This window comes from Pseudomonas sp. LBUM1643 (assembly GCF_059716215.1).
Genome location: NZ_CP166813.1, coordinates 2,981,964 through 3,097,306 on the forward strand (window position 1 = coordinate 2,981,964; position 115,343 = coordinate 3,097,306).

General features: G+C 59.1%; 96 protein-coding genes and 1 riboswitch (1 of these 97 only partly in view). Of the genes, 47 read left to right on the plus strand and 49 right to left on the minus strand.

Annotated elements, in window-relative coordinates; all coding sequences use genetic code 11:
- Positions 1-1,653, plus strand: a complete 1,653-nt coding sequence (locus ACA063_RS13495; protein ID WP_497666272.1) for a SulP family inorganic anion transporter — start codon at positions 1-3, stop codon at positions 1,651-1,653.
- Positions 1,654-1,900: 247 nt separating this feature from the next.
- Here the strand turns inward: ACA063_RS13495 and acnB are convergent, their stop codons facing one another.
- Positions 1,901-4,510, minus strand: a complete 2,610-nt coding sequence (gene acnB / locus ACA063_RS13500; protein WP_497666521.1) for a bifunctional aconitate hydratase 2/2-methylisocitrate dehydratase — start codon at positions 4,508-4,510, stop codon at positions 1,901-1,903.
- A 511-nt stretch (positions 4,511-5,021) separates the two neighbouring features.
- Here acnB and ACA063_RS13505 point away from each other — a divergent pair.
- Complete coding sequence (locus ACA063_RS13505; protein WP_497618862.1) at positions 5,022-5,492, plus strand: DUF1289 domain-containing protein; 471 nt, start codon at positions 5,022-5,024, stop codon at positions 5,490-5,492.
- 98 nt (positions 5,493-5,590) lie between these two features.
- Here the strand turns inward: ACA063_RS13505 and uspL are convergent, their stop codons facing one another.
- A complete protein-coding gene (uspL, locus tag ACA063_RS13510) occupies positions 5,591-6,454 on the minus strand; it encodes a universal stress protein UspL (RefSeq protein WP_497666273.1) in 864 nt (287 codons plus the stop codon).
- Between the two features lie 160 nt (positions 6,455-6,614).
- On the opposite strand from uspL, the gene ACA063_RS13515 reads away from it, so the two are divergent.
- Positions 6,615-7,223 carry a MiaE family protein gene (locus ACA063_RS13515; RefSeq protein ID WP_497666274.1) on the plus strand — a complete coding sequence of 203 codons (609 nt, stop codon included), beginning with the start codon at positions 6,615-6,617 and terminating at the stop codon, positions 7,221-7,223.
- Positions 7,224-7,251: 28 nt separating this feature from the next.
- Here ACA063_RS13515 and ACA063_RS13520 read toward each other — a convergent pair whose 3' ends face one another.
- Together ACA063_RS13520 and ACA063_RS13525 are read right to left on the minus strand one after the other, a co-directional pair.
- Positions 7,252-7,740: a GFA family protein gene (locus tag ACA063_RS13520; protein ID WP_497666275.1), complete on the minus strand. Its 489-nt coding sequence runs from the start codon at positions 7,738-7,740 to the stop codon at positions 7,252-7,254.
- A 45-nt stretch (positions 7,741-7,785) separates the two neighbouring features.
- Complete coding sequence (locus ACA063_RS13525; RefSeq protein WP_497666276.1) at positions 7,786-8,190, minus strand: PaaI family thioesterase; 405 nt, start codon at positions 8,188-8,190, stop codon at positions 7,786-7,788.
- A 161-nt stretch (positions 8,191-8,351) separates the two neighbouring features.
- Positions 8,352-8,519, plus strand: a riboswitch (yybP-ykoY riboswitch).
- A gap of 8 nt (positions 8,520-8,527) precedes the next feature.
- On the opposite strand from ACA063_RS13525, the gene mntP reads away from it, so the two are divergent.
- Positions 8,528-9,097, plus strand: coding sequence for a manganese efflux pump MntP (gene mntP / locus ACA063_RS13530; RefSeq protein ID WP_497666277.1), 570 nt, complete (start codon positions 8,528-8,530; stop codon positions 9,095-9,097).
- A 213-nt stretch (positions 9,098-9,310) separates the two neighbouring features.
- Here the strand turns inward: mntP and ACA063_RS13535 are convergent, their stop codons facing one another.
- The 3 genes from ACA063_RS13535 to ACA063_RS13545 all read right to left on the minus strand — a co-directional run bounded on the left by ACA063_RS13535 (position 9,311) and on the right by ACA063_RS13545 (position 11,706).
- On the minus strand, positions 9,311-9,940 hold the full coding sequence (locus ACA063_RS13535; protein ID WP_497666278.1) for a DNA-3-methyladenine glycosylase family protein: 630 nt from the start codon (positions 9,938-9,940) through the stop codon (positions 9,311-9,313).
- 1 nt (position 9,941) lies between these two features.
- Positions 9,942-11,024, minus strand: coding sequence for a bifunctional transcriptional activator/DNA repair enzyme AdaA (locus ACA063_RS13540; RefSeq protein WP_497666279.1), 1,083 nt, complete (start codon positions 11,022-11,024; stop codon positions 9,942-9,944).
- A 61-nt stretch (positions 11,025-11,085) separates the two neighbouring features.
- A complete protein-coding gene (locus tag ACA063_RS13545) occupies positions 11,086-11,706 on the minus strand; it encodes a LysE family translocator (protein WP_497666280.1) in 621 nt (206 codons plus the stop codon).
- 168 nt (positions 11,707-11,874) lie between these two features.
- Between ACA063_RS13545 and ACA063_RS13550 the strand changes: the two genes are divergently transcribed.
- Positions 11,875-12,462, plus strand: a complete 588-nt coding sequence (locus ACA063_RS13550) for a LysE family translocator (protein ID WP_497666281.1) — start codon at positions 11,875-11,877, stop codon at positions 12,460-12,462.
- A 294-nt stretch (positions 12,463-12,756) separates the two neighbouring features.
- Here the strand turns inward: ACA063_RS13550 and ACA063_RS13555 are convergent, their stop codons facing one another.
- Positions 12,757-13,590, minus strand: coding sequence for an AraC family ligand binding domain-containing protein (locus ACA063_RS13555; RefSeq protein ID WP_497666282.1), 834 nt, complete (start codon positions 13,588-13,590; stop codon positions 12,757-12,759).
- 289 nt (positions 13,591-13,879) lie between these two features.
- On the opposite strand from ACA063_RS13555, the gene ACA063_RS13560 reads away from it, so the two are divergent.
- The 6 genes from ACA063_RS13560 to ACA063_RS13585 all read left to right on the plus strand — a co-directional run bounded on the left by ACA063_RS13560 (position 13,880) and on the right by ACA063_RS13585 (position 19,402).
- Complete coding sequence (locus tag ACA063_RS13560) at positions 13,880-14,128, plus strand: transmembrane sensor/regulator PpyR (RefSeq protein WP_497666283.1); 249 nt, start codon at positions 13,880-13,882, stop codon at positions 14,126-14,128.
- Complete coding sequence (locus tag ACA063_RS13565; protein WP_497666284.1) at positions 14,128-15,282, plus strand: NnrS family protein; 1,155 nt, start codon at positions 14,128-14,130, stop codon at positions 15,280-15,282. Before ACA063_RS13560 ends, ACA063_RS13565 begins: the two co-directional genes overlap by 1 nt.
- Positions 15,283-15,484: 202 nt before the next feature.
- On the plus strand, positions 15,485-15,940 hold the full coding sequence (locus tag ACA063_RS13570) for a (2Fe-2S)-binding protein (protein ID WP_162436793.1): 456 nt from the start codon (positions 15,485-15,487) through the stop codon (positions 15,938-15,940).
- A gap of 24 nt (positions 15,941-15,964) precedes the next feature.
- Positions 15,965-18,133 (plus strand): xanthine dehydrogenase family protein molybdopterin-binding subunit, encoded by a 2,169-nt coding sequence (locus tag ACA063_RS13575; protein WP_497666285.1) that lies wholly within the window; start codon positions 15,965-15,967, stop codon positions 18,131-18,133.
- Between the two features lies 1 nt (position 18,134).
- Positions 18,135-18,713: a hypothetical protein gene (locus ACA063_RS13580; RefSeq protein ID WP_497666286.1), complete on the plus strand. Its 579-nt coding sequence runs from the start codon at positions 18,135-18,137 to the stop codon at positions 18,711-18,713.
- Positions 18,714-18,787: 74 nt separating this feature from the next.
- A complete protein-coding gene (locus tag ACA063_RS13585; RefSeq protein WP_497666287.1) occupies positions 18,788-19,402 on the plus strand; it encodes a GGDEF domain-containing protein in 615 nt (204 codons plus the stop codon).
- Here ACA063_RS13585 and ACA063_RS13590 read toward each other — a convergent pair.
- Together ACA063_RS13590 and ACA063_RS13595 are read right to left on the minus strand one after the other, a co-directional pair.
- Complete coding sequence (locus ACA063_RS13590) at positions 19,399-20,676, minus strand: amidase (RefSeq protein ID WP_497666288.1); 1,278 nt, start codon at positions 20,674-20,676, stop codon at positions 19,399-19,401. The two genes, ACA063_RS13585 and ACA063_RS13590, sit on opposite strands and share 4 nt — an antisense overlap.
- The gene (locus ACA063_RS13595; RefSeq protein ID WP_497666289.1) at positions 20,673-21,098 is read right to left on the minus strand and encodes a VOC family protein; all 426 of its coding nucleotides are present in this window, start codon (positions 21,096-21,098) and stop codon (positions 20,673-20,675) included. Before ACA063_RS13595 ends, ACA063_RS13590 begins: the two co-directional genes overlap by 4 nt.
- A gap of 111 nt (positions 21,099-21,209) precedes the next feature.
- Here ACA063_RS13595 and ACA063_RS13600 point away from each other — a divergent pair, with 111 nt between their 5' ends.
- Positions 21,210-22,082: a LysR family transcriptional regulator gene (locus tag ACA063_RS13600; RefSeq protein WP_497666290.1), complete on the plus strand. Its 873-nt coding sequence runs from the start codon at positions 21,210-21,212 to the stop codon at positions 22,080-22,082.
- A gap of 165 nt (positions 22,083-22,247) precedes the next feature.
- Here the strand turns inward: ACA063_RS13600 and fabI are convergent, their stop codons facing one another.
- The 8 genes from fabI to gloB form a co-directional block, all read right to left on the minus strand.
- Positions 22,248-23,042, minus strand: coding sequence for an enoyl-ACP reductase FabI (gene fabI / locus ACA063_RS13605; RefSeq protein WP_008152082.1), 795 nt, complete (start codon positions 23,040-23,042; stop codon positions 22,248-22,250).
- A 21-nt stretch (positions 23,043-23,063) separates the two neighbouring features.
- Positions 23,064-24,674 carry an ABC transporter ATP-binding protein gene (locus tag ACA063_RS13610; protein ID WP_497666291.1) on the minus strand — a complete coding sequence of 537 codons (1,611 nt, stop codon included), beginning with the start codon at positions 24,672-24,674 and terminating at the stop codon, positions 23,064-23,066.
- A gap of 1 nt (position 24,675) precedes the next feature.
- On the minus strand, positions 24,676-25,695 hold the full coding sequence (locus ACA063_RS13615) for an ABC transporter permease (protein WP_162436786.1): 1,020 nt from the start codon (positions 25,693-25,695) through the stop codon (positions 24,676-24,678).
- A gap of 1 nt (position 25,696) precedes the next feature.
- Positions 25,697-26,770, minus strand: a complete 1,074-nt coding sequence (locus ACA063_RS13620) for a microcin C ABC transporter permease YejB (RefSeq protein ID WP_162436785.1) — start codon at positions 26,768-26,770, stop codon at positions 25,697-25,699.
- 4 nt (positions 26,771-26,774) lie between these two features.
- The gene (locus ACA063_RS13625) at positions 26,775-28,616 is read right to left on the minus strand and encodes an extracellular solute-binding protein (RefSeq protein WP_162436784.1); all 1,842 of its coding nucleotides are present in this window, start codon (positions 28,614-28,616) and stop codon (positions 26,775-26,777) included.
- Positions 28,613-30,427, minus strand: coding sequence for an extracellular solute-binding protein (locus tag ACA063_RS13630; RefSeq protein ID WP_497666522.1), 1,815 nt, complete (start codon positions 30,425-30,427; stop codon positions 28,613-28,615). Before ACA063_RS13630 ends, ACA063_RS13625 begins: the two co-directional genes overlap by 4 nt.
- A gap of 346 nt (positions 30,428-30,773) precedes the next feature.
- Complete coding sequence (locus tag ACA063_RS13635; protein WP_497666292.1) at positions 30,774-32,204, minus strand: transglycosylase SLT domain-containing protein; 1,431 nt, start codon at positions 32,202-32,204, stop codon at positions 30,774-30,776.
- Between the two features lie 99 nt (positions 32,205-32,303).
- A complete protein-coding gene (gene gloB / locus ACA063_RS13640; protein WP_497666293.1) occupies positions 32,304-33,071 on the minus strand; it encodes a hydroxyacylglutathione hydrolase in 768 nt (255 codons plus the stop codon).
- Positions 33,072-33,136: 65 nt separating this feature from the next.
- Here gloB and ACA063_RS13645 point away from each other — a divergent pair, with 65 nt between their 5' ends.
- The 5 genes from ACA063_RS13645 (at position 33,137) to ACA063_RS13665 (ending at position 38,390) form a co-directional block, all read left to right on the plus strand.
- The gene (locus ACA063_RS13645; RefSeq protein WP_497666294.1) at positions 33,137-33,895 is read left to right on the plus strand and encodes a methyltransferase domain-containing protein; all 759 of its coding nucleotides are present in this window, start codon (positions 33,137-33,139) and stop codon (positions 33,893-33,895) included.
- 92 nt (positions 33,896-33,987) lie between these two features.
- On the plus strand, positions 33,988-34,440 hold the full coding sequence (rnhA, locus tag ACA063_RS13650; RefSeq protein WP_008028618.1) for a ribonuclease HI: 453 nt from the start codon (positions 33,988-33,990) through the stop codon (positions 34,438-34,440).
- A 73-nt stretch (positions 34,441-34,513) separates the two neighbouring features.
- Complete coding sequence (gene dnaQ, locus ACA063_RS13655) at positions 34,514-35,278, plus strand: DNA polymerase III subunit epsilon (protein ID WP_497666295.1); 765 nt, start codon at positions 34,514-34,516, stop codon at positions 35,276-35,278.
- Between the two features lie 227 nt (positions 35,279-35,505).
- Positions 35,506-37,761, plus strand: a complete 2,256-nt coding sequence (locus ACA063_RS13660; RefSeq protein WP_497666296.1) for an Orn/Lys/Arg family decarboxylase — start codon at positions 35,506-35,508, stop codon at positions 37,759-37,761.
- Between the two features lie 14 nt (positions 37,762-37,775).
- On the plus strand, positions 37,776-38,390 hold the full coding sequence (locus ACA063_RS13665) for a GNAT family N-acetyltransferase (RefSeq protein ID WP_162436778.1): 615 nt from the start codon (positions 37,776-37,778) through the stop codon (positions 38,388-38,390).
- On the opposite strand, the gene ACA063_RS13670 is transcribed toward ACA063_RS13665, so the two are convergent.
- Both ACA063_RS13670 and ACA063_RS13675 read right to left on the minus strand, forming a co-directional pair.
- Positions 38,356-39,249: a LysR substrate-binding domain-containing protein gene (locus tag ACA063_RS13670; protein ID WP_497666297.1), complete on the minus strand. Its 894-nt coding sequence runs from the start codon at positions 39,247-39,249 to the stop codon at positions 38,356-38,358. The genes ACA063_RS13665 and ACA063_RS13670 overlap by 35 nt on opposite strands.
- A gap of 88 nt (positions 39,250-39,337) precedes the next feature.
- The gene (locus ACA063_RS13675; protein WP_497666298.1) at positions 39,338-39,598 is read right to left on the minus strand and encodes a hypothetical protein; all 261 of its coding nucleotides are present in this window, start codon (positions 39,596-39,598) and stop codon (positions 39,338-39,340) included.
- A gap of 176 nt (positions 39,599-39,774) precedes the next feature.
- On the opposite strand from ACA063_RS13675, the gene ACA063_RS13680 reads away from it, so the two are divergent.
- Together ACA063_RS13680 and ACA063_RS13685 are read left to right on the plus strand one after the other, a co-directional pair.
- Positions 39,775-40,335 carry an NADPH-dependent FMN reductase gene (locus tag ACA063_RS13680; RefSeq protein ID WP_162436775.1) on the plus strand — a complete coding sequence of 187 codons (561 nt, stop codon included), beginning with the start codon at positions 39,775-39,777 and terminating at the stop codon, positions 40,333-40,335.
- Positions 40,336-40,564: 229 nt separating this feature from the next.
- The gene (locus ACA063_RS13685; protein ID WP_497666299.1) at positions 40,565-41,848 is read left to right on the plus strand and encodes an arsenic transporter; all 1,284 of its coding nucleotides are present in this window, start codon (positions 40,565-40,567) and stop codon (positions 41,846-41,848) included.
- A gap of 115 nt (positions 41,849-41,963) precedes the next feature.
- Here the strand turns inward: ACA063_RS13685 and ACA063_RS13690 are convergent, their stop codons facing one another.
- Positions 41,964-42,914, minus strand: a complete 951-nt coding sequence (locus ACA063_RS13690) for a DUF1853 family protein (RefSeq protein ID WP_497666300.1) — start codon at positions 42,912-42,914, stop codon at positions 41,964-41,966.
- A 112-nt stretch (positions 42,915-43,026) separates the two neighbouring features.
- Between ACA063_RS13690 and ACA063_RS13695 the strand changes: the two genes are divergently transcribed.
- From ACA063_RS13695 to pepN, 6 genes are read left to right on the plus strand one after another with little or no spacing between them, the layout of a single operon-like run.
- Positions 43,027-43,917 (plus strand): NAD(+) kinase, encoded by an 891-nt coding sequence (locus tag ACA063_RS13695; RefSeq protein ID WP_162436772.1) that lies wholly within the window; start codon positions 43,027-43,029, stop codon positions 43,915-43,917.
- On the plus strand, positions 43,914-44,888 hold the full coding sequence (locus tag ACA063_RS13700) for a metallophosphoesterase (protein ID WP_497666523.1): 975 nt from the start codon (positions 43,914-43,916) through the stop codon (positions 44,886-44,888). The genes ACA063_RS13695 and ACA063_RS13700 overlap by 4 nt, the downstream gene beginning before the upstream one ends.
- The gene (locus ACA063_RS13705; protein WP_497666301.1) at positions 44,885-45,754 is read left to right on the plus strand and encodes a rhomboid family intramembrane serine protease; all 870 of its coding nucleotides are present in this window, start codon (positions 44,885-44,887) and stop codon (positions 45,752-45,754) included. Before ACA063_RS13700 ends, ACA063_RS13705 begins: the two co-directional genes overlap by 4 nt.
- A gap of 34 nt (positions 45,755-45,788) precedes the next feature.
- Positions 45,789-46,049 (plus strand): YeaC family protein, encoded by a 261-nt coding sequence (locus ACA063_RS13710; protein ID WP_194693256.1) that lies wholly within the window; start codon positions 45,789-45,791, stop codon positions 46,047-46,049.
- Positions 46,046-46,876: a DUF2797 domain-containing protein gene (locus ACA063_RS13715; protein WP_497666302.1), complete on the plus strand. Its 831-nt coding sequence runs from the start codon at positions 46,046-46,048 to the stop codon at positions 46,874-46,876. The genes ACA063_RS13710 and ACA063_RS13715 overlap by 4 nt, the downstream gene beginning before the upstream one ends.
- Positions 46,877-46,886: 10 nt before the next feature.
- On the plus strand, positions 46,887-49,544 hold the full coding sequence (gene pepN, locus ACA063_RS13720; protein WP_497666303.1) for an aminopeptidase N: 2,658 nt from the start codon (positions 46,887-46,889) through the stop codon (positions 49,542-49,544).
- A gap of 275 nt (positions 49,545-49,819) precedes the next feature.
- On the opposite strand, the gene ACA063_RS13725 is transcribed toward pepN, so the two are convergent.
- Positions 49,820-50,359 carry a dihydrofolate reductase family protein gene (locus ACA063_RS13725; protein ID WP_497666304.1) on the minus strand — a complete coding sequence of 180 codons (540 nt, stop codon included), beginning with the start codon at positions 50,357-50,359 and terminating at the stop codon, positions 49,820-49,822.
- Positions 50,360-50,829: 470 nt separating this feature from the next.
- On the opposite strand from ACA063_RS13725, the gene ACA063_RS13730 reads away from it, so the two are divergent.
- The gene (locus tag ACA063_RS13730; protein ID WP_497666305.1) at positions 50,830-51,882 is read left to right on the plus strand and encodes a WD40/YVTN/BNR-like repeat-containing protein; all 1,053 of its coding nucleotides are present in this window, start codon (positions 50,830-50,832) and stop codon (positions 51,880-51,882) included.
- A 28-nt stretch (positions 51,883-51,910) separates the two neighbouring features.
- Complete coding sequence (locus ACA063_RS13735) at positions 51,911-54,295, plus strand: efflux RND transporter permease subunit (RefSeq protein ID WP_162436763.1); 2,385 nt, start codon at positions 51,911-51,913, stop codon at positions 54,293-54,295.
- Between the two features lie 322 nt (positions 54,296-54,617).
- Here ACA063_RS13735 and ACA063_RS13740 read toward each other — a convergent pair whose 3' ends face one another.
- Both ACA063_RS13740 and ACA063_RS13745 read right to left on the minus strand, forming a co-directional pair.
- A complete protein-coding gene (locus ACA063_RS13740) occupies positions 54,618-55,337 on the minus strand; it encodes a FadR/GntR family transcriptional regulator (RefSeq protein ID WP_497666306.1) in 720 nt (239 codons plus the stop codon).
- Positions 55,338-55,563: 226 nt separating this feature from the next.
- On the minus strand, positions 55,564-57,300 hold the full coding sequence (locus ACA063_RS13745) for an IlvD/Edd family dehydratase (RefSeq protein WP_497666307.1): 1,737 nt from the start codon (positions 57,298-57,300) through the stop codon (positions 55,564-55,566).
- A 190-nt stretch (positions 57,301-57,490) separates the two neighbouring features.
- Between ACA063_RS13745 and ACA063_RS13750 the strand changes: the two genes are divergently transcribed.
- The 8 genes from ACA063_RS13750 to ACA063_RS13785 all read left to right on the plus strand — a co-directional run bounded on the left by ACA063_RS13750 (position 57,491) and on the right by ACA063_RS13785 (position 64,281).
- Positions 57,491-58,813: an MFS transporter gene (locus tag ACA063_RS13750; protein WP_497666308.1), complete on the plus strand. Its 1,323-nt coding sequence runs from the start codon at positions 57,491-57,493 to the stop codon at positions 58,811-58,813.
- A gap of 158 nt (positions 58,814-58,971) precedes the next feature.
- Positions 58,972-59,964 carry an AraD1 family protein gene (araD1, locus tag ACA063_RS13755; protein ID WP_497666309.1) on the plus strand — a complete coding sequence of 331 codons (993 nt, stop codon included), beginning with the start codon at positions 58,972-58,974 and terminating at the stop codon, positions 59,962-59,964.
- A gap of 10 nt (positions 59,965-59,974) precedes the next feature.
- Complete coding sequence (locus ACA063_RS13760) at positions 59,975-61,555, plus strand: aldehyde dehydrogenase (NADP(+)) (RefSeq protein WP_497666310.1); 1,581 nt, start codon at positions 59,975-59,977, stop codon at positions 61,553-61,555.
- A 200-nt stretch (positions 61,556-61,755) separates the two neighbouring features.
- On the plus strand, positions 61,756-62,052 hold the full coding sequence (locus tag ACA063_RS13765) for a DUF5629 family protein (protein WP_497666311.1): 297 nt from the start codon (positions 61,756-61,758) through the stop codon (positions 62,050-62,052).
- Positions 62,045-63,214, plus strand: a complete 1,170-nt coding sequence (locus ACA063_RS13770; protein ID WP_497666524.1) for a lactonase family protein — start codon at positions 62,045-62,047, stop codon at positions 63,212-63,214. Before ACA063_RS13765 ends, ACA063_RS13770 begins: the two co-directional genes overlap by 8 nt.
- Before the next feature lie 156 nt (positions 63,215-63,370).
- On the plus strand, positions 63,371-63,550 hold the full coding sequence (locus ACA063_RS13775) for a hypothetical protein (protein ID WP_162436755.1): 180 nt from the start codon (positions 63,371-63,373) through the stop codon (positions 63,548-63,550).
- Between the two features lie 264 nt (positions 63,551-63,814).
- Positions 63,815-64,027 (plus strand): hypothetical protein, encoded by a 213-nt coding sequence (locus tag ACA063_RS13780; protein WP_497666312.1) that lies wholly within the window; start codon positions 63,815-63,817, stop codon positions 64,025-64,027.
- The gene (locus tag ACA063_RS13785; RefSeq protein WP_497666313.1) at positions 64,024-64,281 is read left to right on the plus strand and encodes a hypothetical protein; all 258 of its coding nucleotides are present in this window, start codon (positions 64,024-64,026) and stop codon (positions 64,279-64,281) included. Before ACA063_RS13780 ends, ACA063_RS13785 begins: the two co-directional genes overlap by 4 nt.
- Before the next feature lie 99 nt (positions 64,282-64,380).
- Here the strand turns inward: ACA063_RS13785 and ACA063_RS13790 are convergent, their stop codons facing one another.
- The 14 genes from ACA063_RS13790 to ACA063_RS13855 all read right to left on the minus strand — a co-directional run bounded on the left by ACA063_RS13790 (position 64,381) and on the right by ACA063_RS13855 (position 83,224).
- Positions 64,381-64,977, minus strand: coding sequence for a glutathione S-transferase (locus ACA063_RS13790; protein WP_497666314.1), 597 nt, complete (start codon positions 64,975-64,977; stop codon positions 64,381-64,383).
- Positions 64,974-68,615 (minus strand): AAA family ATPase, encoded by a 3,642-nt coding sequence (locus ACA063_RS13795; RefSeq protein WP_497666315.1) that lies wholly within the window; start codon positions 68,613-68,615, stop codon positions 64,974-64,976. Before ACA063_RS13795 ends, ACA063_RS13790 begins: the two co-directional genes overlap by 4 nt.
- Positions 68,612-69,856 carry an exonuclease SbcCD subunit D C-terminal domain-containing protein gene (locus ACA063_RS13800; protein ID WP_497666316.1) on the minus strand — a complete coding sequence of 415 codons (1,245 nt, stop codon included), beginning with the start codon at positions 69,854-69,856 and terminating at the stop codon, positions 68,612-68,614. Before ACA063_RS13800 ends, ACA063_RS13795 begins: the two co-directional genes overlap by 4 nt.
- 143 nt (positions 69,857-69,999) lie before the next feature.
- On the minus strand, positions 70,000-71,649 hold the full coding sequence (locus ACA063_RS13805; protein ID WP_497666317.1) for a BatD family protein: 1,650 nt from the start codon (positions 71,647-71,649) through the stop codon (positions 70,000-70,002).
- Positions 71,646-73,385 (minus strand): vWA domain-containing protein, encoded by a 1,740-nt coding sequence (locus tag ACA063_RS13810; protein ID WP_497666318.1) that lies wholly within the window; start codon positions 73,383-73,385, stop codon positions 71,646-71,648. Before ACA063_RS13810 ends, ACA063_RS13805 begins: the two co-directional genes overlap by 4 nt.
- Positions 73,382-74,461 (minus strand): vWA domain-containing protein, encoded by a 1,080-nt coding sequence (locus ACA063_RS13815; protein WP_497666319.1) that lies wholly within the window; start codon positions 74,459-74,461, stop codon positions 73,382-73,384. Before ACA063_RS13815 ends, ACA063_RS13810 begins: the two co-directional genes overlap by 4 nt.
- Positions 74,454-74,948, minus strand: a complete 495-nt coding sequence (locus tag ACA063_RS13820; RefSeq protein ID WP_162436746.1) for a DUF4381 domain-containing protein — start codon at positions 74,946-74,948, stop codon at positions 74,454-74,456. The genes ACA063_RS13815 and ACA063_RS13820 overlap by 8 nt, the downstream gene beginning before the upstream one ends.
- On the minus strand, positions 74,945-75,889 hold the full coding sequence (locus ACA063_RS13825) for a DUF58 domain-containing protein (protein WP_497666320.1): 945 nt from the start codon (positions 75,887-75,889) through the stop codon (positions 74,945-74,947). Before ACA063_RS13825 ends, ACA063_RS13820 begins: the two co-directional genes overlap by 4 nt.
- A gap of 5 nt (positions 75,890-75,894) precedes the next feature.
- Entirely contained in the window at positions 75,895-76,854 is a 960-nt protein-coding gene (locus tag ACA063_RS13830; protein WP_003218556.1) for an AAA family ATPase, read from the minus strand.
- Positions 76,855-77,024: 170 nt separating this feature from the next.
- Positions 77,025-78,740, minus strand: a complete 1,716-nt coding sequence (locus ACA063_RS13835; RefSeq protein ID WP_497666321.1) for an ATP-binding cassette domain-containing protein — start codon at positions 78,738-78,740, stop codon at positions 77,025-77,027.
- Between the two features lie 613 nt (positions 78,741-79,353).
- Positions 79,354-80,682, minus strand: coding sequence for an MFS transporter (locus tag ACA063_RS13840; protein WP_497666322.1), 1,329 nt, complete (start codon positions 80,680-80,682; stop codon positions 79,354-79,356).
- Positions 80,683-80,743: 61 nt separating this feature from the next.
- Positions 80,744-81,937, minus strand: a complete 1,194-nt coding sequence (lhgD, locus tag ACA063_RS13845) for an L-2-hydroxyglutarate dehydrogenase (protein ID WP_497666323.1) — start codon at positions 81,935-81,937, stop codon at positions 80,744-80,746.
- Positions 81,938-82,044: 107 nt separating this feature from the next.
- Positions 82,045-82,755: a FadR/GntR family transcriptional regulator gene (locus tag ACA063_RS13850; RefSeq protein ID WP_497666324.1), complete on the minus strand. Its 711-nt coding sequence runs from the start codon at positions 82,753-82,755 to the stop codon at positions 82,045-82,047.
- A gap of 112 nt (positions 82,756-82,867) precedes the next feature.
- On the minus strand, positions 82,868-83,224 hold the full coding sequence (locus ACA063_RS13855) for a hypothetical protein (RefSeq protein WP_497666325.1): 357 nt from the start codon (positions 83,222-83,224) through the stop codon (positions 82,868-82,870).
- A 503-nt stretch (positions 83,225-83,727) separates the two neighbouring features.
- Here ACA063_RS13855 and ACA063_RS13860 point away from each other — a divergent pair.
- Positions 83,728-88,635, plus strand: coding sequence for an NAD-glutamate dehydrogenase (locus tag ACA063_RS13860; RefSeq protein WP_497666326.1), 4,908 nt, complete (start codon positions 83,728-83,730; stop codon positions 88,633-88,635).
- Positions 88,636-88,895: 260 nt separating this feature from the next.
- Here ACA063_RS13860 and ACA063_RS13865 read toward each other — a convergent pair whose 3' ends face one another.
- The 6 genes from ACA063_RS13865 to pdxR form a co-directional block, all read right to left on the minus strand.
- The gene (locus ACA063_RS13865) at positions 88,896-89,621 is read right to left on the minus strand and encodes a hypothetical protein (protein ID WP_497666327.1); all 726 of its coding nucleotides are present in this window, start codon (positions 89,619-89,621) and stop codon (positions 88,896-88,898) included.
- 65 nt (positions 89,622-89,686) lie between these two features.
- The gene (locus ACA063_RS13870; protein WP_497666328.1) at positions 89,687-90,178 is read right to left on the minus strand and encodes a hypothetical protein; all 492 of its coding nucleotides are present in this window, start codon (positions 90,176-90,178) and stop codon (positions 89,687-89,689) included.
- A gap of 234 nt (positions 90,179-90,412) precedes the next feature.
- Complete coding sequence (locus ACA063_RS13875) at positions 90,413-91,117, minus strand: ATPase (RefSeq protein WP_497666329.1); 705 nt, start codon at positions 91,115-91,117, stop codon at positions 90,413-90,415.
- Positions 91,118-91,347: 230 nt separating this feature from the next.
- Complete coding sequence (locus ACA063_RS13880; protein WP_497666330.1) at positions 91,348-91,764, minus strand: cupin domain-containing protein; 417 nt, start codon at positions 91,762-91,764, stop codon at positions 91,348-91,350.
- Positions 91,765-91,956: 192 nt separating this feature from the next.
- On the minus strand, positions 91,957-92,250 hold the full coding sequence (locus ACA063_RS13885; RefSeq protein ID WP_497666331.1) for an antibiotic biosynthesis monooxygenase family protein: 294 nt from the start codon (positions 92,248-92,250) through the stop codon (positions 91,957-91,959).
- A gap of 123 nt (positions 92,251-92,373) precedes the next feature.
- Entirely contained in the window at positions 92,374-93,807 is a 1,434-nt protein-coding gene (gene pdxR / locus ACA063_RS13890) for a MocR-like pyridoxine biosynthesis transcription factor PdxR (protein ID WP_497666332.1), read from the minus strand.
- 204 nt (positions 93,808-94,011) lie between these two features.
- On the opposite strand from pdxR, the gene ACA063_RS13895 reads away from it, so the two are divergent.
- From ACA063_RS13895 to ACA063_RS13905, 3 genes are all read left to right on the plus strand, one after another.
- Positions 94,012-94,452, plus strand: coding sequence for a carboxymuconolactone decarboxylase family protein (locus ACA063_RS13895; protein WP_497666333.1), 441 nt, complete (start codon positions 94,012-94,014; stop codon positions 94,450-94,452).
- Between the two features lie 86 nt (positions 94,453-94,538).
- Positions 94,539-95,459: a LysR substrate-binding domain-containing protein gene (locus tag ACA063_RS13900; RefSeq protein ID WP_497666334.1), complete on the plus strand. Its 921-nt coding sequence runs from the start codon at positions 94,539-94,541 to the stop codon at positions 95,457-95,459.
- Between the two features lie 173 nt (positions 95,460-95,632).
- Positions 95,633-96,154: a GNAT family N-acetyltransferase gene (locus ACA063_RS13905; RefSeq protein ID WP_497666335.1), complete on the plus strand. Its 522-nt coding sequence runs from the start codon at positions 95,633-95,635 to the stop codon at positions 96,152-96,154.
- Between the two features lies 1 nt (position 96,155).
- Here the strand turns inward: ACA063_RS13905 and ACA063_RS13910 are convergent, their stop codons facing one another.
- A complete protein-coding gene (locus ACA063_RS13910; protein WP_497666336.1) occupies positions 96,156-96,848 on the minus strand; it encodes an aspartate/glutamate racemase family protein in 693 nt (230 codons plus the stop codon).
- A 154-nt stretch (positions 96,849-97,002) separates the two neighbouring features.
- On the opposite strand from ACA063_RS13910, the gene ACA063_RS13915 reads away from it, so the two are divergent.
- Complete coding sequence (locus ACA063_RS13915) at positions 97,003-97,497, plus strand: hypothetical protein (RefSeq protein WP_497666337.1); 495 nt, start codon at positions 97,003-97,005, stop codon at positions 97,495-97,497.
- A gap of 127 nt (positions 97,498-97,624) precedes the next feature.
- Here ACA063_RS13915 and ACA063_RS13920 read toward each other — a convergent pair whose 3' ends face one another.
- The 4 genes from ACA063_RS13920 to ACA063_RS13935 all read right to left on the minus strand — a co-directional run bounded on the left by ACA063_RS13920 (position 97,625) and on the right by ACA063_RS13935 (position 102,791).
- A complete protein-coding gene (locus ACA063_RS13920) occupies positions 97,625-97,846 on the minus strand; it encodes a cbb3-type cytochrome c oxidase subunit 3 (RefSeq protein ID WP_497666338.1) in 222 nt (73 codons plus the stop codon).
- A 14-nt stretch (positions 97,847-97,860) separates the two neighbouring features.
- Complete coding sequence (gene ccoN, locus ACA063_RS13925; RefSeq protein ID WP_497666339.1) at positions 97,861-99,288, minus strand: cytochrome-c oxidase, cbb3-type subunit I; 1,428 nt, start codon at positions 99,286-99,288, stop codon at positions 97,861-97,863.
- A 431-nt stretch (positions 99,289-99,719) separates the two neighbouring features.
- A complete protein-coding gene (locus ACA063_RS13930; protein WP_497666340.1) occupies positions 99,720-102,092 on the minus strand; it encodes a tetratricopeptide repeat protein in 2,373 nt (790 codons plus the stop codon).
- 273 nt (positions 102,093-102,365) lie between these two features.
- Complete coding sequence (locus ACA063_RS13935; RefSeq protein WP_497666341.1) at positions 102,366-102,791, minus strand: YciI family protein; 426 nt, start codon at positions 102,789-102,791, stop codon at positions 102,366-102,368.
- Positions 102,792-102,986: 195 nt separating this feature from the next.
- Here ACA063_RS13935 and tpx point away from each other — a divergent pair, with 195 nt between their 5' ends.
- The 7 genes from tpx to ACA063_RS13970 all read left to right on the plus strand — a co-directional run.
- A complete protein-coding gene (gene tpx / locus ACA063_RS13940) occupies positions 102,987-103,487 on the plus strand; it encodes a thiol peroxidase (RefSeq protein WP_497666342.1) in 501 nt (166 codons plus the stop codon).
- Positions 103,488-103,660: 173 nt separating this feature from the next.
- Positions 103,661-104,971, plus strand: coding sequence for an MdtA/MuxA family multidrug efflux RND transporter periplasmic adaptor subunit (locus ACA063_RS13945; RefSeq protein WP_497666343.1), 1,311 nt, complete (start codon positions 103,661-103,663; stop codon positions 104,969-104,971).
- The gene (locus ACA063_RS13950) at positions 104,968-108,072 is read left to right on the plus strand and encodes an MdtB/MuxB family multidrug efflux RND transporter permease subunit (protein ID WP_497666344.1); all 3,105 of its coding nucleotides are present in this window, start codon (positions 104,968-104,970) and stop codon (positions 108,070-108,072) included. Before ACA063_RS13945 ends, ACA063_RS13950 begins: the two co-directional genes overlap by 4 nt.
- The gene (locus ACA063_RS13955; RefSeq protein ID WP_497666345.1) at positions 108,069-111,176 is read left to right on the plus strand and encodes an efflux RND transporter permease subunit; all 3,108 of its coding nucleotides are present in this window, start codon (positions 108,069-108,071) and stop codon (positions 111,174-111,176) included. The genes ACA063_RS13950 and ACA063_RS13955 overlap by 4 nt, the downstream gene beginning before the upstream one ends.
- On the plus strand, positions 111,173-112,642 hold the full coding sequence (locus tag ACA063_RS13960; RefSeq protein ID WP_497666346.1) for an efflux transporter outer membrane subunit: 1,470 nt from the start codon (positions 111,173-111,175) through the stop codon (positions 112,640-112,642). The genes ACA063_RS13955 and ACA063_RS13960 overlap by 4 nt, the downstream gene beginning before the upstream one ends.
- A 299-nt stretch (positions 112,643-112,941) precedes the next feature.
- Positions 112,942-115,023 carry a putative bifunctional diguanylate cyclase/phosphodiesterase gene (locus ACA063_RS13965; protein ID WP_497666347.1) on the plus strand — a complete coding sequence of 694 codons (2,082 nt, stop codon included), beginning with the start codon at positions 112,942-112,944 and terminating at the stop codon, positions 115,021-115,023.
- A gap of 202 nt (positions 115,024-115,225) precedes the next feature.
- Positions 115,226-115,343, plus strand: partial view of an SDR family oxidoreductase gene (locus ACA063_RS13970; RefSeq protein ID WP_497666348.1) — the beginning only. The gene runs 629 nt beyond the window's last position; the window shows 118 of its 747 coding nt (coding positions 1-118); the start codon lies at positions 115,226-115,228; the stop codon falls past the right edge of the window.

The following is a 115,343-nucleotide window of genomic DNA, read 5'->3' on the forward strand; positions in this document are numbered from 1 at the left end:
TTGCCCAGTGCCACAGCCCCAAATTCTACCGAACAGCCCAACCGTTGGCAGGACCTGCTGGCCGGGTTGTCGATTGCCGGCCTGCTGCTGCCGGAAGCGGTCGCGTATTCGAGTATCGCCGCGCTGGCACCCCAGGCCGGGGTGATCGCGTTGTTTGCCGGTTTGCTCTGTTATGGCGTGTTCGGTACCAGCCGATTTGCAATTGTCTCGGCGACTTCATCCTCTGCGGCGGTGTTGGCCGCCGCCACCGCGACGCTGGCCGATGGTGATCCGCAACTGCGCTCGACCCTGGCCGTAGGCCTGGTGCTGATGACGGGCGCGTTTTTCCTGCTCGCGGGGCTGTTCAAGTTGGGGAGCGTTACATCCTTCATCGCCAAACCGGTATTGCGCGGCTTTGCCTTTGGTTTAGCCTTGACCATCATCTTGAAGCAGGTCGCCAGCGTGGTTGGCGTACACCTGAGCGAAACCAATCTGGTGCGGTTTCTGCCGCAATTGCTGGAACAACTGCCGCAATGGAACTGGGTAGCGGCAGCGGTGGGCGCCGTGGCATTGGCCTTGTTGTGGCTGTTCGCGCGCTTTCGGCGCCTGCCGGGCGGGTTGCTGGTGGTGGTGATCGGTATCATGGCGGGGCAGTGGCTGAACCTGCCAGCCCATGGGGTGAAGCTGATCGGTGTCATCGACCTGAGTATGGACGTGCCCACCTGGCCGGCGTTGCCATTCACCGACTGGCTGCGGCTGGGCGAGTTGGCGTTTGCCATGGTGATGATCCTGTACGCCGAGTCCTATGGTTCGATCAGTTCGTATGCACTCAAACACGGGGATCGCGTCACCTCGAACCGCGATCTGCTGGCCCTTGGTGCTTCCAATCTGCTGTCGGGCCTGTTTCACGGCATGCCGGCGGGAGCGGGGTATTCGGCCACGTCAGCCAACGAGGCCGCGGGCGCCACTTCACGCCTGGCCGGTGGTGTGGCGGCGTTGGTGGTATTGCTGATTCTCTTGACCGTGCTGCCTTACATTGCCCTGACCCCGGAGCCCATTCTCGCCGCCATCGTCATTCATGCCTTGGGCCGTGGTTTGAGCCTGCAACCGTTGGGGCGGTATTTCATCTGGCGTCGTGATCGAGTGCTGGTGATCTGTGCCGTCGGCGCGGTACTGGTCCTGGGTGTACTGGACGGCTTGCTGGTGTCGGTGGCAATCAGTGTGTTGCTGATGCTCAAGCAGCTGTCGGCCGCGGATATCCAGGTGCTCGGCCGCATCGATGGCGGCCACGATTTTGTCGATGTGCAGCGCCATCCTGCGGCGGTAACGGAACCCGGTGTATTGATTGTCAGGCCGAGTGAGGCGTTGTTCTTTGCCAACGTCGAACGGATTCTGGGCGGCGCTTTGCGCTTGATCCGGCATTCGCAGACGCCGATTCACACGGTGATTTTAAGTCTGGAGGAGTCGCCGGACCTCGATGGCACCAGTATTGAAGCGTTGCAGGAGTTTTTTGGACGCGTGCATGGCGAAGGTAAACGGCTGGTGTTGGCCCGCCTCAAGTATCGGGCGCAAATCGCGTTGACTGAGTTGCCGGAAGTAGAGGCTAACGGTGTGGTTCTGAGTGGGTTGAGTGTGGATGGGGCGGTTCAGCAGGCCTTGAAGCTGAACACTTGACCCAACGTCAGAGTGAGGCTGTTTGCGACAGTGTGACAGCTGGCCACTTACCCACTGACATACCGCTATCGCGGGCAAGCCCGGCTCCCACAGTGACTGCGTTCGAGCACTGCATCTGGACACACCACAAATCCTGTAGGAGCCGGGCTTGCCCGCGATGAGGCCAGCGCTATAAGCACCTTTCTTACAGACATAAAAAAACGCCGCACATCTGACGATGGGCGGCGTTTTTTATTGCTGTGTAACGTTAGGCTTGAACGACCGGGATGTTGGCGTTCGCTGCAGCTTCACGGAACTCGGCGATCTGGTCGAAAGACAGGTAGCGGTATACATCAGCCGCCATGCTGTCGATCTTGCCAGCATATTCCATGTATTCCTCGACGGTCGGCAGGCGACCCAGGATGGAAGCAACAGACGCCAGCTCAGCCGAAGCCAGGTAGACGTTCGCGCCGTCACCCAGACGGTTCGGGAAGTTACGGGTCGACGTGGAGACTACAGTCGAGTTCGGCTCTACACGTGCCTGGTTACCCATGCACAGCGAGCAGCCCGGCATTTCCATGCGCGCGCCGGCCTTGCCGTAGATGCCGTAGTAGCCTTCTTCGGTCAGCTGGTGAGCGTCCATCTTGGTCGGCGGCGAGAGCCACAGACGAGTTGGCAGTTGACCCTTGACCTGCTCCAGCAACTTGCCGGCAGCGCGGAAGTGACCGATGTTGGTCATGCACGAACCGATGAACACTTCGTCGATTTTCTCGCCAGCAACGCTGGAGAGCAGACGGGCGTCGTCCGGATCGTTTGGCGCGCAGAGCACAGGCTCCTTGATGTCGGCCAGGTCGATTTCGATGATTTCGGCGTATTCGGCGTCGGCATCGGCAACCATCAGCTCAGGGTTGGCAACCCAGGCTTCCATCGCTTGAGCGCGACGTTCCAGAGTACGTGCATCGCCGTAACCTTCGCCGATCATCCAGCGCAGCAGGGTGATGTTGGAGTTCAGGTACTCGGTGATCGACTCTTTCGACAGCTTGATGGTGCAACCGGCAGCGGAACGTTCAGCCGAGGCGTCGGACAGCTCGAAAGCCTGTTCGATGCTCAGGTTGTCCAGGCCTTCGATTTCCAGAATGCGGCCGGAGAAGGCGTTCTTCTTGCCTTTCTTCTCGACGGTCAGCAGGCCCGCCTGGATCGCGAAGTAAGGAATGGCATGAACCAGGTCACGCAGGGTGACGCCCGGTTGCATTTTGCCTTTGAAGCGCACCAGGATCGATTCCGGCATGTCCAGCGGCATAACGCCAGTGGCTGCGGCGAACGCAACCAGGCCGGAACCGGCCGGGAACGAAATGCCCATCGGGAAACGGGTGTGGGAGTCACCACCGGTACCGACGGTGTCCGGCAGCAGCATGCGGTTCAGCCAGCTGTGGATGATGCCGTCGCCCGGACGCAGGGAAACGCCGCCACGGGTCATGATGAAGTCAGGCAGGGTGTGGTGGGTAGTCACGTCGATCGGCTTTGGATAGGCCGCGGTGTGGCAGAAGGACTGCATCACCAGATCGGTCGAGAAGCCCAGGCATGCCAGGTCTTTCAGTTCGTCACGGGTCATTGGACCGGTGGTGTCCTGGGAACCGACGGTGGTCATCTTCGGTTCGCAGTAGGTGCCAGGACGAACGCCTTTGCCTTCTGGCAGACCGCACGCCTTGCCGACCATTTTCTGTGCCAGGGTGAAGCCTTTGCCGGTGTCGACAGGCGCTTCAGGCAGCTTGAACAGGTCGGTAGGGCCCAGGCCCAGTTCGGCACGAGCCTTGTCGGTCAGACCGCGACCGATGATCAACGGGATACGGCCGCCAGCACGGACTTCGTCCAACAGCACCGGGGTCTTCATTTCGAAGGTGGTCAGGACTTCGTCGGTGCCGTGTTTGCAGACTTTGCCAGCATGCGGGTACAGGTCGATCACGTCGCCCATGTTCATGTTGGTGACGTCGAATTCGATTGGCAGTGCGCCGGCATCTTCCATGGTGTTGTAGAAGATCGGGGCAATCTTGCTGCCGAAGCAGAAACCGCCAGCACGCTTGTTCGGCACGTAAGGTACGTCGTCGCCGAAGAACCACAGCACCGAGTTGGTAGCGGATTTACGCGAAGAACCGGTACCGACCACGTCACCGACGTAGGCGATCGGGAAGCCTTGACCGCGCATTTCTTCGATCTGCTTCATCGGGCCGGTGACGCCTTGTACGTCAGGCACGATGCCTTCACGGGCCATTTTCAGCATGGCCAGGGCGTGCAGCGGGATGTCCGGGCGGGACCAGGCGTCCGGGGCAGGGGACAGGTCGTCGGTGTTGGTTTCGCCGGTGACCTTGAACACGCGCAGGCTGATCTTGTCGGCCAGTACAGGGCGGTTCTTGAACCACTCGCCATCAGCCCAGGATTGCAGCACGGCCTTGGCATGAACGTTACCGTTCTTGGCTTTTTCGGCGACGTCGTGGAAGGCGTCGAACATCAGCAGGGTGTGCTTGAGTTCTTTGGCGGCTACGGGTGCCAGTTCGGCGTCTTCCAGCAGGTCAACCAGGGTCACGATGTTGTAGCCGCCTTGCATGGTGCCGAGCAGTTCAACAGCGCGTTTCTTGTCGATCAGAGGGGAGGTGACTTCACCTTTGGCGAGGGCGGACAGGAAGCCAGCCTTTACATAGGCTGCTTCGTCCACACCTGGCGGAATGCGATTGGTGATCAGGTCAACGAGGAAAGCTTCTTCGCCAGCCGGGGGATTTTTCAGCAGCTCGACCAGGCCGGCTGTTTGTTCGGCGTTAAGCGGCTGGGGAACGATACCCAGTGCTGCACGCTCTTCGATATGTTTGCGGTAGGCTTCAAGCACAGTTATTACCCTCATCAGTGGTCCCAAATGGGTGTCCGGGACGCTCATCCCGAAATTGCCGTACTCATGCGCTGCGTGGCGTTGTGGGCCACTTAGCCAGAATTACCGACAATTCCTTACAGAAGCTGCTTTCAAAGTTTTACGCCTGCAGAACGGGGAGCTGATGAGGGTTGGCGTTGGGCTTTTCCCCGCTGGAAAAACCCTTCGCCAACACCGCTCTGAAGGAACGACTGTGCTCGTGACGCTTTGAAAACAGCTTCTAACGGACATTGGCGCCTTAAAAGGCTGGCTGATTCTACGGCAAAAAAAATTTAAAGGTAAGTCAGTCCCTATTGGACTTTGGTGGAGAGTTGCGTTGCCGGGGGAACTGCTGTGAAGCAGAGCGAGAGCGGCGGTTGCGGCGTATGGCGAAATCCAGTCGATCCAAAAGCCCTGAACGTTGAGGGGTGATCAATGGAGGACAAAGGGCTAACATGCCGACCTGTCCTGCTTTCCCGTGTTCTCCTTACCTATGCCCAATCAGACCATCAAGACCCCCTGCGTCGGCCTCTGCTCCACTGTTTACGGTGATCTGGTGTGCCGTGGCTGCAAGCGTTTTCACCATGAAGTGATCAACTGGAATGGTTACAACGAGGAGGAAAAGCGCGCCGTGTGGTTGCGTCTGGAGCAACTGTTGTCCCAGGTGATGGCCAGCAAGCTGGAAGTTTTCGATCCCCAGCGCCTGCGTGTGCAGCTGGAACAACGCAAGATCCGCTTTGTGCCGCACCAGTCGGAATATTGCTGGGCCTATCAGCTGATTGCGCGGGGTGCGCGGGTCATCAACAATCTGGAAGCCTACGGGATGGTGCTGATGCCGGAATTTCGGGACTGGAACCTGCCGGAACTGAGGGACGCGATTGATCGCGAGTTCTTCTTGCTCTCCGAAGCGCATTACCAGCGCTACATTGCGCCCGGGTTCCTCAGGGATGCCTTCGGCGGCTGATGTTTAGAATCAAAAGATCTCAGCCTGCGGCAGCTCCTACATGGGATTGGCGTTCACCCTGTAGGAGCTGCCGCAGGCTGCGATCTTTTGATCTTGATTCAATGGTGAGCCACGATCTCTTCCAGATGATCCATGATCCCCTCGGGCTTCAACACCAGCACATCACTTTCCACCGCATCCAGCACCACTTCCGCCGTATTCCCGATCAGCGCCCCGGACAACCCGGACCGCGCCACCGTACCAATCACCGTCACCGCCGCGTGCAGCTTGTGCGCCATGAACGGGATCAGTACATCCGCCGGACCTTCCTCGATATGCAAGTGACTGTCGTCGATATCGAACTCGGCCTGGAACGCCTTGCACTGTTCGCGGTAACGCGCCTCGATGGTTTCACTGAGCTGGAATGTCGGGTCGGCCGAAGACAGCATCGGCGACGGGTGGGCACTGATCACGTGCAGATGCGCGTGGGCCAGGCTGGCGATGTCGTAGCCATAATCAATGATGGTGGAGTGCAGCTGGCGGTGTTCGCCGTCGGTATTGCCAACATCGACGGCCGCCAGGACGACACCGTCTTTCCACGGATTCGCGGTTTTCACCAGCAGCACCGGGGTCGGGCAGTGACGCAGCAGTTTCCAGTCCGCCGGTGTCAGCAGGGCCTTTTTCAACGGGCTGTCGGGGAAATGTTGCTTGACCACCAGCCCGCAACCTTCCGCCTGCTGCACTTCGACAATGGTTTCGTGCAGGCTTTCATTCCAGGCCTGCTCGGTGGTGACGCTATAGCCATCCTCCAGCAGCCCGGCTTTAAGCACACCCAGCATCGCGCTGTGGTCGTGCTTGCGATCGCAGACCAGCAGGTGCAAATGGGCCTGGGTCACGCCGGCAATCAGTTTGGCGCGTTTGAGCGCCAGGCTTTCCGAGTGTTCGGGCTCGATGACCACCAGAATGCTGCGAATGGCTTGCATGTTCGGGATCTCCAAGAATTAAAAAATACTGCGTGGGACAACTATAGTTGCTGGTCGCGAGTTCGGGACTTGATGCATATCAACGGTTAGCGACTGGTGGTCTGCGGGCAGGCCGGTATAATCGGCGCCCTTCGTTTTGAACCTTCTATCCGTGAGCCCCATGATCCTTCCCGAAATTCACGAGTTCCTCGGCTGCCGCACTCCCGACGGCTGGGTCCAGGCCGCGCTGGCCGATCAGGACACGCTGCTGATCGACCACAAGAACTGCGAATTCAAAGCCGCGAGTACGGCGTTGAGTCTGATCGCCAAGTACCACTCCCACGTCGATCTGATCAACCTGATGTCACGCCTGGCCCGGGAAGAACTGGTGCATCACGAACAAGTCATGCGCTTGATGAAGAAGCGCAAGATCGAACTCCGCCAATTGTCCGCAGGGCGCTACGCGTCGGGCCTGCGCAAGGTAGTCCGTAGTCACGAGCCGGTGAAACTGGTCGATACGCTGGTGGTCGGCGCATTCATCGAGGCGCGCAGCTGCGAGCGTTTCGAGGCGCTGGTACCGCATCTGGATGAAGAACTGGGCAAGTTCTACTTTGGTCTGCTGAAAAGCGAGGCCCGGCATTTTCAGGGTTACCTGAAGCTGGCCTACCAGTACGGGGACGCCAAGGACATCGCGCAGGTGATCGACAAGGTTCGTGCCGCCGAGCAGGAGCTGATTGAATCGCCGGACGTCGAGTTTCGTTTTCACAGTGGCGTGCCAGTAGCCGCTTGAGCCGCAGGAACAAGGTCTGCGAACGCGCCTAGCCGCTCAAACCCAGTCGTGCGTGCCAGTCAGCGATGGATTCTTCAGGGTAGACATCGAACTGCTGATCCCCCGGTGTTAATTCAACCTCGACCCAAGGTGCCTTCGAGCCGAGCATCAGGTGCGTGTGTTCCGGTGGCACCGGCAACGGGGTGTCGATGGCGGACGCAAACGGGTGAATCAATGTCGGCCATTCAGGGCTAAACAGCCATAAGCCGGAACCGCAGAGCGAACAGAAATGTCGCTCGGCGGTGCTGCTATGGGCACGTTTATCGCCGTCTTCCTTGAGTCGTGCATGGTAAATCGTGATGTGTTTGCGCCCACGCACGTTAAGGCTGTCGGCATCGCCGCTGATATTGATTGCATAACCACCGCCACCTTGGGTCTTGCGGCAGATCGAGCAATAACAACGCTGATACGGGTAAGGGTGGGCGCTGGTCAAACTGAATGACACCGCGCCGCAGTGGCAGGAACCTTCGAGCTGCATGGAAACCTCCGGTAGTTCTTCAACTCACCGGAACAGCGTAGACCCTCAGCGCTCCTCGACCGGCACCAGAATCGCGTCACCCGTCGCCACCAGTTTCAGTTGATCACCGGTTTGCGCGAACAGCTCGGCGCGAGCGAATACCTGCTTCTTGCCAGCCTTCACCACCCGGCCCCGGGCGATGAACACTTCGCCAATGGCGGGTGCCAGGCAATTGACTGAAAAATGCGAAGCCAGCACGTTGCCCGCCACCGTTCCTGCTGCGAAACCACAGGCTGTGTCGAGCAAGCCGCCGATCAGGCCCGCGTGGAGGAACCCTGCATATTGCGCCATGTCCGCTTCGCGAAAAGCCATGGTCAGTTCCACTTCGCCGCTCTCGGCACGGGTGACTTCAAGCCCGGCCCAACGGTTAAAGGCTGAGGTTGAGTTGATCTGTTTGAGTGTGTTCAGCATGACGAATCCCTCCGAATGAGGTGCCAAGATGCGCCTGGGTCCGGAGGGTGTCATTGTCTATAAAGAAGGGTGATGTGCCGTTGGATTTGTGGTGAATGCATTGGCCTGTGAACTGGAACTCAGTCCAGCTATTCATGATTTTTTCACATCCCAACGGTTACCCTGCGCGCCTCTTTGGGGAGTAGCCTGTTTGCGATTCGTCGCAAGCGCCCGTATCAACATTCTCGGCAACCTGCCGTGGTGCGGGCACCTTCTGGTTGGTGAGACCATCGACATACCTGCGCTGAAGTCGGGCGCGCGGATATGTCGTGGACTCAAGCCCGACCGGTACTACTGCGTGAACCCAGCCTCTCTCGTTTTCCTTGCCTTCGCCATGTCCACCGATGCCTTCGCGGCCGCTATCGGTAAAGGCTCGGCCCTGCACAAACCCAAATTTCTCGAAGCCTTGCGTGTCGGTCTGATCTTCGGCGTGATCGAAGCCATCACGCCGATTATCGGCTGGTTTATCGGCCTGGCCGCTTCGCAATTCGTGTCCAGTTGGGACCACTGGATCGCCTTCACCCTGTTGCTGCTGCTCGGGTTGCACATGATCTATAACGGGGTGAAAGACGAAGAACCCGAAGACGAGGTCGAGAAGCCCAGGCAACATGGTTTCTGGCTGCTCGCCGTCACGGGATTTGCCACCAGCATTGATGCGTTGGCCGTGGGTGTAGGTCTGGCGTTTGTGGACGTCAACATCTGGCTGGCGGCCGGACTGATCGGCCTGGCGACCCTGACCATGGTGACGATCGGCGTGATGCTGGGGCGTGTTATCGGTAGCGTGATGGGTAAACGGGCTGAAATTGTGGGCGGCGTGGTGTTAATCATCGTCGGCGGGACGATCTTGTACGAGCATCTGTCGGCTTGAGGTAAGTCTTCCCTGCTAAACACAAAACCTGTGGAACCTGTGGAACCTGTGGAACCTGCGGGGCCTGTGAACCTGTGGGACCTGTGGAACTTGTAGGAGCTGTCGAGTGAAACGAGGCTGCGATCTTTTGACGTTGTTTTTAAAGCAAGATCAAAAGATCGCAGCCTCGTTTCACTCGACAGCTCCTACATAGCTCTTACACAGCTACTACTGCTACATGTTCTGGCTCTGGCGTGGCACCCGCCACAAATACCAGGCCGCGACCGTTCGATACGGGCGCCACGCGAGGCCGATTTCGATCATCTGCTTGCGCGTCGGCTGCACCTCCAGTCCTTTCAAACGCCGATACCCTTCACGAACACCGAAATCATCCGCAGGCAAAATATCCGGACGCTCCAGGCTGTAAATCAACAGCATCTCCACGGTCCAGCGACCGACGCCGCGCAATGTGATTAACCGCTCGATCAGTGTCTCGTCGTCCATCGCCAGCGCGGTTGCGTAGTCGGGCACCACACCGCTTAACGCTGCCTGGGCAATGCCTTGAATGGTTGTAATTTTGCTGGCCGAAAATCCGCAACTGCGCAACTGATCGAACCCGGTCGCCACCATCTGTTTAGGCTTCGGAAATGTGCCTGAGGGAAATAACGCGAGTAATCGCCCGAGAATGGCGTCGCCGGCTTTGGCGTGCAGTTGCTGATAGGCAATGGCCCGCACCAGCGATTCATAAGGATCGCGTGCCGGGTGTGGTTGATGCAGGCAAGGGCCGATGGCGGCAATGTGTCGCCGCCAGTCGTCATCGATGGATGACAGAAAAACGCTCGCGGGCAGGTAGGGATCGGGCATGTCAGAACGCAAGTTGTCGTGTGATCTGTAGCGCGGCGTTTTCCAGTCTGAGCAAATATGCCTTGCGCGGTTGTCCTCCACCATAGCCCGTCAACGAGCCATCTGCCCCAATCACCCGGTGGCAGGGCAGCACAATCGAAAGGCGGTTTTGCCCGTTTGCCAGGCCCACCGCACGGCTGGCGCCGGGCTTGCCCAACGTCGCGGCGATGGTGCCGTAGGTGCTCGTCTGGCCGTAGGGAATTTTCGCCAGTTCGGCCCAGACCTGTTTGAAAAATTCGCTGCCGGGCAGGTGCAGCGGGACTTTGAACTCGGTCAGCTTGCCGGCGAAATACGCTGCCAGTTCTGCTTCGATTTGCTGCAAGTGAGCGTTGTGTCCGGGTGCGATGGCATAGCCGTGGCGGTTCTGCAGAGCCTGGATTTCCCGCGTCAGCGCCGGTCGATCAAGAAACTCCAGCAGCACCAGTCCTCGCCGTTCAGCCATGGCAATCATCGGCCCCAGCGGGGTGGTGAGGCGGGTGAACAGCAGCGGTTCGCTATTGGCGGCGCGGCCGGGGGTGATGTGGAAGGACTTCTGGAAGGCATCGCGGAAACCGCTCAGGGACTCATAACCTGAGTCGAACGCGGCGTTATCAATGGAATCGCCCTGTCTGATTCCGCCCAACGCCATGCCCAGACGCCGGGTACGTAGCCAGGCGTGGAAGGTCATGCCGAAATGCTGTTTGAACCAGCGCCGCAGCTTCAGCGGCTCCACGCCTTCGGCCAGTAGTTGGGCATCGGTCCAACGCTGGTCGGGGTCACTGTCGACGCAGGTGAGCAGTTTTTGCACCCAGTCCGGCGCGATGGCGGCAGCATCCATAGGCTTGCAGCGCAGGCACGCGCGATAACCCGCCGACAGGCATTCATCGGCGTGTGCGAAGAACTCGACGTTCTCAGGTTTTGGCTTGCGCGCCGTGCAACTGGGTCGACAAAAGATGCCGGTGGTTTTGACGGCCGTAAAGAACACCCCCTCGTAGGAGGTGTCTCGTTCGAGCATGGCACGAACCATCTCGGCGTGGGGCGGAAGCAAAGCGTTTTGTAGGTTCATGACGTGAGCATAGGGGGCGTCGGTCAGTGTCTCCACCGGAAAATCGACAGAGAATTTCTCGTCAGGCCCGGCGCGCCATCAGCAACACCGATCCGGCCGCCGAGAGTAACCCGGCACAGCAGCGGTTAAAGATCCGTTTGCCACTGGGTTTGGCGAACCATCGGCGCATGTGCAGCCCCATGTAGGCATAAGCTGCGATGGCAATCCATTCGAGGACCAGGAACAGCGCGCCCAGCACGGCGAATTGTGGGGTGATCGGCTGGGTTGGATTGACGAACTGCGGCAAGAATGCGGTGAAGATCAGGATCGCTTTCGGGTTGCCGGCGGCTACCAGAAACTCCTGCCGTGCCAGCGCTAAAAGCCCGACGGGCGCGCCCTGTACGACGTTTTCAGTGCCAGAGTCGGCTCGCCACAGTTGCCAGGCAAGGTAGAACAGATAGGCCGCACCCAGAATCTTGATCCCGTAGAACAACAGTTCAGAGGTCTGCAGCACCACTGCCAATCCCGCAGACGCCAGGGCGATCATTCCGGCAAACGCCAGCAGCCGACCCAGGCCGGCCATGCACGCGGTGCGGTAGCCATAACGGGTGGAATTGCTGACCGACAGCAGATTGTTCGGGCCCGGAGCCATGTTCAGCGCGAAGCAGGCAGGAAGAAAGAGGGAGAGGGTGGTGAGGTCCATGATCGGCTCCAGAAGCGAGAACGGTATTTTTACCATGGTCGTTTAACAGCCGACCCGTACAGTGCTTGACGGTCGTCGCGGTACAGGTGAGGGGTGTTTTGTTCAATACAGGGATTGCATCGCACTTTACCGTCGTGGCTGGTACCACTGAATTGAAGAGGGTGTGTGATGAATCTGATTGTCTCCATGGCGGCGTTTGCATTGGTGGCTTCGATAACGCCGGGACCGGTGAACATCGTTGCGTTGAGTTCAGGTGCCCGATTTGGTTTTCGCGCCAGTCAGCGGCATGTTGCCGGCGCGACGCTGGGGTTTGTGTTGTTGCTGGTGTTGATGGGATTGGGGCTGCACGAAGTGCTGCAGATCTGGCCGGGGCTGACCCGGGTTGTGCAACTGGCGGGGGTGGCATTTTTGTTGTTCATGGCCTGGAAACTGGCCGCTGACGACGGGCGTCTCGATGCGAAGGAGTCAGGTCGGGCGCCGTCGATGCTCTACGGTGCCGTCATGCAATGGCTCAACCCCAAAGCCTGGCTAGCCTGTGTGGCGGGCATGGGCGCTTTTGTTGCCGATGGCGAGGCGCGATTGGTCTGGCAGTTTGCGGCGGTGTATCTGGTGATCTGCTATGTGTCCGTCGGTTGCTGGGTCTACGCGGGGACGTTTTTGCGCGGCTACCTGAACAACCCGGCGGGTATGCGGATGTTCAACCGGGGAATGGCGGCGTTGTTGGCGGTGAGCGCGGGGTACCTGTTGTTGCCTTGACTGCACACTGCGTTGGTTTTGGATGTGTATGAATGGCCGTTGAATTGCTTTTGTGGCGAGGGAGTCCACTCCCGCTCGGCTGCGGTGTAGGAGCTGTCGAGTGAAACGAGGCTGCGATCTTTTGATCAAGACTGGTAGGCCGCAGAGGGCCGCTTCGCAGCCCAGCGGGACGGTGCGACGATTCGATAAACTCCCTCGCCACAGAAGCTCGCCAGGTAAAATTTCGTCTGACTCAGGTCAGCGCTACCCATAGAAACTCATCGGCCAGAACAATCATTCACCAACGCATTCAGCTCACCCGCGATACTGCCCCGGTGTGGCGGCCAGGTGCTGTTTGAAAGCGCGTTGAAAGTGGGCCTGGTCGGCGAAACCCGCCTCGAGGGCGACGTCGGCAATCAGTTTGCCGCTGCGCAGTCTGTCCTGGGCGAACTGGATGCGGCGGTTGACCAGGAATGCGTGGGGCGTCATGCCGAAGTGTTGCTTGAATGCGCGGATAAGGTAGGACGGCGACAGCTGCGCGGCTGCGCAAATGTCTTCAAGCTTGAGCATTTTCGTACAGTTGTCGCGAATGAATTCGGCGGCCCGCTCCAGCTTGAAGTTGGGTTCGCGCAGCGGTTGCTCGGCGGGGTTGAGGCGTTGCTGCACCTCGGTGAAAAACTCCACCACTGCGCTGTGTTTTTGCAGGTGGTCTTGCGACGTGTCCACCAACACCTCATACAGCGCCACCAGCCCGTCAAACAGCCGGGTGTCGCGGTTATGGGTGATTGAAAAACGGCGGAACGCCAGGTCGGGACTGAAGCCCAGCTGGTGTTGCAGATCAGTGAGCCATGCGGTGTCGATGTACAGCATCAGGTACGACCACGGTTGGTCGTCGATCGGATTGCACGCATGGACATCGCCGGGATTCATCAGCACGACGGTGCCGGCGCTGACCTGAAATCGGGCTTGTTCGTGAATGTAGGTGCTGTGCCCGGCGGTGATGGCGCCGATCGAAAAGTGTTCGTGAGAATGACGCGTGTAGCAGACCTCGCGCCCGTCAGCGATGGAGCGGGCTTCGATGAAGGGCAGGGCGTCATCGCGCCAGAAGCGCGGGGCCTTGTCTGCGTCTTTGGAAACGGCGTGCTTCATGCTTGGGGTTCTCGGCAGGTCAGCGCCTGAGTGTATTTGTTCTCGCCGTCAAAGGCTCGTTCCACCGCGTCGATGTCGAGCTTTTTTCCCCCGTTTTGCGGTGTGTGATCATTTGCCAGATTATTTTTTGTGGAGTCGTAATGACTCGATGTGGAGTCATAAAGACTCTAATCGAATATGGTCTAAATGACATCGATCCTCTGACCTCATTGATTTAAAAGGGCTTAATACCTGGCACGGCTCTTGATACATCCCGATTACAACTGAACGACTTCAGGAGTACCGGAAAATGTTCGATTTCTTCAACAATCCCCACAATGTTCTGCGGTTGTCGAGTCGTGTACTGGGCGCGGGTCTTGGGCTGTTGCTCGCTGGTGTTTACGGCGCCTATTTGTACGACGGTCATTTGCCCATTGTCGCGCTGGTGTCGTTGCACGCGATGACGATCATCGGACCTACCTTGCTCAAAATCGGCTATGTCATGCGCCTGCTGTCCCAGCATCGGCTGGGCCAACCCTTGGTCGGGGCCAGAGCGTGATGCGCAAGTTCGTCGCGGCGCCGGTGTTCACGCTGGGGTTCCGGCCGTTCTTCCTGGCCGGCGCGGGGTTTGCTGCAATAGCTGTGACAGTTTGGGCCCTCTGGTTATACGGTCGGTTTCCAGCGGCACAACCCCTGGGCGGCATGCTGGCCTGGCATCGGCATGAGATGCCCTTCGGATTCGCCTCGGCGATCATCGGCGGATTTTTACTGACGGCAGTGCCGAACTGGACCGGGCGTCCAGGGCTTCACGGCGGGCCGCTTATCGGTCTGTTGCTGGTGTGGCTGACAGCGCGACTGGCGTGGTGGCTGCCGATGCCGGCTGCGGTGTTGATTGCGCTGCAAATCCCGTTTCTGCCGTTATTGGCGTGGGTGTTGGGGCGCGACCTTATCGCTGCCGGCAAGCGTGATAATTATCCGATTCTGCTCGTGATCTCTTTGCTCGCGGGTTGCCAGGCGCTGACGCTGGTGGGGATATCCACCGAGGATGTCGACCTGCAACGGCGGGGCGTACTGGCGGCGCTGTGGTTGGTGGGTGCGCTGATGAGCGTGATTGGCGGACGGGTGATTCCGTTCTTCATCCAGCGGGGCTTGAATCGACCCGTAGCGTCAGTTGCGCAACCTTGGCTGTCCAAAGGGTTACTGCTCGTTGGAGTGCTCGCTGCGCTGTCGTTTACCCCGGGGCTGGAAAACGCTCCCAACCGCTGGCTCGCCGGTTTGTTTGGGCTGATGGGCGGTTTGCATCTGCTGCGCCTCTGGCGCTGGCATGACCGGGGTATCTGGCGTGTGCCGTTGCTCTGGTCGCTGTACCTTGCCTATGCCTGGCTGGTGGTTGCAGCGCTGGCAATGGCGCTGTGGCATGCGGGGCTGATACCGCAACAAAGCCTCGCCACGCATTCGCTGGCAGTGGGAGGTATCGGCGGTTTGATACTGGCGATGATTGCGCGGGTCAGTCTCGGTCATACCGGGCGACCGTTGCAGCCATCGAAGGCAATCACCCTTGGATTCGCCTTGCTGTCCATGGGTGCGGTCTGTCGCGTCTTGCTGGTGCCGTTTTCCACTGTCGGCCTGGGCATCTCGGCGTCGCTCTGGTGTGTGGCGTTTGGGCTGTTCCTGATGCGCTATACCGGCATGTTGCTGGGGCCGAGGGTTTAGCGACATGGGTGCAAGCGCAAAACGCCACTCTGCGCTTGCCTCAGGGCAGTGACTGCGTGACCGGTGGTCGATGTGCCGGTCTCCTGCGGTAATTTGCGCTTAGCTGTAAGGGATGAACCAGGCACGCAAAGACGCGCCGTGCGGTAGGAGCAACGCGTGCTCCCACTGAAAAACGCGTCCCCGTGAGTCTGAGGTAACCGCAATGCTGACCCTGAATATCAATGGCAAGGACCAGGCGCTGGATGTCCCCGCGGACATGCCGCTGCTGTGGGTCCTGCGCGATGTCGCGCACCTCACAGGCACCAAATTCGGTTGTGGCATGGCTCAATGCGGCGCCTGTACGGTACACGTCGACGGCGCGCCGCTGCGCTCATGCATCACGCCCGCCACCGCTGTGGCTCACGGGCAGAAAATTCTCACCATCGAAGGCTTGTCAACCGACGGTTCGCACCCGGTCCAGCAAGCCTGGGCCGAGCTCGATGTGGTTCAGTGCGGATATTGCCAGTCCGGGCAGATCATGTCTGCCGCCGCGTTGCTGGCGAAAATCCCCAAGCCCACTGACGCCGATATCGACCAGGCGCTTTCCGGCAATATCTGCCGCTGTGGCACCTATCCGCGAATTCGTGCGGCGGTGAAACGTGCTGCACAAATCGGTTGATGCCCCGGTGAGGGAGGGTGGGCTATGAACAGCTTTAATCCGTTATCGCGCCGTGGATTTCTCAAGGGCAGCGTCGTGTTGGGCGGCGGGCTGGTGGTGGCGTTCGCCATCCCGGGTGCCCACCGGTTCGCGATGGCTGCCGAAAACCAGGGCAATGTGTTTGCACCGAATGCTTTTCTGCGAATCGGCAATGACAACAGCGTCACGGTACTGCTCGGGCATTCGGAAATGGGCCAAGGCATCTGGACCGGCCTGACCATGCTGATCGCGGAAGAGCTGGACGCCGACTGGTCGAAAATCATTGTCGAACACTCTCCAGCATCGGCTGCCGACTATGGCCTGGCCGGGTTTGGCGGGATGCAGATAACGGGTGGCTCAACCTCGACCTGGATGGAGTTCGACCGCTACCGCCAGGCCGGCGCGGTAGCGCGGTTAATGCTGATCGACGCGGCCGCCAAGCGTTTCGGTGTTGCACCCTCGTCTATTCGTACCGAATCCGGCGTGGTCATCGCCGGCGACAACCGCGCCACCTATGGCGAGCTGGCGGACGACGCCGGCAAGCTACCCGTGCCGGACCCCGCTTCGATCAAACTCAAAGAAGCCAAGGACTGGAAACTGATCGGCAAGCCCACCAAACGCCTGGACACGCCAGAGAAAATCACTGGGCGGGCCAAGTTCGGCATGGACGTGCAATTCGACGGCCTGATGACGGCCATGGTCGCGCGTTCGCCGGTGTTCGGCGGCAGCGTCAAATCCTTCGAAGGCGCCGAAGCGCTGGCGATACCCGGCGTGCATAAAGTGGTGCAGGTGCCCAGCGGTGTCGCCGTCATCGCCGATCATTACTGGGCCGCGAAACTGGGGCGCGATGCGCTCAGGATCGATTGGGACCTGGGCCCGAACACCGACCTCGACAGCCAGAAACTGCTGGAAAGTTTCCGCAAGCTCGCAGGCACCACAGGGCTGCCGGCCAGCACCGCCGGGGACGCCGCGGGCACGCTGGGCAAGGCGGCGAAAACGATCGACGTCGAATACAGTGTGCCTTACCTGGCTCATGCCCCGATGGAGCCGCTTAACTGCACCGTAAAAATTACCCAGGATAAATGCGAGATCTGGACGGGGACGCAGTTTCAGACACTGGATCAAATGATCGCCGGAAAAATCACCGGGCTGAAGCCTGAGCAGGTCATTATTCACACCGAATTTCTCGGTGGCGGGTTTGGTCGGCGAGCCAACCCGACCTCGGATTTTGTCGCGGAAGCGGTGCAGGTCGCCAAAGCCGCAGGTGGGCCGGTGAAAACCGTGTGGTCGCGAGAAGACGACATACGCGGCGGTTGCTACCGTTCGGCGTTTCTGCATCAGGCGCGCATCGGCCTCGATGCCGGCGGGATGCCCATTGCGTGGAAGCATGTCATGGTCGGGCAATCGATCATGGCCGGCACGATGCTCGAAGAGGCGATGGTCAAAGGGGGCATCGATAAAACCTCGGTCGAAGGGGTGGCAGACAGTCCCTATCTCGTAGGTCTGGCGCATCATCAGGTCGAGCTGCATTCGCCGAAAACCGGCATCAACGTGTTGTGGTTGCGCTCGGTCGGCCACAGTCATACGGCGTTCGTGATGGAGTCGTTGATCGACGAATTGGCCGAGGCGGCGGACAAGGACCCGGTTGAATATCGGCGAACCTTGCTCAAGGATCACCCACGGCATCTCGGTGTACTCAACCTTGCAGTAGAAAAAGCCAACTGGACAGCGCCGCTGCCGGACGGCCATGCGCTGGGCGTGGCGGTGCACGAGTCGTTCGGCAGCTACGTTGCACAAGTGGCCGAAGTGTCCCAGGACAACCTGGCGATCCGCGTGCATCGCGTGGTCTGTGCGGTGGACTGCGGGATTGCGGTGAACCCACAAAGCATCGCGGCGCAGATGGAATCGTGCATCACTTTCGGCCTGGGGTTTGCGCTCCATAGCAAACTGACCTTCAAGGACGGCAAAGTGGTGCAGTCCAACTACCACGATTATCAAGTGCTGCGCCTGAACGAAATGCCCGTGGTCGAAGTGCACATCATGCCGAGTACGGACAAGCCCGGAGGCATTGGCGAAGCGGGTGTCCCGCCCACTGCGCCTGCGGTGGCCAATGCGGTGTTCGCATTGACCGGGCAACGGCTGCGGGAACTGCCGCTGCAACTGTCGGGGGTGTGAGATGAGACGACATCTGGTACTGGGTGCGGTGATTCTGATTGGACTGGCAGCGTACGCCGAGGACCTGTTCGCCGACGATAAAGACGCGTTGAAGGCGTTCGAAACGGTGCAAAAAGTCTTCCAGAGCCCCCGTTGCCAGAACTGCCACATTCCCGGCGACTCTCCGTTGCAGTTCGACGCCGGCGTGCCCCACGCCATGAACGTGGTCCGAGGCATGGACGGTAAGGGCGCGGCAGGCTTGCCTTGCGCGACGTGCCACGCCGAAGCCAACCCGCCGGCCAGTTACGGTCCCCACGCGCCACCGGGAGCGCCGCATTGGAGCCTGCCGCCAGCGGCGCACAAAATGGCCTGGATCGGGCTTCCGGCGGACAAGCTGTGCGCGATGATCAAGGACCGTTCCAGCAATGGGGACCGTGATTTTGCGGCGCTGATCAAGCACGTCAGCGACGACAAACTGGTGCTTTGGGGCTGGAACCCTGGCGCAGGTCGTGCGCCAATACCGGTGCCACACGACATTTTTGTCGACCAGTTCAAGCGCTGGGCCGATGCAGGAGGACCCTGTCCGGTCGACGGTATCTGACCAGCGGTAGCAAAATAGTGAGTCAAACCGGGTGAGGGCGTCTCTAATGTATAAACCCTCCAATGGAGTGACTGATGGTCGTTTCAGGAAAACCGGGCAAATCCGGTGTTCACACAGAGCTCTCATGCGAACGCAGTATTCTCGAAAATGCAGTGCAAGATCGGGAACGGATGAGAGAGCTGGCACGTTCGTTCGAGCAACAACTAACGGCGGTGCAAATGGCAAGCATGGACGAGTTGACCCTGCTGACGAACCTTCACGGGTTTCTTGTTCTGGCCCAGTTGTGGCTGGATGCCTGTCAGCAGTTGGAGAAACCGGCGACGTTGCTGCTATTCGACCTGAGTTATTTCAACCAGATCAACAACGCGTACGGGCGTCGCGAGGGCGACAAGGCCCTAAAAGCATTTGCCGATGTTCTGCGTATCGCCTTTCGCGAGAGTGATGTGGTCGGGCGTGTGGGCGGTAATGACTTCGCGGTGCTGTTGACCGGCTCCTCTGCGGTGGAAATCGCCGGCATCAGGTCGAGGGTCCAGGAAATGCTCGATGAGCGCATTGCCACCGCGCATCCTGGTTATGACATTCGCTTCAGCATTGAACAAATCGAATTCGATCCTGACACCCACCGGACCGTGGATGGCCTGATGGCTGCAGTTGATTTTTCACGCCATCAAGGGTCGGTCCGGTTTTAAACGTCCCTTTGCAGATCAGCTGCAACCTGTAATGCGGCGTCGAGCAACTGCCTGTCATTTCTGAATCGCCCAATCATTTGCAGTCCAATGGGCAGTAGCGGAAAAGGGCGCCATAGTGGGACGTTCACTTGCGGCCAACCGAAAGCCCCCCAGAACTTGATGAAGTCCGATGGCCCGGTGTGTTGCAGGCCCAAGGGCGCGACCATGCCGCAACAGGCGCCGAGCATGGCGTCGAACGGCTGGCAAAGCTCATGCAAGCGCGGCGCAAGTGCCATGAGGCGGGCCTTGGCGGCGGACTCCTGGTCCCAACTGGTCGCCTTTGCTCGCTCAAACATCGCCAATGTCGACGGACTTAATTGCTCCTGATGCTGGCGAAACTCTTTTGCCAGCGACCGGGCACCCTCACAATCATTGATGAGCTGATGGTCGTCGAACACGCTGGAGAAATCCTCCGGCAATTGTATTTCGATGACTTCATGGCCCGCGCTGCGCAGCTGATCAAGCGCGCACTCGAGTTCAGAGACCACCTGCGGTTCGATGTCATTCCAGCGTGAAGTGCGGCAGAAGCCCAGCTTCAAGGGACGTTGCTCAACCGCCACCTCGGCTAGCGGGAATCCTGGAATCAGCACCCGTGCCACCCGCTGGAGGTCGCGCACCGATCGACCGTACCAACCCACCGTGTCGAAGCTCGGAGCCAGTGGTTTGACGCCCTCCAGAGACACCAGTCCCAGCGATGGCTTGAAAGCAAAAAGTCCACAATAGGACGCGGGTTTGAGCAGCGATCCGGCCGTTTGAGTGCCCAGGGCCACGGCGAAGAATCCGGCCGCCATTCCGGCAGCGGAGCCGGCACTGGAACTGCCGGGCGTGCGTTTCAGGTCGTGGGGGTTGCGGGTGGGGCCGGTGTGCATGTACGCGAATTCAGTGGTGTGCGTCTTGCCCATGATCAGGGCACCCGCTTGGCGCAGCAACGTCACCACGTGGGCATCCCGAGACGGTCGGTGATCGGCATAGATCGGCGAGTAAAACTGCGTGGGGTGGTCGGCGCTGTCGAAGATGTCCTTGATCCCGACCGGCACCCCGGCAAGCAAGCCCTGGCCATCATGCTGCGCCGCTTGTTCCCGGACCTGTTGTGGGTCGAACGAGGCAAACGCGTGGATCGTCGGCTCAAGCGCGTGGACACATTCCAGAAAGGTCTCAGCGACCGCCGCGGCCGTCGCCTCCCCATTGAACACGGCGGCACTCAGGTCGGTGGCATCAAGGTTGGCGAGGTTCATTTGGCAAACAACTGGTCGACGTCCTTGAAGGCCTTGAACTCCAGTGCGTTACCGCAGGGATCGAACAGAAACATTGTGGCCTGCTCGCCCACCAACCCCTGAAATCGGATACCTGGCTCAATCACGAAGCGCGCACCCACGGATTGCAAGCGCTCGGCCAGGGCCTCCCATTCCGACATTCCCAACACCACGCCGAAATGCGGCACGGGCACGTTATGGCCATCGACGGCGTTGGTGTGGGCGGCTTCCTGTGAAGCATTCTTCGGTGCCAGATGGATCACAAGCTGATGGCCAAAGAAGTTGAAGTCCACCCAATGATCGCTTGAGCGACCTTCTTCCAGGCCAAACACTGTCGCGTAGAAATGGCGCGCGGCGGCAAGGTCGTAAACCGGTATGGCGAGGTGAAAAGGAGAGAGGGACATGGCTAAATCTCGATGAATGACGGGACGAAATGAGTTTAGTCCTGTTAATTTTGATTAAAAGACGATAATTTTTGCGCCGAGCACGAATTATTACGATCAATCGAGTGCGCCATGCTAAGAGAGCTGAAAACCTTCCTCGCTGTCGCCCGCTACGGCACGTTCGCGGCGGCTGGCATGCACATCGGCCTGACCCAGTCGGCGGTCAGCGCGCAGATTCGCAATCTCGAGCAAGCGCTGGGGATTCGTCTGTTCGATCGCACGGGGCGCCAGGCACTGCTGAATGCGGCGGGGCTGCGCGCGTTGCCGATGGCCAGGGACATGCTCGACACGTTCAGCCGCATGGCGATCAGCGACGACGTGAGCGAGTACCGGGGCGAGCTGAAAATCGGCGCGGTGGCGACGGCGCAAACCGGCTTGCTGCCACAGGCATTACTGCGTTTACGGCAACAGGCGCCGCTGCTGGAACCGAAACTGGTACCGGGGGTATCGCTGAACTTGTTGAGTCAGGTGGACACGGGAGAAGTGGACCTGGCGATCCTGATCAAGCCCCCGTTCGAATTGCCCAAGGAACTGTCGGCGCAAGTCATTCGGCGCGAGCCTTTTGTGTTGATCGTTCCGCTCGATCTGCCGGGCGATGACCCGTTGCAATTACTGGCCGACCATCCCCATGTGCGTTACGACCGTAACTCGTTCGGCGGACGCCTTGTGACGCGTTTTTTGCGCGAGCAGCGGATCGACGTGCAGGTTGCGCTGGAGCTGGATGAGCTTGAGGCCATCGTGAAAATGGTCGAGTGCGGGCTGGGCGTTTCGTTGCTGCCTCGGGCGGGGCTGTGGCTGGAGTATGGGGCCAAGGTGAGGGTGATCCCGTTAGGCGAGCTGACGTTCTACCGGGAGATGGTGTTGTTGCAGCGGTATAGCAATCGCACGCAGCCGATCCAGGAGTTGTTTACGCAGTGCCTGAGAGACGAGTCACTCACACTGTAGGAGTGAGCCTGCTCGCGATTGCTGGCTGACGTTCACCGTTAATGTTGCCTGACATGGCGCCATCGCGAGCAGGCTCGCTCCCGCAAGGGATTTGTGTTTTTCGGTAAACTGCAGACGTAAAAAACCCGCCTGGAAAGGCGGGTTTTTTCATTGGCGAGCTGAAGATTACTCTTCGAGGCTGCCCATGGCGGTGGTGTTGAAACCGCCGTCTACGTACATGATTTCACCGCTGATGCCGGACGCCAGGTCCGAGCACAGGAAGGCGCCGGCGTTGCCGACTTCGTCGATGGTGACGTTACGACGCAGCGGCGTTTGCGCTTCGTTGGCGGCCAGCATCTTGCGGAAGTTCTTGATGCCGGAGGCGGCGAGGGTGCGGATCGGGCCAGCCGATACGCAGTTGACGCGGGTGCCGTCCGGGCCGAGGGAGCCGGCCAGGTAACGCACGCCAGCTTCCAGGGAAGCCTTGGCCATGCCCATGACGTTGTAGTTCGGCATGGTGCGCTCAGCGCCCAGGTACGACAGGGTCAGCAGGCTGCCGTTGCGGCCTTTCATCATTTCGCGACCGGCTTTGGCCAAGGCCACGAAGCTGTAGGCGCTGATGTCGTGAGCGATGCGGAAACCTTCACGGGTGGTGGCTTCGGTGAAGTCGCCATCCAGCTGGTCGCCCGGTGCGAAGCCGACGGAGTGCACGATGCAATCCAGGCCGTCCCACTTCTTGCCCAGTTCAACGAAGACCTTGGCGATTTCTTCATCGCTGGCCACGTCGCACGGGAAGCACAGGTCCGGGTTCGAACCCCAGCTTTGTGCGAACTCTTCGACACGACCCTTGAGTTTGTCGTTCTGATAAGTGAAGGCAAGCTCAGCGCCCTCGCGATGCATGGCGGCAGCGATGCCGGATGCGATGGACAGCTTGCTGGCGACACCGACGATCAGTACGCGCTTACCGGCGAGAAAACCCATGTGTTGCTCCTCTCTTTCAGGTTATTGCGCAGTGGCTGGTGCCAGGAAAGCGGCTTCCAGCAACTGCTGTGTATACGGATGTTGGGGGGCGGCAAAAATACTTTGCGCGTCTCCCTGTTCGACCACTTGGCCATGCTTGACCACCATCAGCTGGTGGCTCAGCGCTTTGACGACAGCCAGGTCATGGCTGATAAACAGATACGTCAGGTTGTACTTGGTTTGCAGTGAACGCAGTAGCTCCACCACTTGGCGTTGCACTGTCCGGTCGAGGGCCGAGGTTGGCTCGTCCAGCAGAATCAGCGCCGGTTTTAACACTAATGCCCGGGCAATGGCGATTCTCTGCCGCTGCCCACCGGAAAATTCGTGGGGGTAGCGGTTCCGGGTTTCCGGGTCCAGGCCTACCTCCTTGAGTGCTGCAATAATCGCTTGTTCCTGTTCGGCCTCGGTGCCCATCTTGTGGATCCGCAGGCCTTCGCCGATGATCTGGCTCACGCACATCCGAGGACTCAAGCTGCCAAACGGGTCCTGAAACACCACCTGCATCTCCCGCCGTAGCGGTCGAACTTGTTGCTGCGTCAGGCAGTCTAGCTGCTTGCCTTCAAAACGGATCGCGCCTTTGCTGCCGATCAGTCGCAAAATCGCCAGACCCAGTGTCGACTTGCCGGAACCGCTTTCCCCCACAATCCCCAAGGTCTGGCCTTGAGGCAGGCTGAAGTTGATCCCGTCCACCGCTTTGATGTGATCGACCGTCTTTTTCAGCAAGCCTTTCTTGATCGGGAACCAGACTTTCAAGTCCTCGACCTCCAGCAGTGGCGGGCCAATGACATTGGTCGCCGGTTTGCCGCTGGGCTCCGCTGCGAGCAGTTCCCGAGTGTACGGATGCTGCGGCGCACGGAACAACTCTTCGCACGATGCCTGTTCGACGATGCAACCGCGCTGCATGACACATACTCGATGCGCAATTCTTCGCACCAGGTTCAAATCGTGGCTGATCAGTAGCAGCGCCATACCCAGACGCGCCTGCAATTCCTTGAGCAATTCGAGGATTTTGAGCTGAACGGTCACGTCCAGAGCGGTGGTCGGCTCATCGGCAATCAGCAACTCCGGCTCATTGGCCAGGGCCATGGCGATCATCACGCGCTGTCGCTGGCCACCGGACAATTCATGGGGCAACGCCTTGAGGCGCTTGTGCGGTTCGGGAATACCGACCATTTCCAGCAATTCAAGGGTTCGTTTCGTCGCGATTTTACCGACCAGGCCTTTGTGGATGCCCAGCACCTCGTTGATCTGCTTCTCGATCGAGTGCAGCGGATTGAGCGAGGTCATCGGCTCCTGGAAGATCATCGCGATTCGGTTACCGCGGATATGCCGGATGGTTTTTTCTTTCAGGCTCAGCAGGTCCTGTCCCGAATACTCGATGGTCCCGGAGGGATGCCGGGCAAGCGGGTAGGGCAGCAACCGCAGGATGGAGTGGGCCGTCACGGATTTTCCGGAGCCGCTTTCTCCCACCAGTGCCAGGGTTTCACCGCGCTTGATATCGAAACTGACACCTTCAACCACGCGCTGACAGCGCTCTCCCACGACAAACTCGACGGAAAGGTCGCGTACTTCGATCAGATTGTCCTGATTCATTTCACTTCCTCGGGTCGAAGGCATCGCGAGCGGACTCACCGATAAAAACCAGCAGACTCAGCATCAACGCCAGTACGGCAAAGGCGCTCATGCCTAGCCACGGCGCTTGCAGGTTGGATTTGCCCTGCGCCACCAGTTCACCCAGCGACGGGCTACCGGCCGGCAAACCGAAGCCGAGGAAATCCAGTGCGGTCAAGGTGCCGATGGCGCCGGTCAGAATAAAGGGCATGAACGTCATGGTCGACACCATGGCATTGGGCAAGATGTGGCGGAACATGATCGCACCGTTCTGCATCCCCAGGGCACGGGCTGCGCGGACGTACTCAAGGTTGCGGCCCCGCAGGAATTCGGCGCGTACCACGTCGACCAGGCTCATCCAGGAGAACAGCAGCATGATCCCCAGCAGCCACCAGAAGTTCGGCTGGACGAAGCTGGCGAGGATGATCAACAGGTACAGCACCGGCAACCCGGACCAGATCTCCAGAAAGCGCTGACCGGCCAGGTCGACCCAACCGCCATAAAACCCCTGCAAGGCGCCGGCGATCACCCCGATGATCGAGCTGAGGACGGTCAGCGTCAGGGCGAACAGCACCGATATCCGGAAGCCGTAAATCACCCGGGCCAACACGTCGCGGCCCTGATCGTCAGTGCCCAGCAGGTTGTCTGCCGACGGCGGTGCCGGTGCTGGCACCTTGAGGTCGTAGTTGATGCTCTGGTAGCTATAGGGAATCGGCGCCCACAGCACCCAGGCGTCCTTGGCCTTGAGCAGTTCGCGGATGTAGGGACTTTTGTAGTTGGCTTCCAACGGAAATTCGCCCCCAAAGGTGGTCTCCGGGTAGCGTTTGAGCGCCGGGAAATACCAGCCGTCGTCGTAATGCACCACCAGCGGTTTGTCGTTGGCGATGAGTTCAGCACCAAGGCTCAGGCCGAAAAGCACCAGAAACAGCCAGAGGGACCACCAGCCACGCTTGTTGGCTTTGAAGAGTTCGAAACGTCGTCGATTGAGCGGGGAAAGATTCATCTCAATGCTCCCGGCTTTCGAAGTCGATGCGCGGATCGACAAAGGTGTACGTCAGGTCGCCTATCAATTTCACCACCAACCCCAACAGGGTAAAGATGAACAGCGTGCCAAACACCACCGGGTAATCGCGGTTGATCGCCGCTTCAAAACTCATCAGCCCGAGACCGTCGAGCGAGAAGATGACTTCCACCAGCAACGAGCCGGTGAAGAAAATCCCGATGAACGCCGACGGGAAACCGGCGATCACCAGCAGCATCGCGTTACGGAACACGTGACCGTAGAGCACACGATGATTGGTCAGGCCCTTGGCTTTGGCCGTGACCACGTATTGCTTGTTGATTTCATCGAGGAAGCTGTTCTTGGTCAGCAGGGTCATGGTCGCAAAGTTGCCGATCACCAGAGCCGTCACCGGCAGCGCGAGGTGCCAGAAGTAGTCGAGAATCTTGCCGCCCATGCTCAGTTCGTCGAAGTTGTTCGAGGTCAGGCCCCTGAGCGGGAACCAGTCGAAGTAACTGCCGCCAGCGAACAATACGATCAACAGGATGGCAAACAGGAACGCCGGAATCGCATAACCGACGATGATCAACGAGCTGGTCCAGACGTCGAAATGACTGCCGTGTCGCGTGGCCTTGGCGATCCCCAGCGGGATCGACACCAGGTACATGATCAGCGTGCTCCAGAGGCCGAGGGAAATCGACACCGGCATCTTTTCCTTGATCAGGTCGATGACCTTGGCGTCCCGAAAGAAGCTGTCACCGAAATCCAGGGTGGCGTAGTTCTTGATCATGATCCACAAGCGTTCCGGCGCCGATTTGTCGAAGCCGTACATGTGCTCGATTTCCTTGACCAGCGCCGGGTCCAGGCCTTGGGCGCCGCGATAGGCTGAACCGGCGACCGACACTTCCGCACCACCGCCGGCGATGCGGCTGGTGGCGCCTTCAAAACCTTCGAGCTTGGCAATCATCTGCTCTACGGGGCCACCCGGTGCCGCCTGAATGATGACGAAGTTGATCAGCAAAATGCCGAGCAACGTCGGAATGATCAGCAACAGTCGCCGAAAAATATACGCCAGCATCTGATTACTCCGTGCCCGCAGCGTCGGTTTGCAGTTTGGTTTCGATCTCTATCGCCGGTTTCGCGTCCGGCTTGATCCACCAGGTGTTGATGCCGACATCGTACGTGGGTGAGATTTTCGGATGGCCGATATGGTTCCAGTACGCCACGCGCCACGTCTTGATGTGCCAGTTGGGGATCACGTAGTAGCCCCATTGCAGCACGCGGTCCAGCGCACGTGCGTGGGCCACCAGGCTGTTGCGCGAATCGGAATTGATCAATTGCTCGACCAACTGGTCCACCACCGGGTCCTTGAGGCCCATGGAATTGCGGCTGCCGGGCTTGTCGGCGGCGGCCGACATCCAGAATTCGCGCTGTTCGTTACCCGGCGAGTTGGACTGCGGGAAGCCGCCAACGATCATGTCGAAGTCCCGGGAGCGCACACGATTGATGTATTGGGAGACGTCGACCCGGCGGATCACCAGGTCGATGCCGAGGTCGCTGAGATTGCGTTTGAACGGCAGCAGCACGCGCTCGAATTCGGTTTGGGCCAGCAGGAATTCAATGGTCACCGGTTTACCCGTGGCGTCGACCATCTTGTCGTCGACGATTCGCCAACCGGCCTCCTGCAGAAGTTGATAGGCCTTGCGTTGCTGGGCGCGGATCATGCCGCTGGCATCGGTCACCGGGTTCTGGAACGCCTCGCTAAATACCTGATCGGGGATTTTGCCGCGAAAGGGGTCGAGGATCGCCAGCTGGTCGGCGTCCGGCAGGCCCGTGGCGGCCATCTCCGAATTTTCGAAGTAACTGCGGGTGCGCGCATAAGCGCCGTTGAACAGTTGCTTGTTGGTCCATTCAAAGTCCAGCAACAGCGTCAGGGCCTGGCGCACGCGCACGTCCTGGAATACCGGGCGGCGCAGGTTGAACACGAAGCCCTGCATGCCGGTGGGGTTGCCGTTGGGGATCTGCTCCTTGATCAATCGACCTTCGGTTACCGCCGGGATGTTGTAGGCGTTGGCCCAGTTTTTCGCGGTCATCTCCAGCCAGTAATCGAACTGCCCGGCCTTGAGGGCTTCAAGGGCCACGGTGTTGTCGCGGTAGTAATCCGTGGTCATGACGTCGAAGTTGTAAAAACCACGGTTGACCGGCAGGTCCTTGCCCCAGTAATCCTTGACCCGTTCATAACGCACCGAGCGTCCGGCCTTCACTTGGCTGACTTTGTAGGGACCGCTGCCCAACGGCAGTTCCAGGTTGCCTTTGTTGAAATCCCGGGTGGCCCACCAATGCTTGGGCAGCACTGGTAATTGGCCGAGGATCAACGGAAGTTCCCGGTTATTGCTGTGTTTGAATTTGAACAGCACCGTCAGCGGGTCTTCGGCGACCACTTCGGCGACATCGCTGTAGTAGCCGCGATAGAGGGGCGCGCCTTCCTTGGTCAGCATGTCATAGCTGAACACCACGTCTTCGGCGCGGATGGGGTGACCGTCGTGGAATCGTGCTTCCGGGCGCAGGTAAAAACGCACCCAGCTGTTGTCTGGGGCTTTCTCGATTTTGCCGGCGACCAGGCCGTATTCGGTGAACGGTTCATCCAGTCCCTGTTTGGCCAGGGTGTCGTAGATGATGCCGATGTCTTCGGCCGGTACGCCTTTGCTGATGAACGGATTGAGGCTGTCGAAGCCGCCAAATCCCGCCTGCCGGAAAATCCCGCCTTTTGGGGCGTCCGGATTCACGTAATCGAAATGCTTGAAGTCAGCAGGGTATTTCGGCGGCTCATTGTACAAGGTCAGGGCGTGTTGCGGGGCGGCGCAAGCCAGTCCGGCAAACAACAGACCGCTGGCCTGCAAGAGCAAGGCACGTACGGGTTTCATAGATCCTTCTCCGAAGATTTCAGCCACCACGCGCTCAGGCCCAGGGTGTAGGGCGGCGTGGTGACAAAGGCAAACCGGTTGCGGTAGGCCAGGCGGTGATTATTGAGGTACCAGTTGGGGATGATGTAGTGCTGCCACAACAGCACCCGGTCCAGGGCTTTACCGGCGGCCACCTGTTCGTCACGGGTCTTTGCGGCGAGTAACAGATCAAGCAAATGGTCGACTACCGGGTTGGCAATCCCTGCGTAGTTTTTACTGCCCTTGACCCCGACCTGGCTCGAATGGAAGTACTGCCATTGCTCCAGGCCCGGGCTCAGTGTCTGATTGAGGGTCATCAGGATCATGTCGAAATCGAACTGATCCAGGCGTTGTTTGTACTGGGCGCGATCAACCGTGCGTAGCCGGGCATCGATGCCGATGCTGGCGAGGTTTTCCACATAGGGTTGAAGAATGCGTTCCAGGTTGGGGTTGACCAGCAGGATCTCCAGCCGCAGCGGTAGGCCGGCTGCGTTCTGCACGCGTTGGCCATTGAGTTTCCAGCCCGCTTCAGCGAGGAGGCCCAATGCCTTGCGCAAAGTGTCCCGAGGGATACCCCGGCCATCGGTCTGGGCCAGGCTGAACGGTTCGGTGAAGAGTTTTGCCGGCAACTGGTCACGGTAGGGCTTGAGCATCAACCATTCATGGCCGACCGGCAGGCCGGTGGCGGAAAACTCACTGTTGGGGTAGTAGCTCATGGCGCGTTTGTAGGCGCCGCTGAACAACGTGCGATTGGTCCATTCGAAGTCGAACATCAGCCCCAATGCTTCGCGGACCCTGGTGTCGTTGAACGTTGCCCGGCGGGTGTTCATGAACAGGCCCTGACTTTGGGTCGGGATCTGGTGCGGGATCTGTGCCTTGATCACATCGCCCCGGGTGACGGCCGGGAAGCGGTAGCCGTTTTCCCAGTTTTTCGCCTGGTGTTCGATGTAGATGTCGAACTCACCGGCCTTGAAGGCTTCGAAGGCGACGTCGCTGTCGCGGTAGAACTCGACCTCCATGCGATCGACGTTGTATTTACCGCGATTGACCGGCAGGTCCTTGCCCCAGTAATCCTTGACCCGCTCGAATATGAGCTGGCGACCCGGAGTGACGGAGGTGATTCGATAAGGTCCGCTGCCCAGCGGTGGTTCGAAGGTCGTGGCCTTGAAATCACGATCTTTCCAGTAGTGCTGTGGCAGCACTGGCAATTCGCCCAGGCGCAGGATCAGCAAAGGATTGCCGGCGCGCTTGAAAACGAATCGAATGCGATGCGGGTTGAGAATGTCGACCCGCAACACTTCCTGGAGGTTGGTGCGGTACTGCGGATGCCCTTCCTTGAGCAGCAGCCGGTAGGAAAACGCGACGTCGTACGCGGTGATCGGAGAACCATCGTGAAAGCGTGCTTCGGGGCGCAGGTTGAATACGACCCAGCTGCGGTCTTCGCTGTACTCCACCGTTTGGGCGATCAACCCATAACTGGAGGTTGGCTCGTCACCCGAAGGCGCGTACTGACCGGTGCCGACCATCAGCGGCTCGTTGAGCTCGTTGATGCCGTATTGCGGGAAGTTCGGCGTGGACACCGGGCTTGAGCCCTTGAAGGTGTAGGGGTTGAGCGTATCGAAGGTGCCAAACGCCATCACCCGCAACGTACCGCCTTTGGGCGCTTGCGGGTTGACCCAGTCGAAGTGGGTAAATCTGGCCGGGTACTTGAGCGTGCCGAACTGCGCATAACCATGGCTTTCGCTGATCGTCGCGCTTGCGGTGGAGCTCAAGGCCAGGCTGATCAGGAGCAGGAGGAGGGGACGCTTCAAGTCAGAGATCCGATCCAGGCGGCTTGGGCTTTGTGGACCGTACAGTAACAGCTTGTATGGGCAGGAAAAAGACAGGATTTAACCCTGCCTTAATTCCAGCGCAGGCCCTTGTAGCCGCTGGCGAATCCTGCGTTGGTTTCGGACTTTGCGCTGTGCACCATCCCCCTGTAGGAGCTGTCGAGTGCAACGAGGCTGCGATCTTTTGATCCTGTCATTAAAAGATCAAAAGATCGCAGCCTCGTTGCACTCGACAGCTCCTACAGAGGGCGGGGTTATTCCGGAATCGAGACTGGCGGAGAAAAAAAGCCCCTGAAGTCAGGGGCTCTTTTTAATGCGGGGAGTACACCGTCAGCATCTGTCCAGGTTTGAGGGCCTGGCCAACGCGCGGATTCCAGCGCTTGAGGTGCTGCATTTCAACGTTGAATCGTTTGGCCACCATGTACAACGAGTCGCCTTGCTTGACCTTGTACCGGGTCTGCTGCTTCTTGCTGTTCGACGCGACTACCGTGTTGATACGTCCAGCGCTGCGTTTGGTGTTGTCCTGCATCACCAGGGTCTGGCCGGCCTTGAGGTTCTTGCCCGTCAGCTTGTTCCAGCGTTGCAGGTCTTTGACGTCGACGTTGTTGGCTTTGGCAATCGTGCCGAGGTTGTCGCCACGCTTGACCCGATAGGTGCGCTTGAGGCTCGCCACTTCACGACTGTCTACGCCTTCGAAAACCGGTTTGAGCGGCCGTTTGCTGATCAACTCGTCGGGTCGCATGGTCGACAGGCTGGTCGTCAGCAACTGGGCCTTCGATGTCGGCACCAGCAGATGCTGGGGGCCATCGATAGTGGTGCGCTGTTTGAACGCCGGGTTGAGCTGGAACAGCTCGTCTTCGTCGATGTTGGCGACCGCTGCAACCTTGGACAGGTCCATGCGCTGGTTGATTTCGACAACCTGGAAGTAGGGTTCGTTGGCGATCGGGTTGAGGTTCACCCCGTAGGCTTCAGGCGAGAGCACCACTTGCGACAGCGCCAGCAACTTCGGTACATAAGCCTGGGTTTCAGCCGGCAGCGGCAGGTTCCAGTAATCGGTTGGCAGGCCCAGCTTTTCGTTACGCTCGATGGCCCGGCTGACCGTACCTTCACCCGCATTGTAAGCCGCGAGGGCCAGCAGCCAGTCGCCGTTGAACATGTCGTGCAGTTTGGTCAGGTAATCCATCGCCGCGGTGGTCGAGGCGGTGATATCACGTCGGCCATCGTAAAAACGGGTTTGACGCAGGTTGAAGTAACGCCCGGTGGAAGGGATGAATTGCCAAAGACCCACCGCGTCGGCCCGGGAATAGGCCATCGGGTTGTAGGCGCTTTCAATCACCGGCAACAGCGCCAGTTCCAGCGGCATGTTGCGTTCTTCAAGGCGTTCGACGATGTAATGAATGTAGAGGCTGCCGCGATCCCCGGCGTTTTCCAGGAAGGACGGATTACTGGCGAACCACAGGCGCTGCTGCTCGATGCGCGGGTTGACGCCCAGCCCGTCCTGCAGCTGGAAGCCTTGGCGCATGCGCTCCCAGACATCCTGCGGGATTTGCGGTACAGGTTTTTCGCTGAGCCAGATGGGCTTCTGTTTGGCTCGTGCGGCGATATTCGGAGTGTGTACCGCTTCGGTCTGCGGCACATGGCTTGAACAGCCCGCCAGGGTGGCGGACACAGCCACCGCGATGGCTTGAGCCAAGCGGGTCAATGCGTCTGAATTGATGGCTTTACGAATAGATGACGACATTGGCTGGAAGTAAGTTCCGGGCAAAAATGTCGGGCGATTCTAGAAAGCACACCCCCTGCGGTCAACCATTCAGAATTCTTGTACCGATGAGTAGCCCCCCTAGAACTTGTCTTTCCACGCTCGCAAGGCAGCAAAAACCGTACTCGGACCGGCATTATCAGTACCACTCCGTTCGTCCACTTTTTGTTTAACGGATGTTTCGCCAGCACGAAGGAACGGATTGGTCAGTTTTTCCAGAGCCAGCGTCGAGGGCAGCGTCATGATCCCTGCCTCGCGCTGTTGAACGACTTTTGCGAGCCGTTCGGCGGTGTCTTGATTGCTTGGTTCGACCGTCGCCGCGAAGCGCAGATTGCTCAGGGTGTATTCGTGTGTGCAATACACCAGCGTATCTTCAGGCAATTCGGCGAGCCGCGTCAGCGAGGTGTACATTTGCTCCGGCGTGCCCTCGAACAGGCGGCCGCAACCGGCGGCAAACAGGGTGTCGCCGCAAAACAGCAAGCCATGATGATAAAAGGCGATATGCCCCAGGGTATGGCCGGGAACCGCGAAGACATCGAATTCCCAGCCCAGTACGCTGATGCGGTCGTTGTCCTTGAGTGCTACGTCCCTGGCCGGGATACTTTCGCTGGCGGGGCCATATACTATTGCGTCCGTCGCCTTTTTCAGCAGCTCGACACCACCGACGTGATCATGGTGGTGGTGCGTAATCAGAATGTCGCTCAACACCCAGCCTGGGTGTGCTGCAAGCCAGGCCTGGACGGGCGCTGCATCGCCCGGATCGACCACGGCGCAGCGTTGGGTACCGTGATCTTGTAACAACCAGATGTAGTTGTCGGTAAAGGCGGGTAGGGCACTGATCTGTATCATCGTCGAATTCGCCAAGCGGAAAACATTGGCGCATCTTAGAGCTTCCTGGCGCGTTGGAGAATGCAATGACCGATAAAGCGTTCGCACAGGCCGATCCTGACTGGCTGGAACTGATCAGCGCAGCCCGTGAATGGCTGTCCGGTCCGATCGGGCAATTCCTGCTGAATGAAGAGCGTCGCATGCTCGAGGACGAGTTGGGACGGTTCTTTGGTGGCTACCTGGTGCACTACGGGCCGTCGGCCGAGACACCGCCTTCGGCGCCGCAGGTTCAGCGCAATGTGCGGCTCGGCGCGCCGCTGCCGGGTGTCGAGATCGTTTGCGAAGAACAAGCCTGGCCACTTAGCGAGCATGCCGCCGATGTCGTGGTGCTGCAGCATGGGCTGGATTTTTGCCTGTCACCCCACGGTCTGTTGCGCGAAGCGGCAAGCAGCGTGCGCCCCGGTGGCCATTTACTGATTATCGGCATCAACCCCTGGAGTAGCTGGGGACTGCGTCATGTGTTCGCCCATGATGCCTTGAGCAAGGCACGTTGCATCTCTCCGTCGCGAGTCGGTGACTGGTTGAACCTGCTGGGCTTCGCGCTGGAGAAACGCCGCTTCGGGTGCTATCGTCCGCCGCTTGCGTCTCCGGCATGGCAGACCCGTCTGGCCGGTTGGGAACGCAAGGCCGGTGAATGGCAGCTGTCGGGCGGGGGCTTCTATTTATTAGTGGCGCGCAAGATCGTGGTAGGGCTGCGCCCTGTCCGTCAGGAGCGCCGCGAGCCGATGGGCAAGTTGATCCCACTGCCGATGGCCAAGGTCAACCGTCGCCGCATCGAACCGTAATACCCTCTTTTAATTCCCGGCCGGGTTTGCCCCGGCCTCGGGCATCGTCGATCACAGATCGGCGAGCCACCGTATTTTCTGGAAAGAATGGCATGAGCGATAGCGTAGAACTCTTTACCGACGGCGCCTGCAAGGGCAATCCTGGTCCAGGCGGCTGGGGCGCTTTGCTGGTGTGCAAGGGTGTGGAAAAAGAACTCTGGGGCGGCGAAGCCAACACCACCAACAACCGTATGGAGTTGATGGGGGCGATTCGCGGCCTCGAAGAGCTGAAGCGTTCGTGTGACGTGCTGCTGGTCACCGATTCACAGTACGTAATGAAAGGCATCAACGAGTGGATGGACAACTGGAAGAAACGTGGCTGGAAAACCGCCGCGAAGGAACCGGTGAAAAACGCTGACCTGTGGAAGCTGCTGGATGAGCAGGTCAATCGCCACAACGTCACCTGGAAATGGGTACGTGGGCACATTGGCCATCATGGCAACGAACGTGCGGATCAGTTGGCCAACCGTGGGGTCGATGAGGTTCGCGGGTACAAGCAAGCCTGACCCTCGAATCCCTCCCTTGGCGTGTTAAGATCGCCGCTTTTGCACGAATGACCCCGTTGAGAGCTGAGCACTGATGGCCACCAGATCCGTTGTACTCGATACCGAAACCACCGGCATGCCGGTGACCGACGGCCACCGGATTATCGAAATCGGTTGTGTCGAGTTGATTGGTCGGCGCCTGACGGGCCGGCATTTCCACGTTTACCTGCAGCCTGACCGTGAAAGTGACGAAGGCGCCATCGGCGTCCACGGCATCACCAACGAATTCCTGGTGGGCAAACCGCGCTTCAATGAAGTGGCCGAGGAATTCTACGAGTTCATCAAAGGCGCTCAGCTGATCATCCATAACGCGGCGTTCGACGTTGGCTTCATCAACAACGAATTCGCCCTGATGGGTCAGCACGATCGCGCTGATATTACGCAACACTGTTCGATCCTCGACACCTTGATGATGGCCCGGGAACGTCACCCTGGGCAGCGCAACAGCCTGGATGCCTTGTGCAAACGTTATGGCGTCGACAACTCCGGCCGTGAACTGCACGGCGCCTTGCTCGACTCCGAGATTCTCGCCGACGTTTACCTGACCATGACCGGTGGCCAGACCAGCCTTTCGCTGGCGGGCAACGCCTCCGATGGCAACGGTTCCGGCGAAGGGGCGGACAACTCGGCCACCGAAATTCGACGCTTGCCTGCTGATCGCCAGCCAACACGGATCATCCGCGCCAGCGAGGACGACCTGTCCCAACACATAGCGCGGCTTGAAGCGGTTGCCAAGGCGGCCGGTGCGCCGTCTTTATGGCAGCAGTTGGTCGAAGCCAAGGCTGAAGCGCAGGCGTAGGTCCGTCGAAAAGATCGCAGCCTCGTTTCACTCGACAGCTCCTACAGGATCAAGCATTCCGTAGTAGGAACTGTCGAGTGAAACGAGGCTGCGATCTTTTGATATTGATAAAACGTAGTGCACCCGACGACCCGTTTCAGTGCATCCGCACTCGCCACATTCGCTTCAACCCTCTACCCTGAAGTGATTGGCCGACCATGGTCTGCCGCCTCAGGACACTGAGCCCCATGTATAAAGATTTGAAATTCCCGGTCCTGATTGTCCATCGCGACATCAAGGCCGACACCGTTGCCGGTGATCGAGTACGTGGCATTGCCCGGGAGCTGGAGCAGGAAGGCTTCAGCATCGTCTCGGCGGTGGATTACACCGAAGGACGCCTCGTCGCCTCGACCCACCATGGTCTCTCGTGCATGTTGATCGCGAGTGAAGACGCCAGCGCCCATTCCCATTTGTTACAGAACATGGCCGAATTGATCGGGCTTGCGCGGGTACGTGCGCCGGACCTGCCGATCTTCGCGCTGGGCGAGCAGGTGACCCTGGAAAATGCTCCGGCCGATGCCATGGCCGAGCTCAACCAGTTGCGCGGCATTCTTTATCTGTTCGAAGACACCGTGCCCTTTCTCGCCCGCCAGGTCGCACGAGCCGCGCGCAAGTACCTTGATGGCCTGCTGCCGCCATTCTTCAAGGCATTGGTTCAGCACACGGCCGACTCCAACTATTCGTGGCACACGCCGGGTCACGGCGGTGGCGTGGCTTATCACAAAAGTCCTGTGGGGCAGGCGTTCCACCAGTTCTTCGGCGAAAACACCCTGCGTTCCGATCTGTCGGTGTCAGTGCCGGAGCTGGGCTCGTTGCTCGACCACACCGGGCCACTGGCGGAAGCTGAAGCGCGCGCCGCGCGAAACTTCGGTGCCGATCACACGTTTTTCGTGATCAACGGCACGTCCACCGCGAACAAGATCGTCTGGCACTCCATGGTCGCTCGCGATGACCTGGTGCTGGTGGATCGCAACTGCCACAAGTCGGTGCTGCATTCGATCATCATGACGGGCGCCATTCCGTTGTACCTGTGCCCGGAACGCAACGAACTGGGGATCATCGGACCGATTCCGCTCAGCGAGTTCAGCCGCGAATCGATCCAGGCCAAGATCGACGCCAGCCCGCTGACCAAAGGCCGCGCGCCCAAAGTCAAACTCGCCGTTGTGACCAATTCAACCTATGACGGCCTCTGTTACAACGCAGAGCTGATCAAGCAAAGCCTGGGCAACAGTGTCGAGGTCTTGCACTTCGACGAAGCCTGGTACGCCTACGCGGCGTTTCACGAGTTCTTCACCGGCCGTTACGGCATGGGCACATCGCGCAGTGAGGACAGCCCGCTGGTGTTTACCACCCACTCCACGCACAAACTGCTGGCAGCCTTCAGTCAGGCCTCGATGATTCATGTGCAGGACGGCGGCGCCCGGCAGCTGGACCGCGATCGCTTCAATGAAGCGTTCATGATGCATATCTCCACGTCGCCGCAATACAGCATCATTGCCTCGCTGGATGTCGCCTCGGCCATGATGGAAGGGCCGGCAGGGCGTTCATTGCTGCAGGAAATGTTCGATGAGGCGCTGAGCTTTCGCCGCGCCCTGGCCAACTTGCGTCAGCACATCGCCGCGGATGACTGGTGGTTTTCGATCTGGCAGCCGCCCTCTGTGGAAGGCATTGATCGGGTCGTCACTGAAGACTGGCTGTTGCAACCGGACGCGGAATGGCACGGCTTTGGCGGTGTGACGGACGACTATGTGTTGCTCGATCCGATAAAGGTCACGCTGGTCATGCCCGGCCTGACGGCTGGCGGCGCGTTGAGCGAGCGCGGGATTCCGGCGGCGGTGGTCAGCAAATTCCTATGGGAGCGGGGCCTGGTCGTGGAAAAAACCGGGCTGTATTCGTTTCTGGTGCTGTTCTCCATGGGCATCACCAAGGGCAAGTGGAGTACGTTGCTGACGGAGTTGCTGGAGTTCAAGCGCAGCTACGACGCCAACGTCAGTTTGTCGGCCTGCCTGCCGTGCGTGGCTCAAGAGGACGGCGTACGCTATCGCGGTATGGGTCTGCGCGATCTTTGCGATCAGTTGCACGCCTGTTACCGCAGCAATGCCACGGCCAAACACCTCAAGCGCATGTACACGGTGATGCCGCAAATCGCCATGAAACCCTCTGACGCCTATGATCAATTGGTACGCGGCGATATTGAAGCGGTGTCGATCGATGCTCTGGATGGGCGGATCGCCGCTGTGATGCTGGTACCGTACCCGCCGGGCATTCCGCTGATCATGCCCGGAGAACGTTTTACCGACGCGACCCGCTCAATCATCGATTACCTGGCGTTTGCCCGCACATTCGATAGCAGCTTCCCGGGGTTCGTTGCTGATGTGCATGGTTTGCAACACGAAGACGAGGGCAATGGACGGCACTACACCGTTGATTGCATCAAGGAATGAGGACTTTTCCCAGTATGCAACCCGTTATCAATCCAAAATACCCAGGGCTGTCGGTGCGCGTTGCCGACGATGGTTTTGCCGCCTATATCTGGGGCAGTGATTTCAGTTTCGAAGTCACCGCCTATGGCGGGGCCGAGGTGGGCAAGCCTGTGGCGCAGTGGCCTGTGACGCCAATCACCCCCTACCGCAAGTGCTATGGCATCGATCCGGAAGAGTTCAGCAGTTTCCGTGACGCGACCGACAGCGCGATCTTCATGGCGTTTCTCGATGACGAGCCCGTGGGGCATCTGGTGGTCAGCACCAACTGGAACGGTTTTGCCCACATCGACGAACTGGCAGTGCATGCGCCGGCCCGTCGGCATGGTGTCGCCAAGGCGCTGCTGGACGTGGCGCAGTTCTGGAGTCGAAAAAAGAAATTGCCGGGCATCATGCTCGAAACCCAGAACAACAACCTCGGCGCCTGCAGGCTCTATGAACGCTGCGGATATGTGGTCGGCGGGATCGATTACTTGCGCTATCGCGGTATTGATCCGAACACTGCCGAAGTCGCACTGTTCTGGTACCGGCTGTTTGATAATCCGCTGGAAAATCCGCTCAGTTCGCCAACATCGCCACGGCTTGTTCCGTAACGATTTCCAGCAGCGCCTGAACCGCCGGTAACGGTTCGCCGTTTTTCAACGTCAGGGCATAGAGGCTGATGGGCACCGCTGGCGCCAGTGGGCAGACGTCCAGACCGGCCGATCGGGCGCCGAGCGCGGTAAACGGATCGACGATCGCCAGGCCTTCCCCGGCTTCAACCATGCTGCGCATCATCTGATGCGTCTGAACCCGTGTGTGGATGACCGGGGCAGGGCGCAGGGCATGCAGTTTGTTATCGAACGCCGGGCTCAGCGGATCGTGCCCTTCGAGACCCACCAATGATTGCCCCGCGAGATCCTGCAGCGAAATGTACTTCTGCTTCGGTTTGACCCAGCCGTGGGGCGCCAGCAACTGAAGTTTGCCCTGGGCAATCAATTGGCACTGAATGTCGGCGTGATCGGGATCGTGCAGGCTGAGACCCAGGTCGCTTTCGCGCAGCAACAGGCTTCTGACGATTTCGCGTGTGGGTTGGCTCAACAGCGTGCAAGGTGCGTCGGGCAGGTGCCGTCGCAGGGCCGCGATGCTCTGTGGCAACAGTTGTTGGGCCAAGGGCGGCGTGCAGATGATTCTCAGGGGCGGGGCCTGATATTGCTTCAGGCTGCTGGCGAGACGCTGCAGCGGTTCCAGCGCTTCGTAGACGTGGGCAATTTCAACCTGCAACTCCCGCGCTTCACGCGTGGCCTGCAAGCGTCCACGCACGCTGGAAAACAGCATGAAACCCAGATGATCCTCAGCGTCGCGCAAAATGCGTTCCACCTCGGTCACCGGCAACTGCAGCCATTCGGCGGCAGTACCCAGGTGACCGGTCTGCAACAGCGCCTGGATCACTTCGATATGACGTAAACGCATGCGTGAAGTCCATGTTCAGCAGGTGAGGGAGTCAGTGGCTGAATCCTAACCCAAGTCCGCGCATATGACTTCTGCTCATAACGCAAGGTTATGAAGCGACGGTGGTTTCCGGGCGGCTGCCGACATAGGTGTCGGGTTCGCGAACGATGGTGACGTCCGATTGAATCAGCAGAAACTGGTTGTCATCGAGCTTTTTGACGCGGTCGCCAATTGCCAGTTTGTAGGTGGTGACGGGCACGGAGCCGGTCAGGCCGTCTGCCGACGGGGTGGATTCCTGGAACTCATGCACCGAATAAACACGGCCTTCCGCGTCTCTTGCATGGAACTGACCGACGAGTACTGCTGCCATCTGCTTAGAACCTCTGGAGATAAATCACTCAATTTTCGGTTGGGTAGACCGTGGCTGAGTGAAGTAAGTTTTCCTGCAAGAAAAAAATAGTCAGGGGCGGCAATTTTCAGGCGCCCGCTGCTTGAATCGTCATCTATAACTACAAGTTCTTTCCGTTGAACAGTCGAGAATCTTCCATGAGCAATGTTTATTCAATCGCCGTAGTAGTCGGCAGCTTGAGAAAGGAATCGCTCAATCGCAAGGTGGCACTGGCGTTGGCCGATCTGGCGCCTGCGAATCTCAAGCTGAACATTGTCGAAATTGGTGAATTGCCGCTCTACAACGAAGACATCGATGGCGCTTCACCGCCGGCAGCCTACAGCACTTTCCGACAAGAAGTGAGTTCATCCGACGCGGTGCTGTTTGTGACCCCGGAATACAACCGCTCTGTACCCGCCCCCATGAAAAATGCGATCGACGTCGGCTCGCGTCCTTACGGCAAGAGCGCCTGGAGCGGCAAGCCCGGTGCCGTGTTCAGCGTTTCCCCTGGCGCGATTGGCGGATTTGGCGCCAACCACCATCTGCGCCAGTCATTGGTTTTCCTCGATGTACCGTGCATGCAGCAGCCGGAGGCCTACCTTGGCGGCGCGGGTTCGGCATTCGATGAGGCGGGCAATCTGTCCGAGTCGGTCAAACCGTTCTTGCAAAAATTCATCGATGCTTACGGAAAATGGGTAGAGCAACACAAAAAAGCCTGATGCCCTGAACGCATTGTTGAGCTTTTGTCCCTTGTAGCAGCTGCCGAGCCAGCGAGGCTGCGTTCGAGGACGAAGTCCTCGCCTTCCGAACGGCGACCGCTTCGCAGTCGAACGCAGCCTCGCAGGCTCGGCAGCTGCTAGAAGGTTTATGGTTCAGGTTCGGCGTTGGCAGGATAGAGGCAGTCTTCGAGATGCTGTATGTTTCATCGTTTTTCCAAGGTTGCATCGCATGCTCACGGCGTCACTGATTTTCCTGCTGACCATTACACTGGTGATCTGGCAACCCAAAGGCCTTGGCGTCGGCTGGAGTGCGGTACTCGGCGCGGTATTGGCGCTGATTTTCGGCGCGGTGCACCTGAGCGACATTCCGTTGGTGTGGCAAATCATCTGGAACGCTACCGGCACCTTTGTCGCGCTGATCATCATCAGTCTTTTGCTGGACGAGGCCGGCTTCTTCAACTGGGCAGCCCTGCACGTCGCCCGTTGGGGACGTGGCAGCGGGCGCAAACTTTTCGCCTATATGGTGTTGCTCGGCGCACTGGTCTCGGCGCTGTTTGCCAATGACGGGGCTGCACTGATCCTCACTCCCATCGTGATTTCCATGTTGCTGGCGTTACGTTTTTCACCTGCAGCGACCCTCGCTTTCGTGATGGGTGCCGGTTTTATTGCCGACACCGCGAGCCTGCCGCTGGTGGTCTCGAACCTGGTAAATATCGTTTCTGCCGACTTCTTTAACATCGGATTCAATCGCTACGCGGCAGTGATGATTCCGGTCAACCTGGTCAGTGTCGCTGCGACGCTGCTGGTGTTGATGTGGTTTTTTCGTCGTGACATTCCCAAGGATTACGACCCCGAACAACTCGCGGACCCTGTCAGTGCAATCCATGACAAGGCAACGTTCTATGCCGGTTGGGTGGTCCTGGTGATTTTGTTGGCGGGCTGCTTTGCCCTCGAACCGCTGGGCATTCCGATCAGTGCCATTTCCGCCGTGTGTGCCGCGTTGCTGTGGGTGATTGCGGCCCGCGGCCACAAGATCTCCACCCATAAGGTACTGAAAGAAGCCCCGTGGCACATCGTGGTGTTCTCGCTGGGCATGTATCTGGTGGTCTACGGGCTGCGTAATGCGGGGCTCACGGGCTATCTGGCCGGTTGGTTGGACGGGTTTGCCGGTTACGGCGTCTGGGGCGCGGCGATGGGGACCGGGGTGCTGACGGCGCTGCTGTCTTCGATCATGAATAATCTGCCAACCGTGTTGATCGGGTTGTTATCCATCGATGCCAGCCAGGCGACGGGTGTAGTGAAGGAGGCGATGATCTACGCCAACGTCATCGGCAGCGACCTGGGCCCGAAGATCACCCCGATTGGCAGTCTGGCGACGTTGCTGTGGTTGCATGTGCTGGAGCGCAAGGGCATCCGCATTGGATGGGGGTATTACTTCAAAGTCGGGATTGTGTTGACGGTGCCGGTGTTGTTGGTGACGTTGGCGGCGCTGGCGTTGCGGTTGTCCTTCTAGAGCGCGTTGGCGTCATCGCGAACAGGCTCACTCCCACAAGGGATCTGTGCATGACGCAGATTCAATGTGGGAGTGAGCCTGCTCGCGATTTGGCCAGACCTGTCACCACAAAGACTCAACCATTGCCCGGCACATTCGGCCAAAGATCCGCCACCAGAAACAACCGCTCCGCTTCCTCCCAGTCCCCTTCGGCATTCTCGGTCAATCTCACCAGCAACTGCGCGGGCGCCAGCGGGTCCAGTTCGCCCAGCCAGGCGTTCAACTGCTCATCGTTCCACGTCTGCTCGACGGGGTAGTGCGCCGGTGCCAGCCAGGCGTGACGGGGCAGGGGTTGCCAGCGACCCGGCGGACGTTGCGCGACAAAGAGCGCCCAATCCTTCTGATGCAGCCAGCTTCCACGCAGATGCTGCGGATGCGCACCGCTCGGCGATTCGGCCTGTCCGGGCCACGGATACAGCAGATAACCCCCCAGCCACAAATGCGCGCTGAACTGCTGAATATCCAGCGCTGCCAGCGCCTCACGGCTTTCCGGGCGTGCCGAGATGGGCAGTTGATGCTGGCTGAGGTGTGCCAGCTTGCGGTCCAGCCGGTCATGACAGCCAGGTCCGAGCCACTGCGCCGGGTCGGTACCGTCGCCATTCTGCGGGCCGAGGTACAGCTTGATCGCCAACTCCAGGTGGTGCACGCCGTCGCGATCGCGCAACAGCATATCCAGCTCACCCAGAGTATGACCTTCGCGCCGAATCGGCAGGTTCGCGGCAATCAGCTCGATACCCGGCGCGTGGCGCACCGCGTACTGCCACAAGCGCTCGTAGTACAAACCCAGTCGACGGGTTCGTGCCTGGGCCAGCCAGTGCAGTAAGTCGTAACTGTCTTGATCGAGTTGCCTGAGCCAGCTCTCCAGGCGTTCGGGCGCCTGCACCCAGTCACTGCCGGCCAGCGGGTGACGCTGCGGCCATGGCGTATCGCTGAGCATGGGCGGCGCGAGAATCACCCACGCCAGGTCACGCACCTCTGGATGGCGTAACTGGTGGGGCAACTGAAGCAAGTCTGGAAATAGGATCATCTTGCGAGCATAGCTCTAAACGTGACTACACCCTTGTCGCTGAAAGGATTTTGTCTATGCCGCGCTTTCGCCCATAATCGTGTTTTTCGCCGTCGCAGAGCCTGGAAGCCCCATGGAGCAATTTCGTAATATCGGCATCATCGGTCGCCTTGGCAGTTCGCAGGTGCTGGATACCGTCCGCCGACTGAAACGGTTTCTGCTCGATCGTCATCTACACGTGATCCTCGAAGACACCATTGCCGAAGTGCTGCCAGGTCATGGCCTGCAAACCTCGTCGCGCAAGATGCTCGGCGAAGTGTGCGACATGGTGATTGTGGTCGGTGGCGACGGCAGCCTGCTCGGCGCGGCCCGGGCACTGGCCCGACACAATATTCCGGTGCTGGGTATCAACCGCGGCAGCCTGGGCTTTTTGACCGACATCCGCCCGGATGAGCTGGAAGTCAAAGTGGCTGAAGTGCTGGACGGCCATTATCTGGTTGAAAACCGCTTCCTGCTCCAGGCCGAAGTCCGCCGCCACGCCGAAGCCATCGGGCAGGGCGATGCGTTGAATGACGTGGTGCTGCACCCTGGCAAATCCACGCGAATGATCGAATTCGAGCTGTATATCGATGGCCAGTTCGTGTGCAGCCAGAAGGCCGACGGCCTGATCGTCGCTACGCCCACCGGTTCGACGGCTTATGCGCTGTCAGCCGGTGGCCCGATCATGCACCCCAAGCTCGACGCTATTGTGATTGTGCCGATGTACCCCCATACCTTGTCGGGCAGGCCAATTGTGGTCGATGGCAACAGTGAGCTGAAAATCGTCGTGTCCAAGGATATGCAGATCTACCCGCAAGTCTCCTGTGACGGGCAAAACCACTTCACCTGCGCGCCGGGTGACACCATCACCGTCAGCAAGAAAGCCCAGAAACTGCGACTGATCCACCCGCTCGACCACAACTACTATGAAGTCTGCCGGACCAAGCTCGGCTGGGGCAGTCGGCTGGGTGGTGGAGGCGACTGATGCTCGATCCCGCGCGTAGCTACGACCTGATCGGTGACGTGCACGGTTGCGCTCTGACCCTTGAGCACTTGCTCGACCGGCTCGGTTATCACAAACAAGGTGGCGTCTGGCGCCATCCGTCGCGTATGGCGGTGTTCGTCGGAGACATCATCGACCGTGGCCCGCGGATTCGCGAGGCGCTGCACATCGTCCACGACATGGTCGAAGCCGGCCAGGCGTTGTGCATCATGGGCAACCACGAGTTCAATGCCCTCGGCTGGAGCACGCCTGCGCCACCGGGCAGCGGCAAGCAATACGTGCGCGAACACACACCGCGCCATGCCCGCCTGTTGGCCGAAACCCTGACCCAGTTCGAACACCATCCCGCCGATTGGCACGACTTCCTGCAATGGTTCTATGAGATGCCGTTGTTCGTCGATGCCGGGCGTTTCCGGGTGGTGCACGCCTGCTGGGATGCCGGCCTGATCGCACCGCTGCGGGCCCAGTTCCCCAATGGGTGCGTCGATGAGCATTTCCTCCAGTCCTCGGCGGTGCCCGGCAGTTTTGCCTGCACCGTGTTCGACCGCCTGTTGCGCGGCACCGACATGCGCCTGCCGGACGGATTGACCATGACCAGCGGCGATGGCCTGACGCGATCGTTCTTTCGCACCAAGTTCTGGGAAGACGACCCGCAAACCTACGGAGACATTGTGTTCCAGCCTGATGCCTTGCCTGACCCTGTGGCCAAGACGCCACTGTCTTCTATCGAAAAAAATACCTTGCTGCGCTACGGCGTCGACGAGCCCCTGCTGTTCGTCGGTCATTACTGGCGCAGTGGCAAACCCGCGCCGATCCGTCCAAACCTCGGTTGCCTGGATTACAGCGCGGTGCTCTACGGCAAACTCGTTGCCTATCGCCTGGATCAGGAGACACGACTGGATCCGAACAAGTTCGTTTGGGTCGATGTCGAGCGTCCGGAGGTGCTGCAATGAGTACCGTCGCCGTACTGCGCCTGCCACTGGCGGTGGACCTGAGCGGGTTCGTCAAATTGCTGCAGCGCATGCAGGTTCCGCATCGGGTCAGCGAGGAATCTGGCGAACAGGTGCTGTGGGTACCCGCCAACATCAGCGAAGACGTGCGCTCGCTGTACGAACGCTTTCCGGCGGGTGATCCCGATCAGCAGCTGGACATCCCGGTTGCGCAAACCACCAAGCGCCCAGGCTTTATCGAACAGTTGCGTCATGCCAAGGCAACCGGCCTGGTGTTGGTGCTGAGCATGATCGTCGGCGCTGTCACGCTGCTGGGCGAAAACCTCGACACGATGCACTGGCTGACCTTCCTCGATTTCCGCGTGGTCGGCGAGTACATCCATTTCGTGCCACTGGCTGACAGCCTGGCCGCGGGGCAGTGGTGGCGGCTTGTAACGCCAATGCTGATCCACTTCGGCATCCTGCACCTGGCCATGAACGGCATGTGGTACTGGGAACTGGGGCGGCGGATCGAATCCCGCCAGGGCAGCATCAATCTGATTGGCCTGACCCTGCTGTTCAGCCTGGTCTCCAACTACGCCCAGTATCTGTTCAGCGGTCCGACGTTGTTTGGCGGGTTGTCCGGCGTGTTGTACGGCTTGCTCGGGCATTGCTGGATCTTCCAGATGCTGTCGCCGAACCCGGCTTATCGCCTGCCACGGGGCGTGCTGGTGATGATGCTGGTCTGGCTGCTGCTGTGCCTGTCCGGGCTGGTCTCGATGATCGGTTTCGGTGAAATTGCCAACGCGGCCCATGTCGGCGGGTTACTCATCGGATGCTTCACCGGTTTGTTGGGTGGTTTGTACAACCGCCGTAAACTGGCCGTCTAAAATTTTTGTGCAGATTCAAGAGCGCGGAGACCCAATGTCCTCTTTTAACGAAATGATCAAGAACATCACCCCCGACATCTACCAGAGCCTGAAACTGGCGGTGGAAATCGGTAAATGGTCCGACGGTGGCAAACTCACCGCCGAACAGCGCGAACTGTCGTTGCAGGCAATGATCGCCTGGGAAATCAAGAACCTGCCCGAAGAAGAGCGCACCGGCTACATGGGTCCTCAGGAGTGCAGCTCCAAGTCGATTGAAGTGCCTAATATCCTGTTCAAGTCGGATGCCATCCATTGATCGAGATTGGCCGCGGTGCAATCAGCAAAATGTCGGCACGCCTTGACGGACCGGACGTGCAGTACGCGTTTCGTCTGGATGATGTCGAGGTACCGGTCAATCCATTGATCGGGACCACAGTGCGCCTGGAATACCTGGGGGCGATCCATTGCTCCCATTGCGGACGCAAGACCAAAACCAGTTTCAGCCAGGGTTATTGCTACCCGTGCATGACCAAACTGGCGCAGTGCGATATCTGCATCATGAGCCCTGAGCGTTGCCACTTCGACGCCGGCACCTGCCGGGAGCCCGAGTGGGGCCAGACGTTCTGCATGACCGACCACATCGTGTACCTGTCCAACTCGTCGGGCGTGAAAGTCGGTATTACTCGCGCTACGCAGCTGCCAACGCGCTGGATCGATCAGGGCGCCCGTCAGGCGTTGCCGATCATGCGCGTGTCGACGCGTCAGCAATCGGGTTTCGTCGAGGACCTGTTTCGCAGCCAGGTGGCGGACAAGACCAACTGGCGTGCTTTACTCAAGGGCGAAGCGGTTTCGGTGGACCTGGCAGCCGTTCGCGATCAGTTGTTCGACAGCTGCGCCGAAGGTTTGCAAGGTTTGCAGGAACGATTCGGACTGCAGGCGATCCAGACCATTGCCGATGTCGAACCGATTGAAATCCGCTACCCGGTCGAGCAGTACCCGGCCAAGATCGTCAGCTTCAATCTGGACAAGAACCCGATTGCCGAAGGCACGCTGCTGGGGATCAAGGGCCAGTACCTGATCTTCGACACCGGCGTCATCAATATTCGTAAATACACGGCTTACCAGCTCGCCGTGCATCAGTAAGGACTCCAGCATGCGCACCGAACAACCGAAGATGATCTACCTGAAGGACTATCAGGCGCCCGAGTACCTGATCGACGAGACGCACCTGACCTTCGAGTTGTTCGAGGACCACAGCCTGGTCCATGCGCAACTGGTGATGCGCCGCAATCCCGAGCGTGGCCCGGGCTTGCCGCCACTGGTGCTGGATGGCCAGCAGCTTGAATTGCTGTCGGTGAACCTCGGTGATGTAGCGCTGAGCGAAACTGACTACCAGTTGACTGAGAACTACCTGACCCTGCACCCGACCAGCACCACGTTCACGGTCGACACCAGTGTCAGGATCCACCCGGAAACCAATACCGCGCTGGAAGGCCTGTACAAGTCCAGCGGCATGTTCTGCACCCAGTGCGAGGCTGAAGGCTTCCGCAAGATCACCTATTACCTCGACCGCCCGGACGTGATGAGCAAGTTCACCACCACGGTGGTTGCCGAGCAGCACAGCTACCCGGTGTTGCTGTCCAACGGCAACCCGATTGCCTCAGGCCCGGGCGAAGAAGGCCGGCACTGGGCAACCTGGGAAGACCCGTTCATGAAACCGGCATACCTGTTTGCGCTGGTGGCCGGTGATCTTTGGTGCGTCGAAGACACCTTCACCACCATGACCGAGCGTTCCGTGGCGCTGCGCATCTACGTCGAGCCGGAAAACATCGACAAGTGCCAGCACGCCATGAACAGCCTGAAGAAATCCATGCGCTGGGACGAAGAGGTGTACGGCCGCGAGTACGACCTGGACATCTTCATGATCGTCGCCGTGAACGACTTCAACATGGGCGCCATGGAGAACAAGGGCCTCAATATCTTCAACTCCAGCGCCGTGCTGGCCAAGGCAGAGACCGCCACCGACGCCGCTCACCAGCGGGTCGAGGCGATCGTCGCCCACGAATACTTCCACAACTGGTCGGGTAACCGCGTGACCTGCCGCGACTGGTTCCAGCTGTCGCTCAAGGAAGGTTTTACGGTGTTCCGTGATTCCGGTTTCTCCGCCGACATGAACTCGGCCACGGTCAAGCGCATCCAGGACGTGGCTTACCTGCGGACCCACCAGTTCGCCGAGGACGCTGGCCCGATGGCCCACGCCGTGCGCCCGGACAGCTTCATCGAGATCTCCAACTTCTACACCCTGACCGTGTATGAGAAGGGCTCGGAAGTGGTCCGCATGATCCACACCTTGCTCGGTACCGAAGGCTTCCGCAAAGGCAGCGATCTGTATTTTGATCGCCATGACGGCCAGGCCGTGACCTGCGACGACTTCATCAAAGCCATGGAAGACGCCAATGGTGTCGACCTGACCCAATTCAAACGGTGGTACAGCCAGGCCGGCACGCCACGGCTGGCGGTGAGCGAGGCCTATGACGCCGCCGCGAAAACCTACAGCCTGACCTTCCGCCAAAGCTGCCCGGCGACCCCGGACAAGGTTGAGAAGCTGCCGTTCGTGATCCCGGTCGAGCTGGGCCTGCTGGACAGCAAGGGCGGCGAACTCGCCCTGCGCTTGCAAGGTGAGGCCAGCGCCCAGGGCACTTCGCGAGTGATTTCGGTGACCGAAGCCGAGCAGACGTTCACCTTCGTTGACGTTGCGCAACAGCCGCTGCCGTCGTTGCTGCGCGGCTTCTCGGCACCGGTAAAGCTGAGCTTCCCGTACAGCCGCGATCAATTGATGTTCCTCATGCAGCACGACACTGACGGTTTCAATCGTTGGGACGCCGGCCAGCAACTGTCGGTTCAAGTGCTGCAAGAGCTGATCACCGATCACCAGAAGGGTGAGAAGCTGGTGCTGGATCAACGTCTGATCACCGCCCTGCATTCGGTGCTGACTGATGAAACGCTGGACCAGGCCATGGTCGCGGAAATGCTCTCGCTGCCGGGTGAAGCGTATCTGACGGAAATCAGCGAGGTTGCTGATGTTGACGCCATCCACATCGCCCGCGAGTTTGCTCGCGAGCAATTGGCGGACAACCTGTTCGAACCGCTATGGCTGCGTTATCAGGCCAATCGCGACCTGTCGAAAAAGACGCCTTATATGGCCGAGGCCGAGCACTTTGCTCGTCGCGCGCTGCAGAACATTGCGCTGTCATACCTGATGCTCAGCGAAAAACCGGAAGTCCTGGCAGCGACTCTTGAACAGTTCGAGTTCAGCGACAACATGACCGAACGCCTGACGGCGCTGGCGGTGTTGGTCAATTCGCCGTTCGACGAAGAGAAAGCCAAGGCGCTGGCCAGTTTTGCCGAGCACTTCAAGGACAATCCGCTGGTCATGGATCAGTGGTTCAGCGTTCAGGCTGGCAGCACACTACCAGGTGGCCTGGAGCGGGTGCGTCAGCTGATGCAGCATCCGGCGTTCAACATGAAGAACCCGAACAAGGTGCGGGCATTGGTGGGCGCGTTTGCCGGGCAGAACCTGATCAACTTCCATGCGGCGGATGGTTCGGGGTATCGCTTCCTGGCGGACCTGGTGATCGAGCTGAACGGGTTCAATCCTCAGATTGCTTCCCGTCAACTGGCGCCGCTGACTCGCTGGCGCAAATACGACGACGCTCGTCAGGCGTTGATGAAAGGTGAGCTGGAGCGGATTCGGGCTTCGGGTCAGCTGTCGAGCGATGTCTTCGAAGTGGTCAGCAAAAGCCTGGCCTGACAGCCTGTAGCAGCACCGTAAGAACACTGTAGGAGCTGTCGAGTGAAACGAGGCTGCGATCTTTTGATCTGTGTTTTTTATAAAGCGAAAGTCAAAAGATCGCAGCCTCGTTTCACTCGACAGCTCCTACAGTGCCCCTGCATAGCCGTTACGCATTTCCTACAAGGGAATGTGTACGATGAGCCAGCTTCCGAAACTTAATACCAAACGCTTCAATGGTTTCTTCCCTTGAGGGCCGATGCTGCAAGATTCGGTACATGATCGTCTTGCGGGCGTTAATCCGACTTCACGTCCAGAACGCATTCCATTGCGCCGCTCTGCAGCGTTCGTTGTTTACTGAAACTGACTTCAAGCGCGCGGTCAACGGGCAGTACGGGAACGCCGCTGCCGAGAAAGATCGGGATGGTGGTGATGAGCAACTGCTGCAATTCCCCGGCGTCTGCAAAACAGGCTGCCGTTTTGCCGCCACCGACCAGCCAGACATTCTTGCCATTCGCTGCTTGTCTGGCCGTGGCCGCAATGGCTCCGGCATCACCGTGTACGAAGGTGATATTCAGATTGGAGGGCGCTGACAAATTCCGGTTGCTCATGACAAAGGCGGGTACGTCCTGGTAGGGCCAGTCATCGGGAGCGTTCGACATGATCCATTCATAGGTCTGCGACCCCATGATCACTGCTCCGACCGTCTGATAAAAATCATCATAGGCCGTTGCGTCATCCCCTAGCGCAAAGTTCTCCAGCCAATCCAGTTTGTGTTGTTGAGTGGCAATATAACCATCCAGAGTGGCAGCGACGTAATAGACCAGTGTCGACATGTGTTTTCCTTATAGTCGTGCAGGCGCGAAATAACCCCCAAATTAAGCCCCCGCTGGACAGCGACGCGCGGCGATAGTAATCATCAACTCGTTGTACCGACGAATGCTTTTAAAGAAAAGATCAAAAGATCGCAGCCTCGTTTCACTCGACAGCGCCTACAGGGTTCCTATAGAGGGCGTTCCTACGCAGCCCTTACGCACTTCCTAAAGGGGAATGTGTACTCAAAAGCATCCACGATCACCCCTCCGAATACCCCCTCATTCACCTCCAGCCCTTATCCCGCCAGTTAACAAAAGATAACGTGGCGTCGATTGTCAGACCTTTCCAAACACCGATAGGATAAGCCAGCTTCCGAAGGGGCTCTAGATTGCGCATTTCAGGACTATGCTCCAGAAAGCCGATCAGGATGAACAACCTTACGGCGCCCTGAAAGGTTGAACGACCTAACAATAATAATGGGGGAAGGTCTATGAGTGAGCCTGTCATGGGTGTGGGTATCTGCCGCCCGCCGGCATTACGCAAATTCGCGTTGCTGGCTACAGCGCTCTCGCTGTTGGGCACTGCCATGTTGTCGGCTCCTGTGCTGGCCGCGGCCGCGCCGGCATCCGACGTTGTCTATTCCGTTGAATCCGCCAAGGCCAGCAAAAGCCTGATGCTCGATGTCGTGCACGCCGGCAAGCGGCTGGTGGCCGTCGGTGATCGTGGGCACATCCTGTATTCCGATGACCAGGGCGCCACCTGGACCCAAGCGAAGGTGCCCACCCGGCAACTGCTGACATCGGTATTTTTCGTCGACGACAAATACGGCTGGGCCGTCGGCCATGACGCGCAGATCCTCGCCAGTGAGGACGGAGGCGTCACCTGGACCAAGCAATACGAAGATTTGAAACGCGAAGCGCCGCTGCTTGACGTCTGGTTCAAGGACGCCAACAGCGGCTTTGCCGTGGGTGCCTACGGCGCATTGCTGGAAACCACCGATGGCGGCAAGCACTGGGAAGACGCCAGCGACCGCCTCGATAACGAAGACCAGTTTCACCTCAACGGCATCGCGGCCGTCAAGGATGCCGGGCTGTTCATCGTCGGAGAGCAGGGCAGCATGTTCCGTTCTGCCGACTGGGGTCAGACCTGGGAAAAACTCGAAGGCCCGTACGAAGGCTCTCTGTTCGGCGTAATCGGCACGGCTCAAGCCAATACCCTGTTGGCTTACGGATTGCGCGGCAACCTGTTCCGCTCCACCGATTTCGGCACCACCTGGGAGCCGGTTGAACTCAAGGCAACCCGTGGCGCGCTGGAGTTTGGCCTGTCGGGAGCAACGCTACTCGATGATGGTTCAATCGTGATCGTCGGCAACGGTGGCTCGGTGGTCCGCAGCAGCGACAACGGCGAAACCTTCAGCGTGTTCAACCGTGCGGATCGCATTTCCGTGTCGGCCGTCACTGCCGCAGGCAACGGAAATCTGATTCTGGCAGGACAGGGCGGCGTTCGCGCTACTTCGCCATCGGGCGCCGAGTTGGGCAAATGAGCCGGGCACATAATAAGAAGGCGGGTCTATGACATCCCTAAGCAGCCATCACCAAGACAAGGCGACATTTCTCGAGCGCCTGATTTTCAACAACCGCCCGGCAGTGATCACGATCTGCCTGCTGGTCAGTATTTTCCTTTTCTGGCAGGCGACGCTGATTCGTCCGTCCACCAGCTTCGAAAAAATGATCCCGCTGGAACATCCCTTCATTCAAAAGATGATGGAGCACCGCAACGACCTGGCGAACCTGGGCAACACGGTACGGATCTCGGTTGAAGCCACCGACGGCGACATTTTCTCCAAGGAATACATGGAGACCCTGCGTCAGATCAACGATGAAGTGTTCTACATTTCGGGTGTCGACCGCTCCGGTCTCAAGTCGCTGTGGAGTCCGAGCGTACGCTGGACCGAGGTGACGGAAGAAGGCTTCGCCGGCGGTGAAGTGATCCCGCAGAGCTATAACGGTTCGCAGGAAAGCCTCGATCTGCTGCGTAACAACGTACTCAAGTCCGGGCAAGTCGGACGGCTGGTGTCCAACGACTTCAAGTCGAGCATTGTCGATATTCCATTGCTGGAGTCCTACCCGGACCCGCAGGACCAAGGCAAATTACTGGCCCTGGATTATCGCAAGTTCTCTCATGAGCTCGAAGACAAGATCCGCGACAAGTTCGAAAAACAGAACCCCAACATCAAGATCCACATCGTCGGTTTCGCCAAGAAGGTAGGCGACCTGATTGATGGTCTGGTCATGGTGGTGATGTTCTTCGGCATCGCCTTCGTGATCACCCTGATCCTGCTGTACTGGTTTACCAACTGCATGCGCAGCACCGTGGCGGTACTCAGTACCACGCTGGTGGCGGTGGTCTGGCAACTCGGCTTGATGCACTTTTTCGGCTTCGGACTCGATCCCTATTCGATGCTGGTGCCGTTCCTGATTTTCGCCATCGGTATTTCCCACGGCGTACAGAAAATCAACGGTATCGCCTTGCAGTCCAGCGAGGCGGACAACGCACTGACCGCCGCACGACGGACTTTCCGCCAGTTGTTCCTGCCGGGGATGATTGCGATCCTCGCGGATGCGGTGGGCTTCATTACCCTGTTGATCATCGACATTGGCGTGATTCGTGAACTGGCCATCGGCGCGTCCATCGGCGTGGCGGTGATCGTGTTCACCAACCTGATCCTGTTGCCGGTGGCGATTTCCTATGTCGGCATCAGCAAGCGCGCCGTGGAGCGCAGCAAGAAGGACGCGGTGCGCGAGCATCCGTTCTGGCGTCTGCTGTCGAACTTCGCCAGCCCGAAAGTCGCCCCGGTGTCGATTGCCCTGGCACTGATCGCTTTCGGTGGCGGCCTCTGGTACAGCCAGAACCTGAAAATTGGTGACCTGGACCAGGGTGCTCCGGAGCTGCGTCCGGACTCGCGTTACAACAAGGACAACAACTTCATCATCAGCAATTACTCCACCAGCTCTGACGTATTGGTGGTGATGGTCAAGACCAAAGCCGAGGGTTGTTCGCGTTACGAAGCCATGGCGCCCATCGACGAACTGATGTGGAAGATGCAGAACACCGAGGGCGTGCAGTCGGCGATCTCGCTGGTGACCGTGTCCAAGCAGATGATCAAGGGCATGAACGAGGGCAACCTGAAATGGGAAACCCTGTCGCGTAACCCCGATGTGTTGAACAACTCCATCGCCCGTGCAGATGGCCTGTACAACAACAGTTGCTCGCTGGCTCCGGTACTGGTGTTCCTCAACGACCACAAGGCCGCGACCCTGGACCGAGCGGTTCACGCGGTGCAGGACTTCGCCAAGGAGAACAACAAGGACGGCCTGGAATTCATCCTCGCAGCCGGTAACGCCGGGATCGAGGCGGCGACCAACGAGGTGATCAAGGAATCCGAGCTGACCATCCTGATCCTGGTGTACATCTGTGTTGCGACCATGTGCATGATCACCTTCCGTTCCTGGGCTGCGACCTTGTGCATCGTGCTGCCGCTGGTGCTGACCTCGGTACTCGGCAACGCGCTGATGGCGTTCATGGGCATCGGCGTGAAGGTGGCGACCTTGCCGGTCGTGGCATTGGGTGTCGGGATTGGCGTGGACTACGGCATCTATATCTACAGCCGTCTGGAAAGCTTTCTGCGTGCCGGTCTACCGCTGCAAGAAGCGTACTACCAGACGCTGAAATCCACCGGTAAAGCCGTACTGTTCACCGGCCTGTGCCTGGCGATCGGCGTGTGCACCTGGATCTTCTCGGCGATCAAGTTCCAGGCCGACATGGGCCTGATGCTGACCTTCATGCTGCTGTGGAACATGTTCGGTGCACTGTGGCTGTTGCCGGCGCTGGCACGGTTCCTGATCAAGCCGGAGAAACTGGCGGGGCAGAAGGGCAATTCGCTGTTTGCTCACTGATCCTTTGCTGAAACACGAAAGCCGCAACCTCAGGGTTGCGGCTTTTTTTTATTCGAAGATCAAAAGATCGCAGCCTCGTTTCACTCGACAGCTCCTACGTGGGAGTGCGAATCCTGTGGTGCGGTTTTTATTCGACGATCAAAAGATCGCAGCCTCGTTTCACTCGACAGCTCCTACGCGGGAATCCGAATCCTGTGGCGCGGTTTTAACTCGACGAGCAAAAGATCGCAGCCTCGTTTCACTCGACAGCTCCTACGTGGGAATGCGAATCCTCTGTAGGAGCTGTCGAGCGAAGCGAGGCTGCGATCTTTTGAATTTTCTTTTACGGGTGATCGCTGCCGAGCACCACATTCAGCGCACTACGCGCATCATCCAGCTGCACCAGCGTCGCATGCCGTGCGCCGAGGGCGTCGCGGTTTTCGATGGCGGTCAGGATCGCCTTGTGCCGTGGCAATGCCAGTTCGTGCAAGTTCGGTCGCTGGTTGGAATGCTTCAGCGCTTCGGCAATTGCCACCGAGAGCATGTTGCACAGGTTGGCCAGTAGATCATTGTGCGTGGCATCGGCAATTCGGCTATGGAAATCCAGGTCCGGTTGCAGCAGGGCTTCGGGCGTCGGCGCGGCCTCCATGCGTTGATAGGCTTCACCGATGGAGGCGATGTCTGCCTCGGTGGCGAACTGGGCGGCCAGGGCGGCCGCGGCGGGTTCGATGATGCTGCGCACACTGGTCAGCAGATCGAAGAATTCATTTTGCGGACTGCTTTGCATCAGCCAGTGCAACACGTCCGGGTCGAGCATGTGCCATTCCTTGCGCTGCTTGACCACCGTGCCGACGCGCGGACGGGAATACACCAGGCCCTTGGCAACCAGTACCCGCGTGGCTTCGCGCAGCACCGGTCGGCTGACCGCGTACTCTTCGCACAACAGGGCTTCGGCGGGCAGTTTGTCGTCCGGTTTGAATCGCCCGGAAACGATCTGCATGCCCAGTTCCTGGACGATGCGCGAGTGCATGCTTTTGCGGTCGGAGGGTTTGCGGTAATCCATGGGGAACGGCGCGATCCTGTGGGATGGAGATGCCGCGCATCATAACAGGCGAGACACAATCTTGAGGTGGATACACAAACCAAATGTGGTAGCTGGCCTGCTAGCGATTAGCGGTGTGTCAGGCCATATCGGTATCGACTGACAGACCGTAATCGCCAGCAGGCTGGCTCCCACAGGGGGAATGCATTCCAATGTGGGAGCTGCCGCAGGCTGTGATTTTTTGCGCTTAATGCGAGTGGCGGGGTACTTCGGCTCCTCGGCATCCGACCAGGAAGTCGAAGTCACAGCCCTGATCCGCTTGCAGTACATGATCGATGTACAGCTGACGATAACCGCCCACGATCAGTTGCTGCGGTGGTTGCAGATCCGCCATGCGTGCCGCGAGTTCCGCATCCGGAATATCCAGGTGCAGGCGTCCATTGGCACAATCGAGTTCGATCCAGTCACCTTCCTTCACCGTCGCCAAAGGCCCGCCGGCAGCCGCCTCCGGGGCGACATGCAGCACCACCGTGCCGTAGGCCGTGCCGCTCATGCGCGCATCTGAGATGCGCACCATGTCCGTGATACCTTGCGCTAACAGCTTGGCCGGCAAGCCCATGTTGCCGACTTCAGCCATGCCCGGATATCCCTTCGGGCCGCAGTTTTTCATGACCAGTATCGAGTTCGCGTCCACGTCCAGCTCCGGATCGTTGATCCGTGCCTTGTACATGTCGAAGTTCTCGAACACCACCGCACGACCGCGGTGCTGCATCAGCTCAGCGCTGGCGGCGGACGGTTTGAGGACGGCACCGAGCGGCGCCAGGTTGCCGCGCAGCACACAGATGCCCCCGTCGGCGCGGATCGGATTGTCGAGTGTGCGAATGACCTCGTCCTGGCCATAGATCGGTGCGTCCCTGGTGTTTTCACCAATGGATTTGCCGTTGACGGTCAAGGCGTTCGGATGGGGAATCAGATTGGCTTCACCGAGGCGGCGCAGTACGGCTGGCAAGCCCCCGGCGTAGTAGAACTCTTCCATGAGGAAGCGACCGGACGGTTGCAGGTCGACGATGGTCGGCATGCCTCGACCCATGCGGGTCCAGTCATCCAGCTCCAGGTCCACACCGATACGGCCAGCAATGGCTTTGAGGTGGATAACGGCATTGGTCGAGCCACCGATGGCGGCGTTGACGCGGATGGCGTTTTCGAATGCTTCCTTGGTGAGGATTTTCGACAACTTCAAGTCTTCGCGAACCATCTCTACCGCACGCATGCCGGACATGTGCGCCAACACATAACGGCGTGCGTCAACCGCTGGAATAGCCGCGTTGTGGGGCAGGGAAGTGCCCAGCGCTTCAGCCATGCAGGCCATGGTCGAGGCGGTGCCCATGGTGTTGCAGGTGCCCGCCGAACGGGACATGCCACCCTCGGCCGCGAGGAAGTCATCGAGGGTGATGGTGCCCGCCTTGACCTGCTCACTGAGCTGCCATACCACGGTGCCGGAACCGATGTCCTGACCCTTGTGCTTGCCGTTGAGCATCGGCCCGCCGGTGACGACGATAGCCGGCACGTCGCAACTGGCTGCGCCCATCAACAGGGCAGGCGTGGTTTTGTCGCAGCCGGTCAACAGCACGACGCCATCAATCGGGTTGCCGCGAATCGCTTCCTCCACATCCATGCTCGTCAGATTTCGCGTGAACATGGCGGTCGGACGCAGATTCGATTCGCCATTGGAAAACACCGGGAACTCAACCGGCCAGCCGCCGGCCTCGATCACCCCACGTTTGACGTGCTCCGCGATTTGGCGGAAATGCGCGTTACACGGAGTCAGTTCCGACCAGGTATTGCAAATGCCGATGATCGGCTTGCCGTGAAACTGATGGTCGGCAATGCCCTGATTCTTCATCCAGCTGCGGTACATGAAGCCGTTCTTGTCAGCCGTGCCGAACCATTGGGCAGAGCGCAGGTTGGGTTTTTTATCAGACATGATCGATTCTCTTATTGTATGACTATATTGTTCGAGCTGATGGATAACATAAGCGCAAAATCGAATGTTTGGAAGTGTTGTTGAGTAAATAGTAATACTATATAGTCGGTCGCAACGGAGGGATTGCCCTGGCGGTTTTCTGCGAGAGGCGTCCCCCGAGGTTCTATAACAACAATCGGAGACCGATCTCATGAGCCAGGAACTGCGGCTGATACGTCGCATCACGCTGAAACTGATTCCCTTCCTGATCCTGCTGTACCTGATCGCCTATGTGGATCGCTCCGCCGTAGGGTTCGCCAAGCTGCACATGGGCGCGGACATCGGCATCGGCGACGCTGCCTATGGACTAGGCGCCGGACTGTTCTTCATTGGTTACTTCCTGCTGGAGATTCCCAGCAACCTGATGCTCGAACGCTTCGGCGCGCGGCGCTGGTTTGCGCGGATCATGGTGACCTGGGGCGCGATCACCATCGGCATGGCTTTCGTTCAGGGCCCGCACAGTTTCTATGTCATGCGCTTCCTGCTCGGCGCCGCCGAAGCCGGGTTCTTTCCGGGCGTTCTCTACTACATCACCCAATGGTTCCCGGTTCGCCATCGCGGCAAGATCCTGGGGCTGTTTATCCTCTCGCAACCCATCGCAATGATGATCACCGGCCCCGTGTCCGGCGGTTTGCTCGGCATGGACGGCACCCTCGGTCTGCATGGTTGGCAATGGCTGTTCATCGTCATCGGCACCCCGGCGATCCTGCTGACCTGGCCGGTGCTGCGCTGGCTGCCGGACGGTCCGCAACAGGTCAAATGGATGGACCAGGCCGAGAAGGACTGGCTGACCGGCGAACTGCAAAAGGATCTTCAGGAATACGGCCAGACCCGCCACGGCAATCCGTTGCATGCCCTCAAGGACAAACGGGTGTTGCTGCTGGCGCTGTTCTATCTGCCAGTGACCTTGAGCATTTATGGGCTCGGGCTGTGGCTGCCGACGCTGATCAAGCAATTTGGCGGCAGCGACCTGACGACCGGGTTCGTGTCAGCGGTGCCGTACATTTTCGGGATCATTGGCTTGTTGATCATCCCGCGCAGCTCCGACCGACTGAATGATCGCTACGGTCATCTCGCGGTGCTCTATGTATTGGGCGCGATTGGTCTGTTCTTCAGCGCCTGGCTGACGATGCCGATGGCGCAATTGGCGGCGCTGTGCCTGGTGGCGTTCGCGCTGTTCTCGTGCACCGCCGTGTTCTGGACCTTGCCGGGTCGCTTCTTCGCCGGCGCCAGTGCGGCGGCGGGTATCGCCTTGATCAACTCGGTGGGCAACCTGGGCGGCTACATCGGTCCGTTCGTCATCGGTGCGCTGAAGGAATACACCGGGAATCTCGCGTCTGGGCTGTATTTCCTGTCCGGCGTGATGGTCTTCGGGCTGGTGTTGACGGGCGTGGTCTACCGCTTGCTGGAGCGCAAACACGTGCTGCCGGCTGACCAATTCGCGGCCAGCGCACGGGGTGCGACGCGGACCTGAGCCGAATCCGAAGGCACCACCGACCACTGTGGGAGCTAGCCTGCTGGCGATAGCAATCTGTCTGACACATCAGTGTCTGATCTGCCGCCGCCATCGCTTGCAGGCAAGCTCCCACCGTATTGTTCGGTGCTCATGAAAAATTGTTGAAGGAGAAAACCATGCGTTTGGTTCAGTTCGAATTGATTAACGGCGAGCGCCGGGTTGGCGTGGTCGAGGAGGGACTGGTACGGGAGGTGCAGGATGCACGCACGGTTCGCGACCTGGCGTTGGCGGCCATTGAGGCCGGTATCAATCTTGAGCAACAGGTTCAGGCACTGGGGCTGGGCATCAGTCATGACTATGCAGACCTGCTGGCCCAATGTCGCATCCTGCCACCGCTGGATCACCCGGACCCGGCGCACATGCTGGTCAGCGGCACTGGCCTGACCCACTTGGGCAGCGCCTCGGCTCGGGACAAGATGCATCAGCAGATCGGCGACGAAACCGCGATGACCGACACCATGCGCATCTTCAAATGGGGCGTGGAGGGCGGAAAACCGGCAGCAGGGCAGGCGGGTGTACAGCCGGAATGGTTCTATAAGGGTGACGGCAGCATCGTTGTGCGCCCTGGCCATCCGTTTCCACTGCCGCCGTTCGCTGAAGATGCCGGGGAAGAGCCGGAGCTCAGTGGTTTGTACGTCATCGGCCCCGACGCCAGGCCCTATCGCCTCGGTTATGCCGTGGGCAACGAGTTTTCCGACCACGTCATGGAACGCAAGAACTACCTCTATCTGGCGCATTCAAAATTGCGCAGCTGCAGCTACGGGCCGGAGCTTCGGGTGGGTGAACTGCCGCAACACCTGGCGGGCACCAGCCGCATTCTGCGCGACGGCGAAGTGTTGTGGCAGAACGAGTTTCTCAGCGGCGAGGCGAACATGTGCCACAGCCTGGAAAACCTCGAGTACCACCATTTCAAATACAGCCAGTTCCTGCGGCCGGGGGATGTGCACATTCACTTCTTCGGCACCGCCACCCTGTCCTTTGCCGAGGGCATTCGCACCCGACCGGGTGATCTGTTCGAAATCAGCCAGGCCGAATTCGGTGCGCCGCTGATCAACGGCATCAAGCCCGTCGAAGCAGCGTTTGAGCCCGGCACCGTCGGCACACTTTGAGGAGACATGCATGTCCCGGATTCTTGGTCATAACTACATCGGCGGGCAGCGCAGCGCTGCCGGCACCCTCACACTCCAGAGCGTCGACGCCAGTACCGGCGAGGCGTTACCTCATGACTTCTATCAGGCAACACCGGAAGAGGTCGACGCGGCGGCGAAGGCAGCTGCCGCCGCGTATCCGGCCTATCGGCGTCTGAGTGCAGAACGCCGCGCGCAATTCCTCGATGGGATTGCCGATGAACTGGACGCCCTGGGCGATGATTTCGTCGCTCTGGTCTGCCGCGAAACCGCGTTGCCCGCGCCACGCATTCAAGGTGAGCGTGGCCGTACCAGCGGACAAATGCGCCTGTTCGCCAACGTGCTGCGTCGCGGCGACTTTTATGGAGCCCGGATCGATCAGGCACTGCTGGATCGCAAACCGCTGCCCCGTCCCGATTTGCGCCAGTACCGTATTGGCCTCGGTCCGGTGGCGGTGTTCGGCGCGAGCAATTTCCCGCTGGCATTTTCCACCGCCGGCGGCGACACGGCATCTGCATTGGCCGCCGGTTGCCCGGTGGTGTTCAAGGCGCACAGCGGTCACATGGCCACCGCCGAATCCGTCGCTGATGCGATCATTCGCGCAGCGGAAAAAACCGGTATGCCGGCGGGCGTTTTCAACATGATTTACGGCGGCGGGGTCGGTGAAGCGCTGGTCAAACATTCGGCGATTCAGGCCGTCGGTTTTACCGGTTCATTGAAGGGTGGTCGTGCCTTGTGCGACATGGCCGCAGCCCGTGCACAACCCATCCCGGTGTTCGCCGAGATGTCGAGCATCAACCCGGTTGTTATCTTGCCGCAGGCGCTGCAAGCGCGGGCCGAGACCATCGCCCGCGACCTCACCGCTTCAGTGGTTCAAGGCTGTGGTCAATTCTGTACCAACCCCGGTCTGGTAATCGGCATTCGTTCGCCGCAATTCAGCGCGTTCGTGCAACAGGTAGCGGGGTTGATCAATGACCAACCGGCGCAAACCATGCTCAACGCCGGCACGCTCAGCAGTTATGGCAAAGGGTTGCAGAAGCTGCTCGCGCACCCGTCAATCGAGCACCTGGCCGGCCAGTCGCAACAGGGCAATCAGGCGCAGCCGCAACTCTTCAAGGCGGACGCGGATTTGTTGATCCACGGCGATGCGGTGTTGCAGGAAGAGGTGTTCGGTCCGACCACGGTGTTCGTCGAAGTCGCGGATCAGGCGCAACTAAGCGCTGCACTTGACGGCCTGCACGGGCAGCTGACAGCGACCCTCATTGGCGAGCCGGAAGACTTCGAGCAGTTCGCCGAATTGACGCCGCTGCTGGAACAAAAGGTGGGACGCATCCTGCTCAATGGTTATCCGACCGGTGTGGAGGTCTGCGATTCGATGGTCCATGGCGGGCCGTATCCGGCAACGTCCGATGCCCGTGGTACGTCGGTCGGCACCTTGGCGATCGACCGTTTCCTGCGTCCGGTGTGTTTCCAGAACTACCCTGACAGTTTGCTGCCGGATGCGTTGAAGAATGCCAATCCGCTGGGCATTCAACGCCTCGTGGATGGCAAACCGTCACGAGACGCGCTCTGACCTATCCCTGTAGGAGCTGCCGCAGGCTGCGATCTTTTGATCTTTTTCTGGACGGTTTCAAGAAAATCCAGATCAAAAGATCGCAGCCTGCGGCAGCTCCTACAGGAAATGTGTGTGATCTTTGGTCGGGGTGGCATGCGCAATGCCACACCCCACATTGAGCTATCATTGCGTCTTTCCTCTTTCAAAGATTGACTGCCATGACTGCCGCAAACGATACCTTGCTCAACACCCTCGAACACTGCGACATGGTTGAAATCGACGGCCTGCACGCCTTTGAATTCTCGCTCGACGAGTTCGACAACCTGCACATCGAGTGCATGGACGGCCGTGCGGCCAAACACTGGGAATTCACCCCGGCGCAGATTGAGGCCGCCACGTTCGACCCCACCTTGCAGAGCTGGGTGATCAATGGTGACTCCGGCGAACATCGACTGGTCTGCATGACGGCGATCGGCGGTGATGACGACGAGGACGAAGGGAATGAGGATGCGTAATTTCTGGCCACTGTTGATCGCCGGCAGCGTCGGCGCGATGGGTGTTCAGGCAGCGCCGGCCGATGATTTCCAATTGCTGGTCGGGTCCTACACCGCCGGCCAGAGTCAGGGCATCTATCGGCTGAATTTCGACAGCGCCACGGGGCAGATCGACTCCAATCCCTTGCAAGTGATCAAGACCGAAAACCCGTCCTGGCTCACCCTGTCCAAGGATCAGCAGCGTCTGTTCGTGGTCAACGAAAACGGTCCGGGACAAGCTGATCCGGTAGGGCGCGTCAGCAGCTATTCGATCGATCCCAGGTCCTACCAATTGAGCCTGATCAACCAGGTTCAGAGCCTGGGCAACGAGCCCACGCATTCGAGCCTGAGTGCTGACGCCAGTCACCTGTTCGTCAGCAACTATTCAGTCGCGGAAGATCCCGGTGGCACCCTGGCAGTCGTGCCCGTCAGCGCCGATGGCACGCTCAAACCGGTGGTGCAGATGAGCAGCCATCCGTCCAGTCGGGTCAATCCTGAGCGGCAGATGTCAGCGCATGTGCATTCGACGATCTCGTCGCCGGACGGCCGCTTTGTGTTTTCCAATGACCTGGGGGCGGACAAGGTGTTTGTCTATCGCTTCGATCCCAAGGCCAATCCGCAACTGCCCTTGACCGCCGCCACCCCGGCGTCGGTTCAGCTGCCACCGGGCAGTGGACCGCGACATTTGCTGTTCAGCGCGGATGGCAAGCATGCCTGGCTGACGATGGAAATGAGCGCGCAGGTCGCTGTGTTCGATTACCAGGACGGCAAGCTCGAGCAGACGCAAATGGTCGACCTGGCGGCGGGTCAGCCGGTCTCGGACAAAGCTGCTGCCGCGCTGCATGCTTCGACAGATGGCAAGTTCCTGTATGTCAGTAACCGTGGGACTGCCAATCAACTGTTGGTGTTTGCCATCGATCCGGCGACCGGCCACCTCAAGGAGTTGCAGCGTCGCTCGGTAGAAGGTGATCACCCGCGTGAGTTCAGCCTCGACCCAAGTGGCAGGTTTTTGCTGATTGCCAATCAGAAGAGCAATCAGATTGTCGTGGTCGAACGCGATGCCAAAACCGGTTTGTTGGGCAAGACCGTGCAAAAGCTACCCATGGACGCGCCCAGCGATATCAAATTCCTGGTGCGTCAATAGGCCGCAGGCCCCGGTTGATGGGGCCTGCATCCTTCTATCAATGAGACTGATATGTGGAAGTGCTACAAAGCATTTCAAGGCGATCACCTTCGAAGGTTAAGTTTGCTTCACGGCCCCACCGGGCAAGCAAGCCAACTGACTTCGAGGAATACCGCCATGAACTTCAATCTGTTCTCCATCATCGCCGCGTCCGCTATCTCTGCCACCGTAGCTCTGCCAACCAGTGCCAGCGTCGAGATCAGCAGCAAAAAATCCCACACTCAAAGCTACACCCCGAAATACCTGCAACAGAGCGCCAACTTCCACGCTGCCCTGGATCACAAAACCCAAGCCTGAAATTCCGGCCCTGCACTTTTTATGCAGGAGCGAAGTCACTTTTGACAGCTCGATAGCCTTTGCGTCGAGAAGCCATGAGTGATGTCGCTCCTGCATAACGCGTTTGTGGGCCCCGTAAATACTGTGTTCCATGGCACATACTCCTGTGCAGCTCCAGGAGTTCACGATCAACGAAACTGATAGTCACTATAGATAAGCCTTGTTGGTCGTCGCGGTGTTTTTCAACGATTCTGTGGGCTCTGAAACATGCCCACGGAGAACACCATGGCCAGCGCAATCCTCACCTCAGCCAAACACGGCGCTTACCTGGCCATCGCTCTCTACGTGGCCATGGTACTGATCGTCAGCCTGTCGCCTCAGTCGCAACAGACCTTCGATGCACCCATTCAAGTGGCCCATCCCGGTATCCAGTTCGAACACCGCACGCAAAACGCGTTGGTCGATGAGGCTGAGCGTTTGGGAGTTGCCGGCGCATGAAAGGGCACAAATTCTGGGTGCTCGCCATTTTGGCGTTCATGACCAATGGCGCTTCGTTGTTGGGGTTCGGGCAAGGTTCGGCAGGTGCGGTGGCGCGGTCCATCGAAGCCAATCACAACATGGCGCACAACATTCAGACGGCTAAAGCGCTGGGCATGTTGGCTGGCAATCCACCGATGAAACGCCAGGGTGATTTTTTCGGACCGTTCCAGGTGGATTGCTCGGCGTTGCAGATGTGTGAAGTATTGGCGTGAAACTACCCTGTAGGAGCTGCCGAAGGCTGCGATCTTTTGATCCTGTTTTTAGCGATCTAAAGATCAAAAGATCGCAGCCTTCGGCAGCTCCTACAGGGGTTATTTGTTCATGATGGATGTAAACAGGTCTGAATCGAGCCACTGCTGCAACCACGTCTGCAATCGCGCATAAGGCGTCTGCGCAAACCACTCGCGATCCACGTGGGCGAACTGCCGCACAAACGGCATCAGCGCCACGTCCGCCAGACTCGGGTGCCCGGCCAGCAAGTAATCCCGTCTTGCCAGCAACCCATCGAGCTTGCGCAGGAACACCTCGCCCTCGGCGCGATACACCTCCATCGGCTGTTCAGGGTAGCGCTCGGCGTACTTGTAGCGATGGAGGTGCACCTTGAACACCTGATCATTCTCTTCAATCAACGCGTCGATCTGCGCCTGGCCCGCCGGATCGTCCTTGAGCAGCCAGTCCTGCGGATCGTTCTGCGCCAGCGCCCAGCGCATGATCGACAGGCTTTCATCGATCACCTCGCCATCAACGCTGAGGACCGGCACCGTGCCTTTGCTCGACAGCGCGAGCATCTCGGCGGGTTTGGCCCTCAGGCTCACTTCGACAATGTCCACGGCAACCCCCGAGTAACGCAGGGCCATCCGTGTGCGCATGGCGTAAGGGCAGCGGCGGAAGGAATACAGCGTATTCATTTCACCTCCAGCGTACTCAGGCCATTGCCCTGACGGTGGACCTGGATCTGCACGGGAATCCGTTCATGCATTTCCTGAACGTGAGAGATCACCGCGACCTTGCGACCCTGGGCCTGCAGACCATCGAGGGCGTCCATCGCCAGTTGCAGGGATTCGGGGTCAAGGCTGCCGAAGCCTTCGTCGATGAACAACGATTCGATCTTCAACGTGCTCGACGCCATCGATGCCAGCCCCAAGGCCAGCGCCAGCGACACCAGGAACGTCTCGCCGCCCGAGAGTGAATGCACCGAGCGCAATTCGTCGCCCATCTCGGTATCCATCACCAGTAAACCGAGCATGCTGCCGCCGCGTTTCAGGCGATAGCGGCGGACCAATTGGCGCAGCTGCACGTTGGCGTGGTGCACCAGCAAATCGAGGTTGTAGGCCTGGGCAATCTTGCGGAAGGTGTCGCCCGTGGCCGAGCCGATCAAGGCACTCAACCGCGCCCAGCGCTGGAACTCGGCGTAGGCCGTGTCGATCTGTTTGGCCAGTGCCTGATTGGCGTTTTGCCGACGCTGGTCTTCGGCCTGTTCTGCGCGCAACTCCGCACATCGATGCTCGCTGGCGGTGAATTGGGTCTGCAGGTCCGCCAGCGCATTGGCCAGTTGTTCAGCGTCGAGATTGCCGTTGTGCTGCGCCTGATGACTCAGCAGACGCTGATCCCGCTCCAGCAGCAACACCTTGGCTTGCTCGATGGCTTTTTCGCTTTGCTGCAAGCGTTGCCGCAACTCACTGACGTGCTGATCGTCGACGCTTAGCAAGGTCTCCAGACCGCCGTCGTCGAGCTCCGGATGCAGCGCTCGCCAATCCGCAATCTTGCTGCCCAGCTCGCGATCCTCGGTTTCCAGGGCCGAGAGGCGTTCCTGGTGGGCCTTGAGCTCCGCGGCCAATTGCACCAGCTGCGTGCGCACGGTTTGCAGTTCCTGATGGGCCGTCGTTTCGGCGTTGCGCGCCTGCTCGACGGCAAGATCGAGTTGCTGCTGCCACTGTTCGGCACTGGTGTGATCGCTCAGTAACTGCGCCAGTTTCTGCTGGCAAGCCTGCTGCTGTTCGGCGAGGGCATTGAACTGCGCCAGCGCGGTTTCCTGCTGCTGAAGGCGGGTGAGCTGGCGATCCTGTTCTTTCTCCAGCACTTGCTGGCGTTGCTGCTGGTCGCTGATTTCATCCCGTTGCTGATCGAGCTGTTCCAGGCGCTGCGCGATCTGCTGGTCCAACTGCATGAACGTCGCGGCCGGTTCATTGCGCAAGGCCTCCAGCGTTTCAGCGGGTAGCAGCGTACTGAAGGCTGTCAGTTCTTCATCCAGGCGCTGGCGATCACTGCTGAGTTCGCGCTGCTGGTTACTCAGGTGTTGAGCGGCTTGCAGGCTCGCCGTTTCGGCATTGCGCAACTGCTGCGCCAAACGCGCGGCGTCCTGCTGCAAGGTCAGCAGGGCGGTTTGCCGCTGCTCATCCTGGGAGATGCTCTGATTCAATTGGGCGTTTTGCTGTGCCAGCCAGGTGTCGCGCTGATTGGCGTCTCTAGCCAGCAACTGTGTGGACAGCGAGTGCGCTTCGAGGGCCGGCAACAGGCTCTGACGTTGACTCTCAAGGTGTTCCTGCTGCTGCAGCAGTTCTTTTTGCTGGGCGATCAGGCCGCCCACTTCCGCACGCAAGTCCGTGAGCTTTTCCTTGAGCAGGTCGACGGCTTTCTGGGCGTTGGCCTGCTCGCTTTCGTCATGCCGACCCAGACTCTGCAGCAGTGCTTCAGGCTGATGATAGGGATGATCCGGGCTGCCACAGACCGGGCAGGGCTGGTCGTCCTGCAGCTGTTCGCGCAGTTCTTCGACGCTGGCACTGCGGGCCAGCCGCTGACGCTCCAGCAGCTCGCGGGTGACGGTCAGTGTCTGTTCGGCGACAACCAGTTCGTGTTTGGTTTTCACCCCGTCCTGGGTCAGCCGATCCCGCTCGTGCTGCACGACAGACTGGCGCTGCTGAAGCTCGGTGGCGCGCTTGTCCAGATCCTGCTGACTGGCCCACAGACGTGACAGCTCTTCAAAGGCACGCAGTTGCTTGCGGTTGTCCTGCAGCAGATTGCCCAGCAACTGGATCTGTTCGGCCACGGCTTCGGGCTCGGCACCGGCTTCTTTGTAGAGCACTTCAAGGCTCTGCTTTTGCGTGGCCAATTCATCTGCTGCACGGACAGCGCTTTGCTCCAGGGCGGCCAATTCAGCCTGGCCCTTGTTCAAGCGATTACCGATCAACATCAACTGCTGCAAACGATCGCGGTAAGCGTTCCACGCATCGCTCAAGGGTGCCAGATGGACGCTTTGTTCGAGTTGCGCGGCAATGCTTTGCAGGCGAGCGGCCACCCGCTCTTGTTGCTCGACCAACCCTTGAATCGTGCTTTGGCCTTGCGCACAGGCTTGCTCCACCTGTTGCTTGAGATCGGCACTGAGGCTCGCGTCTTTAATCAACCGGGCGAGGGCACTCTGTTCCTCGAAGGCCTGGCGCAGTAGCGGAGCGTTGCTTGCGTGTTGGTTTTGCGCTTCGACGCGTGCGGTTTGCGCTGCGCTTAGCGTCTGCTCAAGTTGACCCTGGCGCGCGGTCAGTTCCGTCTGCTGTTGCAGGTGCTGGCGGATCTGCGCAGCCAGCGGCGTGAGCTGCGTCGCGAGTTCGGATTTGCGGACGAACTGGTGCCGTTGCGGGGCCAGTTGTTCCAGGCGCGTGAGCATCAGGCGTTCGCCTGCCAGACTTTCCCATTGTTGCTGCGCACTGTGCAGTTGCTCGGCGGCGCTGTGTTGCGCGTCTTGCACCACCCCTAACTCTTTGAGCCACGCGTGTTGCAACTCCAGTTGCTTGAGTTGTGCCTGCTGGAGTTTGAGCTGCTGCTGAGCCTCGTTGAAGCGCTCATCGAGTTCGGCTCTGGCTTCAGGTGGCAGCGGTGTGACGCCGGTGGCCTGGTCCTGCAGCAGTTTGTGGGCTTCGCGTGCTTCTTTGCTCTTGTCGAACGCGCGGCGGCCGAGACGGGTGTAGAGCGCTGTGTCAGTGAGCTTTTCCAGCAGTTCGCTGCGCTCGTTATCGTTGGCCTTGAGGAACGCGCTGAACTCGCTTTGGGCGAGCAAAACGGCCCGCGTGAACTGCTCGAAGTTCAGGCCGAGAACGGCTTCGAGCTGGGTTTTGAAGTCGACTTTCTGACTGGCCAGCAGCTGGTCCTGATCGATATCGCGCAAGCTCTGACGGCTGGCCTGCAGCTTGCCACCGGCTTTTTCCCGCGCGCGGTTGGCTTCCCAACGAGCGCGGTAGCGACGGCCATCGATGCCCACGAAATCGACCTCGGCATAGCCTTCGCCTGTGCCGCGACGCAACAGTGTGCGCGGGTCGCCGGTGCTGATTTCACCGTCAGCATCCGGTGCTTTGGCAGACACCTGGGCATTGCTCAGTCGAGGCACCGCGCCAAACAACGCCAGGCACAAGGCATCCAGCAAGGTGCTTTTTCCTGCGCCCGTTGGCCCGGTAATCGCAAACAAACCAGCACTCGCCAGGGGTTCTGCGGTGAAATCAATTTCAAACGGACCGGCCAGGGAGGCCAGGTTTTTCAGGCGGATCGCGAGGATCTTCATGGCTGTTCGCTCTCCATCTGCACGTCCTGCAACAGCTCGGCAAAGTCTTTCAGCGTTTGCTCGTCGACCTCGCTGCCGTAGTTGTCCTGCCAGGCACGGCTAAACAGTTCCTGGGGCGTGAGCTGATCCAGCTCGATCAACGTGGCGCCATCGTCAATGCCATCACGGCTGCCGCTGCCCGCGTATTCAGCGGCGATGCGCACCAGTCGCACGGCTTTGCCTTGCAGGGCGGTTTCGACTTGATAGCGCAGGTCGGGCTGTGGCTCATCAAGGCGTACTCGCACTTCCAACCAGGGCTGGCGCTGGATGTCAGCGAGCAGGTCGATGTTCGGCAGGTCAGCCAGTTGCAGCAGGATGTCCGCAAGGGGCGCAGGGCCGATGCGTTGCAGGTTGACCGCGCGCGGGATGAGTCTGGGTTCGACGCTCACCAGGGTTTCGCCCTCGAACAGGACGTCGAGAATCTGATGCTGATAGCCGATTTCGGAAAACGACAAGGGAATCGGCGAGCCGCTGTAGCGGATGCGCTCTTCGCCGTTGACCTTTTGCGGCTTGTGCAAATGGCCGAGGGCGACGTAGCTGATGCTGGGGCCGAACAGGCTGGCTGGCAATGCTTCGGCATTGCCAATGATCAGGCTGCGTTCCGAGTCTTCGGAGACCGACCCGCCAGCCATGTGCGCATGACTGATCGCGATGAGTGCCTGGCCGGGTTTGCGCTTGGCATTCGCCGCCTCGATCAGCCATTCGTGCACCTGGCCGATGCCGCGTAAATAGTTGTCGCCCAAGTGGGCGCCGGTCACTTCGGCAGGTCGCAGGAACGGCAGCGCGAGGCACCAGGCCACGACCTTTCCTTTCGCGTTCGGCAGCGGCAGCAGCAGGCGTTCGGCGTCAAGTTGCCCGTCATCCAGCCACAGCACCCGACCCAGCGCGTGAGTGCGCAGACGGCGCATCAACGGCGCAGGCAATTCGATGCGCGAGCCAGAGTCATGGTTGCCGGCGATCATTACGATGGTCAGCTTCGGTTGTTGCTCATGGGCGCTGACGATGAAGTCGTACAGGCGTTCCTGGGCTTTGACCGGCGGGTTGACGGTGTCGAAGATATCGCCGGCAATCAACAGCACATCAGGCTGTTCGAGCTTCAGCTGACGCAGTAGCCACTCGAGAAAGCAGCCGTGTTCGAAGTCGCGATCCTGGCCGTGCAGGTTCTGCCCAAGGTGCCAGTCGGAGGTGTGAAACAGACGCAAGGCAAACTCCGTAGGAAATAAGGTAATGGCCGCGAGGAAAATGGAAGCGGCGAAAAGGGAGAGAGTTTACTGGCAAACGGATGGGATGTGGTCGGGCACCCGGCTTTCAGCCACGACAGCCGCCACATCAGGACGCAGCAGGCTTATTTCGGATACAACGGCGGCAATCCACTGTCACCCACGGGATCGTGGACCCGTTCCGCGATGGGGATCGCCCGAATCGCCCGCCACAAATCGTCACCTTGCCAGTGCTGCCCGGTCTCGCTATACAGCGCGCCATTCAATCCGTCGAGGGCATCGGACAACGGCACGAAGCGCGCGGCCATATCGGCCAGGGTTTCCGGTTGTTGCCGGGCCCATGCATCGAGTGCCTGGCGAGTGGCGTGAGAGTCGTTGGCCTGGCAGGCGCGCTTGAGGTCGTCAAGTACGGTGCGCGGGCTGGGGCCGGTTTGCGCAGCGCGCAGGATGGCGGGTTGCCAGCGGGCACGCCACCACAGTCCAAAGCCGAGCAGGGTGGTGCAGGCCAGGATCAGCGTGCTGAGTTTCCACCACCACAGCGCTTCGCTGTCACCCACCAGGACTTGCGGGGTACTGGCAGGGGTATCGACCGCCAGACTCGGATTGTTCGCCACTTGCAGGGTTTGCGCCGGCAGGCTGGTGTGTTCCAGATGGTCTTCGAAAGTATTCCACCAGATCACGTCCACCGCCGGCAACTCGATGTCACCGCTTCGGGTCGGCACCAGGGCTTCGCGCTCCTCACGGCTGCCCACCAGGCCACGCTCGGTATTTTCGTTACCGAGCACCGCCTGATCCGGATAGCGCCGCAAGCCACTGACTTCGGTGGCCGGTAGCGGCGGCAGTTGCGAACTGGCCAGTCCTTCGACTTTCAGGGTCAGGCTGCGGGTCAGGGAGTCGCCGACCTGGGCATGATCCGGGTCCGGGTTCCAGTTTTCGCTCAGGCTGATACTGCGCGCCGGCAGCCAGGCTGCATCGGCCGGGTAGCTTGCAGGTTTGGCCTTGACGTTGAGCATGATCTCGGCAGAAGCGACGCGCATCATCTTGCCGGATTTCGGTGCCTGGCCATCTGCATCTTGCGCCGGTTGTGCGTCAACCAGCGTGGCGCTGAAAACCTGCGCCGGGATGGTCAGTTCACCGCTGTGTTGCGGGTAGATGGCATAGCGCATTTCGATCACGCCGTGGCGCAGTCCATTAATGTCTTTCTCGTAGGTTCGCGAATCGCCCAGGGCTTCGATCCGCGCATCGGGAACCTGCAAGGGCGTCAGGCTGCTGTCGTCATAGAGCGACACCGAGTGGTAGATCCGCAGGGTCAGGATCGCCTGGGCCTGGACGTACACGCTGGGTTGATCGAGGCTGGCTTCGAGGAAGACCGGGCTCAGCTTCTTCGGGCTGTCCTGGTTTTCGCTTTCGAGCACTTGCACGGTGAGTGGCTGGCTCTGTACATCGCCCAGTTGCAGCGCCGGAATCTCCACGCTGCCGTTGTGGCGAGGCAGCAGGGTGATGATCCAGCGAGTGGTCGCCTGGTTACCATCGTTCAACGTGGTCAACTGGTTGACCTGGCGGGTGCCGCGGACTTCGAAGGCAGGTTCCAGTGGTGTCAGGTCAGGCTTGCCGAACTGCGTCACATCGCTGGATTCCAGTGTCAGTTCCACCGTTTCGCCGGTGTTCAGGCGACTGCGGTCAACACTGGCCACCAGTCCCGCAGCCTGGACCTGAACGGTACCGATCAGCAGGGCGGGCAGCAGTGCGAGCATGAAGACGGTGAAGCGGGTCATCGAGTTTTTCCCTGATCCTGATGTTGTTGCTGTTCGTACCAGAATTTGCGTCTGAGCAACTCACCCGGGTCATCCGGAATCTTGCGCAGCCATTGCTCAAGTGCCTGACGCTGCTCACCATCGATCGTGTCGCTGGTCGGACGCAACGGTGGCGTGGTGTGTTGTTCATCCCCCAGTTCGCTGCCCGGGATTTCATTGGCGCCGGGTTTCGGCGGCGTCGTGGACGGTTCTTCTGCCTCTGATGTGGCCTGCTGTGCCTCGGTTTTGGAGTCCCCTTCGGTCGCCGGTTGAGTGGCTGCGCCAGGCGGTGGTTCCTGTTCCACGGGCTGGGATGAGTCATCCGGTTTCTTTTCCGGTTCTTCAGGTGGCGGTGTGTTTTTCTGCTTGAGCAGACCTTCCACCAACGCCTTGTTGGTCAGGGCCGGGCGCAAATCCGGTTGGCGCTCCAGTGCCTGATCGTAGGCGTCCAGTGCCGCTTCCAACTCACCGCTTTTAGCCAGGGCGTTGCCACGATTGTAGTGGGCGTGGGCGTCGCTGCCTTGGGCAAACCGCTGGGCGGCGCCACTGTAGTCGCCAGCTTCGTAAAGCGCCACACCTTGCCATTGCGGGTCTTCGAAATGCTGCGCCGCATCAGCCGGTCGTTTCTGCTTGAGCAAGTGCAGGCCCTGTTGATCGGGGCGCAACCACAAGTCTTCGAAGTCGAAGGCATAGCTCGGTTGGGGCACCAGGAACAGCACCGGCAGGCAAAACAGCCAGCCGCGCCGTCCGGCACAGGCCGCCAGCAACAGGAGCGGTAACAGCAGCCAGTAACCCTGATCGGCCCAGGTGTCGAGGCGCAAGGTCTGGCCGTCGTCACGCAGCATCCGAGGGCCATCGAACAGGCCGAGGGCACGCAGGTCGGCATCGTCCAGGCGGGCGTGGCGATAGTGTCCATCCACGGCGTTGGCGAAGGCTTTAAGGCTTGGCTCGTCCAGGCGTGGGACCAGAATTGCGCCCTGTTCGTCCTTGAGAAAACTGCCGTCCTCCTGGGTAATTGGCGAACCGTCGGCGGTGCCGATACCGAGCATCAGGAACTGCGTGGATTTGCCATTCAGTGCCTGCCGAATGCCTTGACGCTCCTGTTCGGTCAGCGAAGAGCCTATCAACAGGATTCGCCCGTCACCCAGCGCGCCCTGATTCAGCAGCGCTAGGGCCTTGATCACTGCCAGATCGGCGCGATGTCCGGCCTCGGGCATCAGTGAGGGCTTCAGCGCATCCAGCAGGTTGCGGCTGGTGGCCAGATCGTCCGACAGCGGCACCAGCGTGTGCGCACTGCCGGCGTAGACGACGATCGCGGTCTGCGCATCGCTGCGGTGTTGCAGCAGGTCGAACACCTTGCGCCGCGCTTGTTCGAGACGGTTTGGCGTCACGTCGGTGGCGAGCATTTCCGGGGTCAATTCCAGCAGCACCACCAGCGGGTCGGCCGGTTTTTGGCTGGTCTGTTCGACACGCTCCCAGCTCGGCCCCAGCAGCGCTAACAGCGTTAGCGTCCACGCCACGCCCAAGGCAACCCACGGCAGTTTGCTGTCGCGTCCATTACCGCCGCTGAGCAATGCTGCGTGGAAAGCGGGTGGCAGAATCATCTGCCAGCGCCCGGCACGCTTTTGCCGATGCCAGAGTTGCCACAGCAACCAGCCGAGTACCGGCAACAGCAGCAGCCATGCCGGGCGGAACCAGAAAGGCCAGAGCGCGCTCATCGGCGTCTCCGCAGACGCAGTCGGTTCAGGCGCTGGCGCCAGTCAGGGAGTTGCGTTTGCAAAAACAGTTCCTTGGTAAACAGTCGCTGCAGCGGGTTGTTCGGCCAGCGCTCACGGGCCACCAGCAGCATGCTCAACAGTAAAGCCAACGCCAATGGCCAGTGATAGAGCGATTGGGCAGGGTGTGCCTGGGTCGGTTGTTGTGTCACCGGTTCCAGTGTGTCGAGGGTGTCCTTGATCGCCTGCAATTCTTTGCCGTCGCGGGCGCGGAAGTACTGTCCTCCAGTGACCTCGGCGATCGCCTTCAGGGCAGGTTCGTCGAGGTCCAGGCTCGGGTTGACCCCGAGGAAGCCCAAGGTGCCGCTTTCCTCCGGGTCCGCGCCAATGCCGATCGGGTAGATTTTCACCCCTTCGTTGGCCGCCAGGCGCGCCGCTGTCAGCGGGTCGATTTCTCCGCCATTGTTCGCACCGTCGGTGACCAGGATCAGTACGCGGCTCTGGGCCGGACGCATCCGCAGGCGTTTAAGGGCGAGACCGATCGCGTCGCCGATCGCCGTGTTCTTGCCGGCGATGCCGATTCGCGCTTCATCGAGCCAGACTCGAACCGTGCGGCGGTCGAACGTCAGGGGCGCTTGCAGGTAGGCCTGACTGCCAAACAGGATCAGGCCGACGCGGTCGCCTTCACGAGCTTCAAGAAAGTCACCCAACAAGTGCTGGACCAGCGAGAGACGGCTGACGTCCTCGTCCTTCCAGCGCATGTCGGGGAAGTCCATGGAGCCGGACACGTCCACGGCTACCAGCAGATCCCGGCCACTGGCGGCAATTGGCAGCGGCTCACCCAGCCATTGCGGGCGCGCCGTGGCGATCAGCAGCAACAGCCACAGCAAAATGAACGGTGCTTGCTGGCGCCAGGCCGGTAGATTGGCCCGGGCACGGCGTCGCGCCAGGCCTTCGAGGTCGCTGAGAAAGCTGACTTTCAGCGCCGGCTCGCCACTGTCGGCAACGGGTAGCACGACCCGCATCAACCACGGCAGCGGCAGCAGGGCGAAGATCCACGGCCAGGCGAATTCAAACATGCTTGCGAATCCAGGTGTCGACGGCTTGAGTGAGGCCGGCGATGGCCTTGTCGTCGAGTTTGCATTCGGGTTTGTAGGCGCCTTCGACCAGCACCATCCAGCGCGTCAGCCCGGCGGCGGGGCAGCGGTTGTCGAGAAAAGCCAGCCATTTACGCCCGTTGAGGGTGTGGCTCTGGCTGTAAGGGTAATGGTTGCGGCAAAGGCGTTTGAGCAAGCCGTTGAGCTGCTGTAACCAGGCACCGGCAGGCGCACCGTCATAAGGTTTGGGCATCAGTGCCAGTTCAGCCAGGGCGGCGAGGCGCACCGGGTCCAACGGTTGTTCGGCGCGAACGATCGGGCGTTTGTCCGGGATCAACCGGCGCAGTTGCCACAGGCCGAAACCCATCAGGGGTATCAGGAGCAATAACAGCCACCAGCCCGGTGCCGGCGGCCAGAAGCTGATCGGTGGCGGAGTGATCAGCGGTTGCAGTTGATCGAGGCTGCTCATCGACCTTTCCCCGGTTTCTGCGGGTTGAGGTACTCGCGCAGTTGCTCGACCATCTCGCTCTGGGTGCTCAGCGGCATGAGCAATACCCGCAGCTTCTGCGCCAGCAGTTCCCAACGAGCAATGCGCGCTTCAGCCTGGGCCCGGTAGGCTTGGCGCAGGTCGAAATTCAGTGTGTCGAGCTCCAGCTGCGCGCCGCGTTCGGCGAAACGCAGCAAGCCAGCGGCGGGGAGGGCGTGATCAAGTGGGTCGGACAACGGCAGCAGTAAAAGGTCGCAATGCCGTGACAGCAGGCTCAGCTGCTGCTCGGAACCCTCGGTCAACGCGCGCTCGTCGCAGATCACGATGACCAGGCTGCCGGGACGCAGCACTTCACGGGCTCGGCGCAGGGCCAGGTTCAGCGCATCGCGGTTGGTTTCGCCTTCGGTGTGCAGGGATTGATTCACGCGCACCAGACGGTTGAGCAATTGCAGCAGGCTCTGTTTACTGCGTCGCGGCTTGATCTCGTAGTGCTCGTTGTCGCCGAACACTAGTCCGCCCACTCGATCGTTGTGTCCGAGGGCGGCCCAGCCAATCAGACTCGCCGCCTGGGCGGCCAGCACCGATTTGAACATCAAGCCGGAACCGAAAAACAGTCGACGACTCTGTTCGACCATAATGAAAATCGGACGCTCGCGTTCTTCATGGAACAGCTTGGTGTGCGGCTCCTGGGTGCGGGCGGTGACACGCCAGTCGATAGTGCGCACATCGTCGCCGGCTTGATAAACCCGCACCTGATCGAAATCCACGCCACGGCCGCGCAGCTTGGAGTGGTGCAGGCCGATCAGCGGGCTGCGCTGGCTCGGCGTGGAGAACAGCTGCACTTCACGCACGCGGTGGCGCATCTCGATCAGTTCGGCGAGGCTGACACGGATGCCCGGCTCGGGCGGCAGGAGGGCGTTCATCGGGGTCAAGCGACGGCTACGACGTCGAGAATCCGCTGGACCACACGGTCCTGATCGATGCCGGCGGCTTCTGCTTCAAAAGAAAGAATGATGCGGTGGCGCAACACATCGAACAGCACTGCCTGAATGTCTTCGGGGCTGACGAAGTCGCGACCGGCAAGCCAGGCGTGGGCCCGGGCACAGCGGTCCAACGCGATCGAACCGCGCGGGCTGGCGCCGTAAGCGATCCACTCGGCCATTTCCGGATCGAACTTGGCCGGTGTGCGGGTGGCCATGACCAGTTGTACCAGGTACTCCTCCACTGCGTCGGCCATGTACAAACCAAGGATTTCCTTGCGCGCGGCGAAGATGGCTTGCTGGCTCACCCGACGCTCGGGCTTGGTTTCGCCATTGAGGGCTTCGCCACGGGCCTGCTGCAGGATCCGGCGTTCGACAGCCGCGTCCGGAAACCCGATTTTCACGTGCATCAGGAAACGGTCGAGCTGGGCTTCGGGCAGCGGGTAGGTGCCTTCCTGCTCGATGGGGTTCTGCGTCGCCATCACCAGAAACAACGGCGACAGTTCATAAGTGCTGCGCCCGACGCTGACCTGGCGCTCGGCCATGGCTTCGAGCAGCGCCGACTGAACCTTGGCCGGCGCACGGTTGATTTCGTCCGCTAGCACCAGGTTGTGGAAGATCGGCCCTTGCTGGAACACGAAACTGCCGGTTTCCGGACGATAGATTTCCGTGCCGGTGATGTCGGCCGGCAACAGGTCAGGCGTGAACTGAATGCGGTGGAATTGTGCTTCGATGCCTTCGGCGAGTTCTTTGATGGCCTTGGTCTTGGCCAGGCCAGGGGCGCCTTCGACCAACATGTGGCCGTCTGCAAGCAGGGCGATGAGCAAGCGCTCGATGAGTTTTTCCTGGCCGAGAATCTGCGTTGAAAGAAAGGTTCGCAGCGCGAGCAGCGCTTCACGATGTTCCATCGATGACTGTTCCTGGAAAGGGTGACCGCAGACGTTCTGATAACGCCAGGGCTGGGGGCGTTACTTTAATGCATGGTGGGGGGTGGCGACTAACGGCTTTTTGCGTGAAATGCGGGGATTTGAACTCAGTCTCGCGTCTGCGCTGGAAAAATTACAAAACCGCGCCCGTGTTACTTCTCTGTATGAAGGTCGCTGAACAGGTGCTTGATCGCTGATCGCTGGACCAGTTCACGCCAGGGCCCGTCCCCAACGATCACTCCATTCTTCATCACGATGACTCGATCAAAACGGTCAAGGTTTGGGACATCTTGGGTTACACAAATCAGACCGCGCTGATCAAACGTATCGAACAGGAGGTCCCATACGACGTTGGCCAGTTGCGGTTCAATCGAAGCGCTTGGCTCGTCGAACAGATTGAATTGCCCTGGCTTGTTGATCAAGCGCAGCAGTGACAGGCGTTTGGCTTCGCCGCCGGAAATGTTGGAGGCGTTTTCGCTAATGTTGCGATGGGACGCAATTTCATCAATGCACAATCGTGAAATCGCTTGCATCAGGTTAGGTGATGCTTCTGCTCCGAATAAAACTGACTCCTTAAATGTTCCCTCCAAAAACCGGGGCTGCTGAGGGCAGTATCTCAACGCATTCAGATGGGTTTTCGGGTTCAGACTGGAAATCGGTACTCCGTCAATGGTTAGCTGATTTCTTATCGAACTATCTAACCCGGCGAGGGCTTCCAGCAAGGTAGATTTTCCCGCACCACTAGGGCCGGTAATTGCCACGGACTGAGTTTGTTTGAATGACAGAGTTTTCCTGATGGCCAACCGAACCTCAGCACCTTCAGTCACCGCGCACGGATGCAGCTGCAGTGATGAGGCTTTCTTGAACGTGACATTCATCAGTCGCTCACAAAGATCAAAATCGGGTAGCGACAACAACTCATGAAGTCGACCCTGGTCTGCAAGGAATTGATCCAGAACCCTATAACCTTCCGTCAATGCAGCAATGTTAAGCAAAAAACTGCCTGCAATCGAAAAAATGGCAACCAGTTGCCCGACGCTAATGCTCGGCTGCCCCGACAGTTGATCAACGACACCCAATGCCAGCAATCCGCCCGTTGAGAGGCTGATGAACAGAATCCTGGCTGCGCTCAAAACACCACCGGAGGTCGTTGCAGTCACCGCTGCCAGTGCATAGCGCTCAAAGGCCCGGTTCAACGGGTGCATTGCCATAGACACTGCATTTTCCAGTTTTATAGCTTTGCCAGCGTTAAGTGTATTGAATAAAAGGGCGCTGAGTTCATCTTCTTGCTCGTTAACCGCATCAATATGTTTTCTGCGCCATCTGATAATTTTGTGGGTGAATACTAAATAAACGACACCGAGTCCGGTCATGGCGAGGAATACTTCAGCGCCTCCCATGTATAGGAATGCACTGCCAACGATCAGAAGCTCGATGAAAATCGGAACGCCTGCGGTGACAAAGAAGGTCAGTAATTGTTCGTGAGCCGTTATTCCTCGCTCCACTGATTTTATGAAGAGTCCAATTCGCCACGAACTAAATTGCACAAACTCTTTGCGCATCAGTTCTGCCAACCACTTGATAGAGGCGTTCAGTACAATGTTTTGGACCAGCCTCGAGAGAAAATAAGTTTGCAAAGGGCTAATGATCGCGTGGATGAAACCAGCGAGAACCAGGCCTGCGGTGAACGCTAGTAATGTGTAGTGGGTAGCACCGATGCCGCTATAGAGAGCATCAACTATTTTTCCTAGTAGTAGGGGAGGGGCGAGAACTATTAGTTTTAGTGCTATTAGTGTAGAAATAGTAGAAATTAGTAATGAGGTATGTTTTTGGCAGGCGGCTTTAATTAGGGTAAGCATGGGGTGCATGGTGGCTGTCCATTATTTTGTGCGCGTTGAGTTAGTTTCCCCGCAGGATATGTTGGGGTGCAACGAGCAGCCCATTTCTAATAATGTTTAAGTGCTGAAGGCCAGGAATGTATGTTGGGGAGACTATTGCTTTCGTCAATTAGCAGGCGCCTTACTTGCGAAGTTTTTTTTGCAAGTGACTAATTATTAGCAGGATGGTTGTTGGTGGGCTAGATCAGACCTTCCGATACTGATGTAGGTGAGCTCTTGTCGTCAGGTAGGAGGAAACGGGGGGGATTTGCGTTTTCGCTTGTTTCTGGTTATTTGTTGTTTAAATACAATGCCTTGTGGTGTTTAAGATGCTGGCGAGGATATAAGTGTTTTGATCGATTTTGAGGCGTTATCGAGCGTTATCTATCGGCTCTCGCTGGGATATTGATAGGCGCGACAGAGTAAAGATCAAAAGATCGTCGTCCATTTCTGCCAATACGACCTCAAGTGATTCTGCTTTCACGACGGGTTATTTGTCGCCGGGGGGACCAGCCATTTCAAGTAACCCGCCGTAAATGGGCGCTAACCGTCAGCGTTCGCTACCGCTGAACTGGATAGGCCCCCCCCACTCCCATCACAAACGTTAGTTCTTGAAGCTGGAGTGCTTGCGCCCTTGGTCAAACAACGCAAAAACCACCACTAGCACCCCGGAAATCAGCAGGATCACCGCCACGCCATCGGTGGAATGGGTCGCCGAATTCGCCACGAGCGCCAGGCCGCCCAGAGGCGCCAGACCACCGGCGATCGCCGTACCGACTTCACGACCGGTACCAAACCCCGAAGAGCGGGTCTGGGTCGGGAACTGGCGGCTAAGGAACGAGCCTTGGGGGGCAAACATCATGGGGGCGAGAATCCCGGTGCCGATGGCGATGGCCAGATAGATCATCAGCGGCTCGCCAGTGTTGAGCAGGGTCAGGAACGGATAGGCGAACAGCGCTGAGCACACACCGCCGAGCATCAGTACCTTTTTGCTGCTCCACTTGTCGCAGAGCCAGCCGAAGCACGGCACGGCAACGATTGCCACCAGGCTGGCGATGGTGACCGACAGCGAGGTGACGTGGGCTTCGACACCCTTGAATTGAGTCAGGTAGGCCAGGGAAAAGGTTTTGAAGATATAGCTCAGGGCGTTGTAGCCAATCGCCACGAACAGCACCACCACCAGGCCCTTCATGTCATTCCTGAACAGCAATTTAAGCGGCGAAACCTGTTCTTTGGCGGCGGTCGTGTCGAGCTCCTCGAACTGCGGGGTTTCCGGAATGCTGCGACGGACCCACAGGCCAACACCCACCAGCACGATGCTGCAGATGAACGGAATGCGCCAGCCGCCGGACAACAGAAACTCGTTGCCATTCATGGTCAGCACGTAGACGGTCAGCGACGACAGCAGCAAGCCCAGGTTCAGACCCAAGGCAGGCCAGGCGCCCTGGCTGCCGCGTTTGCCTTCGCTGGCATGCTCGTAGGACGTGACGGCGGCGCCAGACAGTTCTGCACCCGCGCCCAGGCCCTGGATGATCCGTACCAGCACCAGGATGATCGGTGCCCAGATGCCAATCGAGGCATAGCTGGGGATCAGCCCGATCAGGGTGGTGCACACGCCCATCATGCAGAAGGTGATGACCAGCACTTGCTTGCGGCCGAAACGGTCGCCCAGGTAGCCGAACAGGATTCCGCCAAACGGGCGGGCGATGAAACCGATGGCAAAGGTCGAGAAGGCCAGCAGTGACGCGACCGCCGGGTTGCTCGGATCAAAGAAGATCTTCGAGAAGACAATCGCCGCCATGGTGGCGTAGAGGTAGAAGTCATACCACTCCAGCATTGAGCCGAAGATGGTTGCGGCAGCCACCTTGCGCAGGCGTTTCTGCTTTTGGAGCGGAGTTTCCGGGGCGGTCGGGGCCGCTTGATGTACAGACATCGATGATTTCCTTTGGTCTTTGTAGTTATTTTTAAGGGTGATGGCACCCGTGCAGCGGGGTTCAGCGACTAGTAAGAATTTTCTCGGCGATCATCTGGCCGATCGGAATGGCCGAGGTCGCGGCCGGCGAGGGGGCGTTGCACACGTGCACCATGCGCGGCGTCTCGGCGAACAAAAAGTCGTGTACCAGGGTGCCGTCGCGCATCACCGCCTGGGCGCGGATTCCGGCTTCATAGGGCAGCAGGTCATCGACTTGCAGCGATGGGCAGTACTTGCGGCACTGCTCCAGGTAACCGCGCTTGAACAACGAGTTCTTCATTTCCGTGGTGCCGGAGCCGAGGTTGTTCCAGATGGTTTTCCAGAAGCCAGGAAAGGCCGCGTACTCGGCGACGTCGCGCCAGTTGATCGAAAACTTGCGGTAGTTCTCCCGACCCAGGCCAAGCACGGCGTTGGGGCCGACCGTGACGCTGCCATCGATCATCCGGGTCAGGTGCACCCCGAGGAACGGCAGTTCAGGGTCGGGAATCGGGTAGATCAGGTGGTTGACGATCTCGTTCCTGGACGCTGGCAGGCGGTAGTACTCGCCACGAAACGGAATGATCTGATGGTCGATCTTGACCCCGGCCATTTTCGCCAGCCGGTCGGACTGCAAACCGGCGCACGCCACCAGTTGCCGGGCCTGCCAGACCTGGTCGAGGCTGCTGACGGTGACGCTGTCGGCGCTCTCGCGGATCGCGGTGACGCTGGTCTGCAGGCGGATCTCACCGCCCGCGGCCTCGATCACCCGGGCCATGGCCTGGCACACCTGGCGATAGTCGACAATCCCGGTGGCATCGAGGAACAAACCGCCGAGGCCGACGATGTTTGGTTCGCGGCGGCGCAGTTCGGTGGCATCCAGTTGCTCGACTTTCAAACCGTTCTGTTTCGAACGCTCATACAGGGCATGCATTCGGCTGACTTCCAGCGGTGTCGAGGCCACCAGCAACTTGCCGCAGACGTCGAATTTGATCCGGTGCTCGGTGCAGAAAGCCTTGGTCGCTTCCGCGCCGCGCTTGCACAGGTCGGCCTTGAGACTGCCAGGGGCGTAGTAGATGCCGGCGTGGATCACGCCGCTGTTATGCCCGGTCTGGTGTTGCGCGAGCATCGCTTCCTTTTCCAGGATCAGTAAGGAGGCGCCGGGCTGGCGTTCGAGCAGCGCCATGGCGGTCGCGAGGCCGACGATGCCGCCGCCGATAATGCAATAGTCATAGATCATGCAGGTGTCACCTTGAATTGCTGGCAGAGAGTCTGCTTATCAGGTTGTCAGACAAAGTAATCAGTAAAAAAGACGCTCAATCGCAGCGTCCTCGGTGCAGCCGGTAATCAGTCGATGCTGGGAAGGTCAATCTTCAGGCGTTTGGCAGCTGCGCGCAGGTGCGCTTCAGCACAGGAGGCCGCTTGGTAACGGTCTCCTGCCGCAATGGCGTCGTACAGCGTTTGGTGTTCGCGTCCAGCATCGGCGGAGCCGCCCACTGAGTGCGCTGCAGAGTTTTCCCAGGCGGTACGTCGGGCTTCGGCCAGTTGGCCGCGCAGGAAATCGTGGAAAGCGACGAAATAGTCATTCTTGCTGGCGTCGGCAATCGCCCGGTGGAACTCGACGTCGGCCAGGGCCGCTGCGGCAAAGTCACTGCGTTTGTCGTGCATTTCCTGCAAGGCAGTGCGCATGCGTTGCAGGTCCGCTTCGTCGCGGCGCTGCGCGGCGATGGACGCGGCCTGGGTTTCGGTCCACAGGCGCATTTCGAACAATTGCACCAGGTCCGGTTTGCGGCCTTTCTGGCTGGGAAAGCGGAACACCGTGCCGTTGGGATTCTGGGAAATGAAAGATCCCAGGCCCCGGCGGCTGATCAGGATGCCATCGGCCTTGAGCTGGGCCACGGCCTCACGCACCACCGAGCGGCTGACATTCAACTGTTCGGTCAACTGCTGTTCGGTGGGCAGGCGCGATTCTGCGGTCAGCCGGCCGGATTCGATTTCTTCGCGGATGGCATTGACCACTCGTTCAACCAGGGAGTCGGGGCGCTGTAGCTGAAGCATGAGAATTGTGGCTCGCAGATCAGGTTGTCAGACAATGCCAGTGCACTAATTTCTTGTCAAGAAACTGCAGGCTTCCGGGAATCGGCTCAGCGCGTGATCTTTTTGGGAGCTGTCAGGCTAGCTCGCTGATATAGGTCCCGGTCCCCTTGAGAATGTTCTGCAAGGTTTCTTCCACTTCCGCCAGATCGCCGGCATCCGTGCTGTGAATGATTTCCAGCGAATCATCGCCATTCAGCGCGTCAGCATCCGCCGCTGCAATCTCGATCAGCAGGCGGGTAGGGCTGAGGGTGACTTTTACGCCGTCGAGGGTGGAGGGTTCGCCGTCGAGGGTGATCTCCAGTTCGTCCTCGTCCGGGTAGCGGGTCATCAGGAACATTTCGCCCTGTTCGCTGTGGCAGGCGAGCATGGCCATGTTGTCTTCTTCGTCATCGCATGGATTGACGATCAAAAGGGATGTGGTCATTTGCATGGGAAATTCCTGGCTCGACGAGCGCGTTGAAGACGACAAACGGCGATTCTGCCAGTACGCGGGAATTTATGCTCGGTTGAGTGTCTGAGTTTAGGTCGTGAACATCCAGGGTAGAGGAGGTCATATCCAGGACGCGAGCACCGTAAAACCGGGCATAAATCGTCCGAATTCGCCCACGGCTGCTAGTGTTGTTCGATGCTTCACCACCAAGCTGCATGCCGATGACCGAATATGTCGCAGCACCGCAAGCACGGGCCTTGCCGCACTGGGTAAGCTGCGCATCGAATGGATACCCGTAAAAACCTTGCGCAATCGATCGCCCAGGCGTTTTTGCAGATGCCCATTCATGGAAGGTGAATGTGACCTGAGTGTCTCGTCCAGCTTCACCCACCTGTCTCCCTGTTTCCTCTGCCCGAGAATCAGGAACAGGGTGACGGATCGCCCCGAAAGGGGTGTTACACGCGACGCTTCCATCAATAACAAGCCCAAGCGGAGTACCACAGATGGCGTTCTTCACCGCAGCCAGCAAAGCCGACTTCCAGCACCAACTGCAAGCGGCACTGGCGCAGCACATCAGTGAACAGGCACTGCCACAAGTGGCGCTGTTCGCTGAACAATTCTTCGGCATCATTTCCCTTGACGAGCTGACGCAGCGTCGGTTGTCCGACCTTGCTGGCTGTACTCTTTCTGCGTGGCGCCTGCTTGAGCGCTTCGATCACGCGCAACCGCAAGTGCGCGTCTACAACCCTGATTACGAACGCCACGGCTGGCAGTCGACCCACACGGCGGTCGAAGTGCTGCACCACGACCTGCCGTTCCTGGTTGACTCGGTGCGTACCGAGCTGAACCGTCGCGGCTACAGCATTCATACCCTGCAAACCACCGTGCTGAGCGTGCGTCGCGGCAGCAAGGGCGAGTTGCTGGAAATCCTGCCAAAAGGCACTCAGGGCGAAGGGATCCTGCAAGAATCCCTGATGTACCTGGAAATCGACCGTTGCGCCAACGCGGCCGAGCTGAATGTCCTGAGCAAGGAACTGGAACAGGTTCTCGGTGAAGTCCGCGTTGCGGTGGCCGATTTCGAACCGATGAAAGACAAGGTCCGGGAAATCCTGGCCGGTCTGGACAACAGCCAGTTCAAGGCTGATCCAGAAGAAAAAGCCGAAATCAAAAGCTTCCTGGAATGGCTGGTGGGTAACCACTTCACCTTCCTCGGCTATGAAGAATTCGTGGTGCGCGATGAAGCCGACGGCGGCCACATCGTCTACGACCAGGATTCCTTCCTCGGTCTGACCAAACTGCTGCGCACCGGCCTGACCTACGATGACCTGCGCATCGAAGATTACGCCGTGAACTACCTGCGCGAACCGACCCTGCTGTCGTTCGCCAAGGCCGCACACCCAAGCCGTGTACACCGTCCGGCTTACCCTGACTATGTGTCCATTCGCGAAATCGATGCCGACGGCAAAGTCATCAAGGAATGCCGTTTCATGGGCCTGTACACCTCCTCGGTGTATGGCGAGAGCGTGCGGGTCATCCCGTACATCCGCCGCAAGGTCGAGGAAATCGAACGCCGTTCCGGCTTCCAGGCCAAGGCTCACCTGGGCAAGGAACTGGCGCAGGTGGTCGAAGTGCTGCCGCGTGACGATCTGTTCCAGACTCCGGTCGACGAACTGTTCACCACCGTGATGTCGATCGTGCAGATCCAGGAACGCAACAAGATTCGCGTGTTCCTGCGCAAAGACCCGTACGGTCGTTTCTGCTACTGCCTGGCCTACGTGCCTCGTGACATCTACTCCACCGAAGTGCGCCAGAAGATCCAGCAAGTGCTGATGGATCGCCTGAAAGCCTCGGACTGCGAGTTCTGGACCTTCTTCTCCGAATCCGTGCTGGCACGCGTGCAGTTGATTCTGCGCGTCGATCCGAAGAATCGCCTGGATATCGACCCGGTACTGCTGGAAAAAGAAGTGGTGCAAGCCTGCCGCAGCTGGCAGGACGACTACGCGAGTCTGGTGGTCGAAAGCTTCGGCGAAGCCCACGGCACCAACGTGCTGGCTGACTTCCCGAAAGGCTTCCCGGCCGGTTACCGCGAGCGTTTCGCCGCGCATTCGGCTGTGGTCGACATGCAGCACCTGTTGAGCCTGAACGAAAAAAATCCACTGGTAATGAGTTTTTATCAGCCATTGGGTCAGGTCTCCGGCAAGCGCGAACTGCACTGCAAGCTGTACCACGCCGATACCCCGCTAGCCTTGTCCGACGTTTTGCCGATCCTGGAAAACCTCGGTCTGCGCGTGCTGGGCGAGTTCCCGTATCGCCTGCGTCACAACAATGGTCGCGAATTCTGGATTCACGACTTTGCGTTCACCGCCGCTGAAGGTCTGGAACTCGACATTCAGCAACTTAACGACACTTTACAGGACGCCTTCGTCCACATCGTGCGTGGCGATGCCGAGAACGATGCGTTCAACCGCCTGGTGCTGACTGCCGGCCTGCCATGGCGCGATGTGGCGCTGCTGCGTGCCTACGCTCGCTACATGAAGCAGATCCGTCTGGGCTTCGACCTGGGCTATATCGCCAGCACCCTGAACAACCACACCGACATCGCTCGCGAGCTGACCCGGTTGTTCAAGACCCGTTTCTACCTGGCGCGCAAGCTCACCAGCGATGATCTGGAAGACAAGCAACAACGTCTGGAGCAAGCCATCGTCACCGCACTGGACGACGTCCAGGTGTTGAACGAAGACCGCATCCTGCGTCGCTACCTGGACCTGATCAAGGCCACGCTGCGTACCAACTTCTACCAGACCGATGCCAACGGTCAGAACAAGTCCTACTTCAGCTTCAAGTTCAATCCGCACCAGATTCCAGAGCTGCCGAAGCCGGTTCCGAAGTTCGAAATCTTCGTCTACTCGCCACGGGTCGAAGGCGTGCACCTGCGCTTCGGCAACGTTGCGCGTGGCGGCCTGCGCTGGTCCGACCGTGAAGAAGACTTCCGTACCGAAGTCCTGGGCCTGGTAAAAGCCCAGCAAGTGAAGAACTCGGTCATCGTGCCAGTCGGCGCGAAGGGCGGTTTCCTGCCGCGTCGCCTGCCACTGGGCGGCAGCCGGGACGAGATCGCGGCCGAAGGCATCGCCTGCTACCGCATCTTCATTTCGGGCCTGTTGGACATCACCGACAACCTGAAGGACGGCGCACTGGTTCCACCGTTGAATGTGGTTCGCCACGACGATGATGACCCGTACCTGGTGGTGGCAGCGGACAAAGGCACTGCGACCTTCTCCGACATCGCCAACGGCATTGCCATCGACTACGGCTTCTGGCTGGGCGACGCATTCGCGTCCGGTGGTTCCGCCGGTTACGATCACAAGAAGATGGGCATTACCGCCAAGGGCGCGTGGGTTGGCGTACAACGCCACTTCCGTGAACGTGGCATCAATGTTCAGAAAGACAGCATCACTGTGGTCGGTGTCGGTGACATGGCCGGTGACGTGTTCGGTAACGGCTTGTTGATGTCCGAAACCCTGCAACTGGTCGCTGCATTCAACCACTTGCACATCTTCATTGACCCGAATCCTACGCCTGCGAACAGCTTCGCCGAGCGTCAGCGCCTGTTCGATCTGCCGCGTTCGGCGTGGTCGGATTACGACACCAGCATCATGTCCGAAGGCGGCGGTATCTTCTCGCGCAGCGCGAAAAGCATCGCGATTTCCCCGCAGATGAAAGAACGCTTCGACATTCAGGCTGACAAGCTGACCCCGACCGAACTGCTGAATGCCTTGCTCAAGGCGCCGGTGGACCTGTTGTGGAACGGCGGCATCGGCACTTACGTCAAGGCCAGCACCGAAAGCCACGCTGACGTCGGCGACAAAGCCAACGATGCACTGCGCGTCAACGGCAACGAACTGCGCTGCAAAGTCGTGGGCGAGGGCGGTAACCTCGGTATGACCCAGCTGGGTCGTGTCGAATTCGGCCTCAATGGCGGCGGCTCCAACACCGACTTCATCGACAACGCCGGTGGTGTGGACTGCTCCGACCACGAAGTGAACATCAAGATCCTGCTGAACGAAGTGGTTCAGGCCGGCGACATGACCGACAAGCAACGTAATCAGTTGCTGGCGAGCATGACCGACGAAGTGGGCAATCTGGTGCTCGGCAACAACTACAAGCAAACCCAGGCGCTGTCGCTAGCGGCCCGTCGCGCATTGCCGCGTATTGCCGAATACAAGCGTCTGATGAACGATCTGGAAAGCCGCGGCAAACTGGATCGCGCCATTGAGTTCCTGCCGGCTGAAGAGGCTATCAATGAACGCGTCGCGGAAGGTCACGGCCTGACCCGTGCCGAGTTGTCGGTACTGATCTCCTACAGCAAGATCGACCTCAAGGAGCAGCTGCTCAACTCCCTGGTGCCGGACGACGACTACCTGACGCGCGACATGGAAACCGCTTTCCCGCCAAGTCTGGTGAGCAAGTTCTCCGAAGCCATGCGCCGTCACCGTCTGAAGCGCGAGATCGTCAGCACCCAGATCGCCAACGACCTGGTGAACCACATGGGCATCACGTTTGTTCAGCGGCTTAAAGAGTCGACCGGCATGAGCCCGGCGAACGTGGCTGGCGCTTATGTGATCGTGCGTGACATCTTCCACCTCCCGCACTGGTTCCGTCAGATCGAATCCCTGGATTACCAGGTGTCGGCCGACGTTCAACTGGAACTGATGGACGAGTTGATGCGTCTGGGTCGTCGTGCAACACGCTGGTTCCTGCGCAGCCGTCGCAACGAACAGAACGCTGCCCGTGACGTCGCGCACTTCGGTCCACATCTGGCAGCGCTGGGCCTCAAGCTCGACGAACTGCTGGAAGGCCCGACCCGCGAAGGCTGGCAAACCCGCTACCAGGCTTACGTCGCCGCTGGCGTACCTGAGTTGCTGGCGCGCATGGTTGCAGGCACCACTCACCTGTACACCTTGCTGCCAATCATCGAGGCCGCCGACGTGACCGGCCAGAACGCAGCCGACGTGGCGAAGGCTTACTTCGCCGTGGGCAGCGCGCTGGACATCACCTGGTACCTGCAACAGATCAGTGCCCTGCCGGTTGAGAACAACTGGCAAGCCCTGGCCCGTGAAGCGTTCCGCGATGACGTCGACTGGCAGCAACGTGCGATCACCATCTCGGTCCTGCAACAGGGCGACGGCACTCAGGACGTGGAAACCCGTCTTGCGCTGTGGATGGAGCAGCACGACAGCATGATCGAACGCTGGCGCGCCATGCTGGTGGAAATCCGTGCCGCCAGTGGCACTGATTACGCCATGTACGCGGTGGCCAACCGTGAGTTGCTGGACCTGGCGTTGAGCGGACAAGCGGTAGTGCCTGCCACTTCCACTGCCACTGTCCCGGCCGAGCTGGAACCAGCAGCCTGATCGGTTGTTAAATGAAAAAGCCCCGCATTGAGAGATGCGGGGCTTTTTTTTGACAACAACAATTGAGATGTATTAGAACGCAGGGTACAGGTTTACCAAGCGATATTGTCATGAAGCTGCAACGAACGATAGGGTTCGGAGCTGATTGGGTAAAAGCAGTTTTAATCGCGTATTGACAGGTTTAAAACAAATGCAGTACGCCAGAGTTTGCTAGCCTGGGAATGTCGACTCAGGAAAGACTGGCGCTCGCGAGCGAGGATTTAGTCTATTTTCAGATAGGCTTTATTATTAGGCATACCCGCTGATACAGTGATGCCCGTCTCGGTATGAGGGGGGAGTTCTGGTTCTAAATAGCGAGTCATGGGTTTGGAACTGGTTGGGTAAGGGACGTCTCGCTCAAGAATTTCAAGATGGAACCGTACAGAATCCCCAGGCTTGTCGCCATATGTATAAATTGTAGGGTCACGCATGAGTTGTCTGTTTATCATTCCGGCACTACGAGCCTTCAGGTGTACGGTGGCCTGATTGATTGTGAGATTGTCAAGCGTGATAGTCTGATGATCGGCGTTCAGCAAGTTGAATGAGGTTGTATTGCCACCCGCTGGCGGCAAGGCTGCAAGAAGGCCGTCGCTGTTTTTGCTGAAAAAATTTCCGAAGTAGTCTTCACTGCGAATCTGGATATTGTAGTAATCCTCATAACACCTGAAGTACACCACCATTTCATCGATGCGACGACGTGTGCGTCGATCCCATGTTTGTCGACGTCGGAACATTCCGTAGCCGTTATCTCCATGCAGGGTCGTAAGAAGATTGTCGGGCTCTTGCTGCACCGACGTGGACGCGGACATGCTCCAGTTTCCCGCTTCATCATCATCTATAGAAGTGTGGGCGTAAAAATTAGGCGATGATAAGCGTCCGCAAGAAACTATAGGGGAGTCGTCGATGCTGATGCGTGCAATAAAAGATCTTTCTTGTTCGCTGCTCATAATGTGTTCCTGTTCTTTTGCGAGTTGACGTCCTGCCTTACACACTGTGATCGGCAAGTTTTAGTTTATAAATCGTACGGGACAAGGCTGGTCGGATAGGGAACGTTTCGCTCGAGAATTTTTAACTCGAATTGCACCAGGCTTCCGGGAGAATCACTAAACGTTTCATAGGCCGGGTTATCTATCAACGTGATAGGCCCGGCGTTTCGAGCCTTGAGATAAACGATGGCATCATCTTTCTTGATGTCGTCAAGCGTAATGAGCTTCAGATCTGCGTCCAGAAGGTTGAATGATGTGGTTTCGCCACCTTTAGGCGGATAGGCCCCTAGATGGCTATAACTGTTTTTGCTGATGAAGTGACCAAAACAGGTGTTGCTGCGAACCTGTAAGTTGTGATAATCCTCGTAGCATCGAAAATAAACAATTAGCTCGTCGTTATCGCCGGCCATCGTTAGCAGGTTCGGTTCATTACCTAGTAACCAGCCACTGATAAATCCCAAGCGTCCACCGTTCACCCTGATGCGTGCAATAAAAGACCGTTCTTGTTCTGTGCTCATGTACGTCGTCCTTGTGTTGGTTTATTTGCGTCCTGCAAGTTCTTCAAGATAATGAAGTGGCTGTTGATTGATAGTTGAAAAGGGTGGCTTTATATTTCCATTCGTTGGGTGAGCCAATGGTCGTCACCTGGCACGCCAATACGGATGTTTGAGATAAATTGTGTGCGCGCCCTGTTGGGCTGCAGGCGTTTTGCAGGCCTCTTCACGAACCGGCTCCTGAAGAGGCTCTGCGTATCAACGCCGTGTCAGGGTGTTTTCTATCATTGAAACGTTTTCTCTTTTTGGAATCAGTAAATTGCTGAGCGATTGGTCAAATTTCTGCAGCGCTCTCACTTGCACATCCTGCTGTTCATTGATATCCGCCACGATTTCTTCACTGCGTTTGTAATCCGCCCATAGCGGACTCAATGCTTTGGCATCATGCCCGCGTGCAGTGCCAATGTAGTTGAAGCGCTGGTCGTAAAAGTCCGCACTGACGTCCGCCGAAATATCCGAACTTCGAGAAGTCATTAGCTGACTGCGACTGTCGACAATGGCGACCACATCGGGATTTGCGGCTTTCAGGCTTTGCATGTCCGGGTACACCGTCACGGAGCCGAACTGGCGCTGCAGCGAAGCCTTGACCCAGTCCACCGCCATGTCAGGTTTGGACGTGGCAACGTACGCGTCGTGAATCGATTGCACCAGCAGGCTCTGGCCGAAACCGGTACCGGCGTTGGCTTGGTAATCCTGAAGGTAGGCGCGATTGGCCTCGGTGTTTCGGCTATAGACGATGCCCAGAGATACATTCGCACCGCTGGCAATATGAGTCGCACTGCTGCGGCCAACGGGCTGAGTAAAAATGCCATCGAGCGACGACACCGCCGTCGGCGCAGTGGGAATGGAACAGCCTGTTAAAGCAATGGTTATTGCAAAGGTATTGGCAAGTGCACGTTTCATGGTGTTACTCCAGTGAAACAACCTGAGTTAGAAAGTTAGGAGCGCCGGTATTACCCGGCATCAGGTTTCAGACTAAACCTGTCCTTCCTTAATGAAACAGGCGCTAGCGGTCTATATCAGGCAATGAATAGTTTTGTTTGGCTTAACCGCAATTCATTAATAGCGTTGAGAAATAAAAAGGCCCGAAGTTGGATTTCGGGCCTCTTTATTTATACATCGGTGCTCAGCTATCAGTTTTTCAGTGGGATAAGCACTTTTTCATCCGGCGACAAGACCATGAACACCAACAACTTGGCAGGCTGGGTGGCACTGGCATTTTTCGATACCAGGTGTTCCGACCCCGCCGGCTCGTACCAGAATTCACCGGCCTTGTAGGTGATCGTTTTTTCTCCCTTCACTTGCGAGGTGATCTCGCCGGAAAGAACATAGGCCATCGCCGTGCCTTGGTGTTTGTGGGCGATGGACGATTGCCCGGGCTCGTAGTCGACCTCGATCATCATTGCTTTCTTGCCAGGTACGTTTTTCAGCAACTGGTCCTGCAACACGGTGACTTTTTCCGAAGGTTCGCCTTCGTGGGCGAAAGCCGCAGCAGAAAAGGTCAGGGCCAGGGTGGCGAGGGAGGCGGCACAGAAACGCAAAGCTTTCATGGTTTATCACCTGCGGAGTAGTTGTCGAAAACAACATTAGTCCGCAAGCGACCGCAAGCAAACGGCCAATTTTGTGGAAGGTCAGGTGACCAATCCATCCATAAAAAACAAAGATCGCAGCGTGCAGCAGCGCCTACAGGAGAACGTATTCCATGTAGGCGCTGCGGAACGCTGCGATCTTTTAATCTTGCTTCAGCGAATCGGAAAGCTGTTGAAATCCACGGCATTGGCCAGTTGGCTGTCAATCAGCCCAATGAAACCCTGAACTTCAGGGCAATTGAAATGCGATTGCATGGCCGCTTCCGATTGCCAGCGTGCACTGACGCTCCAGCGGTTACTGTCCTCTGGGCAGCGGTCGACCATATAGGAATCGCAGCCCGGAATTTCGCGCAGGGTTTCGACAATCTTTTGCAGTTGCTTGCCCAGCTCTTCCGTGCGGCCGGGGGCGGCCTGCACCTGTACGGTGTTGATCACTTCATTGGACATTGCTCACACTCCTGAATCAGGCCGGACGAATCCTGCTCATTGAGGGGTAACGCCTATGCAGGATAGGCCTGCACCCCCGGACCACCAATAGCCAATCGCCGGATAAACTCCCACACCAATGCGTCAGGCCAGTTGCTGCAAAATGTCGCGCAAGCGGTCCAGGGCGGTGTCGATGTCCAGGGTTTCGATGGCTCCGAACCCCATGAGAAGCCCGGCCTTCGGCGCTTGCTGATAATAGAAGCCTTCAATGGAATAAAGCCCGACTTCAACTTTTTTAGCCAGTTCGATCAGTAAAGGCATATCGATAGGCACTTTGCACATAACCACCATGTGGAAGCCTGCCGTGGAGGGCACAGCTTCAAGCCACGGCGAGAGGTCGGTGGCCACGCGCGTGAGAATCCGTTCGCGCCGCCCGGAATAGATCGTATGGCAACGTCGAATGTGCTTGAGCAGGCAGCCCTCGGCGATGAACTTGGCCAGCGCCCATTGGGGCAGGGTGGACGTGTGCAAATCGGTCAGTTGCTTGGCGCGGATCACCGCTTCAAGAATCGCCGGTGGCAAAATGGCATAACCGAGGCGCAGTTCCGGCAACAGGGTTTTCGAGAATGTACCGACGTAAGCAACGATGCCCCGCTCATCCATGCTTTGCAGCGAGTCGGTAGGCCGGCCTTCGTAGCGAAATTCACTGTCGTAATCGTCCTCGATGATGATTGCACCCAGCTCATAGGCCCGCTCGAGCAACGCGATCCGCCGCTCCTGGCTCATCGGAATGCCCAGCGGGAACTGGTGAGACGGCGTGACATAGATCAATCGCGTACCCAGCGGAATCTTGTCCACCTGGATACCCTCGGCATCCACCGGCACGCCGATCACGGTAGCGCCATGGCTGCCGAACAACAGGCGGGCAGGTGGGTAGCCGGGGTCTTCCATGGCCACAATGCTGCCGGGGCGTGTCATTACCCGTGAGATCAAATCCAGCGCCTGTTGCGCGCCGTTGCACACCACCACGTCTTCGTCCTGGCAATTCACCCCGCGAGAAAACGCAATGTGCCGGGCAATCGCATTGCGCAGCGCCGGCAAACCTTCAGGCAGGCTGTACAAACCCTTGGAGCCGGCCATCTGACGCAAGGCATGGGAGGTGCAGCGACGCCAGTCGTCCTGGGGAAACTGACCCTTGCTGGTGGCGCCGCCGATAAAGTCGTAGCGCAACGAGCCTTCCAGGGTCGGGTGACGCAGAAACACCGGCAGGTTGCGCCAGGATTCGATGACCTCGGCACTGGCCAGTTCGGAATGGCTTTGTTTGCGGGTGACTTTTGACGGCCTGGCATTGACGTAGGTGCCTTTGCCGATCACACCGGTGAGGAAGTTTTCGTACGTCAGTTGCGCGTAGGTGTCAGAAATGGTCTTGCGCGAAATACCCAGCTGTTCCGCCAGCAAACGACTGGGGGGAAGCTGCGTCCCGGCGGCCAGGCGCCCTGATTCAATGGCGCTGCGCAGTTGTGAGTAGAGCTGACCGGTAAGGTCCTTGCGGCCGTTGATGACAACATGAAGTTCCATACCGGAGAGGCTCCCGGGGCTGTTGAGCGCGTGTGCGTGGCGCCAGATTACCTGCATGAAGGCGCGCGCAGTAGTTGCGCGGGCGAAATACCGGCGATTGGACTGGCGCCGGTGTGGTCCACGGTTATTTCGCACAATTGGATCTGTAACACGCCTGCATCAGCGCCTACCGTAAAGCGTATCCATCGATACTCGAGGCACCCCATGAATTCCCGTCTGGATTACTACAGCGCATCGCCCAAAGCGATGAAGGCCATGATCGCTATGGAAGCCTTGACCAGTAACCTCAGTATCGAGCCGGCCTTGCTGCACCTGATCAAGATCCGCGCCTCGCAACTCAATGGCTGCGCGTTCTGCACCGACATGCACTCGGTCGATGCTCGGCGTCTGGGCGAGACCGATCGCCGGCTGTATTCAATCGTGGTCTGGCGCGACAGCGGCTTTTTCGACCCCCGTGAGCGCGCCGCGCTGGCCTGGACCGAAGCGGTGACCTTACTCTCGCAAAGCCATGTACCGGACGATGTCTACGCCCAGGCCCGTGAGCAGTTCAATGAAAGCGAAATGGTCGACCTGACCGTTGCCGTCACCGCGATCAACAGCTGGAATCGCCTGGCCGTGAGTTTCAGACAAACGCCCAGCGCCTGATCCGTTGCTGTCCCGGCCTGTCACGGCAGATTCATGAACATTGCGCAGGATGAAGCTTTCAGGGACAGATCGACAGGGAGTCAGCCATGCCAACGATCGAAACCACCCGCACCCGCCACATTGATCCCGTGCTGGCGCGGTCTTTCCGGGTCAGCGCCCGTTGTGGCTGCTTCACGCAAGCGGCTCGCAGCCTGAATATCAAGGCGACCCAATTGCGCAAGCAACTGGCCCAGCTGGAAGCGCAGCTGCAGTGTTCGCTGTTCAACCCCTCGGACAATGGCGTGTCGTTGAGTCGCGATGGCCTGGCGTTTCAGGCGCACTTGATCGCCTTGGCCCATGAGCGCGACTTACCGGTGATCGAGCAGCCCCTGATACGTCTGGCCGTGGCCGAACCGATCCTGCATGACATCCTCGGCCGAGACCTGATTTCACTGTTACGGCGTAACGCCAGCGTTCGACTGGATATCGTCGCTCTGGACAGCGAGCTGTCACTGCAAGCGATCAGTGCCGATGTGGTGGTGTGGCTGGCCGGAACCGACTCGCCGTTGCCGGGGCCTAGTTTCGCCATCGATGAGCCGCAGCGTCTGGCACGACTGGGCTACGTGCCGCACATCTCCAAGCGCTATTCTCGGGTCGCGGCGAGGCCGGAGAATCTCGAAGACCTGGCTGATTTTTTGTTGGTGCAATGGCAGCACGACCGTCAGCTCGATGCGTTCAATCCCTGGAACAGCCTGGTGGACGGACGCTTGGCTGCAGTGGTGCGCGTGCATGCCTACGAGCTGATGCTGGAGATGATCCGCTCCAGCGCCTGCATCGGGCTCGTGCCGCACTACATGAGCCAGCTTGACCGTGGGCTGGTTGCATTGCCCGGGTTGTTCGAACAACCGATGGAGCGCCAGGTGTGGATGGCGGTCAATACCGACTCGCAAGCAAAGCCTGATGTGCAGATGCTCGTCGAGCTGATCGAGAACACCTTCAACGAACGACGTGAATGGTTCCAAGCCTGAATACAACACCCCTGTTGGGCTAGCCTGCTAGCGATCACGGTCTGCCAGTCGATATCCCTGTTGCCTGACACACCGCTAATCGCCAGCAGGCTAGCTCCTACATTGGATCTCGCCACAGTCGACGATGGCGTTATAGAGTAAGCAGCCATGTCTGCATCAAGGATGAATCACCCATGTCGCTTTCCGACTCCGTCATCACCCTCGAACGCTTCAACGAAACGCACCTCGACGGTATCACCGCCCTCTATAACGACCCAGTGGTCACGCGCCAGGTGCTGCAGATGCCGTTTCAGACCGTCGACGTCTGGCGCAAGCGCCTGGCGTCGGACAATGAGCGCGTGGTGCAGCTGGTCGCGCTGCATCAGGGCACCGTCATCGGCAATCTCGGCCTTGAACAGTACTCGCGGATTCGGCGCAGCCATGCGGGCAGCCTCGGCATGGGGGTCGCGTCGGCCTGGCAAGGCAAAGGCATCGGCACCAAACTGCTGACTGCCGCGCTGGATATCGCCGACAACTGGATGAACCTGCGACGGGTCGAGCTTTCGGTCTACAGCGATAACGAAGCGGCGATCGGCCTGTATCGCAAGTTCGGCTTCGAGACCGAAGGCTTGTTTCACGACTACGCCGTGCGTGACGGCGTTTATGTAGACGCCTTGAGCATGGCGCGCCTGCGTCACATGCCTGGCACCCATTGATTCAGTCGCCCAATGCAAACGCCACCGCCGCCTGTGCATGCAGTTCGGTGGTGTCGAGCAAGGGCAGGGCACTGTGTTCGGGTTTGATCAGCAGACCGATTTCGGTGCAGCCAAGGATGATGGCCTGCGCCCCACGTCGGGTGAGAGATTCAATCACCTGTTGATAGACCTTGCGTGAGGCCTCGCTGATCACCCCGACGCACAACTCGTCATAGATTATCCGGTGCACGGCCTGGCGCTCATCCGTCTCTGGTACCAGCACACTCAGCCCTTGAGCGATCAGGCGATCCTTGAGGAAGTCCTGCTCCATGGTGAACGCCGTGCCCAACAAACCAACCTTCAGCGCGCCCATGTTGACGGCAGCCTGGCCAACCGGGTCGGCAATGTGCAGGAACGGAATACTGATAGCGTCCTGAATCTGCCCGGCGACCTTGTGCATGGTGTTGGTACACAGCACCACGCACTCCGCGCCACCCGCTTGAAGCCGTTGCGCCGCGTCCACCAGAATCGCCGCCGCATCGTCCCAGCGCCCCGCATGCTGAGCCTGCTCGACCGGCCCGAAATCGACGCTGTGCATGAGCAGTTTTGCCGAACGCAGTGGCCCGAGCCGGTCGCGAACCTGTTGGTTGATCAGACGGTAATACTCGGCGCTGGATTCCCAGCTCATGCCGCCGATAAGGCCGATGGTGTGCATGGTGTATTCCTGTGGGTTTGGAGAAAACCAGAGTGCCGTGGATCGGCATCCAGATCCATCGCAAAATGCCGTTCAGGCTTTTAGTCAAACATCGGTAGCGCGCATCTGCCATGCTCAAAGTCCGCAGCACTGCTTCAACCAAAGGAACACCGCAATGGACGACGTAAAGCAACTGGGTGAGATGCTTCGCCAATACGCAGAAAGCGAAGCGCACAAGAAACAACTGTTTGAGTCGCAATCGGCTGTGTGGGCAACGCGCATTGGTGAACTGTTCGATCAGATCCAGCAATGGCTGGAACCGGTTCAGACGCCGAACCTGCTGGAAGTCAAACGCGAAGCGTATGTCGCCTTTGGGCCGAGCGTTCCGGTCGAAACGTCGATTTTCAAGACTGAAAAACTGAGCATTGTCATCGCCGGCAAGCCTGTGGAATTCGTCCCGGACGTCATGGGCACCGGCGGCCAGATTTCATTAGCGGTGATGGGCTTGACGGCCGCACGCTATGGCAGCATTTCGCTGGTCTGCCTGCCCCCATCCAATAGCTGGCAATGGCGCAAGACCAATGGCTTGAAAGACCCGGATACGTTCGCCTTCGACGCTGACTTTTTGGCGCAGCAGTTGCAGAGTCTGATTCCTCGCGAACGTGGCTGATTACCCGAAACACAACACAATCCACTGTAGGCGCTGCCGAAGGCTGCGATCTTTTGATCTTGATGTTTAGCTGACAAAGATCAAAAGATCGCAGCCTTCGGCAGCTCCTACAGGGTGATGTGGTTGATTAAATGTCGAGGTTGATCCAGCCTGGTTTCGCTTCTTCCGGCGCAACCGCTTTCACTTTCAACCCTGTCGCCACTTCCACCCGCCGCGCCACCTCCGGGTCATCGGCAAACGGAATCAGGCTCGCATCCTCCAGGCTTTGCGCGGTCTGGCGCTTGAGGCAATACTCGACCGCCAGCCAAAGTGCGATCACCGCCACGCCATTCATCATCAGCTCGAACATCCCGAGACCTCCCTTCAGGCAATCTGCGCTTCGCGTTCAGCCATCGCCACATCGGCGACCCGCACCGTGCGCCACACGTTGTAAGCCATCAGCAGCATGCCGCTCAGGAAAAACACACCACCCACAAACCGCACCACGAACCCCGGATGACTGGCCTGCAGCGCTTCGACGAAGGAGTAGGTCAACGTGCCGTCGTCATTGATCGCGCGCCACATCAAGCCTTGGGTGATGCCGTTGACCCACATCGAGGCGATGTACAACACCGTGCCAATGGTTGCGAGCCAGAAGTGCGTATTGATCAGCGGCGTGCTGTGCATTTGCTCGCGCCCGAAGACTTTCGGAACCATGTGATAAACAGCGCCAAAAGTGATCATCGCTACCCAGCCCAGTGCACCAGCATGCACATGGCCGATGGTCCAGTCGGTGTAGTGGGAGAGGGCGTTGACGGTCTTGATCGCCATCATCGGTCCTTCAAAGGTCGACATGCCGTAGAAGGCCAGGGACAGCACCAGAAAACGCAGGATCGGGTCGGTGCGCAACTTATGCCAGGCGCCTGACAGCGTCATCATTCCGTTGATCATCCCGCCCCAGCTTGGTGCCAGCAGAATCAGCGACATCGCCATGCCCAGGGACTGTGCCCAGTCCGGCAGCGCGGTGTAATGCAGATGGTGCGGGCCCGCCCAGATGTACAAGGTGATCAGCGCCCAGAAGTGCACGATCGATAAACGATAGGAGTACACGGGACGGTTCACCTGCTTGGGCACGAAGTAATACATCATCCCGAGGAATCCGGTGGTCAGGAAAAAGCCCACCGCGTTATGCCCGTACCACCACTGGACCATGGCGTCGGTCGCCCCGGAATACACCGGGTAAGACTTGAACCAGTCCACCGGAATCGACAGGTGATTGACCACGTGCAACATGGCAATTACCACGATAAACGCGCCGAAGAACCAGTTGCCCACGTAGATGTGTTTGGTCTTGCGCTGGACTACGGTGGTGAAGAACACAATGGCGTACGCGATCCAGACCACGGTCATCCATACCGCGCCGGTGAATTCGATTTCGGCGTATTCCTTGGTGGTGGTGTAGCCCAGAGGCAGGCTGACCAGCATGACCACAATCACCGATTGCCAGCCCCAGAAAGTGAACGCTGCCAGCTTGTCTGAAAACAGGCGTACCTGGCAGGTGCGTTGCACGGCGTAATAACTTGCGGCGAATTGCGCGCTGCCGGCAAAACCGAAAATCACCAGGCTGGTGTGCAGCGGTCGCAGGCGGCCGAAAGTGGTCCATGGTAGGTCGAGGTTCATCTCGGGCCACACCAGTTGCGAGGCGATCCACACACCCATCGCCATCCCCACGACACCCCAGACGATGGTTGCCACGATGAATTGGCGCACGACCTTGTAGTTATAGGCCTGGCCGGTTGTTGCTGTACTCATGGTCATTGCTTCCACGGTTGCAAAGTAGTGCCAGGCCACCCGGCCTGACAGGTCCTGCACTGTAGAAACCCTGCCCGAAACAAAACAGACTCAGAAAAACCGTCATTTATACGTATCAGATAAACAGGCACATCTGCGGCGTTTTGCCGCTCGCTGATATGGTTTTTTAGTGCTCGTGTGCAGCTGTAGCGCGTTGCGCTGCAATCCGTCGGCTCGATCGTGCACGAACCTGTAGCAGCTGCCGAGCCTGCGAGGCTGCGTTCGGCTGCGCAGCAGTCGTGAAATCAGCGGCACGGTGTGTCAGGTGGACCGCGTTCTTAGGTTTTACGACTGCTGCGCAGCCGAACGCAGCCTCGCAGGCTCGGCAGCTGCTACAGGGTTTGCGCTGTTTTGGGGGGCGAGGGCGGACTCTAGGTCCGCTCTCCTGAGGTTCACTTCAGCGCCGGATCCCCCATGTTCATTTTCTTCCAGCCCTGCAACAGCACTTGAGCTTTTGGCTCCTGCCCGTTTTTCAGGTAGTACTGGATCAACGACAGACGTGCATTACGGTTGGCCGGCTGGACTTTCAGCAGCCTTTCCAGCTCCAGGCAAGCCTCGTCGACTTTGCCGCTGTCGTGCAACGCCACCGCCAGCACATACCCGTACTGAGCATTCTGCGGCTCCAGGGATGCGGCCTTGCGCAGCAGTGGCATGGCCTCGGCGGTTTTGCCGGCGCGGACCAGCGACAAGCCCTGCGTATGCTGCAGCAACGCGGAGTCCGGATGGTCTTTCACCCTTTGCTCCAGCAACACCCGTGCTTCCCCGGCGCGTCCGCTGGCTTCCAGCCATTGCACTAGCGTCACCAGCGCCGGGTAAAAATCCGGATCGCGCTTGAGCGCTGTCCGCAGCTGCCCTTCGACTTCCGCGCTGCGACCGCTGGCTTGATACAGCATGGCCAGGTTGAGGTTGGATTCAGCCCGTTCACCCAGGCTCTTTTGCACCGTTTCGTACTCGCCAATCGCCGCTTCCCAATGGGCCTGTGCGCTGCCCAAGCCGTTGCGGGAAGCGCCGAGCAGCTCCCGTGCCGTGACGATGCGTACCGCTTTCACCGGATCACTCAACAACGGCGTCAACAGCGGCGCTCGTTCCGGCGGAGGGAGGAACGCACTGATCGCCCGTACCGCGCTTTCGCGCACTTGCGGTGCCGGGTTAGCCAGATCTTTAGTGGCCAGCTTCAGCGCCTGTTCGCTTGGATACAGCGGCAACTCGGCGAGCAACGTCGCGCGCCGGATCGCCGGCAGATTGCTGCGTTGCAGTTGCTCGTACAGGGCCTCTGCGGCACCTGGCTGACCATTGCGAATCAGCCACAGGCTTTCGTCGTAACGAGGGGCCTGAACGGCGCTGGCGTTGGCGGTGTTCCAGAGCTTGAATTGTTCCGTGACCTTGTCCCCGTCCTTGCCTTGGTGACAGGTCAGGCAAGCGTCCGGCGTGCCCAGTTTTTTCGCCCGTTCCGGGTTGGGAATGCTGAAGCTGTGATCGTGCCTGAAGTCATTGCCCATGTAGAACTTGCCGGGCATGTGGCAATCCACGCACTGCGAACCCGGCTGACCCATCGTGTGTCGGGTGTGCTCGACCGAATCGTAATTTTTCGCCTGCAAACCCTTGCCATCCACCCCCTCGACAGCGGTTTTGCCCGCCGTGTTGTGGCACTGCAGGCAGACCGCATTGCCCGGTGCTTTCAGCTCGTTGCTGTGGGGGTTGTGGCAGTTGCTGCAGCGCACGCCCTTGTCGGCCATTTTGCTTTGGGCGAAGGAGCCGTGCTCGAACACTTCGTCCTTGATTTTGCCGTCCAGTGCGTACAGCTCCCGCGTCAGGGCGCTGGGCAGGTAGTCGTCCATCAACCGATTACCCACGGTGAAACCGTCCCCCAGCGGTGCACGCCGCGAATGGCAACGGGCACAGGTTTCGATTTCGACGGTGGCGTTCTTGTCCTTGAGATCGACGGCAAAACCTTTGTGAATCAGGTCAGTTTTTTTCGCCGTCCACTCCAGATGACTGGAGGCCGGACCATGGCACGCCTGGCAACCGACGCCCAGACTGTTCCACTGACTGTTGAAGGTGTTTTTCCCGGCATCGAAATTGCGCTTGTACCCGGTGGTGTGGCACTCGACGCACATGAAGTTGGCATTCTGGCTAGGCTTGCTCCAGTGCAGCGGGTCCTTGAAGTTCACGCCCTGGCCCGGATACAGGTGAAACCAGCGATGTTTTTCGGTATCCCACGCCACGCCCAGCGCTTGCAACCGGCCTTCGCCAACCTCGATCAGGTATTGCTGCAACGGCGCAATGCCGAAGGTGTAGGCGACTTTAAAGTCCGCATTCTTGCCATCGATGCCAGGTGTGTTGACCCAGAAACCGCCGTCCTTGCGCGAAAAACGTGTGGTCTCGTTTTCCGCCTTGAAGGCGACGTTATTGAAATCCCCCAGCATCGTTTCGGCATTGGCTTCCTGCATCGCCAGTTGGTGATGGGAGCCCTGCCAATCCTTGACCTGCTCGCTGTGACAGCCCTGACACTGCTGCTCATCGACCATCTTCGCTGGCGCCAGGGCGACCGGTTGTGGCTGAGCCGGTTGCACAACGGACGCGCTCACTGCCGCCTTTGCCGGTACGTAAGCCACCGGCGCCGGTTTGCTGCTGAACAGAAACCAGCCGATACCGGCGACGGCGAGAAGCAGGGCGGTGATGGAGACAGGAAACAGGTATCGGTTGATCAGGTTCTGTGGCGAATCAGGGTTTTGGTTTACAGCTTTATTTTTATGTTTCGGCATTACGACTTCCCTGGTCCATGTGCGTTTGCCGTGCGGCGCGCGTTCAAGCAGGGTGCAGCTTTGCCGGAGGATCGGCGTCTGTCAAATGACGGTCGTGAGTGAACTCGCAGCGTTTTAAAAACAAGTTGTGTAATCAGTGGGTTGGGTTCGAAGCGTGAGAAATAGGATGCGAGCAAAACCCGTTAAATCGACCTGGCGAGAGCAGGCTCCCTCGCCACAAGGTTTGCGGTCTTGGTGCTGACAGGTCGCATGGGCTTCTAACAATGTATGGTTTCAGGACTTCTTCACCTGCGCCCGCACCCTTTCTTCCTGCTCGCGCAGTTTGGGAGTGAACTCCTCACCGAAATCTTCCGCCGAGTACACCGGACGAATCTCGATCTCGGCGTCGGTGCCCGGCATCGGGTTGGGGCAGCGCTTGACCCAGTCGATGGCTTCCTGCTTCGACGTCACTTCCCAGATCCAGTAACCGGCGATCAACTCCTTGGTTTCCGCAAACGGCCCGTCGATCACCGTGCGCTGCTCACCCGAGAAACGCACGCGGGCGCCGTTGCTGCTGGGTTGCAGGCCGTCGCAATCGATGAGGATGCCGGCCTTGGCCAGTTCCTCGTTGTAGTTGCCCATGGCGGTCATCAGTTCTTCGCTGGGCATTACTCCCGCCTCTGAGTCGGCGCTGGCTTTTACAATGATCATGAATCGCATGGCTTTTCTCCGCAGGGTTGGTTGGATTCACGAGTAGTCGAATGGCGGCCATCCAAATCGACAGAGTGAGCCACGAAAATGTACTGCTGTATAAGTTGTATCCAATTCGTATCCGGGCATAGGTCGCCGGCCCATTTCATGGTTAACTTCTGCCTCGTCGAATTCTCTCTATCAACGTTCAGAAGGACTCAGTTCATGGCTCAAGTCACTCTTAAAGGCTCCCCGGTTCAAGTCAACGGTCAACTACCACAAGCCGGTTCCAAGGCGCCAGCCTTCTCCCTGGTGGCCGGCAATCTGTCCGACGTGACCCTGACCAGTCTGGCCGGCAAGCGCAAAGTGCTGAACATTTTCCCAAGCGTCGACACCCCGACCTGCGCGACGTCGGTGCGCAAGTTCAACGCCCAGGCCAATGATGTCGCCAACACTGTCGTGCTTTGCATCTCCGCTGACCTGCCGTTCGCCCAAGCACGTTTCTGCGGCGCCGAAGGTCTGGAAAACGTCCAGAACCTGTCGACCCTGCGCGGTGCTGAATTCATCGAGAACTACGGTGTGGCAATCGCTGATGGCCCACTCAAAGGCCTGACCGCACGTGCCGTGGTTGTACTGGATGAAAACGACAACGTTCTGTACAGCGAACTGGTCAAGGAAATTGCTGACGAACCTAACTACGAAGCTGCACTTTCCGTTCTGAAGTAAACTTGACGCTTGATGACGGCCTGGCCTTGCCCAGGCCGTTTTCATTTGTGATTCAGTGTCTTGTCCAAACATCCTGTTACGTAAGCCGAAGGTAAATTGCCGGTAAAGCCGCTTTGCTTAATACCCGCCAGTGCTTATCGTTCAGCCTCCCGTAAAAGAAGCCCACGCGCCCAATGGTTGATCATTCAATGCAATCCTCCTCCCGTAGTCCCCGTCGCTGGCTGTTCGGCCTGCTTGTCCTGTTGGTTGTCGCAGGCGTGTGCTGGAAATTCTGGCCGGCAGGCAGTGACCAAAAGGTGGCCGCAGAGCAGAAGGCCGCCGCCGGGCACACGGGTAAGTCAGGCGGAATGCGTCCCGGCTTCGGCGGGGCGACCGGACCGATTCCGGTGCGGGTGGCGCCTGCGGTCAAGGGCGATTTCCCGCTGTACTACAAGGCATTGGGCACGGTCACCGCGCTCAACACGATCAATGTGCGCAGTCGTGTCGGCGGCGAACTGATCAAGATTTCCTTCGAGGAAGGGCAGATGGTCAAGGCCGGCGATCTGCTGGCCGAGATTGATCCACGTCCGTACCAGAATGCCTTGTTGCAGGCTGAAGGCACTTTGCTGCAAAACCAGGCGCAGTTGAAAAACGCCCAGGTCGATGTCGAACGCTATCGTGGTCTGTTCCGCGAAGACAGTATCGCCAAACAGACTCTGGACACCGCCGAAGCACTGGTCGGCCAGTATCAGGGTACGGTCAAGACCAATCAGGCGGCGGTCAACGACGCCAAGCTCAATCTCGAATTCACCAGGATTCGTGCGCCAATCGCCGGCCGTGTTGGCCTGCGTCAACTGGATGTGGGTAATCTGGTGGCGGCCAATGACACCACCGCATTGGCGATCATCACGCAAACCCAACCCATCAGCGTTGCCTTCACCTTGCCCGAAAACAATTTGAGCGTGGTGCTGGAACGTTATCGCTCGGGGGCCAAATTGACTGCCGAAGCCTGGGACCGCGGCGACACCAAGTTGCAGGCCACCGGCGTGCTGCAGAGCCTCGATAACCAGATCGACGTCACTACCGGCACCCTGAAATTCAAGGCCCGTTACGATAACCGCGATCAAGCGTTGTTCCCCAACCAGTTCGTCAACATCCACTTGCTGGCCGACACCCTCAAGGGCGTCGTGCTTGCACCGTCGGCAGCGATTCAGTTCGGCACCAACGGCACCTTTGTCTACGCACTGGATGGCGACAAGAAAGTCACGATTCGCCAGTTGAAAGTGGGTGTCAGCGACGGTGACAACACGGTGATCACCGAAGGCCTTGCCGCTGGGGATCGCGTGGTCCTGGAAGGCACCGACCGCCTGAAGGAAGGCAGCGAAGTGGAAGTGGTCAACGACAGCAAGGACGTACCCGCCACGCCGACCGAACACCTGCAAGGCAAGTCCGCGGCCAGCACGCCTGACGCGACGGTCGACAAGGCGAAAAAGGGCGGCGCATGAACATCTCGCGGCTGTTTATCCTCCGCCCGGTAGCCACCACGCTGAGCATGCTGGCCATTATCCTGGCCGGCATCATTGCTTACCGGTTGCTGCCCGTGTCGGCATTGCCCCAGGTCGACTACCCGACCATACGGGTGATGACGCTCTATCCCGGCGCGAGTCCCGATGTGATGACCAGTGCCGTGACCGCACCGCTGGAACGTCAGTTCGGCCAGATGCCCGGCCTGACGCAGATGGCGTCGACCAGTTCCGGTGGGGCGTCGGTGCTGACCCTGCGTTTCAGCCTCGACATCAACATGGATGTCGCCGAGCAACAGGTACAAGCCGCGATCAACGCCGCCACCAACTTGCTGCCCAAGGACTTGCCAGCACCGCCGGTCTACAACAAGGTCAACCCGGCGGATACACCGGTACTGACCCTGGCCATCACCTCGAAGACCATGCTGTTGCCCAAGCTCAATGACCTGGTCGACACGCGCATGGCGCAGAAAATCGCCCAGATCAGCGGCGTCGGCATGGTCAGCATTGCCGGTGGCCAGCGTCAGGCGGTGCGGATCAAGGTCAACCCGGAGGCGCTCGCGGCCAATGGCTTGAACCTCTCCGATGTGCGCACCCTGATCGGCGCCTCGAACGTCAACCAGCCCAAGGGCAACTTCGACGGCCCGACCCGGGTGTCGATGCTCGATGCCAACGACCAGCTGACATCGCCCAAGGACTACGCCAACCTGATCCTCGCTTACGCCAACGGCGCGCCGTTGCGGCTCAAGGACGTAGCGGAAATCGTCGATGGTGCCGAGAACGAACGACTGGCCGCGTGGGCCAACGAAAACCAGGCGGTATTGCTGAATATCCAGCGCCAACCCGGCGCCAACGTCATCGAAGTGGTCGACCGGATCAAGGCGTTACTGCCGAGCATCACCGATAACCTGCCAGCGGGCCTCGAGGTCACGGTCCTGACCGACCGCACACAGACCATTCGTGCCTCGGTAACAGACGTACAGCATGAGTTGCTGATCGCCATCGCGCTGGTGGTGATGGTGACGTTCCTGTTCCTGCGACGGGTCAGTGCCACGATCATTCCGTCGGTGGCCGTGCCGCTGTCGCTGATCGGTACGTTCGGCGTGATGTACCTTGCCGGGTTCTCGGTCAATAACCTGACCTTGATGGCCCTGACCATTGCCACCGGTTTCGTGGTGGACGATGCGATCGTCATGCTGGAGAACATTTCCCGTTACATCGAAGAGGGCGAAACACCGCTGAATGCGGCGCTCAAGGGCGCCAAACAGATCGGTTTCACCCTGATTTCCCTGACGCTGTCGTTGATCGCCGTACTGATTCCGCTGCTGTTCATGGCGGACGTAGTAGGGCGCCTGTTCCGTGAATTCGCCATCACTCTGGCGGTGGCGATCCTGATCTCCCTGGTGGTGTCCCTGACCCTCACGCCGATGATGTGCGCGCGGTTGCTCAAACGTGAACCCAAGGAAGAAGAACAGGGCCGTTTCTATCGGGCCAGTGGTGCGGCCATCGACTGGATGATCGCGGCATACGGGCGCAAATTGCAGTGGGTGCTCAAGCATCAACCGCTGACGTTGCTGGTGGCCATCGGCACGCTCGCGTTGACCGTGTTCCTCTACCTGATCGTGCCAAAAGGCTTCTTCCCTGTGCAGGACACCGGGGTTATCCAGGGGATTTCCGAGGCGCCGCAGTCGATCTCCTTTGCGGCCATGAGCGAGCGTCAACAGGACCTCGCCAAAATCATTCTCGCGGACCCGGCGGTGCAAAGCCTGTCGTCGTACATCGGCGTCGACGGTGACAACGCCACGCTCAACAGCGGTCGCTTGCTGATCAACCTCAAGCCTCACAGCGCGCGGGATCTGAGCGCGACCGAAATCATCGCTCGCCTGCAGCCGGAAGTAGACAAACTGATCGGCATCAGGCTGTTCATGCAGCCGGTACAGGACCTGACCATCGAAGACCGGGTTAGTCGCACCCAGTATCAGTTCAGCATGTCGTCGCCGGATTCGGAGTTGCTGAGCCTGTGGAGCAACCGTCTGGTCGAGGCCCTGGCGCAACGACCAGAGCTGACAGACGTCGCCAGCGATCTGCAGGACAAGGGGTTGCAGGTTTACCTGGTGATCGACCGCGATGCCGCGTCGCGAGTCGGTGTTTCGGTTGCCAACATCACCGATGCCTTGTACGACGCGTTTGGACAGCGGCAGATTTCCACCATCTACACCCAGGCCAGCCAATACCGCGTAGTCCTTCAATCGCAGTCCGGCGAGAAAATCGGCCCGGACGCGCTGAACCAGATACACGTCAAGACCACCGATGGCGGCCAGGTACGCCTGTCGAGCCTGGCGCATATCGAAGAGCGTCAAGCGCAGTTGGCCATTACCCACATCGGCCAGTTCCCGGCGGTGATGATGTCTTTCAACCTGGCCCCTGGCGTCGCGCTGGGCCATGCGGTGGAGATCATCGAGCAGGTGCAGCAGGACATCGGCATGCCACTGGGCGTGCAGACGCAGTTCCAGGGTGCTGCCGAGGCCTTCCAGGCGTCGCTGTCGAGCACCTTGCTGCTGATCCTGGCGGCGGTGGTGACGATGTACATCGTGCTGGGCGTGCTTTACGAGAGCTACATCCACCCGATAACCATTCTCTCGACCTTGCCATCGGCCGCCGTCGGCGCCTTGCTGGCGTTGCTTTTGAGTGGTAATGACCTGGGGATGATCGCGATCATCGGTATCATTTTGCTCATCGGTATCGTGAAGAAGAACGCGATCATGATGATCGACTTCGCGCTCGACGCTGAACGCAATCAAGGCCTGGACCCGGAGACGGCGATCTATCAGGCCGCGCTATTGCGTTTCCGGCCGATCCTGATGACCACACTGGCGGCATTGTTCGGCGCCGTACCCTTGATGCTGGCCACCGGTTCCGGCGCGGAACTGCGTCAGCCACTGGGTCTGGTGATGGTGGGTGGTCTGCTGGTGAGTCAGGTGCTGACCCTGTTCACCACCCCGGTCATCTACCTGTATTTCGACCGTCTCGGCCGTCGCTGGGGCCACAAGTCCGAGCCTGTGGAAGCGGTAGAGCAGCCATGAACCTGTCCGGACCTTTCATCAAGCGGCCGGTCGCGACCATGCTCCTGAGCCTGGCGATCATGCTGCTGGGGGGCGTGAGCTTCGGCCTGTTGCCGGTGTCACCGCTTCCGCAAATGGACTTCCCGGTGATCGTGGTCCAGGCCAGCCTGCCCGGGGCGAGTCCGGAGGTAATGGCGTCGACCGTGGCCACACCGCTCGAACGTTCCTTTGGTGCGATTGCCGGTGTGAACACCATGAGCAGTCGCTCCAGTCAGGGTTCGACCCGGGTGATCCTGCAGTTTGACCTTGATCGCGATATCAATGGCGCGGCCCGTGAAGTGCAGGCGGCGATCAACGCGTCGCGCAACTTGCTGCCGAGCGGTATGCGCAGCATGCCGACCTACAAGAAGGTCAACCCGTCCCAGGCACCGATCATGGTGCTGTCGCTGACCTCCGATGTTCTGGAAAAGGGCCAGCTCTACGACCTGGCCTCGACCATTCTTTCCCAAAGCCTGTCCCAGGTGCAGGGCGTCGGTGAAGTGCAGATTGGCGGCAGTTCCCTGCCCGCGGTGCGTATCGAACTCGAACCCCAGGCGCTCAACCAATACGGCGTGGCGCTGGATGACGTACGTAACACCATCGCCAATGCCAACGTCCGTCGACCGAAGGGTTCGGTCGAGGACGGCCAGCGGTTGTGGCAGGTCCAGGCCAACGACCAGCTGGAAAAAGCCAAGGATTACGAGTCGCTGATCATTCACTACGCCGACGGTGCAGCCTTGCGCTTGAAGGACGTGGCCAAGGTCAGCGACGGCGTCGAAGATCGTTACAACAGCGGTTTCTTCAACGATGACGCCGCCGTTCTGCTGGTGATCAACCGTCAGGCCGGCGCCAACATCATTGAGACGGTCAACGAGATCAAGGCTCAGTTGCCGGCGCTGCAGGCCGTACTGCCGGCCAGCGTCAAACTGAACCTGGCGATGGATCGCTCGCCCGTCATCAAGGCCACGCTGCACGAAGCGGAAATGACCCTGCTGATTGCCGTGGCGCTGGTGATACTGGTTGTGTTCCTGTTTCTGGGTAATTTCCGCGCCTCGCTGATTCCGACGCTGGCGGTGCCGGTGTCGCTGGTGGGCACGTTTGCGGTGATGTACCTGTACGGGTTTTCGTTGAACAACCTGTCGCTGATGGCGTTGATTCTCGCCACCGGTCTCGTGGTGGACGATGCGATCGTGGTGCTGGAGAACATTTCCCGGCACATCGACGACGGCGTGCCGCCGATGAAAGCCGCGTACCTCGGGGCGCAGGAAGTCGGTTTTACCTTGCTGTCGATGAACGTCTCGCTGGTGGCGGTCTTCCTGTCGATCCTGTTCATGGGCGGGATCATCGAAAGTCTGTTCCGCGAGTTTTCCATCACGCTGGCTGCGTCCATCGTGGTGTCGCTGGTGGTTTCCCTGACGTTGACACCGATGCTCTGCGCTCGCTGGCTCAAGCCGCACACGCCGGGTCAGGAAAACCGGCTGCAACGCTGGAGTCGGCGTACCAACGAATGGATGGTTGGCAAATATGCGACCAGCCTCGACTGGGTACTTCGTCATCGACGCCTGACGTTGCTCAGCTTATTCGTGACAGTTGGGGTTAACATTGCGCTGTATATCGTTGTTCCTAAAACATTTATGCCTCAGCAGGATACCGGGCAGCTGATCGGTTTCGTCCGGGGCGACGACGGTTTGTCCTTCAGCGTGATGCAGCCGAAGATGGAAACATTCCGTCGCGCCGTGTTGAAGGATGAGGCGGTGGAAAGTGTGGCGGGCTTCATCGGCGGCAGTAACGGAACCAACAACGCGTTCATGCTGGTTCGATTGAAGCCGATCAAGGAACGCAACCTCTCCGCGCAGAAAGTCATCGAACGGCTGCGCAAAGAGATGCCCAAAGTCGCAGGTGCGCAGCTGATGCTCATGGCCGATCAGGACCTGCAGTTCGGCGGTGGCCGTGAACAGACCACGTCGCAGTACTCGTACATCCTGCAAAGTGCCGACCTGGGCGAGTTGCGCGAGTGGTACCCGAAAGTCGTCACAGCGCTCAAGGCCCTGCCGGAACTGACGGCGATCGACGCCCGCGAAGGCCGTGGCGCCCAGCAAGTGACGCTGATCGTTGATCGCGACCAGGCCAAGCGCCTGGGTGTCGACATGGACATGGTCACGTCGGTGCTCAATAACGCGTACAGCCAGCGGCAGATCTCGACGATTTACGACAGCCTCAACCAGTATCAGGTGGTGATGGAGGTCAATCCGAAATACGCCCAGGACCCGATCACCCTCAAGCAGGTTCAGGTGATCACCGCCGACGGCGCGCGGATTCCGTTGTCGACCATTGCCCATTACGAAGCCAGCCTGGAAGACGATCGTGTCAGCCACGAAGGTCAGTTCGCCTCCGAGAGCATTTCTTTCGACATGGCGGAAGGAACTACGGTTGAGCAGGGCACGGCCGCCATCGAGCGCGCAATCGCCCGACTGGGCATGCCGGAGGACGTGATCGTCAAAATGGCCGGTACCGCCGATGCTTTCGCCGCCACGCAAAAGAGTCAGCCCTGGATGATTCTCGGCGCGTTGGTCGCGGTGTACCTGGTGCTTGGCGTGCTCTATGAAAGCTACATTCATCCGCTGACCATTCTGTCGACCCTGCCGTCCGCCGGGGTGGGGGCGCTGCTGTCGATCTACGCGCTCGGGGGGGAATTCAGCCTGATCTCGTTGCTGGGGCTGTTCCTGCTGATCGGCGTGGTGAAGAAAAACGCCATCCTGATGATCGACCTCGCGTTGCAGCTTGAGCGACATCAAGGCATGACGCCGCTGGAATCCATTCGCAGCGCTTGCCTGCAACGGCTGCGACCGATCCTGATGACCACGCTGGCGGCAATTCTTGGCGCCTTGCCCTTGCTGCTCAGCCGCGCTGAAGGGGCGGAAATGCGCCAGCCATTGGGCCTGACGATTATCGGCGGGCTGATCTTCAGCCAGGTGCTGACTCTTTACACCACCCCGGTGGTTTACCTCTATCTCGACAAACTGCGCCATCGCTTCAACCACTGGCGTGGGGTGCGTACTGATGCTGCTCTGGAAACTCCGCTATGACTGACCGTTCGCTTTTCTCCCTGGCTGCCCCGGTGATCACGGCCCGAGGCTCGCGATTGTTGAGCCTGGCGCTGTGCGTGGGCATGCTCAGTGCCTGTGCCATCGGCCCGGATTATCAGCGCCCGCCAGCAGCGGCACCGGTGCAATACAAAGAAGCTGCCGGATGGCGGCAAGCCAATCCCAGTGATTCCCTGGCGCGAGGTGCCTGGTGGGAGTTGTACGGCGACCAGCACCTCAACGCACTGATCGAGAAACTCAACAGTGCCAACCAGACCGTGGCTCAATCCGAAGCCCAGTACCGTCAGGCCCAAGCCTTGGTGCGCAGCGCGCGCGGTGCGTTTTTCCCGACGGTGGACCTGACCGTTGGCAAGAACCGCTCCAGCCAGGGCACGGGGAGCAGCAGTTCGAGCCTGAGCAGTTCTTCCAGCGGTATTCGCGACACCTACTCGGCGCAGGCCGGTGTAAGTTGGGAGGCGGATGTCTGGGGCAAGCTGCGTCGTGGGCTTGAAGCTGACACCGCCAATGCCCAGGCGAGTTTTGCCGATCTGGCGGCGATGCGTTTGAGCCAACAGTCGGAGCTGGTGCAGAACTACCTGCAATTGCGGGTTATCGATGAGCAAAAGCGCCTGCTGGAAGCCACGGTCGAGGCCTATGAGCGCTCGCTGAAAATGACTGAGAACCAGTACCGTGCAGGCGTCTCCGGCAAGGATGCGGTGGCGCAGGCCCAGACTCAGCTCAAGAGCACCCAGGCTGACATGATCGACCTGATCTGGCAGCGGGCACAGTTCGAAAACGCCATTGCCGTACTGATCGGGTTGCCTCCGGCTGACTTCAGCCTGGCAGAATCCCGGAACATTCCGGTGTTGCCAGAGGTGCCGCTGACCTTGCCATCGCAATTGCTGGAACGGCGACCGGACATTGCTTCCGCCGAACGTTCAGTGATGGCGGCCAACGCCAACATCGGCGTGGCCAAGGCTGCCTATTACCCGGACCTGACGCTGAGCCTCAACGGCGGTTACAGCAGCAGTACTTCCTCCAACTGGTTCAGCGTACCGAACCGCTTCTGGTCGGTCGGCCCGCAACTGGCCATGACCCTGTTCGACGGCGGTCAACGCTCGGCTGAAGTCGACCGCAGCGAAGCGGCCTACGACGAAACCGTGGCCAAGTACCGCCAGACAGTGCTTGATGGCTTCCGTGAAGTGGAAAATTACCTGGTTCAGCTCAAGGTGCTGGAAAACGAATCCGCAGTGCGCCAGCAAGCGCTGGACGCAGCCCGCGAGTCGCTGCGCCTGACCCAGAACCAGTACAAGGCCGGTTTGATTGCCTACCTTGACGTGGTGGTGATTCAAGCCACGGCCCTGAACAACGAACGCAGCATGCTCGATCTGCTGCAGAGTCGTCTGATCGCCAGTGTGCAGTTGATCGCAGCGCTGGGCGGCGGGTGGGACGGGCATACCGAACCGTAGAACCTGTAGGACCTATAGAACCTGTAGAACCTGTAGGAGCTGTCGAGTGAAACGAGGCTGCGATCTTTTGATCTTGTCTTAAAAAAACAAAATCAAAAGATCGCAGCCTCGTTTCACTCGACAGCTCCTACAGTGAATTGGGTGCGGTTTAGAGCCTTCTCTGGCAATCAAACAAGCGTTTCATCGGACTGCTGGCATTTTGCTCATTTTGTGAGTGCGTTCCCATTTGGAATCAGTACAATCGCCACTTTTCAGCCTCCGAGAAGGGAAGCGGTACGGGGGGGATTCAGAGAAGCCACATGCTCATCGGAAGCTATTCGCCCACGCTGGTCGTCATTTCGCTTTTTGTAGCGATTCTCGCCTCTTACACCGCGCTCGACCTCACCGAACGTATTGCCACGGCCAAGGGCCGGGCCGTGCATTTATGGACGGTGGGTGGTGCACTGGCGATGGGCGTCGGGGTGTGGTCGATGCATTTCATCGGCATGCTCGCGTTCAAGCTGCCCATTGAGCTGGGTTACGACGTCACCCTCACGTCGCTGTCGCTGCTCATTGCAATCCTCTCTTGCGGCTTCGCCCTGTGGCTGGTCAGTCAACCCCGACTGCCCGCGTGGCAACTGCTGTTCGGCGCGTTGATCATGGGAGGCGGGATCAGCGCCATGCATTACACCGGCATGGCGGCGATGCACATGCAGCCGGGTATCGATTACGACCCCACTCTCTTCACGGCCTCGCTGCTGATCGCCGTCGGCGCATCGGGAGCGGCGTTGTGGATCGCCTTCCGATTGCGCCAGAACACCCCTTACGTCGCTCTGATCCGCTGTGGCGCGGCCATCATCATGGGCATCGCCATCGTCGGCATGCACTACACCGGGATGGCTGCGGCGCGTTTTCCGGACGGCAGTTTCTGCGGTGCGGCGGTCAACGGCCTGAACAGCAAGGGCCTCGACAACCTGGTGCTGATCACCACGCTGGCAGTGTTGAGCATTGCGTTGCTGACCTCGATTCTCGATGCGCGGATGGAAGCGCGCACAGCGAGTCTTGCCCGTTCGCTGACCGAAGCCAACCGCGAACTCACGCAATTGGCCCTGCATGATCCCCTGACCGGCCTGCCGAATCGGGTCTTGCTCGCCGACCGGATCGACCAGGCGATGCTGATGGTCCGCGAACAAGGCGGTTGCTTTGCGCTGATGTTTATCGATCTGGACGGTTTCAAACCGGTCAACGATGCGTTCGGCCACCATATGGGCGATCAGTTGTTACGCGAAGTCGCGGCTCGCCTGCGCGAGGACCTGCGCAGCCACGACACCCTGGCACGAATTGGTGGCGACGAATTTCTCCTGCTGGTGCAACTGGCCGAACAGAATGACGCGCTGAATCTGGCAGCACGGCAGGTCGGGTTGATCGGGCGTTCGTTTCGTGTCGCTGAACACGATTTGCAGATCTCCGCCAGCGTCGGCATTGCGATCTATCCGGGTAACGGCGAAACGGCTCAGGAGTTGCTGATGAATGCCGATGCCGCGATGTATCACGCCAAAGGCGCTGGGAAAAACGGCTACAGCTTCTTCGACGCGTCCATGAACAGCAACGCACGCAAACAGCTGCAATTGCTGCAAGACCTGCGTGCTGCCGTGGAACAACAGCAATTTAGTCTGTATTACCAACCCAAGTTCGACGCTGCCAATGGCCGGCCGGTCGGCGCCGAAGCGCTGCTGCGCTGGGTTCACCCGACTCAGGGTATGCTGTTGCCAGACAAGTTCATTGAGCTCGCGGAGAAGACCGGTCTGATCATTCCGATCGGTGAGTGGGTACTGAACGAAGCCTGCCGGCAGATGCGCGAGTGGTACGTGCTTGGTTACACCGAATGGCGCATCGCGGTGAACCTGTCGGCGCTGCAGTTCTGTCACGTCGGCCTGGTCCAGAGCGTGGCCACGGCCTTGGCCACCCACCATTTGCCCGCCAACAGCCTGACCCTGGAAATCACCGAGACCACGGCGATGAGCGACGCCGATGCGAGCATGACCGTGCTGCAGGCCTTGTCGGAAATGGGAGTCGACCTGTCCATCGATGATTTCGGTACTGGCTATTCAAGCCTGATGTACCTCAAGCGCCTGCCGGCCAATGAACTGAAGATCGACCGTGGATTTGTCCGCGATCTGGAACGCGACAGCGATGACGCGGCGATCGTATCGGCCATCGTTGCCTTGGGCCAGGCACTGGGTTTACGCATCGTTGCCGAAGGGGTGGAAACCGACATGCAGCAGGATTTCCTGACGCAGTTGGGGTGTGATTCGTTGCAGGGGTACCTGCTCGGACATCCGCTGCCGGCTGAGCGGTTCATGCTGGACATTGTTCGTGGAGAGCAGCTAGCAGCCGTTTGACGGCCACCTGTGGCGAGCGAGCGAGCTTGCTCGCGCTGGGCCGCGCAGCAGCCCCCCTTATCCCATAGAAACGGGGCCTGCTGCGCAGTCCAGCGGGAGTAAACTCCCTCGCCACAAAGGCGGCACGCTTACCATGCAAATCCTGCGAATGCCGGTTATTCTTGGCCCCGACTGCTTAAGCTTGCAAATGGGGAAAGACAGCATGGACAAAGTCATCGTCATCACCGGTGGTAGCCGAGGCATCGGCGCCGCGACAGCACTCCTGGCTGCCGAACAGGGCTACCGGATCTGCATCAACTATCAGGCTGACGAAGAAGCAG

What these genes read in the sequence shown, in the direction of transcription:
- ACA063_RS13900 (WP_497666334.1), top strand. Translation starts at nt 94,539, where the DNA reads ATGCCAACGATCGAAACCACCCGCACCCGCCACATTGATCCCGTGCTG.
- ACA063_RS13820 (WP_162436746.1), bottom strand. Translation starts at nt 74,948, where the DNA reads ATGAGCAGCCTCGATCAACTGCAACCGCTGATCACTCCGCCACCGATC.
- araD1 (WP_497666309.1), top strand. Translation starts at nt 58,972, where the DNA reads ATGCGTTTGGTTCAGTTCGAATTGATTAACGGCGAGCGCCGGGTTGGC.
- ACA063_RS13810 (WP_497666318.1), bottom strand. Translation starts at nt 73,385, where the DNA reads ATGAGCGCGCTCTGGCCTTTCTGGTTCCGCCCGGCATGGCTGCTGCTG.
- ACA063_RS13665 (WP_162436778.1), top strand. Translation starts at nt 37,776, where the DNA reads ATGCAACCCGTTATCAATCCAAAATACCCAGGGCTGTCGGTGCGCGTT.
- ACA063_RS13770 (WP_497666524.1), top strand. Translation starts at nt 62,045, where the DNA reads ATGCGTAATTTCTGGCCACTGTTGATCGCCGGCAGCGTCGGCGCGATG.
- ACA063_RS13645 (WP_497666294.1), top strand. Translation starts at nt 33,137, where the DNA reads ATGACCGATAAAGCGTTCGCACAGGCCGATCCTGACTGGCTGGAACTG.
- ACA063_RS13670 (WP_497666297.1), bottom strand. Translation starts at nt 39,249, where the DNA reads ATGCGTTTACGTCATATCGAAGTGATCCAGGCGCTGTTGCAGACCGGT.
- ACA063_RS13870 (WP_497666328.1), bottom strand. Translation starts at nt 90,178, where the DNA reads ATGAGCACAGAACAAGAACGGTCTTTTATTGCACGCATCAGGGTGAAC.
- ACA063_RS13950 (WP_497666344.1), top strand. Translation starts at nt 104,968, where the DNA reads ATGAACATCTCGCGGCTGTTTATCCTCCGCCCGGTAGCCACCACGCTG.
- ACA063_RS13915 (WP_497666337.1), top strand. Translation starts at nt 97,003, where the DNA reads ATGGACGACGTAAAGCAACTGGGTGAGATGCTTCGCCAATACGCAGAA.
- ACA063_RS13705 (WP_497666301.1), top strand. Translation starts at nt 44,885, where the DNA reads ATGAGTACCGTCGCCGTACTGCGCCTGCCACTGGCGGTGGACCTGAGC.
- lhgD (WP_497666323.1), bottom strand. Translation starts at nt 81,937, where the DNA reads ATGATCTATGACTATTGCATTATCGGCGGCGGCATCGTCGGCCTCGCG.
- ACA063_RS13795 (WP_497666315.1), bottom strand. Translation starts at nt 68,615, where the DNA reads ATGAAGATCCTCGCGATCCGCCTGAAAAACCTGGCCTCCCTGGCCGGT.
- ACA063_RS13930 (WP_497666340.1), bottom strand. Translation starts at nt 102,092, where the DNA reads ATGCCGAAACATAAAAATAAAGCTGTAAACCAAAACCCTGATTCGCCA.
- ACA063_RS13740 (WP_497666306.1), bottom strand. Translation starts at nt 55,337, where the DNA reads ATGGATTACCGCAAACCCTCCGACCGCAAAAGCATGCACTCGCGCATC.
- ACA063_RS13540 (WP_497666279.1), bottom strand. Translation starts at nt 11,024, where the DNA reads ATGAACCTACAAAACGCTTTGCTTCCGCCCCACGCCGAGATGGTTCGT.
- fabI (WP_008152082.1), bottom strand. Translation starts at nt 23,042, where the DNA reads ATGGGTTTTCTCGCCGGTAAGCGCGTACTGATCGTCGGTGTCGCCAGC.
- ACA063_RS13710 (WP_194693256.1), top strand. Translation starts at nt 45,789, where the DNA reads ATGTCCTCTTTTAACGAAATGATCAAGAACATCACCCCCGACATCTAC.
- ACA063_RS13730 (WP_497666305.1), top strand. Translation starts at nt 50,830, where the DNA reads ATGAGTGAGCCTGTCATGGGTGTGGGTATCTGCCGCCCGCCGGCATTA.
- ACA063_RS13785 (WP_497666313.1), top strand. Translation starts at nt 64,024, where the DNA reads ATGAAAGGGCACAAATTCTGGGTGCTCGCCATTTTGGCGTTCATGACC.
- ACA063_RS13615 (WP_162436786.1), bottom strand. Translation starts at nt 25,695, where the DNA reads ATGAATCTTTCCCCGCTCAATCGACGACGTTTCGAACTCTTCAAAGCC.
- ACA063_RS13505 (WP_497618862.1), top strand. Translation starts at nt 5,022, where the DNA reads ATGCCCAATCAGACCATCAAGACCCCCTGCGTCGGCCTCTGCTCCACT.
- ACA063_RS13570 (WP_162436793.1), top strand. Translation starts at nt 15,485, where the DNA reads ATGCTGACCCTGAATATCAATGGCAAGGACCAGGCGCTGGATGTCCCC.
- ACA063_RS13865 (WP_497666327.1), bottom strand. Translation starts at nt 89,621, where the DNA reads ATGAGCAGCGAACAAGAAAGATCTTTTATTGCACGCATCAGCATCGAC.
- gloB (WP_497666293.1), bottom strand. Translation starts at nt 33,071, where the DNA reads ATGATACAGATCAGTGCCCTACCCGCCTTTACCGACAACTACATCTGG.
- pepN (WP_497666303.1), top strand. Translation starts at nt 46,887, where the DNA reads ATGCGCACCGAACAACCGAAGATGATCTACCTGAAGGACTATCAGGCG.
- ACA063_RS13635 (WP_497666292.1), bottom strand. Translation starts at nt 32,204, where the DNA reads ATGTCGTCATCTATTCGTAAAGCCATCAATTCAGACGCATTGACCCGC.
- ACA063_RS13860 (WP_497666326.1), top strand. Translation starts at nt 83,728, where the DNA reads ATGGCGTTCTTCACCGCAGCCAGCAAAGCCGACTTCCAGCACCAACTG.
- ACA063_RS13590 (WP_497666288.1), bottom strand. Translation starts at nt 20,676, where the DNA reads ATGAACCTCGCCAACCTTGATGCCACCGACCTGAGTGCCGCCGTGTTC.
- ACA063_RS13560 (WP_497666283.1), top strand. Translation starts at nt 13,880, where the DNA reads ATGTTCGATTTCTTCAACAATCCCCACAATGTTCTGCGGTTGTCGAGT.
- ACA063_RS13585 (WP_497666287.1), top strand. Translation starts at nt 18,788, where the DNA reads ATGGTCGTTTCAGGAAAACCGGGCAAATCCGGTGTTCACACAGAGCTC.
- ACA063_RS13725 (WP_497666304.1), bottom strand. Translation starts at nt 50,359, where the DNA reads ATGTCGACACTGGTCTATTACGTCGCTGCCACTCTGGATGGTTATATT.
- pdxR (WP_497666332.1), bottom strand. Translation starts at nt 93,807, where the DNA reads ATGGAACTTCATGTTGTCATCAACGGCCGCAAGGACCTTACCGGTCAG.
- ACA063_RS13765 (WP_497666311.1), top strand. Translation starts at nt 61,756, where the DNA reads ATGACTGCCGCAAACGATACCTTGCTCAACACCCTCGAACACTGCGAC.
- ACA063_RS13780 (WP_497666312.1), top strand. Translation starts at nt 63,815, where the DNA reads ATGGCCAGCGCAATCCTCACCTCAGCCAAACACGGCGCTTACCTGGCC.
- ACA063_RS13825 (WP_497666320.1), bottom strand. Translation starts at nt 75,889, where the DNA reads ATGAACGCCCTCCTGCCGCCCGAGCCGGGCATCCGTGTCAGCCTCGCC.
- ACA063_RS13515 (WP_497666274.1), top strand. Translation starts at nt 6,615, where the DNA reads ATGATCCTTCCCGAAATTCACGAGTTCCTCGGCTGCCGCACTCCCGAC.
- ACA063_RS13545 (WP_497666280.1), bottom strand. Translation starts at nt 11,706, where the DNA reads ATGGACCTCACCACCCTCTCCCTCTTTCTTCCTGCCTGCTTCGCGCTG.
- ACA063_RS13815 (WP_497666319.1), bottom strand. Translation starts at nt 74,461, where the DNA reads ATGTTTGAATTCGCCTGGCCGTGGATCTTCGCCCTGCTGCCGCTGCCG.
- ACA063_RS13535 (WP_497666278.1), bottom strand. Translation starts at nt 9,940, where the DNA reads ATGCCCGATCCCTACCTGCCCGCGAGCGTTTTTCTGTCATCCATCGAT.
- ACA063_RS13790 (WP_497666314.1), bottom strand. Translation starts at nt 64,977, where the DNA reads ATGAATACGCTGTATTCCTTCCGCCGCTGCCCTTACGCCATGCGCACA.
- ACA063_RS13625 (WP_162436784.1), bottom strand. Translation starts at nt 28,616, where the DNA reads ATGAAACCCGTACGTGCCTTGCTCTTGCAGGCCAGCGGTCTGTTGTTT.
- ACA063_RS13855 (WP_497666325.1), bottom strand. Translation starts at nt 83,224, where the DNA reads ATGCAAATGACCACATCCCTTTTGATCGTCAATCCATGCGATGACGAA.
- ACA063_RS13935 (WP_497666341.1), bottom strand. Translation starts at nt 102,791, where the DNA reads ATGCGATTCATGATCATTGTAAAAGCCAGCGCCGACTCAGAGGCGGGA.
- ACA063_RS13905 (WP_497666335.1), top strand. Translation starts at nt 95,633, where the DNA reads ATGTCGCTTTCCGACTCCGTCATCACCCTCGAACGCTTCAACGAAACG.
- ACA063_RS13745 (WP_497666307.1), bottom strand. Translation starts at nt 57,300, where the DNA reads ATGTCTGATAAAAAACCCAACCTGCGCTCTGCCCAATGGTTCGGCACG.
- ACA063_RS13835 (WP_497666321.1), bottom strand. Translation starts at nt 78,740, where the DNA reads ATGCACCCCATGCTTACCCTAATTAAAGCCGCCTGCCAAAAACATACC.
- ACA063_RS13945 (WP_497666343.1), top strand. Translation starts at nt 103,661, where the DNA reads ATGGTTGATCATTCAATGCAATCCTCCTCCCGTAGTCCCCGTCGCTGG.
- ACA063_RS13525 (WP_497666276.1), bottom strand. Translation starts at nt 8,190, where the DNA reads ATGCTGAACACACTCAAACAGATCAACTCAACCTCAGCCTTTAACCGT.
- ACA063_RS13805 (WP_497666317.1), bottom strand. Translation starts at nt 71,649, where the DNA reads ATGACCCGCTTCACCGTCTTCATGCTCGCACTGCTGCCCGCCCTGCTG.
- ACA063_RS13735 (WP_162436763.1), top strand. Translation starts at nt 51,911, where the DNA reads ATGACATCCCTAAGCAGCCATCACCAAGACAAGGCGACATTTCTCGAG.
- ACA063_RS13875 (WP_497666329.1), bottom strand. Translation starts at nt 91,117, where the DNA reads ATGAAACGTGCACTTGCCAATACCTTTGCAATAACCATTGCTTTAACA.
- ACA063_RS13565 (WP_497666284.1), top strand. Translation starts at nt 14,128, where the DNA reads ATGCGCAAGTTCGTCGCGGCGCCGGTGTTCACGCTGGGGTTCCGGCCG.
- ACA063_RS13750 (WP_497666308.1), top strand. Translation starts at nt 57,491, where the DNA reads ATGAGCCAGGAACTGCGGCTGATACGTCGCATCACGCTGAAACTGATT.
- ACA063_RS13830 (WP_003218556.1), bottom strand. Translation starts at nt 76,854, where the DNA reads ATGGAACATCGTGAAGCGCTGCTCGCGCTGCGAACCTTTCTTTCAACG.
- dnaQ (WP_497666295.1), top strand. Translation starts at nt 34,514, where the DNA reads ATGGCCACCAGATCCGTTGTACTCGATACCGAAACCACCGGCATGCCG.
- ACA063_RS13965 (WP_497666347.1), top strand. Translation starts at nt 112,942, where the DNA reads ATGCTCATCGGAAGCTATTCGCCCACGCTGGTCGTCATTTCGCTTTTT.
- ACA063_RS13910 (WP_497666336.1), bottom strand. Translation starts at nt 96,848, where the DNA reads ATGCACACCATCGGCCTTATCGGCGGCATGAGCTGGGAATCCAGCGCC.
- ACA063_RS13550 (WP_497666281.1), top strand. Translation starts at nt 11,875, where the DNA reads ATGAATCTGATTGTCTCCATGGCGGCGTTTGCATTGGTGGCTTCGATA.
- ACA063_RS13895 (WP_497666333.1), top strand. Translation starts at nt 94,012, where the DNA reads ATGAATTCCCGTCTGGATTACTACAGCGCATCGCCCAAAGCGATGAAG.
- rnhA (WP_008028618.1), top strand. Translation starts at nt 33,988, where the DNA reads ATGAGCGATAGCGTAGAACTCTTTACCGACGGCGCCTGCAAGGGCAAT.
- ACA063_RS13840 (WP_497666322.1), bottom strand. Translation starts at nt 80,682, where the DNA reads ATGTCTGTACATCAAGCGGCCCCGACCGCCCCGGAAACTCCGCTCCAA.
- ACA063_RS13600 (WP_497666290.1), top strand. Translation starts at nt 21,210, where the DNA reads ATGCTAAGAGAGCTGAAAACCTTCCTCGCTGTCGCCCGCTACGGCACG.
- ACA063_RS13885 (WP_497666331.1), bottom strand. Translation starts at nt 92,250, where the DNA reads ATGTCCAATGAAGTGATCAACACCGTACAGGTGCAGGCCGCCCCCGGC.
- ACA063_RS13690 (WP_497666300.1), bottom strand. Translation starts at nt 42,914, where the DNA reads ATGATCCTATTTCCAGACTTGCTTCAGTTGCCCCACCAGTTACGCCAT.
- ACA063_RS13685 (WP_497666299.1), top strand. Translation starts at nt 40,565, where the DNA reads ATGCTCACGGCGTCACTGATTTTCCTGCTGACCATTACACTGGTGATC.
- ACA063_RS13775 (WP_162436755.1), top strand. Translation starts at nt 63,371, where the DNA reads ATGAACTTCAATCTGTTCTCCATCATCGCCGCGTCCGCTATCTCTGCC.
- ACA063_RS13620 (WP_162436785.1), bottom strand. Translation starts at nt 26,770, where the DNA reads ATGCTGGCGTATATTTTTCGGCGACTGTTGCTGATCATTCCGACGTTG.
- ccoN (WP_497666339.1), bottom strand. Translation starts at nt 99,288, where the DNA reads ATGAGTACAGCAACAACCGGCCAGGCCTATAACTACAAGGTCGTGCGC.
- ACA063_RS13520 (WP_497666275.1), bottom strand. Translation starts at nt 7,740, where the DNA reads ATGCAGCTCGAAGGTTCCTGCCACTGCGGCGCGGTGTCATTCAGTTTG.
- ACA063_RS13680 (WP_162436775.1), top strand. Translation starts at nt 39,775, where the DNA reads ATGAGCAATGTTTATTCAATCGCCGTAGTAGTCGGCAGCTTGAGAAAG.
- ACA063_RS13850 (WP_497666324.1), bottom strand. Translation starts at nt 82,755, where the DNA reads ATGCTTCAGCTACAGCGCCCCGACTCCCTGGTTGAACGAGTGGTCAAT.
- ACA063_RS13610 (WP_497666291.1), bottom strand. Translation starts at nt 24,674, where the DNA reads ATGAATCAGGACAATCTGATCGAAGTACGCGACCTTTCCGTCGAGTTT.
- ACA063_RS13960 (WP_497666346.1), top strand. Translation starts at nt 111,173, where the DNA reads ATGACTGACCGTTCGCTTTTCTCCCTGGCTGCCCCGGTGATCACGGCC.
- ACA063_RS13580 (WP_497666286.1), top strand. Translation starts at nt 18,135, where the DNA reads ATGAGACGACATCTGGTACTGGGTGCGGTGATTCTGATTGGACTGGCA.
- uspL (WP_497666273.1), bottom strand. Translation starts at nt 6,454, where the DNA reads ATGCAAGCCATTCGCAGCATTCTGGTGGTCATCGAGCCCGAACACTCG.
- ACA063_RS13595 (WP_497666289.1), bottom strand. Translation starts at nt 21,098, where the DNA reads ATGTCCCTCTCTCCTTTTCACCTCGCCATACCGGTTTACGACCTTGCC.
- ACA063_RS13955 (WP_497666345.1), top strand. Translation starts at nt 108,069, where the DNA reads ATGAACCTGTCCGGACCTTTCATCAAGCGGCCGGTCGCGACCATGCTC.
- ACA063_RS13555 (WP_497666282.1), bottom strand. Translation starts at nt 13,590, where the DNA reads ATGAAGCACGCCGTTTCCAAAGACGCAGACAAGGCCCCGCGCTTCTGG.
- ACA063_RS13880 (WP_497666330.1), bottom strand. Translation starts at nt 91,764, where the DNA reads ATGAAAGCTTTGCGTTTCTGTGCCGCCTCCCTCGCCACCCTGGCCCTG.
- ACA063_RS13675 (WP_497666298.1), bottom strand. Translation starts at nt 39,598, where the DNA reads ATGGCAGCAGTACTCGTCGGTCAGTTCCATGCAAGAGACGCGGAAGGC.
- tpx (WP_497666342.1), top strand. Translation starts at nt 102,987, where the DNA reads ATGGCTCAAGTCACTCTTAAAGGCTCCCCGGTTCAAGTCAACGGTCAA.
- ACA063_RS13695 (WP_162436772.1), top strand. Translation starts at nt 43,027, where the DNA reads ATGGAGCAATTTCGTAATATCGGCATCATCGGTCGCCTTGGCAGTTCG.
- ACA063_RS13660 (WP_497666296.1), top strand. Translation starts at nt 35,506, where the DNA reads ATGTATAAAGATTTGAAATTCCCGGTCCTGATTGTCCATCGCGACATC.
- ACA063_RS13760 (WP_497666310.1), top strand. Translation starts at nt 59,975, where the DNA reads ATGTCCCGGATTCTTGGTCATAACTACATCGGCGGGCAGCGCAGCGCT.
- ACA063_RS13920 (WP_497666338.1), bottom strand. Translation starts at nt 97,846, where the DNA reads ATGTTCGAGCTGATGATGAATGGCGTGGCGGTGATCGCACTTTGGCTG.
- ACA063_RS13575 (WP_497666285.1), top strand. Translation starts at nt 15,965, where the DNA reads ATGAACAGCTTTAATCCGTTATCGCGCCGTGGATTTCTCAAGGGCAGC.